Annotated in this window: 89 protein-coding genes, 1 tRNA gene, 1 pseudogene and 1 riboswitch; of the genes and pseudogenes, 47 read left to right on the top strand and 44 right to left on the bottom strand. The window is 71.5% G+C overall.

Annotated features, from left to right (window positions below; translation table 11 throughout):
• The first annotated feature begins 37 nt into the window (after positions 1-37).
• The 4 genes from GGG17_RS05410 to GGG17_RS05395 all read left to right on the top strand — a co-directional run bounded on the left by GGG17_RS05410 (position 38) and on the right by GGG17_RS05395 (position 28,315).
• Entirely contained in the window at positions 38-703 is a 666-nt protein-coding gene (locus tag GGG17_RS05410) for an ECF transporter S component (protein WP_230082706.1), read from the top strand.
• Positions 684-2,924, top strand: coding sequence for an ATP-binding cassette domain-containing protein (locus GGG17_RS05405; RefSeq protein ID WP_154592744.1), 2,241 nt, complete (start codon positions 684-686; stop codon positions 2,922-2,924). Before GGG17_RS05410 ends, GGG17_RS05405 begins: the two co-directional genes overlap by 20 nt.
• A gap of 343 nt (positions 2,925-3,267) precedes the next feature.
• Positions 3,268-27,729 (top strand): beta strand repeat-containing protein, encoded by a 24,462-nt coding sequence (locus tag GGG17_RS16860; protein WP_154592743.1) that lies wholly within the window; start codon positions 3,268-3,270, stop codon positions 27,727-27,729.
• A gap of 118 nt (positions 27,730-27,847) precedes the next feature.
• Positions 27,848-28,315, top strand: coding sequence for a hypothetical protein (locus GGG17_RS05395; protein WP_154592742.1), 468 nt, complete (start codon positions 27,848-27,850; stop codon positions 28,313-28,315).
• Positions 28,316-28,423: 108 nt separating this feature from the next.
• On the opposite strand, the gene GGG17_RS05390 is transcribed toward GGG17_RS05395, so the two are convergent.
• The 5 genes from GGG17_RS05390 to GGG17_RS05370 all read right to left on the bottom strand — a co-directional run bounded on the left by GGG17_RS05390 (position 28,424) and on the right by GGG17_RS05370 (position 32,440).
• Positions 28,424-29,404 carry an LPXTG cell wall anchor domain-containing protein gene (locus GGG17_RS05390; protein ID WP_154592741.1) on the bottom strand — a complete coding sequence of 327 codons (981 nt, stop codon included), beginning with the start codon at positions 29,402-29,404 and terminating at the stop codon, positions 28,424-28,426.
• On the bottom strand, positions 29,401-30,093 hold the full coding sequence (locus tag GGG17_RS05385) for a signal peptidase I (protein ID WP_154592740.1): 693 nt from the start codon (positions 30,091-30,093) through the stop codon (positions 29,401-29,403). Before GGG17_RS05385 ends, GGG17_RS05390 begins: the two co-directional genes overlap by 4 nt.
• Positions 30,093-31,133 (bottom strand): hypothetical protein, encoded by a 1,041-nt coding sequence (locus GGG17_RS05380; protein WP_154592739.1) that lies wholly within the window; start codon positions 31,131-31,133, stop codon positions 30,093-30,095. The genes GGG17_RS05385 and GGG17_RS05380 overlap by 1 nt, the downstream gene beginning before the upstream one ends.
• Positions 31,134-31,157: 24 nt before the next feature.
• Complete coding sequence (locus GGG17_RS05375; protein ID WP_154592738.1) at positions 31,158-31,814, bottom strand: SipW-dependent-type signal peptide-containing protein; 657 nt, start codon at positions 31,812-31,814, stop codon at positions 31,158-31,160.
• 80 nt (positions 31,815-31,894) lie between these two features.
• Positions 31,895-32,440, bottom strand: a complete 546-nt coding sequence (locus GGG17_RS05370) for an alternate-type signal peptide domain-containing protein (RefSeq protein WP_154592737.1) — start codon at positions 32,438-32,440, stop codon at positions 31,895-31,897.
• Between the two features lie 391 nt (positions 32,441-32,831).
• Between GGG17_RS05370 and GGG17_RS05365 the strand changes: the two genes are divergently transcribed.
• Entirely contained in the window at positions 32,832-33,632 is an 801-nt protein-coding gene (locus tag GGG17_RS05365) for a helix-turn-helix transcriptional regulator (protein WP_154592736.1), read from the top strand.
• A gap of 4 nt (positions 33,633-33,636) precedes the next feature.
• Here GGG17_RS05365 and GGG17_RS05360 read toward each other — a convergent pair whose 3' ends face one another.
• Positions 33,637-35,034 (bottom strand): MFS transporter, encoded by a 1,398-nt coding sequence (locus GGG17_RS05360; protein WP_154592735.1) that lies wholly within the window; start codon positions 35,032-35,034, stop codon positions 33,637-33,639.
• Positions 35,035-35,131: 97 nt separating this feature from the next.
• Positions 35,132-36,496 carry an MFS transporter gene (locus tag GGG17_RS05355; RefSeq protein ID WP_311966443.1) on the bottom strand — a complete coding sequence of 455 codons (1,365 nt, stop codon included), beginning with the start codon at positions 36,494-36,496 and terminating at the stop codon, positions 35,132-35,134.
• 273 nt (positions 36,497-36,769) lie between these two features.
• Here GGG17_RS05355 and GGG17_RS05350 point away from each other — a divergent pair, with 273 nt between their 5' ends.
• The 5 genes from GGG17_RS05350 (at position 36,770) to narI (ending at position 44,675) form a co-directional block, all read left to right on the top strand.
• On the top strand, positions 36,770-37,600 hold the full coding sequence (locus tag GGG17_RS05350; protein WP_154592734.1) for a helix-turn-helix transcriptional regulator: 831 nt from the start codon (positions 36,770-36,772) through the stop codon (positions 37,598-37,600).
• Complete coding sequence (locus GGG17_RS05345) at positions 37,597-41,334, top strand: nitrate reductase subunit alpha (RefSeq protein ID WP_154592733.1); 3,738 nt, start codon at positions 37,597-37,599, stop codon at positions 41,332-41,334. The genes GGG17_RS05350 and GGG17_RS05345 overlap by 4 nt, the downstream gene beginning before the upstream one ends.
• Before the next feature lie 94 nt (positions 41,335-41,428).
• Positions 41,429-43,186, top strand: coding sequence for a nitrate reductase subunit beta (narH, locus tag GGG17_RS05340; protein ID WP_154592732.1), 1,758 nt, complete (start codon positions 41,429-41,431; stop codon positions 43,184-43,186).
• Positions 43,183-43,926 (top strand): nitrate reductase molybdenum cofactor assembly chaperone, encoded by a 744-nt coding sequence (gene narJ, locus GGG17_RS05335; RefSeq protein WP_288797741.1) that lies wholly within the window; start codon positions 43,183-43,185, stop codon positions 43,924-43,926. The genes narH and narJ overlap by 4 nt, the downstream gene beginning before the upstream one ends.
• Positions 43,923-44,675: a respiratory nitrate reductase subunit gamma gene (narI, locus tag GGG17_RS05330; RefSeq protein WP_154592731.1), complete on the top strand. Its 753-nt coding sequence runs from the start codon at positions 43,923-43,925 to the stop codon at positions 44,673-44,675. The genes narJ and narI overlap by 4 nt, the downstream gene beginning before the upstream one ends.
• A gap of 116 nt (positions 44,676-44,791) precedes the next feature.
• On the opposite strand, the gene GGG17_RS05325 is transcribed toward narI, so the two are convergent.
• Positions 44,792-45,403 carry a hypothetical protein gene (locus GGG17_RS05325; protein WP_154592730.1) on the bottom strand — a complete coding sequence of 204 codons (612 nt, stop codon included), beginning with the start codon at positions 45,401-45,403 and terminating at the stop codon, positions 44,792-44,794.
• Positions 45,404-45,474: 71 nt separating this feature from the next.
• Between GGG17_RS05325 and GGG17_RS05320 the strand changes: the two genes are divergently transcribed.
• Positions 45,475-46,812: a DUF5005 domain-containing protein gene (locus tag GGG17_RS05320; protein ID WP_154592729.1), complete on the top strand. Its 1,338-nt coding sequence runs from the start codon at positions 45,475-45,477 to the stop codon at positions 46,810-46,812.
• Between the two features lie 59 nt (positions 46,813-46,871).
• On the opposite strand, the gene GGG17_RS05315 is transcribed toward GGG17_RS05320, so the two are convergent.
• From GGG17_RS05315 to rpmG, 4 genes are all read right to left on the bottom strand, one after another.
• Positions 46,872-49,082, bottom strand: coding sequence for an alpha-galactosidase (locus GGG17_RS05315; protein WP_154592728.1), 2,211 nt, complete (start codon positions 49,080-49,082; stop codon positions 46,872-46,874).
• Between the two features lie 426 nt (positions 49,083-49,508).
• Complete coding sequence (locus GGG17_RS05310) at positions 49,509-49,754, bottom strand: type B 50S ribosomal protein L31 (RefSeq protein ID WP_311966442.1); 246 nt, start codon at positions 49,752-49,754, stop codon at positions 49,509-49,511.
• Complete coding sequence (locus tag GGG17_RS16855) at positions 49,751-49,885, bottom strand: hypothetical protein (protein WP_283809755.1); 135 nt, start codon at positions 49,883-49,885, stop codon at positions 49,751-49,753. The genes GGG17_RS05310 and GGG17_RS16855 overlap by 4 nt, the downstream gene beginning before the upstream one ends.
• Complete coding sequence (gene rpmG, locus GGG17_RS05305) at positions 49,885-50,052, bottom strand: 50S ribosomal protein L33 (RefSeq protein WP_154592727.1); 168 nt, start codon at positions 50,050-50,052, stop codon at positions 49,885-49,887. The genes GGG17_RS16855 and rpmG overlap by 1 nt, the downstream gene beginning before the upstream one ends.
• 257 nt (positions 50,053-50,309) lie before the next feature.
• Positions 50,310-50,375: riboswitch (guanidine-III (ykkC-III) riboswitch) on the top strand.
• Positions 50,376-50,385: 10 nt separating this feature from the next.
• Here rpmG and GGG17_RS05300 point away from each other — a divergent pair.
• Entirely contained in the window at positions 50,386-50,700 is a 315-nt protein-coding gene (locus tag GGG17_RS05300) for a DMT family transporter (RefSeq protein WP_154592726.1), read from the top strand.
• 16 nt (positions 50,701-50,716) lie between these two features.
• Here GGG17_RS05300 and GGG17_RS05295 read toward each other — a convergent pair whose 3' ends face one another.
• The 11 genes from GGG17_RS05295 to GGG17_RS05245 form a co-directional block, all read right to left on the bottom strand.
• Complete coding sequence (locus tag GGG17_RS05295) at positions 50,717-51,106, bottom strand: Fur family transcriptional regulator (RefSeq protein ID WP_154592725.1); 390 nt, start codon at positions 51,104-51,106, stop codon at positions 50,717-50,719.
• 6 nt (positions 51,107-51,112) lie between these two features.
• Positions 51,113-52,168, bottom strand: coding sequence for a metal ABC transporter permease (locus GGG17_RS05290; protein ID WP_154592724.1), 1,056 nt, complete (start codon positions 52,166-52,168; stop codon positions 51,113-51,115).
• Positions 52,161-53,075: a metal ABC transporter ATP-binding protein gene (locus GGG17_RS05285; RefSeq protein ID WP_311966441.1), complete on the bottom strand. Its 915-nt coding sequence runs from the start codon at positions 53,073-53,075 to the stop codon at positions 52,161-52,163. Before GGG17_RS05285 ends, GGG17_RS05290 begins: the two co-directional genes overlap by 8 nt.
• Complete coding sequence (locus GGG17_RS05280; protein WP_154592723.1) at positions 53,072-54,055, bottom strand: metal ABC transporter substrate-binding protein; 984 nt, start codon at positions 54,053-54,055, stop codon at positions 53,072-53,074. The genes GGG17_RS05285 and GGG17_RS05280 overlap by 4 nt, the downstream gene beginning before the upstream one ends.
• A gap of 140 nt (positions 54,056-54,195) precedes the next feature.
• Positions 54,196-55,467 (bottom strand): MFS transporter, encoded by a 1,272-nt coding sequence (locus GGG17_RS05275; protein WP_311966440.1) that lies wholly within the window; start codon positions 55,465-55,467, stop codon positions 54,196-54,198.
• A gap of 132 nt (positions 55,468-55,599) precedes the next feature.
• Positions 55,600-57,261, bottom strand: coding sequence for a monocarboxylic acid transporter (locus tag GGG17_RS05270; RefSeq protein ID WP_154592722.1), 1,662 nt, complete (start codon positions 57,259-57,261; stop codon positions 55,600-55,602).
• Positions 57,261-57,605 carry a DUF485 domain-containing protein gene (locus tag GGG17_RS16300; RefSeq protein WP_311966439.1) on the bottom strand — a complete coding sequence of 115 codons (345 nt, stop codon included), beginning with the start codon at positions 57,603-57,605 and terminating at the stop codon, positions 57,261-57,263. Before GGG17_RS16300 ends, GGG17_RS05270 begins: the two co-directional genes overlap by 1 nt.
• A gap of 177 nt (positions 57,606-57,782) precedes the next feature.
• Complete coding sequence (locus tag GGG17_RS05260) at positions 57,783-59,102, bottom strand: sodium:solute symporter family transporter (protein WP_311966438.1); 1,320 nt, start codon at positions 59,100-59,102, stop codon at positions 57,783-57,785.
• A 241-nt stretch (positions 59,103-59,343) separates the two neighbouring features.
• The gene (locus GGG17_RS05255; protein ID WP_195849121.1) at positions 59,344-59,799 is read right to left on the bottom strand and encodes a hypothetical protein; all 456 of its coding nucleotides are present in this window, start codon (positions 59,797-59,799) and stop codon (positions 59,344-59,346) included.
• Positions 59,796-60,590 (bottom strand): LytR/AlgR family response regulator transcription factor, encoded by a 795-nt coding sequence (locus tag GGG17_RS05250; RefSeq protein WP_154592720.1) that lies wholly within the window; start codon positions 60,588-60,590, stop codon positions 59,796-59,798. Before GGG17_RS05250 ends, GGG17_RS05255 begins: the two co-directional genes overlap by 4 nt.
• Positions 60,591-60,598: 8 nt before the next feature.
• Positions 60,599-61,795 (bottom strand): sensor histidine kinase, encoded by a 1,197-nt coding sequence (locus GGG17_RS05245; RefSeq protein ID WP_154592719.1) that lies wholly within the window; start codon positions 61,793-61,795, stop codon positions 60,599-60,601.
• Between the two features lie 37 nt (positions 61,796-61,832).
• Between GGG17_RS05245 and GGG17_RS05240 the strand changes: the two genes are divergently transcribed.
• From GGG17_RS05240 to GGG17_RS05220, 5 genes are all read left to right on the top strand, one after another.
• On the top strand, positions 61,833-62,681 hold the full coding sequence (locus GGG17_RS05240) for a Fic family protein (protein ID WP_311966437.1): 849 nt from the start codon (positions 61,833-61,835) through the stop codon (positions 62,679-62,681).
• A gap of 489 nt (positions 62,682-63,170) precedes the next feature.
• The gene (locus GGG17_RS05235; RefSeq protein WP_154592718.1) at positions 63,171-63,881 is read left to right on the top strand and encodes a CpaE-like family protein; all 711 of its coding nucleotides are present in this window, start codon (positions 63,171-63,173) and stop codon (positions 63,879-63,881) included.
• On the top strand, positions 63,878-65,020 hold the full coding sequence (locus GGG17_RS05230) for a TadA family conjugal transfer-associated ATPase (RefSeq protein WP_154592717.1): 1,143 nt from the start codon (positions 63,878-63,880) through the stop codon (positions 65,018-65,020). The genes GGG17_RS05235 and GGG17_RS05230 overlap by 4 nt, the downstream gene beginning before the upstream one ends.
• Entirely contained in the window at positions 65,017-65,739 is a 723-nt protein-coding gene (locus tag GGG17_RS05225; protein ID WP_154592716.1) for a hypothetical protein, read from the top strand. The genes GGG17_RS05230 and GGG17_RS05225 overlap by 4 nt, the downstream gene beginning before the upstream one ends.
• On the top strand, positions 65,736-66,308 hold the full coding sequence (locus tag GGG17_RS05220) for a type II secretion system F family protein (protein WP_154592715.1): 573 nt from the start codon (positions 65,736-65,738) through the stop codon (positions 66,306-66,308). The genes GGG17_RS05225 and GGG17_RS05220 overlap by 4 nt, the downstream gene beginning before the upstream one ends.
• A 164-nt stretch (positions 66,309-66,472) precedes the next feature.
• On the opposite strand, the gene GGG17_RS05215 is transcribed toward GGG17_RS05220, so the two are convergent.
• Together GGG17_RS05215 and GGG17_RS05210 are read right to left on the bottom strand one after the other, a co-directional pair.
• Positions 66,473-67,882 (bottom strand): GGDEF domain-containing protein, encoded by a 1,410-nt coding sequence (locus GGG17_RS05215; protein ID WP_154592714.1) that lies wholly within the window; start codon positions 67,880-67,882, stop codon positions 66,473-66,475.
• Positions 67,861-68,487 carry a hypothetical protein gene (locus GGG17_RS05210; RefSeq protein ID WP_154592713.1) on the bottom strand — a complete coding sequence of 209 codons (627 nt, stop codon included), beginning with the start codon at positions 68,485-68,487 and terminating at the stop codon, positions 67,861-67,863. Before GGG17_RS05210 ends, GGG17_RS05215 begins: the two co-directional genes overlap by 22 nt.
• Positions 68,488-68,786: 299 nt before the next feature.
• Here GGG17_RS05210 and GGG17_RS05205 point away from each other — a divergent pair, with 299 nt between their 5' ends.
• The 4 genes from GGG17_RS05205 to GGG17_RS05190 all read left to right on the top strand — a co-directional run bounded on the left by GGG17_RS05205 (position 68,787) and on the right by GGG17_RS05190 (position 72,335).
• Positions 68,787-69,029 (top strand): hypothetical protein, encoded by a 243-nt coding sequence (locus tag GGG17_RS05205; protein ID WP_154592712.1) that lies wholly within the window; start codon positions 68,787-68,789, stop codon positions 69,027-69,029.
• Positions 69,030-70,443: 1,414 nt separating this feature from the next.
• Positions 70,444-70,719, top strand: a complete 276-nt coding sequence (locus tag GGG17_RS05200) for a hypothetical protein (RefSeq protein ID WP_311966436.1) — start codon at positions 70,444-70,446, stop codon at positions 70,717-70,719.
• 49 nt (positions 70,720-70,768) lie between these two features.
• Positions 70,769-71,551 carry an SHOCT domain-containing protein gene (locus GGG17_RS16850; protein WP_154592711.1) on the top strand — a complete coding sequence of 261 codons (783 nt, stop codon included), beginning with the start codon at positions 70,769-70,771 and terminating at the stop codon, positions 71,549-71,551.
• Positions 71,544-72,335 (top strand): HNH endonuclease, encoded by a 792-nt coding sequence (locus tag GGG17_RS05190; protein WP_195849120.1) that lies wholly within the window; start codon positions 71,544-71,546, stop codon positions 72,333-72,335. Before GGG17_RS16850 ends, GGG17_RS05190 begins: the two co-directional genes overlap by 8 nt.
• Here GGG17_RS05190 and GGG17_RS05185 read toward each other — a convergent pair.
• Positions 72,264-73,721, bottom strand: coding sequence for a DNA cytosine methyltransferase (locus GGG17_RS05185; RefSeq protein ID WP_311966435.1), 1,458 nt, complete (start codon positions 73,719-73,721; stop codon positions 72,264-72,266). The two genes, GGG17_RS05190 and GGG17_RS05185, sit on opposite strands and share 72 nt — an antisense overlap.
• Positions 73,722-73,858: 137 nt before the next feature.
• Between GGG17_RS05185 and GGG17_RS05180 the strand changes: the two genes are divergently transcribed.
• Entirely contained in the window at positions 73,859-74,584 is a 726-nt protein-coding gene (locus GGG17_RS05180; protein ID WP_154592708.1) for a ScoMcrA-related endonuclease, read from the top strand.
• Here GGG17_RS05180 and GGG17_RS17325 read toward each other — a convergent pair.
• Positions 74,471-75,067 carry a recombinase family protein gene (locus GGG17_RS17325; protein ID WP_446471667.1) on the bottom strand — a complete coding sequence of 199 codons (597 nt, stop codon included), beginning with the start codon at positions 75,065-75,067 and terminating at the stop codon, positions 74,471-74,473. The two genes, GGG17_RS05180 and GGG17_RS17325, sit on opposite strands and share 114 nt — an antisense overlap.
• A gap of 175 nt (positions 75,068-75,242) precedes the next feature.
• Here GGG17_RS17325 and GGG17_RS05170 point away from each other — a divergent pair, with 175 nt between their 5' ends.
• Positions 75,243-75,956, top strand: a complete 714-nt coding sequence (locus GGG17_RS05170; RefSeq protein WP_154592707.1) for a hypothetical protein — start codon at positions 75,243-75,245, stop codon at positions 75,954-75,956.
• A gap of 40 nt (positions 75,957-75,996) precedes the next feature.
• Here GGG17_RS05170 and GGG17_RS05165 read toward each other — a convergent pair whose 3' ends face one another.
• From GGG17_RS05165 to GGG17_RS05145, 5 genes are all read right to left on the bottom strand, one after another.
• Positions 75,997-76,530 (bottom strand): hypothetical protein, encoded by a 534-nt coding sequence (locus tag GGG17_RS05165; RefSeq protein ID WP_154592706.1) that lies wholly within the window; start codon positions 76,528-76,530, stop codon positions 75,997-75,999.
• Between the two features lie 312 nt (positions 76,531-76,842).
• Entirely contained in the window at positions 76,843-78,165 is a 1,323-nt protein-coding gene (locus GGG17_RS05160) for an ISL3 family transposase (RefSeq protein WP_038567594.1), read from the bottom strand.
• A gap of 174 nt (positions 78,166-78,339) precedes the next feature.
• A complete protein-coding gene (locus GGG17_RS05155) occupies positions 78,340-78,660 on the bottom strand; it encodes a DMT family transporter (RefSeq protein ID WP_154592705.1) in 321 nt (106 codons plus the stop codon).
• Positions 78,660-79,007, bottom strand: a complete 348-nt coding sequence (locus GGG17_RS05150) for a DMT family transporter (RefSeq protein ID WP_006947560.1) — start codon at positions 79,005-79,007, stop codon at positions 78,660-78,662. Before GGG17_RS05150 ends, GGG17_RS05155 begins: the two co-directional genes overlap by 1 nt.
• Entirely contained in the window at positions 79,004-79,426 is a 423-nt protein-coding gene (locus GGG17_RS05145) for a TetR/AcrR family transcriptional regulator (RefSeq protein ID WP_160126279.1), read from the bottom strand. Before GGG17_RS05145 ends, GGG17_RS05150 begins: the two co-directional genes overlap by 4 nt.
• A 529-nt stretch (positions 79,427-79,955) precedes the next feature.
• Between GGG17_RS05145 and GGG17_RS05140 the strand changes: the two genes are divergently transcribed.
• On the top strand, positions 79,956-80,630 hold the full coding sequence (locus GGG17_RS05140; protein WP_154592704.1) for a hypothetical protein: 675 nt from the start codon (positions 79,956-79,958) through the stop codon (positions 80,628-80,630).
• Here GGG17_RS05140 and GGG17_RS05135 read toward each other — a convergent pair.
• The 3 genes from GGG17_RS05135 to GGG17_RS05125 form a co-directional block, all read right to left on the bottom strand.
• The gene (locus GGG17_RS05135) at positions 80,596-81,381 is read right to left on the bottom strand and encodes a hypothetical protein (protein ID WP_154592703.1); all 786 of its coding nucleotides are present in this window, start codon (positions 81,379-81,381) and stop codon (positions 80,596-80,598) included. The genes GGG17_RS05140 and GGG17_RS05135 overlap by 35 nt on opposite strands.
• Before the next feature lie 3 nt (positions 81,382-81,384).
• Complete coding sequence (locus GGG17_RS05130; protein ID WP_154592702.1) at positions 81,385-81,831, bottom strand: hypothetical protein; 447 nt, start codon at positions 81,829-81,831, stop codon at positions 81,385-81,387.
• 221 nt (positions 81,832-82,052) lie between these two features.
• Complete coding sequence (locus GGG17_RS05125; RefSeq protein WP_154592701.1) at positions 82,053-82,511, bottom strand: hypothetical protein; 459 nt, start codon at positions 82,509-82,511, stop codon at positions 82,053-82,055.
• A gap of 73 nt (positions 82,512-82,584) precedes the next feature.
• Here GGG17_RS05125 and GGG17_RS05120 point away from each other — a divergent pair, with 73 nt between their 5' ends.
• Together GGG17_RS05120 and GGG17_RS16845 are read left to right on the top strand one after the other, a co-directional pair.
• Positions 82,585-82,797 (top strand): hypothetical protein, encoded by a 213-nt coding sequence (locus GGG17_RS05120; RefSeq protein ID WP_154592700.1) that lies wholly within the window; start codon positions 82,585-82,587, stop codon positions 82,795-82,797.
• Between the two features lie 261 nt (positions 82,798-83,058).
• Positions 83,059-83,193, top strand: coding sequence for a hypothetical protein (locus GGG17_RS16845; RefSeq protein ID WP_283809754.1), 135 nt, complete (start codon positions 83,059-83,061; stop codon positions 83,191-83,193).
• 42 nt (positions 83,194-83,235) lie between these two features.
• On the opposite strand, the gene GGG17_RS05115 is transcribed toward GGG17_RS16845, so the two are convergent.
• A complete protein-coding gene (locus tag GGG17_RS05115) occupies positions 83,236-83,400 on the bottom strand; it encodes a hypothetical protein (RefSeq protein WP_154592699.1) in 165 nt (54 codons plus the stop codon).
• Positions 83,401-83,437: 37 nt separating this feature from the next.
• On the opposite strand from GGG17_RS05115, the gene GGG17_RS05110 reads away from it, so the two are divergent.
• A complete protein-coding gene (locus GGG17_RS05110; RefSeq protein ID WP_154592698.1) occupies positions 83,438-83,752 on the top strand; it encodes an Rv3654c family TadE-like protein in 315 nt (104 codons plus the stop codon).
• A 94-nt stretch (positions 83,753-83,846) separates the two neighbouring features.
• Here the strand turns inward: GGG17_RS05110 and GGG17_RS05105 are convergent, their stop codons facing one another.
• Together GGG17_RS05105 and GGG17_RS05100 are read right to left on the bottom strand one after the other, a co-directional pair.
• Positions 83,847-84,317 (bottom strand): hypothetical protein, encoded by a 471-nt coding sequence (locus GGG17_RS05105; RefSeq protein ID WP_154592697.1) that lies wholly within the window; start codon positions 84,315-84,317, stop codon positions 83,847-83,849.
• Between the two features lie 156 nt (positions 84,318-84,473).
• On the bottom strand, positions 84,474-86,915 hold the full coding sequence (locus GGG17_RS05100) for a DNA 3'-5' helicase SftH (RefSeq protein WP_154592696.1): 2,442 nt from the start codon (positions 86,913-86,915) through the stop codon (positions 84,474-84,476).
• A 206-nt stretch (positions 86,916-87,121) separates the two neighbouring features.
• On the opposite strand from GGG17_RS05100, the gene GGG17_RS05095 reads away from it, so the two are divergent.
• From GGG17_RS05095 to GGG17_RS15950, 5 genes are all read left to right on the top strand, one after another.
• Positions 87,122-87,532: an STAS domain-containing protein gene (locus tag GGG17_RS05095; RefSeq protein ID WP_195849119.1), complete on the top strand. Its 411-nt coding sequence runs from the start codon at positions 87,122-87,124 to the stop codon at positions 87,530-87,532.
• Positions 87,533-87,583: 51 nt separating this feature from the next.
• Positions 87,584-89,086 (top strand): N5-glutamine methyltransferase family protein, encoded by a 1,503-nt coding sequence (locus GGG17_RS05090; RefSeq protein WP_154592694.1) that lies wholly within the window; start codon positions 87,584-87,586, stop codon positions 89,084-89,086.
• A gap of 119 nt (positions 89,087-89,205) precedes the next feature.
• Positions 89,206-91,998, top strand: coding sequence for a type I DNA topoisomerase (gene topA, locus GGG17_RS15955; protein ID WP_311966434.1), 2,793 nt, complete (start codon positions 89,206-89,208; stop codon positions 91,996-91,998).
• A 124-nt stretch (positions 91,999-92,122) separates the two neighbouring features.
• Positions 92,123-92,320 (top strand): hypothetical protein, encoded by a 198-nt coding sequence (locus tag GGG17_RS05080; protein ID WP_154592693.1) that lies wholly within the window; start codon positions 92,123-92,125, stop codon positions 92,318-92,320.
• A 67-nt stretch (positions 92,321-92,387) separates the two neighbouring features.
• Positions 92,388-92,627 (top strand): hypothetical protein, encoded by a 240-nt coding sequence (locus GGG17_RS15950; protein ID WP_195849126.1) that lies wholly within the window; start codon positions 92,388-92,390, stop codon positions 92,625-92,627.
• Between the two features lie 17 nt (positions 92,628-92,644).
• Here the strand turns inward: GGG17_RS15950 and GGG17_RS05075 are convergent, their stop codons facing one another.
• The 3 genes from GGG17_RS05075 to GGG17_RS05065 all read right to left on the bottom strand — a co-directional run bounded on the left by GGG17_RS05075 (position 92,645) and on the right by GGG17_RS05065 (position 96,240).
• Positions 92,645-93,934, bottom strand: coding sequence for a trans-sulfuration enzyme family protein (locus tag GGG17_RS05075; protein ID WP_311966433.1), 1,290 nt, complete (start codon positions 93,932-93,934; stop codon positions 92,645-92,647).
• Positions 93,935-94,079: 145 nt separating this feature from the next.
• Positions 94,080-95,585, bottom strand: coding sequence for a DUF6297 family protein (locus GGG17_RS05070; RefSeq protein WP_154592692.1), 1,506 nt, complete (start codon positions 95,583-95,585; stop codon positions 94,080-94,082).
• Complete coding sequence (locus GGG17_RS05065; protein ID WP_311966432.1) at positions 95,575-96,240, bottom strand: ABC transporter ATP-binding protein; 666 nt, start codon at positions 96,238-96,240, stop codon at positions 95,575-95,577. Before GGG17_RS05065 ends, GGG17_RS05070 begins: the two co-directional genes overlap by 11 nt.
• A gap of 53 nt (positions 96,241-96,293) precedes the next feature.
• Here GGG17_RS05065 and GGG17_RS05060 point away from each other — a divergent pair, with 53 nt between their 5' ends.
• Positions 96,294-97,097, top strand: coding sequence for a MerR family transcriptional regulator (locus GGG17_RS05060; protein WP_230082704.1), 804 nt, complete (start codon positions 96,294-96,296; stop codon positions 97,095-97,097).
• A 376-nt stretch (positions 97,098-97,473) separates the two neighbouring features.
• Here GGG17_RS05060 and GGG17_RS05055 read toward each other — a convergent pair whose 3' ends face one another.
• Entirely contained in the window at positions 97,474-97,917 is a 444-nt protein-coding gene (locus GGG17_RS05055; RefSeq protein ID WP_154592691.1) for a hypothetical protein, read from the bottom strand.
• Positions 97,918-97,927: 10 nt separating this feature from the next.
• Here GGG17_RS05055 and GGG17_RS05050 point away from each other — a divergent pair, with 10 nt between their 5' ends.
• Together GGG17_RS05050 and GGG17_RS05045 are read left to right on the top strand one after the other, a co-directional pair.
• Positions 97,928-98,302, top strand: coding sequence for a hypothetical protein (locus tag GGG17_RS05050; RefSeq protein ID WP_154592690.1), 375 nt, complete (start codon positions 97,928-97,930; stop codon positions 98,300-98,302).
• A 235-nt stretch (positions 98,303-98,537) separates the two neighbouring features.
• On the top strand, positions 98,538-99,047 hold the full coding sequence (locus GGG17_RS05045) for a hypothetical protein (protein ID WP_154592689.1): 510 nt from the start codon (positions 98,538-98,540) through the stop codon (positions 99,045-99,047).
• Between the two features lie 150 nt (positions 99,048-99,197).
• Here GGG17_RS05045 and GGG17_RS05040 read toward each other — a convergent pair whose 3' ends face one another.
• Together GGG17_RS05040 and GGG17_RS05035 are read right to left on the bottom strand one after the other, a co-directional pair.
• Entirely contained in the window at positions 99,198-100,289 is a 1,092-nt protein-coding gene (locus tag GGG17_RS05040) for a YihY/virulence factor BrkB family protein (RefSeq protein WP_154592688.1), read from the bottom strand.
• Between the two features lie 123 nt (positions 100,290-100,412).
• Complete coding sequence (locus GGG17_RS05035; RefSeq protein WP_311966431.1) at positions 100,413-102,248, bottom strand: EAL domain-containing protein; 1,836 nt, start codon at positions 102,246-102,248, stop codon at positions 100,413-100,415.
• 162 nt (positions 102,249-102,410) lie between these two features.
• Here GGG17_RS05035 and tmk point away from each other — a divergent pair, with 162 nt between their 5' ends.
• The 12 genes and pseudogenes from tmk to GGG17_RS04980 all read left to right on the top strand — a co-directional run.
• Positions 102,411-103,037 (top strand): dTMP kinase, encoded by a 627-nt coding sequence (gene tmk, locus GGG17_RS15945; RefSeq protein WP_288798498.1) that lies wholly within the window; start codon positions 102,411-102,413, stop codon positions 103,035-103,037.
• Complete coding sequence (locus GGG17_RS05030) at positions 103,034-104,182, top strand: DNA polymerase III subunit delta' (protein ID WP_311966430.1); 1,149 nt, start codon at positions 103,034-103,036, stop codon at positions 104,180-104,182. The genes tmk and GGG17_RS05030 overlap by 4 nt, the downstream gene beginning before the upstream one ends.
• A gap of 107 nt (positions 104,183-104,289) precedes the next feature.
• Positions 104,290-105,882 (top strand): alpha/beta hydrolase, encoded by a 1,593-nt coding sequence (locus GGG17_RS05025; protein ID WP_154592686.1) that lies wholly within the window; start codon positions 104,290-104,292, stop codon positions 105,880-105,882.
• Positions 105,883-105,958: 76 nt separating this feature from the next.
• A tRNA-Thr gene (locus GGG17_RS05020) sits at positions 105,959-106,032 on the top strand.
• 129 nt (positions 106,033-106,161) lie between these two features.
• Positions 106,162-107,640, top strand: coding sequence for a GGDEF domain-containing protein (locus GGG17_RS05015; protein WP_195849117.1), 1,479 nt, complete (start codon positions 106,162-106,164; stop codon positions 107,638-107,640).
• On the top strand, positions 107,637-109,115 hold the full coding sequence (locus tag GGG17_RS17080; RefSeq protein WP_154592684.1) for a GGDEF domain-containing protein: 1,479 nt from the start codon (positions 107,637-107,639) through the stop codon (positions 109,113-109,115). The genes GGG17_RS05015 and GGG17_RS17080 overlap by 4 nt, the downstream gene beginning before the upstream one ends.
• An 80-nt stretch (positions 109,116-109,195) precedes the next feature.
• Positions 109,196-109,990, top strand: coding sequence for an alpha/beta fold hydrolase (locus tag GGG17_RS05005; protein WP_311966429.1), 795 nt, complete (start codon positions 109,196-109,198; stop codon positions 109,988-109,990).
• A gap of 28 nt (positions 109,991-110,018) precedes the next feature.
• Complete coding sequence (locus tag GGG17_RS05000; protein WP_154592683.1) at positions 110,019-111,260, top strand: thiolase family protein; 1,242 nt, start codon at positions 110,019-110,021, stop codon at positions 111,258-111,260.
• Complete coding sequence (locus GGG17_RS04995) at positions 111,257-111,952, top strand: 3-oxoacid CoA-transferase subunit A (RefSeq protein ID WP_154592682.1); 696 nt, start codon at positions 111,257-111,259, stop codon at positions 111,950-111,952. The genes GGG17_RS05000 and GGG17_RS04995 overlap by 4 nt, the downstream gene beginning before the upstream one ends.
• Positions 111,949-112,644: a 3-oxoacid CoA-transferase subunit B gene (locus GGG17_RS04990; RefSeq protein ID WP_154592681.1), complete on the top strand. Its 696-nt coding sequence runs from the start codon at positions 111,949-111,951 to the stop codon at positions 112,642-112,644. The genes GGG17_RS04995 and GGG17_RS04990 overlap by 4 nt, the downstream gene beginning before the upstream one ends.
• A gap of 103 nt (positions 112,645-112,747) precedes the next feature.
• Entirely contained in the window at positions 112,748-113,740 is a 993-nt protein-coding gene (locus GGG17_RS04985; RefSeq protein ID WP_154592680.1) for a phosphotransferase family protein, read from the top strand.
• Between the two features lie 487 nt (positions 113,741-114,227).
• A pseudogene (locus GGG17_RS04980) lies at positions 114,228-115,343 on the top strand (hypothetical protein); the annotation flags it as partial.

The raw sequence follows: 115,343 nt of genomic DNA, 5'->3' as shown, positions 1-115,343 counted from the left end.
TCACCTTCCCTCTTGGTGACCGACCAGGAGATCTCGTATGCCGAACACCACCGGCTCCGCCGCCACCGCGCGGCCGGGCCAGCACGCACGACCGTCCGCGCTCGCCACGGGGGCCCTCATGTCATGGCGAGGCATCGACCTCGTCCTCGGCGCCGTCCTCGCCGTCGCGCTGGGCGTCGCCTTCTGGGGGTGGGACAGCACCCTCTACCACGTCGTCGAGGCGGCCGCCGTCGGCTATGCCCCGATCGGCTCGCTCGCGCTCGGCGTGTGGGTGCTCCCCGCCGTGGCCGGCGCGCTGCTGATCCGGCGTCCCGGCGCGGCCCTCTACGTCGAGCTGATCGCCGCGAGCGTGGAGACGCTGCTCGGCAGCAAGTGGGGCTGGCTCGTGATGCTGTCCGGGGTGCTGCAGGCGCTCGGGGTGGAGCTGGCGATGTGGGTGTGGCGCTGGCGTCGCTTCGACCTGGCCGCCGCGATGCTGGGCGGCGTGCTCGGCGCCGTGCTGGAGATCTGCGTCTACGAGTGGTGGCAGTACGTCCCGCAGCTCGCCTGGGTCCACAAGCTCGTCTACCTCGCCTTCGGCATGGTCTCGTGCGCGCTGATCGCCGGGCTCGGGGGCGCCGCGCTGGTGCGCGCGCTGGCCCGGGCCGGCGTGGTCGACGCCTTCCCGGCGGGCCGCGAGGCGCGTGAGTCCCACGTCCGCTGACGTCGACCTCGACGCCGGTCCCGGCTTCGACGAGGGCCCGAGGGGGGCTCTCGTCGAGGCCGAGGACCTCACCTGGCTGCCGTACGGCGCCGCCCGCCCGGTCCTGGACGGGGTGTCGCTGCGCGTGGCGCCGGGGGAGCGGGTGCTGCTCGCGGGGGCGAGCGGGTCCGGCAAGTCGACCCTGCTGCGGGCGCTGGCCGGCGTGCTCGCCGAGACCGGCGGGGGTGACCAGACCGGGCAGGTGCACGTGTCGGGGCAGGTGGGCCTGCTGCTGCAGGACCCCGAGGACGCCGTGGTCGCCCGGACCGTCGGGCGCGACGTGGCCTTCGGTCCCGAGAACTCCGGCGTGCCGCGCGGGCCGCTCTGGGAGCGGGTGCGCGCGGCGCTCGCGTCGGTGCGCTTCCCCCACGACACCACCCGCGAGACGCGGGCCCTGTCCGGCGGCGAGACCCAACGCCTCGCGCTCGCCGGGGTGCTCGCCCTCGACCCCGGCCTCGTCCTGCTCGACGAGCCGTGCTCGATGCTCGACCCCGCGGCTGCGCAGGCAGTCCGGTCGGCGGTGGCCGCGGCCGTCGCCGAGGTGGGGGCCACCCTCGTGGCCGTCGAGCACGAGCTCGCGCACTGGGTGGACGTCTGCGACCGGCTGGTGGTGCTCGGCGACGGGGGCCGCGTGGTGGCGGACGGACCCCTGGCCCCGACGCTGGCGGCCGAGGGGGAGCGGCTCGCCGGGCTGGGCCTGTGGGTGCCCGGCGCGCCGACCCCGTCTCCGGTCGAGATGCCGTCCGGGCTGGTCGCCCCGGTCCGACGCGGTGGCGTGACGGCCGCGGTGGACGAGGTCGTGCGCCAGGTGCAGCCCGGGCTCGCGTCCTGGCAGGCGGTGCACCCGCCGCAGCTCGTGCTGCAGGACGTCTCGCTGGAGGCCTCGCCGGGGGAGGCGGTGGCCGTGACGGGTCGCTCGGGGGCCGGCAAGTCCACGCTCGTGGCGTGCGCCGCCGGGCTGCTCGAGCCGACGTCCGGGACGGTGCGGCTGGGGGCCGACGACCGCGAGGCGCCGCACCGCTGGCACGCGGTGGAGCTGGCCGAGGCGGTCGGCTGGGTGCCGCAACGACCCGAGCTGCCCATCACGGCGCGCACGGTGCTCGACGAGGTGCTGCTGACGGGGCGGGCCCTCGGTCAGGACGAGGAGTCCCTTGGTGAGCGGGCCGCCGCCCTGCTCGAGGCGTTGGGCCTCGGCGATCGCCACGACGCCGACCCCCACACGCTCTCGGGGGGCGAGCAGCGCCGCCTGTCGCTCGCCTCCGCCCTCGCGCACGGACCCTCCGTGCTGCTGCTCGACGAACCCACCGTCGGCCAGGACCGCCGCACGTGGGCCGCCGTCACCGGGGTCATCGAGGCGGCCCGCGCCGCGGGGACGACCGTGGTGGTGTCCACGCACGACCGGCGCCTGGCGTCCCGCTGCACCCGCGAGCTGGTGCTCGACCGGCCCCCGGCCGCCGCCGTGCCGGTGCGCCGCCGTGCGTCGGGGCTGGCGGCATACGCCTCGGCCCTGCCCCTGATGCTGGTGAGCCTGGTCGCCATGGTGGTCGGGCTGGTCGTGCCCACGGTGGCGGCGGGCCTCGGTCTGCTCGGGGTGGAGCTGGCGCTGCTGCTCGTGCTCTGCGGGGTGCGCTGGCCGCAGCCGGTGCTGCGGCTCACCCCGCTCGCGATCGGCGCAGCCTCGCTCTGGTGGTCCAACTGGTGGTGGGCCGAGGCGCGGGACCCGGTCGCGGCGGTGCTGCCCGCACTGCGCATGACCACGGCGGCGCTGCCCGGAGTGGTGCTGGCCGGCTACCTGGAGCCGTTCTCGCTGGGGGACCAGCTCGGCCAGCGGCTGCGGCTGCCCGCCCGTCCCGTGGTGGCGGCGGTCGTGGCGCTGCAGAGGTTCGACCAGCTGCGCTCGACGTATGCCGACCTGCGCGCCGTCCGCCGTGCGCGAGGGCTGCTGAGGCGGGGCATCACGGACGCGGTGGTGCTGACCTTCGCCCTCCTGGTGCAAGCGCTGCGGCAGGCCGGACGGCTCGCGGTGGCGATGGAGGCGCGGGGCTACTCGTCACCGGTGGTGCGGGCCGGGTGCCGCACCTGGGCGCAGCCCGCTCGCTGGGGTCACGCCGACCCCTGGGTAGTGCTGTGCGCCCTGACCCTTGCCGTGGCGGGAGTCACCGGTCATCTGGTCGGCCGCTGAACGCTCTGGGCGACCTCTGGACGACCTCTGAACGACTGCTGACGGCCTGGGCCGGACTGGTCACTCTCCGTCGCGTCCGGGTCCAGGGGCAAAAGGCGCGAATATACCCATGCGTAACGGGGCGGTATGTCTGGTTCCTGACGATGTGGGGTCCTTGCACCCTTCGAAAGGGCTAATCACGATGGGTGATCTTTGCGATCCGTGAGTGACATCAACCACGGCTATGCGTATATTTCTCGCTGCCGGCATGTGCTCACAGTCACAAGTCGTCACTCCGTGTGCAGGCCAGCGCATCGGGAGGTACGAGGCACGACATCCCCCGGTGTCGCGCGCAGGAGGGGCCATGCCCAGCTGGACCAGCTCGCCAGGGTTCCTGACGGTGCGTCACTATCCGTCACGTTCCTGGCATGCGCGCGCCGCGGTGGCGGTCCTCGCCGTCTTCGCGCTGCTGAGCGCCCTGGTGGTCTCCTTCGCCCCCCGCGCCGACGCCACGATCGTCACGCCCGCCGGCGGCCGCATGGACGAGACCTTCAACCGCGTCGTGAACGGCGACTTCCTCACCGTGGGGAACGGGATCCTGCAATGCTCTGGCACCGCCTCGGCCGACTCGCCGATGTCGGGGAGCAGCTGCGCCGTCCTCTACGGGGGGAGCGCGCCCACCTCTGGCTCCAACAACTACGTCAACGACTTCTGGCAGTTCATCAACTACGACGTCGACGCCACGATGACCGGGGTGAACTCCTCCTCGGGCCAGTTCGTCGTGCCCGAGGGCGCCACCATCGTCAAGGCGATGCTCTACTGGTCCGCCAACACCGGGAAGGCAGCCGGTGCCACGGGCAACTCCTGCGCCTCCTACGGAGGGCAGGCAACCCTGCCAGCAGGGAGCTACACCACGCAGCAACCGGTCTTCCGCGTCAACGGCGGCGCTGTGCAGACCGTCAACGCCGGCTTCGCCAACATCACGGAGGGCTCCGGCTCGCTCAGCACGGGCAACCCTTACTACTACTCTGCCCAGCAGGACATCACCAGCCAGCTCGCCGCGCAGGTGGGGACCGGGACGGGCGCGGCGACGACGTTGACGGTGGGCAACATCTGGGCGCCGACGGGCTACGGCTGCTACGGCGGGTGGACCATGTCGCTCGTCTACGACTATGGGCAGGCCGTGCAGGGGCAGGCGGCGAGCCAGGCCCGCCAGGTCGTGCTCTACGACGGTCACGTCCGCACCTTTTCGTCCGCCGGCGTGCAGGACGGTCTGACGACCACGCTGGGGGGCTTCGTCGCCGTCGCCCCAGGGGCCCGGGCCTCCGTCGGGATCTACGAGGGGGACAAGGGCATCGCGGGCGACACCACGTCCTCCACGGTCGGCACGAATACCATCGCCCTGGCGGATACCTCGCTCGGGGCGAACACGAGCAACACTGGGGTGGGCTCCGCCGACGGGGCGGTGACGTACAACGGTACCCCCACCAACTACAGCGTCGACGTGCACAACTACCAGCTGACCAACGTGGTGGCGGGGTCCCAAAGCGTCGGGCTCTACACGGGGACAACGGGCGACTCGTACATGTGGCAGAGCGCCGCCATCTCGGTGCCGGTGTCCAAGCTGAAGGTGACCAAGACGGCCGCCGACGGATCGGACACCCAGACGATCAACCAGGGGGAGACCCCGCGCTACCGGATCCGCGTCAAGAACGACGGTGCCTCCCTGCTCACGGGCCTGGCGGTCAACGACCCCAACGCGCCCGGCTGCAACGTGAACATCGCGAGCCTGCAGGTCGGTGGCTACCAGGACATCGACTGCTACGGCCCACCGGCCACGCAGTCGCTCACCAACACCGTCAACGTCTCCGCCAAGGACGCCGCCAACCAGAACGTCCCGGGCAGCGACACGACCCAGGTGATCGTCAACATCCCCAACGTCGACGTGTCCAAGACCGCGTCCGGGGTGAGCGGTCCGGTCAACGTCTATGGCGACTCCATCTACACCGCGGCCTACACCGTCACGGTGACCAACTCGGGCGCCGGAGCCACGAAGTACGGTCCGCTGACCGAGACCCCGGGATTCGATCCCAAGCTGACGGTCACCGGCATCGACTGGGCCAGCACCAACGGCGGCAGCTCGGGCTCCACCACGGCCACGTCCGTGGACCTGGAGAAGGGCGGCTTCGTCAACCTCGCTGCGGGTCAGACGGTCACGTACACGGTCAACGTGAAGTTCAAGTTCACCAACCCTCAGGACACCTCCGTCCCCAGCAGCTGCTCCTCGCCCATCGCCGCCGGGTCCGGCCTGTTCAACTCCGTGGCCCTGGGCAACGCCGGCACCCCGGGGTACGCCGTCGAGTCGAACACCACCAACAACTCCGCCTGCATGAACCCGCCCACGCGGTCGGCGGTCATCGACGTGGCCAAGTCGGCCGGCTCCTACGCCGGGCCCAACGCGGACGGGTCCTACACGGTCACCTACGACGTCACCGTCGCCAACTCCGGTGCCGCGGTCGGCACCTACGGTGCGATCACCGACACCCCGAGCTTCTCCAGCAACCTGCAGATCCTCGGCTACAAGATCGACAGCAGCGGCACCGGCGCCCCGGCGGGCAAGCCCTACACCACCCTGAGCGGCGCCACGATCCCGGTGACCACGGGCAGCACGCCGATCAACGCCCTGACGACGCACACCTTCCGGCTCACCGTGACCTTCAAGTTCAAGGACGCCAACACCGCGTCGGCCTGCAACGGCTCGCCGGGAGGCGGTCTCTACAACGCGGTCGCCATGGCGACGACGACCGACAACGTCACGACCAACAACACCGCCTGCGTGCCGCCGCCCGCGCCGCCGACGGCCTCCCTGGCGCTGGACAAGCAGTCCGGCCGGCTCAACGACGTCAACGCCAACAACCAGACCGATGCCGGGGACACCATCCCCTACACCTTCGTCATCAAGAACACCGGGCCGGTCAACCTGTCCGCCCCCACGGTGACGGACACCAAGCTCGGCATCAACGGTGCCTACTGCATCGACGCCAACACCGTGATCGCGCCCGGGGACTCCATCACCTGCTCGTTGACCAGGACGTACACCATCACGTCGAGCGACATGGCGAACCTCAAGGTCGTCAACACCGCCACCGCGACGGCGACGCCGCCGACCGGAAACCCGGCCACCGCGAGCGACACCAACACCTTCAACGTCCAGGCGGGCGCCTACATCTCGCTGAGCAAGTCCGTCGGCACGGTGATCGACAACGACAACAACGGGCCGGACGCCGGGGACACCGTGAGCTACACCTTCCGGGTGCAGAACACCGGCAACGTGCCGCTGTCGCCGGTGACCATCACCGACAGCAAGCTGAACCTGACGAACGCCGCGTGCGTGGGGACCCTCGCCGTGGGGGCGACCGCGGACTGCCCGTCCAGCACCTACACCCTGACCCAGGCCGACGTCGACGCCGGCAAGGTCGTCAACACCGCCACGGCCAGGGGCGTGAACGGCGCCAGCACGGCGACGGGTGACGGCAGCGCGACCCTCACCATCGCGACGGACCCGCAGCTGACGCTCGACAAGTCGGCCGGTTCGGTCGTCGACACCAACGGCAACAAGGTCACCGACGTGGGGGACACGATCCCCTTCACCTTCACCGTGACCAACCGCGGGACCGTGACGCTCGGCACCGTGCTCGTCAATGACTCCAGCCTGGGCGTCGTCAACGCGACCTGTGGATCCACGACCTCGCTCGCTCCGGGCGCCTCGACGACCTGCACGTTCTCGCACCGCGTCACCCAGGCCGACCTGGACTCCGGGTCCTACGACAACACCGGTGACGCCTCGGGCAAGACGCCGAGCGGCTCCACCATCCACGGCATCGACAACACGTCGACCGCGGTCTACGGGTCGCCGTCGATCACGCTCGACAAGCAGCTGGCCTCCACGTCCGACAGCAACAGCAGCGGCAAGCTCGACGCGGGCGACACCCTGACCTTCTCGTTCCTGGTCCGCAACACCGGGTCGGTGACCCTGCGCCCCATCGTGATCTCGGACGCGACCCTCGGCCTCGACCGGCGAGCCTGCGACCTGGGCAACGCGGCCGCAGCGCTCGCTCCGGGCGCCACGATGTACTGCTCCACCGCCAGCCACGTCGTCACGCAGGCCGAGGTCGACGCCGGGTCCTACGTGAACACCGCCGTCACGTATGCCATGCCCCCGATCGGCAACGAGGTCTCCGCCCAGGACACGGTCGCCTCGACGCTCGTGCCCTCCCCCGCGCTGACGCTCAAGAAGACCGCTAGCGCGATCTCCCAGGCCGACGCCAACAAGGTGCAGCCCGGCGACACGATCCAGTACTCCTTCGTGGTGACCAACACCGGCACCGTCACCCTGCAAGGGATCCAGCTGACGGACCCCACGCTGTCCACCCTGCCGATCACCTGCGCCAGCAGCACCCTGGCGCCCAAGGCCAGCACCACGTGCACGACCACCACCTACGCGCTGACGCAGAGCGACATCGACTCCGGATCGGTCAACAACACGGCGGGCGTCGCGGCGTACCCCCCGTCCGGGGCGGCCATCACGGCGAGCTCGAGCACGTCGACCCCCATCCCCGAGAGGCCGGCGCTGGCCTTCGACAAGGGCGCGGGGATCGTCAACGACGACAACGGGGACGGCAGGCAGTCCGCGGGTGACTCCGTGTCGTACACCTTCACCGTCACCAACACCGGCAACGTGACGCTGAACCCCGTCACGGTCACGGACCCGACCCTCGGCCTCAACTACTCGCAGTGCGGCGGCGGCGCGCTGGCCCCGGGCGCGACCACGACGTGCACGCAGGCATATCGCATCACCCAGGCGGACATCGACGCCGGCACGGTCAACAACACGGCGACGGCCCGCGGCACCTCGCCCGCCAAGGCCGAGGCCTCCGGCACCGACCAGACCTCCGTCACCCTGACCCCGCAGACCAAGGTCACGCTCGCCAAGGGCGCCCAGGCGGTCGTGGATGTCAACGGCAACGGCGTGACCGACGCGGGCGACACGATCACCTACACCTTCCGGGTGGTCAACACCGGGACGACCTCGTTGACCACCGTCACGCTCACCGACCCCAAGGTCAAGCTCACCGACGCGGTGTGCGACGCCGCGGCGACGACGCCGCTCGCCCCCGGCGCTTCACGGGACTGCACCCCGCGGACCTACACGCTGACCGTCGACGACCTCAACGCCATGAACGTGTCCAACACGGCGACGGTCACCGGCACCGACGCCAAGGGCGTCAAGGCCACCGCGGAGTCGTCGACCTCGACCGCCATCACGCCCACGCCCCGACTGGTCCTCGACAAGACGTCGTCCACGATCAAGGACACGAAGGCCGACGCCCGTCAGGGCGCCGGCGACACGATCGACTACACCTTCACCATCACCAACACGGGCACCGTCTCCCTGACCAACCTCACCATCACCGACGGCAAGCTCAACGTGGGCACCGCGGTGTGCGACGCGGCGAGCACCGCGCCCCTCGCCCCCGGCCAGAGCCGCACCTGCTCGGTGCGGACCTACACCATCACCGCGACGGACGCGGACGCGGGCGCGGTGAACAACACGGCCACCGCGTCGGGCACCGGCCCGGACGGCAAGGCGACCACGGCCTCGGACTCCGACTCCCGCGCCATCACCTCGACGCCGGGAATCACGCTCGACAAGAAGCAGAGCGCCCTGGCGGACCTCGACGGCAACGGGCCGGACGCCGGCGACGCCATCACCTACACCTTCTCCGTGACCAACACCGGCACCGTCACCCTCTCCCCGGTCACCGTCACCGACGCCAGGCTCGGCCTCAACGCCGTCGACTGCGGCGCCGGTCCGGTCCCTGCGGGGGCGACGGTGGACTGCACGATCTCCAGAACCTACACGGTCGCGCAGGCGGACATCAACGCCGGCGTCCTGACCAACACGGCCACCGCGGTCGGCACCCCGCCGTCCGGCAACCCGGTGTCCGCGCAGGACACCGAGAAGGTCGACTTCGCCACCGTCGGCGGCGGGGTCAGGCCGCCCGCCATCACCCTCGACAAGATCGCTCCGGCGAGGCCGACCGACGCCAACGCCAACGGCAAGACCGACGCCGGCGACACCATCACCTTCACCTACGAGATCACCAACAGCGGGACGGTCACGGTCTCCAACCCGACGGTGACCGACACCAAGCTGGGCTTCGCCGACGTCGCGTGCGTCCCGGCCACCCCGCTCGACCCGGGTGTCACGCGCGAGTGCTACCAGCGGGTCCACACCTTGACCCAGGCCGACATCGACGCCGGCAGCTATGACAACTCGGCGACCGTGTCGGCCGTCGGCCCGGCGCCCGCCAGCACGGTCGCGACGTCGACGCCCGACACCACCTCGACCCCCATCACACAGCTGCGTGGTCTCGCCCTCGACAAGACGGCCGGCGCGGTCGTGGACACCACCGGCGACGGTCGCAACAGCGCCGGCGACACCGTGACCTACCGCTTCCTCGCCACCAACAGCGGCACCGTGACGTTGAGCAACGTCACCATCACCGACGCCAGGCTCGGCCTCGACGCCGTGCGGTGCGGGACGGGGACGCTGGCCCCGGGCGCGTCGCAGTACTGCTTCGCCTCCACCGCCGGGCACGCCTACACCGTCTCCCAGGCGGACATGAACGCCGGCCAGATCGTCAACACCGCCACCCTGAGCGGCACGCCCCCGACGGGTGCGGCCCTGACCGCCTCCGACGGGGTCACGATCCCGGTGACCACCAAGGCGTCCTTCGCCTTCACCAAGAGCGCCGGCACGGTGACCGACGCCAACGGCAACGTGAAGCAGGACGCCGGGGACCAGGTCACCTACACCTTCACGATCGTCAACACCGGCACGGTGTCGCTGACGGGGGCCGCGGTCACCGACAACAAGATCGGCATGGCCGGCGTGCTGTGCGGGACCGGGTCGGTCGAGCCCGGCGGGACGCTGACCTGCGCCTCGCCGGCCTACACCCTGACCCAGGCCGACATCGACGCGCGCGTGGTCAACAACACGGCCTCGGCGACCGCCACGGCACCCGACAAGACGACGGTCCCCGGCACCGCCTCGGCGTCGGTGCCGCTCAGCCCGACCCAGTCGCTGCAGCTGGTCAAGACGGCCGGCACCGTCGTCGACGCCAACAACAACGCGGTCCAGGACGCCGGGGACACGATCCAGTACACCTTCCGCGTCACCAACACCGGCTCGGTCACGCTGAGCACGATCAAGCTGACCGACACCAAGCTGGGCATCTCCAACGTCGACTGCGGCTCCGGCCCGCTCGCCGGTGGCGATTCCCGCGTCTGTACGCCGATCACCTACACCATCACCGCGGCCGACGCGAACGCCGGCAAGGTGGACAACACCGCGACGATCTCCGGCATGACGCCCACGGGCGCCCAGGTCACCGCGCCCGGCACCGCGACGCGGGCCCTGACCGAGTCGCCCAGGATCGAGCTCGACAAGATCGCCAGCTCGATCGCCGACACCAACGGCTCGACCAAGGACGACGCGGGCGACACGATCACCTACCAGTTCGTGGTCAAGAACACCGGCACCGTCTCGCTCGACCAGCTGACCCTCACGGACAGCAAGCTCGGCCTGAACCTCGCCTGCGGCTCGGGCGCCCTGGCGGCCGGCACCTCGCGGACCTGCAGCCCGGCCACCCACGTGCTCACCCAGGCGGACGTCGACGCCGGGACCTATGCCAACGAGGCCACCATCAGCGGCACCTCACCGGGTCGCACGACGGTCACCGCCAAGGACTCGACCAACACGTCCATCACCCAGGCGACGGGCATCCGGCTCACCAAGACCGCCGGTGCGCTGGCCGACACCAACGGCGACGGACTGGTCGGGGCCGGGGACACCATCAGCTATACCTTCTCGGTCACCAACAACGGCACCGTCCGGCTGGACCCGGTCACCGTCACCGACAACAAGCTGGGGCTGTCCGCGGTCGCCTGCGGCACGGGCCCGCTGGACCCGGGCGCCTCCCGCGCCTGTGGCTTCACCGCCCCCTACACCCTGACGGTGGCGGACGCGGACGCCGGCAGCGTCGTCAACAACGCCGCCGCGAGCGGCACGACGCCCACCGGGACCACCGTGACCGGCTCGGCCAGCACGACGACGACGGTGCAGGCGACCCCCGCCTACACCTTCGACAAGCAGGCCGGCGTGGTCACCGACACCAACGGGACGACCAAGACGGACCCGGGCGACACGATCACCTTCACCTTCGTGGTCAAGAACACCGGGAACGTCACGCTCAGCCCGGTCACCGTCGCAGACTCCAGGCTCGGGCTGAGCAGCGCGTCCTGCGGCGCCACCGCGGTGGCGCCCGGCGCCACCATCACGTGCCTGACCCGGTCCTACACGCTGACCCAGGCGGACATCGACGCCGGCGTCGTGGACAACTCGGCCACGTCCAATGCCAGGACGCCCTCCGGGCAGGTGATCGCACAGACCGACACCACGTCGACCACCATCACGCGGGCCTCGGCCCTCAGCATCGTCAAGACCTCCGGCGGCGTCGTCGACACCAGCCGCGACGGTCGCGACAGCGCCGGCGACACCATCGTCTACGCCTTCACGGTCCGCAATGGCGGCACCACGTCCTTCAGCGGCGTCACCATCACGGACCCCAGGCTCGGCCTGGTCAACGAGCCGTGCGTCGGAGCCCTCGCCCCGGGCGCCAGCCAGAGCTGCAGCCTCCCGGTGGCCCGGGCCACCTACACCCTCACCCAGGCCGACCTCGACGCCGGCCAGGTCGCCAACGCAGTCACCGCCAACGGCACCCTGACCGCGGGCGGCACGGTCTCCGCGACCAGCTCCGTGACGGATGCCCTCACGCAGACCCCGGGCCTGAGCATGGACAAGACCGTCGGCGACCTGATGGACCTGGACGGCAACGGCCCCGACGTGGGCGACACGCTCACCTACTACTTCTCCGTGACCAACACGGGCACCGTCTCGATCAGCTCCGTCACCTACGACGACCCCACGGTGCGCATCGTCAACGCGACCTGCGGCACGACCAGCCTGGCGGCGGGCGCCACCCGGGTCTGCTCGGCGAGGTCGTACACCCTGACCCAGGCCGACGTCGACTCCGGCTCCGTCACCAACACGGCCACGGCCGCGGGCACCGACCCCAAGGGCCAGAGGGTCACCTCGCCCGCCGACTCGACGACGACGGCCACCTCCGGCACCTCCAAGGTCGCTCTCGACAAGACCGACCTGGGGGTCACCGACCTGGACAACAACGGCGTGGACGCGGGCGACACCGTCACCTACCGGTTCAGCATCACCAACACCGGCACCACCGCGCTGCACCACGTGGACCTCTACGACACGAAGCTGGACCCGGCCACCACGACGAGCGGCTCGACCTGGTGCAGGTACCTCGACGACACCCATCCCGGCGGCCTCCTGCCCGGGCAGACCGAGTGGTGCTACGGCGCGGCCGAGACCTATGTCCTGACGCAGGCGGACATCGACGCCGGCGCGATCAGCAACACGGCCTACGTGACGGCCCTGGACACCCAGAACCAGTCGACCCGCTCGGTGGCCGACTCGACCAGCCGCAACCTCGCCCCCATCTCGGCGCTGATCGTGGACAAGACCCACAGCGCGATCGTCGAGGCCAAGGACCCCGTCGGACCGAGCGCCGGGGACACCGTGACCTACGCCTTCACCGTCACCAACAGCGGGTCGACGACCCTCAGCAACGTCACCGTCTCGGACGCCAAGCTCGGTATGGCGAACGTCCTGTGCGCCGCCACGATGGCGCCCGGTGCCACGGCGACCTGCCCCTCGCGGAGCTACACCCTCACCCAGGCCGATCTCAACGCCAGCAAGGTGGACAACACCGCGACGGCGGCGGGCGCCGACCCCAAGGGCGCCACGGTCACCAGCCAGGACAAGGACACCGTCCCCCTAGCCCAGGCGCCGGCCCTGACCCTCGACAAGACCCACTCGGCGGTGAGCGACAACGGCGACGGGGTCACGCCCAACAACGGTGACGTGGTGACCTACACGTTCAAGGTCACCAACACGGGCAACGTCACGCTCAACCTGCTCAACCTGACCGACGCCAAGCTGGGGCTCTCGAGCCGGGTGTGCGACGACCCCGTCGTGGATCCGCTCGAGTCGACCACCTGCTACACCGCGAACTACACGATCACCCAGGCCGACATGAACGCCGGGACGATCCACAACGACGCCTCCGTCCAGGGCACCCCGCCGGTCGGCTCGCCCATCACGGCCCAGGACTTCGACGACGTGACCCTCACGCCGCGGGTGAGCCATGTCTTCGACAAGACCGCGTCGTCGGTCACCGACGTCGACGGCAACGGCGTGGACGCCGGCGACACGATCGTCTACTCCTTCTCGGTCCGCAACACCGGCACGGTCACCCTCAGCTCCGTCACCCTGGACGACCCCAAGGCCGGCATCGTCAAGGCCGCCTGCGGGACCGGCACGGTCGAGCCGGGCCAGACCCTGGTCTGCTCGGCCAAGACCTACACGATCACCCAGGCGGACATCGACTCCGGGTCCGTGGTCAACAACGCCACGGCGACCGTCAGCGACCCGACCGGCAAGACGTACACGTCGACGGACGGCACCACGTCGGCCACCTCGGGCACGCCGCTGATCGCGCTGACCAAGACCCTGGTGGCCAAGGTCGACGCCAACGCCAACGGCCGGGCCGACGTCGGCGACGGGCTCGTCTACGCCTTCTCCGTCAAGAACATCGGGGCCGAGACCCTGAGCAGCATCTCGATCGCGGACCCCAAGCTCGGGGCGACCGCCCTGTCCGGCTGCACCCCGCTGCCGCTGGCTCCCGGAGCCACGGCGACCTGCGCACAGGCGGCATACACCCTCACCCAGGCCGACATCGACGCCGGCCAGGTGCAGAACACCGCGACCGCGACCGCGGTGTCGCAGACCGGGAAGGCGGCCACCGCCCCGGCTTCCGTCACGACCAGCCTGACCCAGTCGCCCGGCATCGCGCTGGACAAGGAGACCCTGGGCTTCACCGACGTCAACACCAACGGTCGCACCGACGCGGGCGACACCATGACCTTCACGTTCACGGTGACCAACACCGGTAACGTCACCCTCTCGCCCGTGATCTACTCCGACGCCAAGCTCAAGATCAACGCGCCGTCCTGCGTCGGCTCGCTCGCCCCGGGCCAGACCGTGACCTGCCCCCAGGCGACCTACACGGTCCAGCAGTCCGACGTCGACGCGGGCACCCTCGACAACGTCGCCACCGTCCGCGGCACCAGCCCCACGGGCACCATCGCCTCGTCGACGGACGGGACCAGCGACCCGATCACGCCGGCTCCGTCGATCCAGATCGTCAAGACCAGCGGCGGGGTGGTCGACGCGAACGCGAACGGACGCCAGGACGCCGGCGACACGATCCGCTACACCTTCACCGTCAAGAACACCGGCAGCGTGACCCTCACCAACCTCGCGCTGACCGACCCGAAGGTGGGGCTGACCAATGTCGCCTGCGGCAGCGGGTCCCTGGCACCGGGGGCCTCCCGTGAGTGCACCGCGGTCAGCTATGTGATGACCGCCGCCGACCTGGACGCCGGCAAGGTGGACAACACCGCCAGCATCTCGGCCCTGTCGCCGACCACCCAGAGGGTCTCCGCGACGTCGAACAAGGTCACCGACACCCTCACCCAGGCGCCCGCCATCAGGTTCGACAAGACCAACGCCCCCCTGGTCGACGCCAACGGCGACGGTCGGCCGAGCGCCGGCGACACGGTGACGTACTCCTTCTTGGTGACCAACATCGGCAACGTCACCCTGAACTCGGTCACGGTGACCGAGCCGGTGCTCCAGATGACCGCGCCCTGCGGCAGCGGCCCCCTGGCTCCGGGGGCCACCCGGTTCTGCATGGACTACACCTACACGACGAACCAGACCGACTTCGACTCCGGTGCGCTGAACAACCAGGCGTATGCCGAGGGCGTGGCACCGGACGGCAACACCAAGGTCACGGACGACGACGCCACCTCCCTCGCGCTCGGGGCGGTCTCGAGCCTGGCGCTGACCAAGACGGCCGGGGCCCTGGTCGACAGCGATGGGAACGGTCCCGACACCGGGGACACCATCACCTACACCTTCTCGGTCAGGAACACCGGGACGACCACGCTGAAGGACGTCCGCGTCTCCGACCTGAAGATCGGCCTCGTCAACGTCGCCTGCGGCACGGGGGACCTCGCGCCGAAGGCCACCCGCGACTGCCAGATCTCCCAGCAGTACACCGTCGAGGTGGGCGACGCCGACGCCGGTGCCGTCCGCAACAACGCGTCGGCCGTAGCCACGCCGCCCACGGGAGCCAAGGTCAGCACCACGGCGACCACGACGACCGGCATCGCCCCCAACCCCTCGGTGGGCCTCACCAAGGCGGCGTCCGCGATCGACAAGGGCGCCGACGGCATCGTCAACGCGGGCGACACGATTACCTACACGTTCTCGGTCACCAACACCGGCAACGTGACCCTCAGCCCGGTGACCCTCAGCGACGCCAAGGCCGGGCTCTACAACGCCAGCTGCCAGACCTCGTCGCTCGCCCCCGGCGCAACGGGCCCGTGCGCGCTCGTCGTCTACCGCCTGACCCAGACGGACATCGACTCCGGCAGCGTCAACAACTCGGCGTCCGCGGCGGGCGTGAGCCCCACCGGCGTCGCGGTCAACGGTCCGGCCAGCACCTCGACGCCTGTCGACGCGAGCTCCAGCGTCGCGCTCACCAAGACGGCGTCGGCCATCGCCAACACCAACGGCAACACGATGCAGGATGCCGGCGACACCATCCAGTACTCGTTCAGCGTCAAGAACACGGGCTCGACCACCCTCAACCCCGTGACCATCAGCGACGACAAGCTGGGCCTGGTCAAAGAGGCGTGCGGCACGGGTCCGCTGGCCCCCGGCGACACGCGGACCTGCACGCTCAGCGCCGCGAAGGCGACCTACTCCATCACGCAGGCCGACGTGGACCGCAAGCAGGTGCTCAACCAAGCGGCGGCCTACGGCAAGCCGCCGTCGGGCGCCGAGGTCACCGGCACGGCCGGCACCACCACGACGATCACGCACGCGCCGGCCCTGGTCTTCGACAAGACGGCCAGCTCCGTCACGGACCTCGACGGCAACGGCCCGGACGCGGGCGACACCGTCACGTTCACCTTCAAGGTCACCAACACCGGCAACGTCACGGCCAACAGCGTGACCCTGACGGACAGCCTGCTGGCCCCCACCCCGATCGCCTGCGGTTCCGGCGGGCTCGCCCCGGGCGTCACCCGCAGCTGCTCGGCGATCACCTACACGCTCACGCAGGCCGACGCGGACCGCGGCACGCTCGACAACTCGGCGTCCGTGACCGGCCTGGACCTGGAGAACAAGCCGATCACCTCGCCGGTGGACACGACGTCCACGACGCTGGCCACCGCCTCGACGCTGCGGCTCACCAAGCAGGCCGGCTCGATCGTGGACGCCAACGGCGACGCCCGCGTCGACGCCGGCGACACCATCACCTACCGCTTCCGCGTCGCCAACACGGGCACCACCACCTTGACCGGGGTCTCCGTCACCGACACCCGGCTCGGGCTCGCCGGGGTGGCGTGCACCCTGACCACCACGCTCGCCCCGGGCCAGTCCGGCTACTGCTTCCCCGACGGCGTGACCTACACGCTGAAGCAGGCCGACGTCGACCAGGGGACGATCGTCAACAACGCCTCCGCGGCGGCGAAGGACCCGGCCGGCACCGTCGTCCAGGGCACCAGCGGCACCACCACCACGGCCCCGCAGAGCAGCTCCCTGGCCCTCGACAAGGTGGGCGGCACCCACACCGACGCCAACGCCAACGGCCTCAAGGATGCAGGGGACACGATCGAGTTCACCTTCGCGGTCAGCAACACCGGCACGACCACCCTGTCCACGGTGACCTACTCGGACGCCAAGCTCCAGATCCTCAACCTGGCGTGCGGGACCGCGCCGCTGCTGCCCGGCGCCACCCGGTCCTGCCCGGCCAGGACCTACACGATCACGCAGGCCGACGTGAACTCCGGCTCTCTGCTCAACGAGGCTTCCGCCGCGGCCAGGACGCCGGACGGCACCACCGTGCCCGCCACGGACAGCGTCTCGACGCCCCTCGCGGGCACCACCGGCATCATGCTGACCAAGACCGGGTCCACGCCGGCCGACACGGACGGGTCGGGCACCCAGAACGCCGGCGACCGGATCACCTATTCGTTCGCGGTCCAGAACACCGGCACCGTCACGCTCACCCAGGTCACGCTGACGGACGCCAAGCTCGGCCTGTCCAACGTCTCCTGCGGCAACGGCGGCGGCAGCGGCACCGGCAGCCTGGAGCCTGGCCGGACGATGGCCTGCACCGCGGTGTCCTACACCACGACCCAGGCGGACTTCAACGCCGGCAAGGTGGTCAACACGGCCACCGCGACGGGCACGCCGGCCATCGGCGCGGCCGTGACCTCGGCCTCGACGGCCACGACCCCGCTCGTCCAGTCGGCCGCCGCGACCTTCTCCAAGAGGGCCGGCTCGGTCTCCGACATCGACGGCAACGGCGTCGACGTGGGCGACCTGATCGTCTACTCCTTCTCGGTCCGCAACACCGGCACGGTGGACCTCAACCCGGTCACCTACACGGACAGCAAGCTGGGGCTCCGCAACGCGGCCTGCGGCGGCACCCCGCTCACCCCGGGGGAGACCCGTGACTGCCCGGCCCGTACCTACACCCTGACCCAGGCCGACGTGGACGCCGGCACGGTGGACAACACGGCGACGGGCACCTTCACCCGGCCCGACGGCACGACCTTCAGCCAGGCGCAGAGCACCTCGACCCCGCTCGGCCGGGCGAGCACCCTGCTGCTCAGCAAGACGGCCGGGCCCGTGGTCGACGCCAACAGCAACGGCCGGGTCGATGCCGGTGACCACATCGAGTACACCTTCTCGATCACCAACAACGGCAACACCACCCTCACCAACGTCACGTATGCCGACCCCAAGGCCGGCGTGGCCGCGGGCTCCGTCTGCGCGGCGACGCTGGCGCCGGCCTCGACGGTGACCTGCCCGTCCGTGACATATGTGCTCATCCAGGCTGACATCGACTCCGGCAAGGTCGTCAACGCCGCGACCGCGGCCGGGACCGCACCGGACGGCAGCCAGGTCACCGGCTCGGCCTCGCAGACGTCCACGCTGACCCGGGTCGAGGCGATCTCGCTGGACAAGGTGGCGAGCGCGCTCAAGGACACCGGGAGGGTCAAGGACGAGTCCGACCCCGGCGACTCCGTCACCTACACCTTCGCCGTGACCAACACCGGGACCACGACCCTGAGCTCGGTGCGGATCACCGACACCCGGCTGAGCGCCACGCCGGTCGCCTGCGGCACCGACCCGCTCCTGCCGGGGCAGGTCCGGGCGTGCCAGGTGACGGCCGACAACACCTACGTCCTCACCCAGGCCGACGTGGACGCCGGCTCGGTCAACAACACCGCCACGGCCACCGCGACGGGCCCCTCGGGCGCCCAACGGTCGTCCAGCGACTCGACGTCGACCCCGGTCCGCCAGACCTTCGGCCTGGTGCTGGACAAGGTCGGCACCTACGTCGACGTCAACGTCAACGGCAGGGTGGATGTCGGGGACCGCATCGACTACACGCTCACGGGCACCAACACCGGCAATGTGACGCTGACCGACGTGCGCAAGAACGACCCGGCCATCGGGATCAACAACGCGGCCTGCGAGGACGGCGTGCTGGACCCGGGCGAGACCCAGGTGTGCAACCCCGCGGACTACGCCACCACCGGGCGGCTGCGCTACCACACGCTCACGCAGGCCGACGTCGACGCCGGCCACTTCGACAACACCGCCACCCTGACCGGCACCCGTCCCGACGGCACCAAGGTGGTCGCCGCGGACACCGTGGTCCAGCCCCTCACCCGCACCGCGTCCTACACCTTCAAGAAGACCGCCGGGTCGATCATCGACACCGACGCCAACGGGCCCGACGCCGGCGACACGATCACCTACTCCTTCTCGGTGACCAACACCGGCAACGTGACCCTCGCGCCGGTGACCTACTCCGACACCATCCTCGGCATCGACGGCGCCGCCTGCCAGCCCACCGTCGGCCCTGGTCAGACCGTCGCCTGCCCGGCCAAGACGTACACCCTCACCCAGGCCGACATCGACCGCGGCTCGGTGGACAACACGGCCTCCGTCGTGGCCACCCCGCCCACGGGGGTCACGGTCACGGACCAGACCAGCCGGACGAGCACCTCGACATCCGGCACGTCCACGCTGTCCCTGGTCAAGACCGCCGGCGCCATCACCGACGTGGCGGCACCGGCCGGCCCGAGCGCCGGCGACACGGTGTCCTACACCTTCACCGTCAAGAACATCGGCACGACGACGCTGACCAACGTCCTCTACCAGGACACCCGGATCGGCGTCGCCAACCAGGCCTGCGGCAACGGCCCGCTCGCTCCGCAGGAGCAGCGGACCTGCCCGCCCAAGACCTACACGATGACCCAGGCGGACGTGGATGCCGGCCGCCTCGTCAACGCGGCCAGCGCCACGGCGGTGGACCCCAGGGGCACCACCGTCACCGCTCCGGCGTCGGTCACCACCACGATCCCGGCCAACCCGGTGATCCGTCTCGACAAGGTCGACACGGCCATCGCCGACACCGTCCGGGACGACATCGTCGGGCCCGGCGACACGATCACCTACACCTTCCGCGTCACCAACGCCGGCAACGTCGACCTGGCCCCGATCACCATCACGGACCAGAAGCTCGGACTCAACCAGGCCACCTGCGAGCCCACCATCGCCCAGCTCCGGCCGGGGCAGACGGTGGACTGCATCGTCAAGGCCTACCCGCTGACCCAGGCCGACGTCGACAAGGGCTCGGTCGACAACACGGCGACGGCTGCCGGGACCAGCCCCGCGGGCGCCACCGTCACCTCGACCGACACCAACAGCCGCGCGGTCCCGCAGAACCAGATCCTGACGCTGGACAAGCAGGGCGTCTACGTCGACGTGGACGGCAACGGCGCCTGGAGCGTCGGGGACCGGATCGACTACACGATCATCGCCACCAACGGCGGCAACACCACCTTGACCGACGTCCGCAAGAACGACCCCCCGATCGGGATCTACAACACCTTGTGCGGTGACGGCGTGCTGCGACCCGGCGAGACCCGCACCTGCCACCCGGCTGGCTACCCGACGACACCGCTGCGCAACCACGTGCTGACCCAGGCCGACGTCGACGCCGGGACCTACAGCAACACCGCGACGCTGACCGCCACCAAGCCGGACGGCAGCAAGCTGACCGCCACGGACTCGGTGACCCTGTCGGGCACCCGCTCGGCGTCGTACACCTTCGACAAGACGGCGGGGTCGCTGATCGACGCCGACGGCAACGGGCCGGACGCGGGTGACACGATCGCCTACACCTTCTCGGTCACGAACACCGGCAACGTGACCCTGTCCCCGGTGACCTACACCGACGCCCGGCTCGGCATCACTGGCGTGCAGTGCGTGGCCTCCCTGGCCCCCGGCCAGACCGCCGCCTGCCCGGCCAGGACCTACGTGCTCACCCAGGCGGACGTGGACGCCGGCTCGGTCGCCAACACCGCGAGCGCGGTGGCGGCGCCGCCGGCCGGCGTGACCGTCGTCAACCAGCAGGACTCCACGAGCACCCCGGCGTCGGGCGCCTCGCTGCTGGCCCTGGTCAAGACCGCCAGCGCGATCAGCGACCTGGACGCCAACGGGCAGGACGCGGGTGACCAGGTCACCTACGGCTTCAAGGTCACCAACACCGGCACGACCACCGTGACCTCGGTCGTGGTCAACGACGCCAAGCTCGGTATGACGAACGTCGGGTGCGGCACCGGCAGCCTCGCCCCGGGCGCCTCGGTGACCTGTGCGTCGCGGACCTACACGCTCACCCAGGCCGACGTCGACGCGGGGCTGGTGCACAACGCCGCGACCGCCACGGCCAAGGACCCCGGGGGCGCCACGGTGACCGGGTCGGCCGCCGTGGACGTCACCGTGCCCGCCTCCCCGCGCCTCGTGCTGGACAAGACCGACAGCGCCATCGCGGACACCAACAGCAACGGGCGCCAGGACGCAGGTGACACCATCACCTACCGGTTCCGGGTGACCAACTCCGGCAACGTCACCCTCGACCCGGTCACCGTCACCGACGGCAAGGTCGGGCTGGCCAACGCGCGTTGCGGGACGGCAGCCCTCGCGCCGGGCGAGTTCGTCGACTGCCTCACGACGCCATACGTGCTCACGCAGGCGGACGTCAACGCGGGCACCGTGGACAACACCGCGACCGCCCACGGCACGACCCCAGCCAACGGGGACGTGTCGGCTACGGACCGCAGCTCGCGCGCGGTCGACGCGCTGCCGTCGATCTCTCTCGCCAAGGTGGCCGGCACCCCCGTGGACCTCAACGGCAACGGCCGCATCGACGCCGGCGACACGGTCAGCTACACCTTCTCGGTCACCAACACCGGCAACGTCTCCCTGACCTCCGTCGTGATCAACGACGCCAAGCTGGGCCTCGTCACCGCGGCCTGCGGCAACGGCGCCACCGCGCTGCAGCCAGGGGAGACCCGCAGCGGGTGCGTGACCAAGAGCTACACCTTCACCCAGGCCGACGTCGATGCCGGCAAGGTCGTCAACAACGCGACCGCGGCGGCCACCCCGCCCAGCGGCTTGGACGTGACCGCGCCCGCCACGGCGACCACCCCGGTCGCGCCGTCGGCCTCCATCGTCATGGACAAGACGGCGGGCGGCATCGTCGACGCCAACAAGGACGGCCGGGTCAACGCCGGGGACACCATCGTGTTCACCTTCGTCGCCACCAACACCGGCAACGTCACCCTGAGCGCGATCACCTACAGCGACCCCAAGCTGGGTGTGGGTCCTGCCTGCGGCTCCGGGAGCCTGGCGCCCGGCGCCCAGGTGACCTGCCCGCCCAAGACGTACACCCTGACCCAGGCCGACGTCGACGCCGGCAGCGTCGCCAACACCGCCACGGCCGGGGGCTCCCCGCCCACGGGCGTCAAGGTGAGCGGCACCGACACCACCGACACCCCGGTCGTGCCCGACGCGGGACTGACGCTGGACAAGACGGCCGGGCCGATCGTCGACGTCAACCGGACCGGGCGCGTGGACGCCGGCGACAGCATCACCTACGGCTTCACCGTCACCAACACCGGCACGGTCACGCTCAGCCCGGTGACCTACACCGACTCGCTGCTGGGCATCACGGATGCCGTGTGCGGCACCGGCGGCCTGGCCCCCGGCGCGACGCGCAGCTGTGACGCCCGGACCTACACGCTCACCCAGGACGACGTGAACGCCAACACGGTCCGCAACACCGCGACCGCGGTCGGCACCGCCCCCGGTGGGGCCAAGGTGCCCGCGTCCGACAGCGTGGACGTGGCCGTCCCCGAGGTGGTCCAGCTGACGCTGGACAAGGCCGTGGCCCGGGTCAACGACCCCAACGGCAACGGGATCCGCGACCTCGGCGAGACGATCGACTACACCTTCACGGTCAAGAACACCGGGACGGTCACCCTCACGGGCGTCAATGTCGACGACGCGAAGGTCGGGCTGACCGACGTGACCTGCGGGACCGGCACGCTGGCGCCGGGCCAGTCGGTGCAGTGCGCCGCGTCGACACGCACGATCACCCAGGCCGACCTCAACCTCGGCTCCGTGGACAACATCGCGTATGCCGCCGGCACCGACCTCCACGGTGACGCCACCCCGGCGTCCTCCGACACGACCTCGACGGGCATCCCGTCCACCCCGGACGCGAAGGTCGCCAAGCTCGCCTCGGCCGTCGCGGACACCAACGGCAGCGGCCGCCAGGACGCGGGCGACACCGTCACCTTCACCGTCTCGGTGACCAACGTCGGCAACGTCGACCTGACCGGGGTCACCGTGTCCGACAGGCTGCTCGGGGTCACCGGCGCGGCGTGCGGCACCGGCACCCTGCCCCCGGGCGGCACGCGCGAGTGCTTCACCAAGCCGTACGTCCTCACCCAGGCGGACGTCGACGCGGCCACGGTCACCAACACCGCGTCCGCGGCCTTCACCCCGCCGAGCGGCATCGCGTTCACCCGGACCGCGAGCGCGACCGTCGTGCCGACCGTCGTCGAGTCCATGTCCTTCGACAAGGTCGGGACCCAGGTCAACGACACCGACGGCAACGGCCCGGACGTCGGCGACACGATCACCTACACCTTCACGGTGGTCAACGACGGCATCGTCACCCTCAGCCCGATCACGCTGACCGACGCCAAGCTGGGCTACAACGCCCAGGTGTGCGGCGCCGACCCGCTGCTCCCCGGGCAGACGCGGCTCTGCGCTACCCGGACCTACCTGCTGACGCAGGCCGACGTCGACGCGAGCAAGGTCGTCAACACCGCGACGACGAAGGCCACGACGCCGGACGGCACCGTGCTCACCAACGTCGACACCGTCACCACCCCCGCGGTGGGCCGGGCGACGATCGTGCTCGACAAGACGTCGAGCACCATCAGCGACACCAACGCCAACACCCGGGTGGACGCGGGCGACACCATCACCTACAGATTCCAGGCGACCAACACCGGGACCGAGACGCTGAGCCTGCTGACGCTGAGCGACCCGACGCTCGGGCTCAACGACGTCCAGTGCGGCACGGCGACCCTGCTGCCGGGGCAGACGCGGGCCTGCACTGCCAACGCCCACAAGCTGACCCAGGCGGAGATCGACTCCGGCGTGCTGGAGAACGGCGCCACGATCAGCGCCCAGGACCCGCGCGGCGGCACCGTGACGTCGCCCGTCGACCAGGTGAGCAACCCGATCGCGGAGAACCCCTCGATCTCGCTGAAGAAGACCGCGGGCTCCGTCACGGACGCCAACAAGAACGCCAAGCAGGACGCCGGTGACACGATCACCTACACCTTCGTCCTGACCAACACCGGCACGGTGACGCTGGCGACGGTGACGCTGACCGATCCCAACATCGGCTACGACCGCCGCGTCTGCGGCGCCGCGACGCTGGCGCCCGGCGCCGCGACCACCTGCACGGCCGTCTACACCCTGACCCTGGCCGACGCCAACGCCGGCGGCGTCACCAACACCGCCGTGGCGGCGGCGCTCTCGCCGGCGGGCACGACGGTCAGCGGGAGCTCCACGGCGACCGTGTCGGTCGCGGCGACGCGGACCATCGCGCTCGACAAGCAGGCCTCGACGGTCGACGACACCACCAAGGACGGCCTGGTGGGCGCGGGAGACACGATCACCTACCGGTTCCTCGTGACCAACACGGGCAGCCTGACCCTGCACGACGTGCGCTACACGGACGCGCGGGTCGGCATCGCCGACCAGGTGTGCTCCTCGGTGCCGCTGGACCCGGGCCAGACGGTGGAGTGCCCGCCGTTCGCCTACGTCCTGACCCAGGCCGACCTCGACACCCTCGTGACGCGGGCCGACGGCACCAAGGGCGCGGCGATCAAGAACTCCGCGACGGTCCGGGCGCTCACGCCCCGGGACATCGTCGTGACGGCCGGCGACGCCACCGAGACCAAGCTGGTCGAGACGCCCAAGCTGTCCCTGGACAAGACCCAGGACGGGGTCGTGGACGCCAACAACAGCTCCCGGGTGGACGCCGGTGACACGGTGACCTACACCTTCACCATCGCCAACCTCGGCAACGTGACCATGAGCGGCATCGTGGTCAACGACGCCAAGGTCGGTATGACGAACGTCGCCTGCGACCCGGCCAAGCTGGCGCCCGGCGAGGTGTCGACCTGCCGCAGGACCTACACGCTGACCCAGGCCGACCTCGACGCGGGCGCGGTCGACAACACGGCCTCGGCTGCCGGGACGTCACCGCTCGGCACCCGCGTCACCTCGTCCGACTCCACGTCGGTCGCCCTCAACCAGGCGCCGGCCATCGTCCTGGACAAGGTGGTGGGTTCCTACCGGGACGTCAACGGCAGCCAGACGGTGGACGCCGGTGACTCCATCACCTACGCCTTCACCGTGAGCAACCCGGGCACGGTGTCGCTGTCGCCCGTCACCGTCACCGACCCGATGATCGGCAAGACCGTGACCTGCGGCTCCACCCCGCTGCGCCCCGGCGAGTCGAGGGCCTGCCCGTCGATGACCTACGTCGGCACGGCCACGGACTACGAGCGAGGCGTGATCAGCAACCTCGCCACCGCCACCGGCGTCACCGCCACGGGCATCACCGTGTCGGACGACGACACCGAGGAGGTGCAGATCAACCCGGCCGTGACCCTGGACAAGACGGGGTCGTCCCTCAACGACCTCGACGGCAACGGCGCGGACGTGGGCGACACGATCACCTACGCGTTCACCATCCGCAACACCGGCAACATGCCGCTCACCAGGCTCGACCTGTCCGACCCCAAGCTCGGCGTGACCGGCGGCACCTGCACCTTCCCGCCGTCCGGCCTGCCGCCCGAGGCCGGGGCCCCGGACACGTGGTTCATGCCCGAGGCGCTGCTCCAGTCGATGGCTCTGCAGCCGCAGGTGGCGACCTGCCTGAGCCGGACCTACACGCTGACGCAGGCCGACGTGGACGCCGGCATGGTGACCAACACGGCCAGCGCCTACGGGAGCTTCGCCGACCTGCCGGGCAACCCGCGCTCGGCGCCGTCGACCGACACGGTGGAGACGCCGCTGGCCAGCGTCAGCAGGATCATCCTGGCCAAGACGGCGGAGAAGGCCGTGGACGACGACGCCAACGGTGGGATCGACCTCGGTGACTACATCCCGTACCACTTCAGGATCACCAACGAGGGCACCACCACGGTCAGCGCGCCGACCATCACCGACCCCCGGCTCGGGCTGACCGCCGTGCCCTGCACCAGCCCGACGAACCCGGCCCTGCTGCCGGGCGAGGCTCACGAGTGCACCGTCTACCGATATCTGCTGACCAAGGACGACCTGCAGACGGGCATCATCTACAACACCGCCCTCGCCCAGGCCAGGGACCCCCAGGGCAACCTCCTGGAGAGCCGGTCCTCGGTCACGTCGGAGTTCCGGATCTCGGGCTCGCTGGACTACACCTTCGACAAGGCCGCGGCCTGGAACGACGTCAACAAGGACGGCGCCACCAACGTGGGGGACACGGTGACCTACACCTTCACCGTGACCAACACCGGCACCACCGACGCGGCGAACGTCGTGCTCAACGACTCGAACCTGGGGCTCACGAACCAGGACTGCCTGACCAACGGCAAGGTCTACGCGAACGCCGACGCCCTCGCCGCGGGCACCCCGACCCACGGCGCGACGGTCGTGCCCAAGGGCGGTGGAATCCTGGTCTGCACCGCGGTCCACGACATCAGCGAGTGGGAGCAGCAGTCCGGCTCGATCGAGAATGCCGCCACGGTCAACGTCAGGGGCCTCAACGGCGACACCCAGACCAAGGGCGACAAGGCGTCCACCCCGACCACCCCCACCACGCCGGCCAGCGCCGAGGTCAAGCTCGACAAGACTGTGCTCACCGACCCGGCGACCGGGCTGGACTTCGTCGACCTCAACGGTGATGGGATCAAGAACGCCGGGGACGTCGTCCGCTACGCCTACGTAGGCACCAACACCGGCACGGTGGGGCTCCGGGACGTCAAGATCACCGACCCGATGCTGAGCCTGGCCAACGTCACGGTCCTGTCCAAGGACACCTTCGTCGACGGCGCGTTCGTCTGCCCGCTCACGCTGGCCCGGACCGGCGCGGTGACCTACGACTGGACAGCGCCATACACCGCCTCCTCGACCGCCTTCGCGGGCGCCGGGGCCCGGGCGGGCTCGCGAGGTCCGCAGGCGCTGGGTGACGCGGTGCTCGACCCGGCCGAGTGGTCCGGCTGCGGCGTGATCGAGTACACGATCACCAGCGCCGACATGGCCGGGGGCGTCGTCCGGACGCGAGCCAACCTGGCCGGCATTCGGGTGGACACCGGCGATGTGGTGACCGCAGCCGACGACCCGCCGGTGCCGCTGGACGAGAAGCTCGCCTACGAGCTCAAGAAGAACGCGAAGCTGAACGACGCGAACGGCAACGGCAAGGCGGACGCCGGCGAGACGGTGACCTACAGCTTCACCGTCACCAACACCGGCGAGACGCCGCTGAAGTCCGTCAAGATCAGCGATGCGATGCTCGGGTACGACGGGGTCGAGTGCCTCGGCGGGCCGCTGGCGCCGACCGCGCCCGGCAACGTCGTGACCTGCCTCGACAAGGGCTACCTGGTGGCCCAGGCAGACCTCGGCTACGGGACGCTCGACAACAACGCGAGCGCCTCGGCGACCTCGCCGAGCGGCTCGCCCGCCGGCAGCCGCAAGGCAGCCACGTCCACCCCCGTCTCCGACTCCGTGAGGGGCACCCAGCCCGTCGTCCTCGGCAACGGCACGGGCACCGGCAACGGCGTCAACCACGGGGGCGGGAGCTACCCGGGCGGGGTGTACTACGGCCTGCCTGGCGGTGGCTGGGTCAACCAGAGCGGCAACGGGTCCGTGCCCCCGGGCTACTACATCGACCCGCGGACCGGCCGCCTGGCCAAGACCGGTGCCGACGTCGGGCTGCTGGCCGGCGTGGGGCTCGCCATGATCCTCGGCGGCGCCTGGCTGCTCCTGCTGGCCAAGCGGCGACGCGACGAGGAGGACGGCCAGGGATCAACCGGCACAATCAGTGGCCAATGAGACATTCGATGGCCTAGCATGATTACACAACGTGTCCGTCTGATCGCATATAGGCACAGTCTGTAGGCAAGGCGGGCCAGACCCGAGAACTCCCGGCTGGGGAAAGGTGACAGTGACCATGGTCGCTCCCAACAAGATCGGCACGACGGCAGCGGTCGTCGGCGCCACCGCCGCGCTCGTGCTCACCGGGTGCTCCGGCGCCACGAGGACGACGGCGACGACCACGACCTTCCCGAACGGCGGTGCCGCCTCCAAGATCAATGACGCCGGCATCTCGCCCAAGGACCTGGCGACGCCCGTCGTGCTCAAGAACCTCGAGGGGGCCCGCAAGGACTTCACGATGGACGGCAACTGCGACACCAAGCTCGGCGACCAGAAGGTCACCGGCACGATCAAGTCCTCCGCCAAGGAGGCCAGGGACTACGTGGTGACCATCAACTGGGTGCACGGCAGCGACGTCATGGGCCGGGCCACCAAGCTGGTCGAGGCCGTCGAGCCCGGCAAGGAGACCAAGGTCGAGCTGACCACCAAGCTGACCAAGGCCGCGGACGGTTGCACCATCAACGTCACGCGCGGCACCAAGTGACCGCTGCTGCCGGCTGAGCGGCGTCACCGACGAGGCGGGTCGGGTTCCCGAGGGGGGAGCCCGACCCGCTTCTGCACCCCCTCCCGCCTCCCGCCTCACGCCGAGTGGTCAGCTCTCGTCGGGGTCCTCGCGCCGTCGCCGGGCCAGGGCGAGCAGGAGTATGCCGATCCCCACCGCAGCCCCACCGGCAGCGAGGAGCACGACCACGTCGGCGCCCGTGTGCGCCAGGGCCTCGGAGAAGGGGCTGGAGGCCACGCCGAACGCGTCCTCGGCAGGAACCGCCCCACCAGCCGCCGAGCCGTTGCCCTTGGCGGACCCGACCGCCTGGCCGGTGCCACCACCGCGGCTGTCACCAGCGCCCCCGGCGCTGTTGCTCGGCGACGCGGACGGAGCGGCCGACGGCGACGCGGACGGAGCGGCCGACGGTGACGCGGACGGCGTCGGGGTCGCGGCGGGGCTGCGTGCCGCGGGCGAGGTCGAGGGCTCGACGGGGACCGGCTCCTGGTCGCTGCGCGCCGTGGCCGCCATCGACAGCGAGACGCTGATGGGGGTGTCCCACCGGTAGTCCTCGGCGACGTCACCCGTCGCGCTCTGCGGCAGCAGGGCGGCCAGCTCGACGCGCACGACGCCTCCCGCGGGGACGGTGGCCGACGTGAGCTGTCCCGGCGTGGTGGCCAGGGTGGACGCGGTAGGCGCCTGCGGGGTGGGATCGGCCGTGCCGTCCACGGCTGCGGTCACGTGCAGGTCGTCGGCGAACTCGTCGGCCGCGGCCAGGGGGTCCGGCTCCGAGGAGATGCTCAGCAGGGCCTTGTCGGGAGAGGCGTTCTTGACGTAGAAGCTGCCGGTCAGCGGCTCGCCGGGCACGATCCGGCTGCCAGCAGGGAAGATGCCGGTGTCGAGCGTGCGGGTCCAGGGCCCGGTGGGGCTCGTCGACACCTGCAGGTACCCGAGCCCCGTCCCGGCGGCCACGAGGGCGGCTGGCTGCGGCATACGAGACGCTGCCTGGACGACACCGGGAGAGGCGAGGGGAGAACCGAGAGCGACCGCGAGCGCAGCCACGGTGGCGGGGCGCGCGAGGAGTCGGCTCATGGCTCGTCCTCGGTGGGTGCGGGATCGGTGGGGTGGTCGGTGGTGCGGGTGGTATCGCCGGCGGGATCGGTCGGGGCGTCCGTGACCGCTCGAGCGCGCAGGCGGCGGGCGCGGAGCAGGCCGACGAGCTGCCACAGGGCGTAGGCGAAGAGCGCGCCGGCGACGACGATGACGCCGCGGGACTTCTGGTCGCGGTTGAGCGCATTGGCGACGTAGCCGACCTTGGGCAGGTGGTAGACCATGACCCCGCGGATCTGCTTGACCGTCTTGACCTCGAGGTCCTCGCTCGGGTTGTGGTCACCCTTGGTCCTGACCTTGTGGACACCGTCGCTGTCGACCGAGATCGACGTGATCCGGTGGGTGACCAGGCTGTTGTCGCCGGGGCGGGGCAGGAAGGTGATGACATCCCCCTGCTCGAGCCGAGCGACGTCCTGCTCGGACTCGACCCGCTTGACGATGACCTGCGAGCCGATCGGGATGGTCGGCTCCATCGAGCCGGACAGGACCGTGAGCGGCACCCAGTGCATGACCATCGGTATGACGACCATGAACGCCAGCAGGCCGATGGCGAGTATGGCGAGGCCGCCCACGACGACCGAGAGCGCGAGCCGCACCGGTGCCGGCAGCGCGGGACGCGTCACGCGACGCGCGCCGCCACGAGTGGGGGTGGAGGTGGGGAGGGCGCTCATCAGTAGCCGTACATCCCGGCAGTCGGGTTGGTGTCCGAGGCGCGGCAGGCGAAGTAGCCAGAGGAGCCCGGGTAGTAGGCGTTCCACCGGACGGTGCTCTCGGAGTACTTCGTGGTGCTGCCGGCGAAGGGGTAGGCGCGGACGATGAACTCGTACTCCCCGGCTGCGGTGTAGCCGGCGTTCACGAGGTCGCCGGTCCCGACGATCTCCTCACGGTTCGTGCCGACGATGCCGCCGTCCACGACCTTGTAGGCGGCCGTGGAGCCCTTGGGCCGCGCCAGGATGTCCCAGTGGTTGATCGCGGAGTAGCCCGTGGCCGACGTCATGGTGCTGTCCGGCCAGGCCCAGTAGAAGTGGATGTTGTTGACGATCCAGGTGCCGCCGCAGCTCGTGCCGCTGGGGTCCGGGAAGGCGGACGGGATGGGGATGACGTAGCGCGTCGTCCAGGTGGGGCTGGTGGTGGCGGTGCCGGCGACGGAGACGGCACGGAGCGTGGTCGTCAGCTGGTACTCACGACCCGCGAAGTTGACGTATCGCTGGCGATCGCTCGCGTCCGGCCTGACGATGATGCACATCGGCGCGGTGGCGCCCTTGACCAGCGGGTCCCGGACCGCCCCGGTGGCCGGAATGGTGTAGGTCGTGGTGGCGGTGCCGCCGTCCGTCTGAGGAATCTGCCAGCGATTGACGCCCGCGCAGTTCGTGTAGTCGTAGGCGATGCCATAGCCGTGCGCGAGGAGCCCGGTGACGTCGGAGTCCGTCGTGAGGGTGCCGGGCATCTTGGTGATCGTCAGCTGGGTCGGGCGGTACTCGAGACCGTAGCCCGCGTTGTTCTTGAGGGTCGCCTGCAGCGCGGTCGAGAACGGCTTGACCACGGGGACGTCCGTCGGCGTGAGCGTGGGGGTGCCCATCGTCATCCTGGGCACGACGCTGGTGCGGGTCTCGGTCCACCGGGCCTGGGTGTCACCGGTGGGCGCCGCGATGACGGCCGTCGCCGCGACGGCGGTGACGCCGAGCGTGGCAAGGATGCGCCGACGGGACATGGGGTGCCTCCAGGGATCGGTGGATCAGTTCTGGGTGAGGGTGAAGGGCAGGTTGCGGGTGGACACCGACGTGCCGTTGAGCGTCGTGTTCCACCATCCGCTGCCGCCGGCCGGCTCGGTGCGGGCCGCGCCGGTGCTCGTCTCGCGCACCGTGTACTTCATGGTGGCGAGGTAGACCGCGCCGTTGTGGGCCGACGTGATCGCCCACTGGTTGGTGCCGGTGCTCGTGAGAGCGGGCGCGCCCCCGACGGGTGTCAGCGTCACGACGGAGCCGTTGTTGGCATTGACCTCGGAGACCAGGGTCGCCGTGCCGGTCAGGGCTGCCGGGGTGGTCGAGAGGGTGGCCTTGAGGTTGGTGCCCACGGCCTGGACCGTGATGGGCAGCGTGATCGTCACCTGGTCGCCGGGGGCGAACGGGTAGGTGTCCATCTGCCCCGTGATGTCGCTGGTGGTGCGGGTGACCTGCGAGATGTCGGTGGCCCCGGCGACGAAGTCGGTGTGGGCGACCTTGACGTTCAGGGCGCCGGGCGTGAGGCCCAGGTTGCCGGCGGAGATGGAGGCCTTGGTGAGGCCGTCGGTCTCGCTCCACGCGGCGAAGGTGCCGCCCCCACCCGCCAGCAGACCCACGGCGAGCAGGGCCGCGCCGGCGCCGGTGAGCGCGCGGGTGACGGGGGAGATCACGTGGGTCCTCCTCTCGAGAGTCTGCTGGGGTTGGGGGCGGCGGTCAGAGCCAGGTCTCGTAGGCGCTGGGGCCTACGCGATCACTGGACCTGGGTCAGCGAGAGCTTGATCGCGCTCAGGTCGAGCGAGGTGTTCTCGGCGTCGGTGCCGTTGGCGGCGGCGTACGGCAGCGTGATCGTCACGACGACGTCGTAGGTGCCGTTGGTGGCCGGGGTGAGCGGGTTGGCGATGGCGGTGCCGCCCTTGGAGATGGCGGTCGTCGTCGTGACGAAGTCCTTCATCGTGCCGGTCAGCGTGGAGTTGTCCAGCGCCAGGTTGGCCTTGAGGTTGGTGCCGACCAGGTCCGTGGTGACGGTGGTCTTGTAGGTGACGGTGTCGCCCGGGACCATCTTGAAGGTGGCCGGGTCGATCGTCTTGCCGGTCTGGTCGGTCCAGGCAGCGGTGCCGACGGTCCAGTTGAGGTGACCCGCGCTCACGGCGCCGGAGCCGATGGTGGTGTTCTCGTACCAGCTGGCGAAGGTGCCGCCGCCGCCGGCCAGGAGGGCGACGCCGAGGGCGCCGGCCACGAGGGCCTTCTTGGTGCGGTTGCTGCGGGCGGGGGCGGTGGTGATGGCGGTGCTGGTCATGGTCCTGGCTCGTCCTTCGTGGTGATGGGGTCCTGCTGGAGGGGTCCTGCCTGGGGCCTCGGTGGTCCTTGCCCCTACGTGAGGTGAAACCGCCGGAGGCTGCGATTGGTTACCCCTGATCGACGGATCGTCTCCAGATTCATCCTTGTGGATTAGTGATCATTGATGTTGTGTATGCGTCCGATTGATCGGCGCATGGGAGGTCACGGCAACCAAGTGGGCACAATCGGGCATCACGGCGTCACCGAGGTGCCGCAGGCTCGACGGATCGTGTGGGTCGGGCCTGCGTCGGGCTCCCGACGGCGCGGTCGAGTCCCGTGACAGCGGCTGGCACTACGCTGGTCGCTCACGGGCCGCCGGCCAGGCGGCCGCAGCAGGCTGGAGGCAGGTCATGCCCAAGGATCGCGACGCTCTCCTCTCGTCGGCGGTCCGTCGGTCCATCACCGACAAGGTGGCTGCCGAGCCCGACCACTGGACCGCGAGCCGGCTGGCGGAGGAGCTCGACCTGCACGTCACCACCGTGCGGTTCCACCTCGACCAGCTCGAGCAGGCGGGCGTCCTCGAGTCCGGCATCGAGCGGCGCGACCGCCCCGGTCGCCCCAGCAAGGTCTATCGCCGCCGCGCCGAGGCCGTGCCCGTCAACACGGCGGCCTACGTCGTCCTCGCAGACGTGCTCGCCGAGACCCTCGGCGGGGACGAGGGCGCCCGGGTCGAGGCCGCGACCCTCGCCGGCGAGGCCTGGTCCCGGCACCACCTCGACCACGTGACGCCGGAGGGCTCGCAGGGCGAGGTGCCCGTGCGTGAGCTCCTGGACGTCCTGGCGGGGTGGGGCTACCCGCGCGAGACGGTGACCGTCGAGGGCGACCCTGCCGGGCGGTGCCAGGCGACCTTGACCCACTGCCCGATGAAGGCGGCCGCGATCCGGCACCCCGACGTCGTCTGCGCCATACACCTCGGTCTGGTGCGGGGCTCCCTCGAGGGCCTCGGCGTGCAGGCCCCGGCCGTGCGGGTGACGCCCATGGTCGCCCCTGACGTGTGCACGGTCGAGATGAGCAGCGCGCTCCACGCCGGCGAGCAGGTCGTCGAGGGCCTGGACCTCACCCACGTGCGCCGGCCCCGACCGGACGCGACGGCTCCGGGCACGCCGGAGGGCCGGTCGACGAGCGACCGGCCCTCCGGGGCTGCGGGCTGAGCGATCAGCCGGGCTTGGGAGCCCCCTTGCGGGCGTAGCGCACCCACGTGATGGCCACGCACATGACGGCCCAGGCGACGCCGACCCAGTAGAAGAGGGTCGCGCCCATGACGCCGATGCCGAGGGCGAAGAAGAACGGCCCGAAGGCCGCGATCGCGGCGGTCCAGCCGATCACGCCGCCGGCCTGCCGCTTCTCGAAGATCATCGGCATCTGCTTGAAGGTCGAGGCGTTGCCGATCCCGGCGAAGAGGAAGATGAGGAACATCCCGACCAGGAACTGCCGGAAGTCACCCTGCAGCGCCGCCGCGGACGACGTGTCGGGCGTCAGCGCAGGGATCGTGTAGACGATGGAGGCGATGAGGCCGAGCCCGGAGACGAGGGTCCAGATCGCGCCGCCCATGCGGTCGGTCAGGGGGGAGAAGAGCACGCGCGCGCCCGCGCCGATCAACGGCCCCCAGAAGACCCAGCTCACGGGGTCGGGGACGGCGTAGCCGGGGACGAGGATCTTGGCGGCGGCGCCCGAGCCGGACACGATGGCGGCGTTGCCGGAGCCGTAGAGGTTGCCCATGAGGAGGCCGAACTGCGCGGACAGGCCCGAGAAGGTGCCGAAGGTCATGATGTAGATGAGCGTCATCCACCAGGTGTCCTGGTTGCCGAAGATGTCGAACTGCTGGCGGACGTTGGCCTTGACCGGCACGGACTTGAGCGCGGTCCACGCCCACGCCGCCCCGATGAGGATCAGCGGCAGCCACACGAACGCGGCGTTCTGGAACCACACCTCCTTGCTCGGCTTGCCCGGGACCTTCATGGCCTGCGAGCCGCCGAGGAAGCCGATCATCGAGAAGCCGATCAGCCACGGGGTGAGCAGCTGGACGAGCGAGACGCCGAAGTTGCCGATGCCGGCCTGCAGGCCCAGCGCCGTGCCCTGCATGCGCCGGGGGAAGAAGTAGGACGTGGACGGCATGAACCCGGAGAAGGCGCCACCGCCGATGCCGGCGAGGAAGGCGAGCACCATGAGCTCCCAGTAGGGGGCGGACGGGTTCTGCACGCGCACGCCCCACCCGAGGATGGGGAAGAAGAGGAGCAGCGTGGTCAGGGCGACCATCTTGCGGGTGCCCATGATGGGCGGCAGGACCATCCACGCGATGCGCAGCAGGCCGGCGGCGAGGCCGGGCATCGCCGACATCCAGTACAGCTCCTGCTTGGAGAAGCTGTAGCCGAGCGCGTTGAGCTTGGGGATGATGGCGCTCGGGAGGAACCACGCGACGAAGCACATGGTGAGCGTGAACGTGGTGATCCACAGGGTGCGCCAGGCGAGGGCCTTGTCCCAGGTCTGGTCGTTCTCCGGATCCCAGGACTGGAGCCACTCGCCCCCTTGGCGGGAGCTGGTCGCGGTGCTCATGGGTTGTCTACTCCAGGGTGCTGAGGGGGTGGGACGTCTCGACCGTATGGCGGGACGCGGGGTGCTGGGTGGTGTGGCGCGTGACGCGGGGTTCGGGTCAGGCGCGGGTGACGGCGGGCTCGGGGTGCGCCCGGTCGAACCGGTCCGCGAGGTGGGGGGACTCGCGGTGGAGCATCCGCACGATCGTGAGGTGCATCCAGATCAGGCAGACGGCGGTGAGCAGGAAGAGCACGAAGAAGGTGCTGGACGGGAAGCCCGACCAGGCCTTGCTGTAGGAGAACAGCGGCGGCAGGAAGAAGCCGCCGAGGCCGCCGAGCATGCCGACGAGGCCGCCCACGGAGCCGACGTTGTCGGGGAAGTACTCCGGGATGTGCTTGTAGACGGCGGCCTTGCCGACGCCCATGGCGCAGCCGAGGAGGAACACGACGATCGTGAACGGCACGATCGAGATGGCATAGGCCAGGTGCTCGGTCTGCTGCCCGTCCGGGTGGGACACGACGAGGTGGCCGTTGGGCATCATCAGCAGGCCGGTGGTCGCGAGCATGACCCAGAAGGTGCCGTACATCGCCTTGCGGGCGCCGAACCGGTCGGAGAACCAGCCGCCGACGGGCCGCAGCAGGGACGCGGGAAAGATGAACAGGGCGGTGAGCAGGCCCGCGGTGCCGAGGGAGACGCCGAAGGTGTCCATGTAGTAGTTGGGCAGCGTGCTCGAGAGGGCGACGTAGGCGCCGAACACCGAGACGTAGTAGAGGCTGAAGCGCCATACGCGCACCTGGCGCAGGGGGGCCAGCATCTCGCCGAGGGGCTTGCTGGCGCCGGGCATGCGGTCGCGGGAGGGCGTTCCGAACCACGTGACGGCGGCGAGGACCACGAGGAGCACGGCGTAGATGACCGGCACGAGGCGCCAGCCGCCCTGGACGACACCGAGGTAGGTCGCGCCGGCGGTGGTGGCGACCAGCGGGGGGCCGATGAACTTGGTGACGGAGGCGCCGACGTTGCCGGCGCCGAAGACGCCGAGCGCGAAGCCCTGGCGCCCGCGGGTGAACCACGCGGAGTTCCAGGCGATGCCGACGGAGAAGGAGTTGCCCGCGAAGCCGACGAGGAAGGCGAGCAGCAGGAGCAGGCCGTAGCTGTGCGCCTGCGAGACGAGGTAGGCCGGGACCGCGCTGGCCAGCAGCAGGACGGTCATGACCTTGCGACCGCCGATGCGGTCGGTGATCATCCCGGCGGGCAGGCGCCACAGCGAGCCGTTGAGGATCGCGGCGGCGAGGATCCAGGAGTACTGCTCCTCCGACAGGTGCAGCTCCGCCCGGATGGGCTTCTGCAGGATGCCGAACATCATCCACACCGCGAACATCACGGTGAAGGCGGTGGTCGACCAGGTCAGGACCCGGCCCGCACCCCGGGGTGAGACGGCCTCGGATGCCGTCGCCGCGGACGTGTCGGTGGCGGATGTGCTCACGACATGCTCCTTGAATTGAAAGGATCAGTTTGTATGGCGGGGAGGCTGCGTGCCGCGGCCGCCGCGAGTCGTCCGGCTCAGGCTCCTGCGAGGCATTGCGCGGACGACTTCACCAGCAATTTTGGCACAGGGGTTGGATATACAGGAGGGCACCCCCCCTCTGTCGGGGACGGGCTGCTCGGGCTATGCTGCAGTCGTCCTCCTCCTCCCGGCATCGTCCGGGCCGATTTTGGAGGATGCACGGTCCATGGGCAGCCGACCGCAGGAGGGGCGATGACGAGCGTGGCGCAGGAGCTCCGGTGGGGCCCGGAGGCCGACGGCCGCCCCAGCCTGTTGGCCCCGTCCATGCGGCGGCGGGTCATCGACGTGCTCGCGGCCGCGCCCCTGACCGTCCACGGTCGCCCCGGCCTTGCGGCGCAGGACGTCGCGACCCGCCTGGACATCCACGTGACGACGGCGCGCTTCCACCTGGACGTGCTGCTCGCCTCGCACGTGGTGGAGGCGCGGTCCGAGCGGCTCGGGGTCGTGGGGCGGCCGCGCAAGATCTATCACCTGGTCCCCGCGGGGGTGCGGCTGCACCCGACGCACCGTGAGCTGTCCGCGCTGGTCACCTCCTGCTGGGGGCTGCCGGAGCCGACCGGGTCCGCCACCATGTTCCCCGCCGCGCGCGCGTGGGCCCGCGAGCACGCGGATCTCGAGCCCCTCGCGTGGGCGCCCGCCGCGACGCCGGGGGAGTGGCTGGTCACGGTGGAGCGCCTCGTGCAGACCATGGCGGAGTGGGGCTTCCGGCATGGCATCTCGCTGGTCGAGGGCGGTCGCACCGTGGACCTCCAGCTGCGCGCCGCGCCCTTCCTCGCGATCGCGGCGCGGCACGCGCCCGTCCTCCACGCCTTTCGCCGCGGCCTGATCACCGGGGTCCTCGACCGGCTCGGCGAGCCCGAGGTCGACGTGGTGCTGACACCGCACGAGGACATCGCGGTCACCACGGCGCACCTCACGTCGCGCTCCCCCTTCCGCCATACGGTGGGGACTGGCCTCCCGGGGCCGGTCCTGCCCACCAGCACCACGACCCGACGACGCGCCAACCGCAGGAGAGACGCATGAGCACATCGACCACCCGCGGAGGTCGAGGCCCCTCCGGCATCGACACCCCCCTCGCCGAGGCCCTGGTGGGCACGCGGCGGTTCTTCACCAGGGGGGAGGTCAGCCCCGACCGGCGCACCCTGCACGAGATCGGTGGTCGACGGGCCGACGCGTTCTACCGCGACCGGTGGAGCCACGACAAGGTCGTCCGCTCCACCCACGGCGTCAACTGCACGGGATCGTGCTCGTGGAAGGTCTACGTCAAGGACGGGATCATCACCTGGGAGGCGCAGCAGACGGACTACCCGTCGACCGGCGGCGACCGCCCGGAGTACGAGCCCCGCGGCTGCCCCCGCGGCGCCGCCTTCTCCTGGTACACCTACAGCCCCACCCGGGTGCGCTACCCCTACGTCCGCGGCGTGCTGCTCGACCTGTACCGCCGGGCCAAGCAGGAGTACGGCGACCCCGTGCTCGCCTGGGCGTCGATCGTCCAGGACGAGGACAAGCGGCGCCGCTACCAGTCCGCCCGCGGCAAGGGTGGCCTCGTGCGCGCCAGCTGGGGCGAGGCGGCCGAGATGGTCGCCGCCGCCAACGTCTTCACCATCAAGCGGTGGGGTCCGGACCGCATCGCCGGCTTCTCGCCGATCCCCGCGATGTCGATGGTGTCCTATGCCTCCGGGGCCCGGTTCACCGAGCTCATCGGCGGCACCATGCTCTCCTTCTACGACTGGTATGCCGACCTGCCGGTCGCCTCTCCCCAGATGTTCGGCGACCAGACCGACGTCCCGGAGTCCGGTGACTGGTGGGACGCCGGCTACCTCATGATGTGGGGCTCCAACGTCCCGCTGACCCGCACCCCCGACGCGCACTGGATGACCGAGGCGCGTTACCGCGGCCAGAAGGTCGTGGTCGTGTCCCCGGACTACGCCGAGAACGTCAAGTTCGCCGACGAGTGGCTGGCGGCCCAGCCGGGCAGCGACGCGGCGCTCGCGATGGCGATGGGCCACGTGATCCTCAAGGAGTTCTTCGTCGACCAGCAGGTCGAGTTCTTCCAGGAGTACACCAAGACCTACACCGACCTGCCCTTCCTCGTCTGGCTCGACGTCCAGGAGGGGGCCGACGGCGAGCCGGTGGTCACGCCCGGCAAGTTCGCGGTGGCCGGTGACGTGCCCGGCGGCCCGGAGTCCGAGTCCGAGAACGCCATGTGGAAGCCCATGCTCGTCGACGAGCGCACCGACGAGGTCGTCGTGCCGCGCGGCTCGCTCGGCCACCGCTTCGGTGACGAGGGCCTGGGGCAGTGGAACCTCGACCTCGGCGACGTCACCCCCCGCCTGACCCTGCTGACCGACGGCGCCGAGACCGTCGAGGTCTCGCTGCCCCGGTTCGACGCGCTCGACGGGCAGGCGACGCTGCAGCGGCGCGGCGTCCCGGTGCGCCGCCTCGGCGACCGCTACGTCACGACCGTCTTCGACCTGATGCTCGCGCAGTACGGCGTCGCCCGCCCGGGCCTGATCGGCGAGTGGCCGACCGGCTACGAGGACGTCACCGGCGCCTACACCCCGGCGTGGCAGGAGGACATCACCGCCGTCCCCGCCGACAAGGTCGCCCGCATCGCGCGCGAGTTCGCGCAGAACGCCGTCGACACGCACGGCCGGTCGATGATCCTCATGGGCGCCGGCACCAACCACTGGTACCACTCGGACCTGATCTACCGCGCGATGCTGGTGCTCACCACGATCACCGGCTGCCAGGGCCGCAACGGCGGTGGCTGGGCGCACTACGTCGGCCAGGAGAAGGTCCGCCCGCTGACCGGCTTCCAGCACACGGCCTTCGCCCTGGACTGGCAGCGCCCGCCGCGGCACATGATCCAGACGGCCTACTGGTACCTCCACACCAGCCAGTACCGCTACGACACCTACACCGCCAACGACATCGGCGCCGGTCGCGGCGCCTTCCCCGGCAAGACGGTGGCCGACCTGGTCGCGCAGTCCGCGCGGCTCGGGTGGATGCCGAGCTACCCGACCTTCAACCGCTCCTCGATCGCGCTGCCGGACGAGGCGGCGGCGGCCGGGATGGAGGTCCCGGCCTACGTCGTCGACCAGCTCACCAAGGGTGAGCTCAGCTTTGCGGCCGAGGACCCCGAGGCCGAGGAGAACTGGCCGCGCGTGCTGATGATGTGGCGCGCCAACCTGTTCGGCAGCTCCGCCAAGGGTGACGAGTACTTCCTCAAGCACCTGCTCGGCACCGACCACGGCGTCAACGCCGAGGAGGCGCCGGTGGACAAGCGCCCGGCGGACGTCGCCTGGCCGGAGCGTGCCCCCGAGGGCAAGCTCGACATGCTGATGACCATCGACTTCCGCATGACGAGCTCGACCCTGCTGTCCGACGTCGTCCTGCCCGCGGCCACGTGGTACGAGAAGAACGACATCAACACCACGGACATGCACCCCTTCATCCACTCGTTCAACCCGGCGATCGCCCCGCCGTGGCAGAGCCGGTCGGACTGGGACGCCTTCGTCACCATCGCCAAGACCTTCAGCGAGCTCGCCGAGACCCACCTCGGCACCCGCAGGGACCTCGTCGCCAAGCCGTTGTGGCACGACACCCCGGAGTCGATGGCGACGGTGCACGGCCGGGTCCTGGACTGGAGGGCCGGCGAGTGCGAGCCCGTCCCGGGCAAGACCCTGCCGGTGCTGGCCGTGGTCGAGCGCGACTACACCAAGATCCACGACAAGATGACCTCGATCGGCCCGCTGCTGGACACGCTCGGCACGACCACCAAGGGCATCACCTACGACGTCAAGCGGGAGGTCGACTACCTGCGCCGCAAGAACGGCGTTGCGAGCCGCGGTGCGGGACAGGGCAACCCGCGCCTCACCACGGCCGTGGACGTCGCCGAGACGATCATGGCGCTGTCCGGCACGACCAACGGACACCTCGCCACCCAGGGCTTCAAGACCCTGGAGAAGCGCACCGGGCACCAGATGCACGACCTCGCGGCCGAGCACGAGGGCAAGCAGATCACGTATGCCGACACCGTGGCCGCCCCGGTCCCGGTCATCACCTCCCCGGAGTGGTCGGGCTCGGAGACCGGCGGCCGCCGCTACAGCCCGTTCACGATCAACGTGGAGCGGCTCAAGCCGTTCCACACGCTGACCGGGCGCCAGCAGTTCTACATCGACCACGACTGGCTGCAGCGGATGGGCGAGTCCCTGCCGACCTACCGCCCGCCGCTCAACATGACCCAGCTGTTCGGCGAGCGCCCGCTCGGCGAGGTGTCGGAGTCCGACGCGGGAGTCGCGGTGTCGGTCCGCTACCTGACCCCGCACAACAAGTGGTCCATCCACTCGGAGTACCAGGACAACCTGTTCATGCTGTCCCTGGGCCGCGGCGGCCAGTCGATCTGGATGTCCGACAAGGACGCCGCCAAGATCGGCGTCAGGGACAACGAGTGGGTCGAGGCGGTCAACCGCAACGGCGTCGTGGCGTCCCGCGTGATCGTGACGCACCGCATGCCCGAGGGCACGATCTACATGCCGCACGCCCAGGACCGCCTGATCGACGTGCCGCTCACCGAGCACAACGGCAGGCGGGGCGGCATCCACAACTCCATGACCCGGATCATGCTCAAGCCCAGCCACATCATCGGCGGCTATGCCCAGCTGTCCTACTTCTTCAACTACATCGGGCCCACCGGCAACAACCGCGACGAGGTCACGATCATCCGCAAGCGCTCGCAGAAGGTGGAGTACTGATGATCCCCACGAAGTTCTCCGCTCCTTCGTCGCTCCGATACTTCGCGGGGGCCCCGGCGGTCCTCACCTCCATCTCGAAGGAAGAGGTTCTCTGATGCGCGTGATGGCACAGATGGCCATGGTCATGAACCTCGACAAGTGCATCGGGTGCCACACCTGCTCGGTCACCTGCAAGCAGGCGTGGACCAACCGCGCGGGCACGGAGTACGTCTGGTTCAACAACGTCGAGACCCGGCCGGGGCTCGGCTACCCGCGGCGCTACGAGGACCAGGACGAGTGGCAGGGCGGCTGGGTGCTCGGACGCAACGGGCGACTCAAGCTGCGCGCCGGCGGGCGGTTCACCAAGCTGCTCAACATCTTCGTCAACCCCAAGATGCCGTCGATCCAGGACTACTACGAGCCCTGGACCTACGACTACGAGACGCTGCTCGACGCGCCCGCGCAGAAGCACTTCCCGGTCGCGCGGCCGCACTCGTTGATCAGCGGCAAGCCGATGAACATCTCCTGGTCGGCCAACTGGGACGACGACCTCGGCGGCTCGATGGAGACCATGAAGCAGGACGTGATGCTCAAGGGCATCGAGGACAAGGTCACGACCGACTTCGAGCAGACCTTCATGTTCTACCTCCCGCGCATCTGCGAGCACTGCCTCAACCCCTCCTGCGCCGCGTCCTGCCCCTCCGGCGCGATCTACAAGCGCGAGGAGGACGGCATCGTCCTCGTCGACCAGGAGCAGTGCCGCGGCTGGCGCATGTGCATCTCCGGATGCCCCTACAAGAAGGTCTACTTCAACCACAAGACCGGCAAGGCCGAGAAGTGCACCTTCTGCTTCCCTCGCATCGAGGTGGGCATCCCGACCGTGTGCTCGGAGACCTGCGTCGGGCGGCTGCGCTACATCGGGCTCGTGCTGTATGACGCGGACCGCGTCCTCGAGGCGGCGTCGGTCGAGGACGACCAGGACCTCTACGAGGCGCAGCGCTCGGTCTTCCTCGACCCCCGCGACCCTGCGGTGATCGCCGAGGCGGAGCGCGCCGGCATACCGGGGGACTGGATCACGGCCGCGCAGCGGTCCCCGGTCTATCGGCTGATCAACGACTACCAGGTCGCGCTGCCGCTGCACCCGGAGTACCGCACCATGCCGATGGTGTGGTACATCCCGCCGCTGTCGCCGGTCGTCGACGCGCTCGCCGGGTCGGGTCACGACGGCGAGGACAAGGACAACCTGTTCAACGCCATCGAGACGCTGCGCATCCCGATGGAGTACCTCGCCAACCTCTTCACCGCCGGTGACGTGGCGCCGGTGGACCGGGTGCTGCGCAAGCTCGCGGCCATGCGGTCCTACATGCGCGACATCAACCTCGGTCGCGACCCCGACGGGTCCATCCCCGCGGCCGTCGGCATGGAGGAGGAGGACATGTACGACATGTTCCGCCTGCTCGCCCTGGCGAAGTACGACGAGCGCTATGTCATCCCGACCGCGCACGCCGAGGAGGCCCACGCGCTCGAGGAGCTCGCCACCGAGTGCTCGGTGAGCGAGTACCAGACGGGCAACCAGGGCGCCTTCGGCGAGGGCTCGGGGGCGCTGACCCCCATCGCCGTCGAGAACTTCCAGATGTTGCAGGCGCGCCAGACCGCCGACACGCTCGTCGGCGGCGGCTCCAAGGCCGGGCGGGTCAACCTGCTCAACTGGGACGGCAAGGGCATGCCCGAGGGGCTGTTCCCCGGCGAGGGGCGGTCGCTCGGCGCCGGGGCCACCGAGGAGGCGCTGCGCGAGGGGGAGGGCATGCCGATGGGCGCCGACCCGAGCGCCTCGCGGGACCTCGGCGCGATCCCGCCCGAGGACATCCGGTGAGGCTCGCCCTGCGGCGCCGCAAGCAGGCGGCGCTGCCGGTCGGCACCGACGAGATGCGGGCCGCGTGGCAGTGCGCGTCGCTGCTGCTCGGCTACCCCGACGAGCAGCTGCTGGCCCACCTGCCGGTGCTGCGCGACACGAGTGCGCAGCTGCCGGAGGTGGTCGGCGAGCCGCTCGGCCGGCTCGTCGCGACCATCTCGGCGGCGGCCGACGCGGGTGAGCTGGACGTGCTGCAGAAGCGCTACGTCGACACCTTCGACTACACGCGACGCTGCGCGCCCTACCTGACCTACTTCGCGCACGGCGACACCCGCAAGCGCGGGATGGCGCTCGTGCAGTTCAAGCAGACCTACCGGCGGGCCGGGGTCGAGATCGGCGACGAGGAGCTGCCCGACCACCTGGCGGTGGTGCTGGAGTTCGGCGCGACCGTCGACCTCGAGGCCGCGCTCACGCTGGTGCTCGACCACCGCGCCGGGCTCGAGGTCCTGCGCCTCGCGCTGCTCGACCGCGACGTGCCGTGGGCCGACGTGCTCGTCGCCGTGTGCGCCACCCTGCCACCCCTGGACGGCGACGAGCAGACGGCCGTCGCGCGGCTGGTCGCGCAAGGGCCTCCGTCGGAGGACGTCGGGCTGGCGCCATACGAGATCGACCCCCGCCTCAACCCCCACCCGGCCACCGACCCATCACCCGAGGAGCTCGAGGCCGAGCTCCTGCAGCACTCGCAAGGAGGGCGCTCATGAACACCCTGCTCTGGGTGGTGTTCCCCTACATCTGCCTGACGATCTTCGTCGTCGGCCACTACTGGCGCTACAAGTACGACAAGTTCGGCTGGACGACGCGCTCCAGCCAGCTCTACGAGGACCGGCTGCTGCGCTGGGGCTCGCCGATGTTCCACTTCGGCATCCTCTTCGTCGTGATGGGTCACATCATGGGCCTGCTCGTGCCGAAGTCCTGGACCGAGGCCGTCGGGATCACGCAGTCGATCTACCACTTCCTCGCGGTGTCGGTCGGCCTGCTCGCGGGCTTCCTGACGCTGGCGGGCATCGCGATCCTGATCTACCGCCGCCGCACCACCGGGCCGGTGTTCTCCGCGACGACCCCGATGGACAAGGTCATGTACATCTTCCTCGTTGTCGTGATCCTGCTGGGCCTGGCCAACACCCTCGGCTGGCACGCCCCCGGCATCAACAACCTGGGCGGGCCCGCGGAGCACTACAACTACCGCGACGGCGTCTCGATCTGGTACCGCCAGTTCCTGACCTTCCACCCGGACGCGGACCTGATGGCGGCGGCGCCGCTCGGCTTCCAGCTGCACACGCTCGTCGCGTGCATCCTGTTCGCCCTGTGGCCGTTCACGCGGCTGGTGCACGTGTTCTCCGCGCCGCTCGGCTACCTGACCCGCCCCTACATCGTCTATCGCTCGCGCGACGTGCGGAGCGGTCGCGGGGTGGGCAACCGGGCCCCGGCCCGTGGGTGGGAGCGCGTCTGACCGCCTCGTCCCTGCCCCACGGATCGTGAGGGTGTGGTCCACCATGCGTGGACCACACCCTCACGGTGTCGGTGTCGGTGTCGATGTCGGTGTCGGTGTCGGTGGTGCTGGAGGCGTCAGGGGGTGAGGTCGACGCTCTTGAGCGCGCGGCGCAGACCCGAGCGGGGGTATGCCGAGACCGGCGCCTGGGCGATCACCGTCACCGTCCCGGCCGGCGTCTCGGCCGAGAGCGCCTCGACGTGCAGCCCCGTCGAGGTATTGACGTAGACGAGGTAGGCCGGGCGGCCGTCCCACGTGGTCGTCGTCACGATCCCGCTGGCCCGGCCCGCGTCGCGGCTGCCACCGGTCCGGGCGATGGTGCCGGCCGACTGCTCCGCCGAGCTCTCGGCGGTGGGGGCCAGGACCAGGCCGAGCGAGGTCTGGGGGTCACCCTCGGGGTCGGCGAGCCGCTTGTAGGTCCAGCCCTTGCGGGGGGCTGCCGGACCGGAGTCGGCCTCCTTCATCGCGGCGGGTGCGACGACCGTCACCGGCCCGAGGCGCCGCGGCGACTCGCCCACGCTGGGCGGCTGCGGAGCCAGCAGCTCGCGCACCTTGGCCGACTGGTCCTGCGCCGAGCGGGCGGCGGCGCCGGTCAACGCCGGGCTCGTCGCCGGGTCCCCCGCGCACCCCGCGAGCAGCAGCCCCGCGGCCATGAGGATGACCGTGGAGGCGGCGGCGCGTTGCGGCATACGGGGCATATGTGGACCCTAAGTGATCAAACCGATGCCGAGTGTCCTCGTGGGCGCCTAGCGTGCCAGGTATGACGTTCGCGCCCAGCACGCGACGGACGCGCCGGGGCGGCGTCCCCTCCCTCGTGGTCGCGCCGCTCGCGGTCGCCCTCCTCGTGGTCGCCTCCCTGGTCGTCGGGGACGGCGGCTCGGCCATGGCGGTCGACGGTCCCGGCAGGCCCGGTGGACGGGTCAAGCCCGTCCAGACAGACGTCGCTGCCGCGCGAGCCGGCGCGCCCCGACCGGTGGGTCCGGTGACCAGGACCGGTCAGACCGGGTGCGCCGCCACGGGGACGCTCGACTCGGTCGACGCGATCAACCGCGCCATCGACCAGCTGCACGTGTCGCCGGAGCTTCTCGGGGCCGACGTCGGGGCGAGCGCGCGCCTGCAGGACGGGCGTCGGCTCATGGTGTTCGGGGACACCCTGCGGTCGTCCGGCGCCGCCGGTCACGGCTTCGTCCGCAACTCCATGCTCGTCGTCAGCCCCGGCTGCCTGAGCGCCGTCCTGCCCGCCGGGCGCGGTGCCATCGTGCCGGACCGGCCCCGGCCGGCGGGGAGCACGGGAGCCGTCGTCGGCTACTGGCCCATGTCGGTCACGGTCACGCCGCGCCCGGGGCAGGACCTCGTGACGGTGATGGTGCAACGGGTCCGCACGACCGGTGGCGGGACCTTCGACTTCGAGAACCTCGGTCCCTCCGCCGCCCTCTTCACGGTGCGGCCGGGCGGGACGCCGCAGCTCTTGCGTCTCGTCGACCTCGGCCCCGACTCGCCCGACGTGCGGCGGCCGGTGTGGGGTGCCGCCTCCGCCCTGGCCGACGGCTGGCTCTACCTCTACGGCACCGCGGGGTCGACGGCGCCGATGACCTTCGGGCGGTCGCTGCGGGTCGCCCGCGTGCGGCCCGACCGGGTGCTGACCCAGTCCGAGTGGACCTACTGGGACGGCAAGGGGTGGTCGCGATCGGCCGCCGCCGCGGCCGAGCTGGTCCCGGCGGTGAGGGGAACCTCCCAGACCCTGTCCGTCTTTGCGCAGGACGGGCGGTGGTATGCCCTCAGCAAGCGCGACGACGTGCTGGGGCACGAGCTGACGGTGTGGACCGCGCCGACCCCCTGGGGCCCGTTCGACTCCGGTCGCCCCATCGGGCACCTGCCCTCCGACCTGGACGCGGGGGTGCTGCGCTACATGCCGCTGGCACACCCAGACCTCCTGCCCGAGCCCGGCACGGTGGTCGTGTCCTACAGCCGCAACAGCACGGACCTCGCCACGGTCATCGCGGACCCGTTCTCCTACCGGCCGCGCTTCCTGCGCGCCCGGCTGCCGGTGGGCGAGGTGCGGAGCGGGTCGTATGCCGCGAGGCCGGTCCGTCGTTGAATCGATCACCTTCGCGTCAGGGTGCGGTGGCGCCGGGCTGAGGCGGTGCCCTCCGTCCGCTAGTCCGACGTCAGGTGCAGGATCACGAGCTCGTCGGGGGACAGGGCGGGTGTCTCCACCCCGACCGCCTGCAGCGAGCGTCCGCGCAGCAGCACGCCCTCGGCGTCGGGCCACCAGGCGGGCGGCTGCGGCATACCGTGGGGCGGTCGGCTGGGCGTGACGTCGCGGACCCGGTAGCGACGAGCCGGGTCGAGCCCGCCGAGGCGCATGCGGCCGACCGGGTCGACGATCGCACGGCCGGTGCACACGACGGCAAAGAGCGCCTCGTCCCGGTCGGGGGAGACCACCCCGTGGACGTGCAGCTCGGGCAGGACGTCGTCCAGCCGCACCACGGCGCCGGTGTGCAGCAGGTCGCGGTGGCGACGATAGAACGCGACCCAGTCGCCGAGCTCTGCCAGCTCGGCCTCGGACGCGCGGGCGAGGTCCCACTCGATGCCGAGGTGTCCCCAGACGGCGGTGCCGGCGCGGAAGTGCAGGCTGTGGCTGCGCCCCGTGGTGTGCGAGGCGCCCGATGCGACGTGGGAGCCCATGAGCTCCGGCGGGATCAGCTGCTGGGTCCAGCGGTGCATGCTCTGCCGCTCGAGGGGGTCGATGCAGTCCGAGGTCCACACGCGGTCGGTGTGCTCGAGGACGGCGAGGTCGACGCGCGCGCCGCCCGAGCTGCACGACTCGATCTCGAGCCCAGGGAATCGTTCCTTGAGCTCGGCCATCAGGCGATAGGTGGCGAGCGTCTGCTCGTGCACGCCCGCGCGGCCGGTGGGCGCGGTGCCGGCGTCGACGAGGTCGCGGTTGTGGTCCCACTTGAGGTAGCCGATGTCGTAGGCCTCGAGGACCGCCACCATCTGGTCCCGCACGTGGGCGTAGGCCCCGGGGATGCCGAGGTTGAGCACCTGCTGGTGGCGGCTCTCGACGGGAATCCGGTTGCCCGTTGCCATGATCCACTCGGGGTGGGCGCGGGCGACGTCGCTGTCGAGGTTGACCATCTCCGGCTCGAACCACAGCCCGAACTCCATGCCCAGAGCCGTGACGTGGTCGACGAGGGGACCCAGGCCGTCCGGCCACATGTCGGGGGAGACGACCCAGTCGCCGAGTCCGGCGTGGTCGTCGCGACGCGCGCCGAACCACCCGTCGTCCAGGACGAATCGCTCGACGCCGAGGGCGGCGGCGCGGTCAGCGAGGTCGACGAGGCGCGCCAGGTCGTGGTCGAAGTAGACCGCCTCCCAGACGTTGAGCGTGACCTTGCGGGGGGTCTGCGGGTGCGTCGGTCGTGACCGCAACCAGCCGTGGAAGCGCGCGGCCTGGGCGTCGAGGCCGTCGCCATACGCCCCGAAGACCCAGGGGGAGCAGGAGGACTCGCCCGGGGAGAGCCTCCCCTCGCCGGGGAGGAGCAGCTCGGAACCACCGATCACGGTGCGGCCGTTGAAGAGTCGCTCGGCCCAGTGGCGGTGGTTGCCGGACCAGGCGGTGTGGACGCCCCACACCTCGCCCTGCCGGAAGCCGAATCCCCTTGCGCCCGTGGAGAGCACGTAGGCGGCATCGGCGCCGGTGCGACCCTTGCGACCCTCGCGCAGGTGCTGCCCCACGGTGAACTCCTTGCGCTGGGGGGCGCGTTCGGTGCCCCAGTGACCGGCGAGGTCATGGATCTCGTTGGCATGGTTGGGGACCGGCAGGACGAGGGCGAGCTCGTCGAGGGCGTAGTCGGTGTCGCCGTCGTTGGTCACGGTGGCGCGGGTCCGCACGAGCCCCGTCGGGAGCAGCTCGATCTCGAGCGTCAGGCCGAGGCGCGCCTCGTCGTCGGCGGCGGTGACGTGGAGCGTGCCGGCTCCCAGAGTGCAGAGCGTGCCGTATGCCGCCGCGTCGGCCGCCGCGTCGGTGCGGGTCTCGGCCGCGGTCACCGTGAAGCGGGGTGACCAGCCGGACCCGTCGTCGCGGCAGCCGGAGATGCCGGGGCGCCCGGTCCAGCCGGCGTGGTGCTCGGGCAGGACCGCCACCCTCACCGGGACGTCGACGTCGTTGCCGCCGCGGCCGTAGGTCGTCGCCCGGACCAGCGTCGCGGCCTCGGACTCGTCCAGGTCAGGCAGCGCGGCGCCCCAGTGGGCGATCGAGGGGAGGCGGGCGTCGGACAGGTCGACGAGCACGGACACGCCGCCGCTCGTGAGATGGACCTGGCAGGTCTGGTCGGGCCCGACGGACAGGGCGGTGGAAGGCATGCGCCCCAGCCTGTCACCTCAAGGCGACGCCGCCACCCCAGTCCACCCCTCGCTCCCTCCGCCGACTGGTCACCTCCCGACGTCAGCCAGGTGCTCGTGGTCGGTGGCGTCGGTGTGGTGGGTCATGTCCTCTCCTGCGGTCGAGGTGGACGCGAGCGGAGATGCTCCGTCACCAGCCAGGCCAGACCTGGGCTCTTGGAGTACGCACCGTCCCGAAAACCCTCTGTTGAGAGTGCTCTTGGCTCCGCAGCGGATCTCGCGCCAGTGCGGGGTCGGGGTGCCGGGTGGCTGCTGTGGGCTGCCTGACGGGCGGTTGCAAGATCACCCGAATGGCAGATCGCGACCCACCGTCCCCGGCCGAGGGGGAGGTGGGCCGCGACCTGTGAACCGCGCGGAGAGACGGTGCGCGGGGCTGGTGGGGGAGCGTCAGCTGCGTCCGTACCGGCGGTTGAAGCGTTCGACGCGTCCGGCGGTGTCCATGATCTTCTGCTTGCCCGTGTAGAACGGGTGCGAGGCGCTGGAGACGTCGACGTTGATCACCGGATAGGTGGCGCCGTCCTCCCACTCGATCGTGTCCTGGCTCGTGGCCGTCGAACGCGTGAGGAAGGCGACGTCGGCCGTCGGGTCCCGGAAGACCACGGGGTGGTAGTCCGGGTGGATGCCGGGCCTCACTTCTCGCCCTTGCTCATGGCGTCGGCGGTGGGGTCGGCGATGACGCGCTCGAGGGCGCGCCGCTCCTCCGCGTGGCGAGCGACGACCTCTCGACGCTGCTGGTCGTGGGCGATCTTGGACCCCGTGGCCATCAGCGCTCCTCCTTGAACTCGATGTGCTGGCGCACGACCGGGTCGTACTTGCGGATCACGAGGCGGTCGGGGTCGTTCCGGCGGTTCTTGCGGGTGATGTACGTGTAGCCCGTGCCCGCCGTGGAGCGGAGCTTGATCTTGGGTCGCACGTCGGTGGACCTGGCCATGCGGTGGCCTCCTGATTCCGTCTAGTAAGAACGATTACCATAACGGATAGTGCCTGCGCTCTGTTCCCGCGCCGAGGGGGCGCAGATGTCGCTTGCTGCGGCCAGCTGTCCATCGGCCCGGTCGGCGGCTGGGGCGACGGGGCGGCTTCGAGCCGTGGCTCGGCGAGGAGGGATCCTCCGACGTGGCCTCCGCGCCGGCCGTATGACGCCGGCCCGCCGGGAGGGTTTGCCGCGGCATACGGCCCGTGCGAGCCTGGACGAAGGCCCCACGAGCGGGCCCCGGACGAGGGAGCCGTACCCGGTCACGCGACAAGACGGCCACGAGGAGTGACCATGTCCTGGGTCGTGCTGGTGCTGTCAGGGGTGCTGGAGGCGGTGTGGGCGACGGCCCTCAGCCGCAGCGAGGGGTTCAGCCGGCTCGGGCCGAGCGCGGTGTTCGTGGTGGCGTGCGCCCTGAGCATGGCGGGCCTGGCCTACGCCCTGCGCGAGCTGCCGGTCGGCACCGCCTACGCCGTGTGGGTGGGGATCGGGGCGGTGGCCACCGTCGCGTGGGCGATGGGGACCGGCGCCGAGTCGATCTCGCTGGTCAAGGTGCTCCTGCTGATGGGCATCGTCGGCTGCGTCGCCGGCCTCAAGCTGCTGCACTGAGCCGCCTCGAGCTCGGTCAGTGCCTGACGCAGGTCCCAAAGACCTCTAGCGTGTGCGACACGTCGCGGAAGCCGTTCTCCGCCGCGACGCTGTCCGCCCACGACTCCACGGCCGGTCCCTCGATCTCCACGGTGCGGCCGCACTCGCGGCACACCAGGTGGTGGTGGTGCTCGTCGCTCGCGCACAGCCGGTAGCGCGCCTCGCCGTCGTCGACCCGCAGCATGTCGACCCGCCCGTCCTCGGCCATGGCGTTGAGCGTGCGGTAGACGGTGGCCAGCCCGACCGTGTCGCCCTGCGCCCGCAGCCTGGAGTGCAGGGCCTGAGCCGAGATGAAGTCGTCGGTCTCGCGCAGGACCTGCTCGACGGCGCGGCGCTGCTTGGTCGCTCGGCGCTCGGTCTCCGGCATCGTGGATCAGCTCCTGCTGGTCGGTCGCCCGACGGCGGCGTCGTCCTGACCCGTTGGGTCCGCGGGATCGACATGCTCGTGGTGCGCGTAGTGCTCGTGGTGCTCGTGGTGTTCGTCGTAGTGGTCCCCGTGGGGGGCGTGCAGGTGCCCATCATGAAGGTAGTCGACGTGATCTCCGTGCTCGACCTGCTGGTGGCCGCACGCGGGCTCGTGCTCGTGGACGTGCATCTCGGCGTAGCGGTGGTGCCGTGCCCCGACCGCGTGCGCGACCGCCGCCACGAGGCTCAGGGCGACGAACACCGCGAGCACGAGGAGCACGATGGTGCCCCCCGAGGGGGTGTCGAGCTCGTAGGACAGGGCGACGCCGCCGCTGGCGCACAGGATCCCGATGACCACGGCGACGAGCCGCATCGACCGGAAGGACCGCGACACCTGCTGGGCGGCGGCGTTGGGCAGGATCATGAGCGCGCTGATGAGCAGCAGCCCGACGACGCGCATGGAGACCACGACGGTGACGGCGGTCATGACGGCGAGCACGATGTTGAGCCCGAGGACCGGCAGCCCCGCCGCGCGAGACCATTCCTCGTCGTTGGCGACGGCGAACAGCCGCGGTCTCAGCACCCACGTGGTGACCATGACCACCACCGCGAGCACGGCAAAGACGACCAGGTCCTCACGGCTGGTCGTCGTGATCGCCCCGAACAGGTAGGACGTGAGGTTGGCGCCCGTCCCCGTCGCGCGCGACATCAGGACGACGCCCAGCGCGATCCCGCCGTAGAACATGACGGCGAGCGCCACGTCCCCGCTGGCCTTGCCGAACCTCTGGATCAGCTCGATCGCGACCGCGCAGACCACGGCGGCGACGAGGGCCGTCAGCACCGGCTGGTTGCCGGTGAGCAGGCCGATCGAGACGCCGGCAAGGGCCACGTGCCCCATGCCGTCGCCGATCAGCGACAGCCGCCGCTGGACGAGGAAGGTCCCGACCATCGGCGCGGCGGCGCCCACGAGCAGCGCTGCGAGCAGGGCCCGCTGCATGAACTCATAGCTCCACAGCTCAGCCATCCTGACCCCTCCTGGTGGCTCGGGCCGGTCCGCCCGCCCCGATGGCCGGGGCGGCCTCACGCCGTATGCCGGACGCGCCGACGCCGGCCCGGTGGACCCAGGGCGCGGGGGGCCGGCCATCACCGGGAGCGTGGTCCTCGTCCTCGTGATGGTGGTGGTGCGGATCACCCAGGGCGAGGACGTCGGCCCTGCGGGCCTGCTCGAACTCCGCGACGGACCCGTCGAAGGTGATGCGGCCGGCCGACATGTGCACGATGCGGTCCAGGACCGGGGTCAGCGCCTCGACCTCGTGGGTGACGATCAGCAGGCCGACGCCGCGGTCGCGCAGGCGCTGCAGCACCGTGGTGAGCAGCCGCTGGTTGGCGACGTCGACACCCGCGGTGGGCTCGTCCATCACCAGGGCGTCGGGCTCACCGGCCAGGGCGCGGGCGATGAGCACGCGCCGTTGCTGGCCGCCTGACAGCGTCGAGACGTCCTGGCGGGTCTGGTCCGTCAGACCGACGACGTCGAGGGCCTGATCCATGATCTGGCGGTCGCGCGCACCCAACCGGGCCAGCAGCCCCTGGTGCGGCAGGCGCCCGGTGGCGACGATCTCGCGCACCGTCGCGGACACCGAGCTGGACAGGGTGTGGCGCTGGGGGACATAGCCGATGCGGGATCGCCGGTGGAAGCGGGCGAGCGGGGTGCCGAACAGCTCGACCTCGCCGCCCAGGTGGTCGTTGAGCCCGAGCAGGCCCTTGACCAGCGTGGACTTGCCGCAGCCGTTAGGTCCGAGCAGGGCCAGCGCCTCGCCGGGCCGCACGGTGAGGTCGGCGCCCGAGACGACGGCGCGGTCGGCGTACCCGAAGGACGCCGACCGGAGCCTGATGACGGGGGCGCCGGTGTCGTCGGCGCGAGGGGTGGTCACGGACAGCTCTGCCCCTTCTTGAGAGCGGCGAGGTTGGCCTGCATGACGCCAACGTAGTCCTTGGCCGCGGACGCGTCCGTGATGCCCTCGATCGGGTCCAGGACGGCGGTCTGCGCGCCGGTCTCCTTGGCGACGGTCTGCGCGACGGCGGGGCTGACCAGCGTCTCGGCATAGATCGTGGTGACCCGGTGGGCCTTGGCGTAGGTCGCGATCTGGGCGAGCTTGGCGGGCTCGGGCTCCTCCTCGGGAGACAGGCCCGAGATGGCGACCTGCCGCAGCCGGTAGCGGTCGGCGAGGTAGCCGAACGCGGCATGGCTGGTCACGATCGTCCTGTTGGTGCAGCCCTTGAGGCCCGCGGCGAGCTCCTGGTCGAGCGCCGTCAGCCGGCCGGTGAAGGCCTTGAGGTTGGCGTCGTAGTCGGCTGCGTGAGCCGGGTCGACCTGCCCCAGGCGGTCGGCGATGGCCTGCGAGACCTTGGCGTAGCGCAGCGGGTCCAGCCAGAAGTGCGGGTCCTTGGCGCCCTCCCCGTGGCTGTGCCCGGCGTGCTCCTCGGCGGACTCGCCGGCGTGGTCGTGCCCGTCCGCGCCGATCGTCTCGCCGTGCATCAGCGAGAGGTCGGCGGCCGTGGCCACGTCGAGGGCCTTGTCGGGGGCGGTGTCGGCGACGGCGGTGTCGACGGCCGACTGCAGACCCTTCTCGTAGATGGCGAGGTCGGCCCGGGAGAGCGTGGCCACGTCCTTGGGCGTGAGCTCCAGGTCGTGCGGCTCGGCGCCCGGCTTGGTCAGGTTGCTGACCTGGACGTGTCGGCCCCCGATCTGCTCGGCGGCGTGCTGCAGGGGATAGAAGCTGGCGACGACGGTGATCGTGCCGTCCTTGGCCGCGGCGCTGCCGTGGCTGCTCGCGCTGCCGTCGCCCGGTCCGCAGGCGGAGAGGGCGACCAGGCCGAGAGCCGCGGGGGCGGCGAGGAGGCGTCGATCCATGGTCACCAGCCTGAGGTCTAATGGAAATCATTGTCAAATTTCGGCGGCCGTGGGGCGACGGGCAGGACTCGGCGGCGCGTGGCGAGCTGGGGCCCAGCTCGGGTCGTCTGCCGGCACCGGCCGTATGCCGGGGACCGGCGTCACGCGGCGCGCACCCCCTGGTCCTCGACGGGGGGCTCAGCCAGGCTGGGGATGCGGCGCAACCACAGGGCGAGGCCGAGCGCCATGAACAGCAGGGCACTCGTGAATCCCACCACCAGCGGCCAGCCGCCGCGGCTCCACGCCGTGCCGACGACCGTGCCGCAGACGGACGACCCGAGGTAGTACGCGAACATGTAGAGCGAGGTGGCCTGCGCGGTGCCGCGGCCGACATACGTGGCGCGGGCGGCGACCCAGCCCGAGGCCACCCCGTGGGCGGCGAAGAAGCCGGCTGTCAGCACCGCGAGCCCGCCGACGACGACCCACAGCGGCCGGCCGAGCGTGATCAGCAACCCGGCGAGGACGATCGCGAGCGCCACGGGGACGACCGCCCGGACCCCGTGCCGGTCCGCGAGGCGCCCGGCCCGCTCGGAGCTGACCGACCCCAGCGCATAGACGACGAAGACCAGCCCGGCCACGGCGAGGCTCAGGTGGTAGGGGGCGGCGGCGAGCCGGAACCCCATGGCGTTGAACACCGACACGAAGGCCCCCATCGCGCAGAACGCGATGCCGTAGAGCGCGAGCAGCGCGGGGTCGGTGAGCATGCGGCGGTTCATGGCGACGAGCTCACGCGGCGACAGCCGCGCGGGGGCGAACCGCCGCGACCCCGGCAGCACCGCCCTCACCGCCAGCGCGCAGAGCAGCCCGAGGGCCCCGATCGAGCCGATCGCCCAGTGCCAGCCGAGCAGGTCGGCGACACCTCCGGTGACCAGCCGGCCCAGCATGCCGCCGAGGGCCGTCCCGCCGATGTAGAGCCCGGTGGCGCGCGCCGTCGCCGAGGGATGCACCTCCTCGCGCAGGTAGGCCACGGCCACCGCCGGCAGCCCCGCCACGGCCAGGCCGAGCAGGCTCCGCAGGACCAGCAGGAGCGTCCACGAGGGGGAGAGCGCCGTGAGGAGGGTGACCACGGAGGACGCGGACAGCGACAGGTGCATGACCCTCGTGCGTCCGAGCACCTCCGAGGACGGGCCGACCACGAGCAGCGCCATGCCCAGCGCCAACGTCGTCGTCGAGACCGACAGCGCGGACTCGGCCGGCGTGAGCGCGAAGGCGCGCGCCAGCTCGGGCAGCAGGGGCTGGGTGGTGTAGATCATCGCGAAGGTCGCGAGCCCGGCGAGGAACAGCGCCCACGAGATGCGGCGGTACTCCGGGGTCCCCGGCCGGTGGCCCTCGGGCGGTGGGGACGGCGGCGGGGCGGCATACGGCTGGGGCACACGACCACCGTATGCCGGACCGGCCCCTCGGACGCGTCCACCCCGACGACCTCGGCGCAGGCACCCCCCAAGACGCCGAGTGGTCACCTCCCGACGTCGGGAGGTGACCACTCGGCGATGGTGGGGGGCGGGTCAGTGCTGGATCGCGCCCGCGGTGCCGTGGCCGGACAGGGACCGGACCTCCATCTCGGCGTACTTCTCGGCGTTGGGCTTCTCCTTGTCGGTGATCGAGCCCAGCCACCCGAGCAGGAAGCCCAGCGGGATGGAGACGATGCCGGGGTTGTCCAGGGGGAACCAGTGGAAGTCGATCGCGGGGTTGGTGATCATCGACAGGCTCTTGCCGGTCGCGTCGACCTTGCCGGACACCACGGGGCTGAACAGGATGAGCAGCATCGCCGACCCGAGCCCGCCGTAGATCGACCAGAGCGCTCCTCGGGTCGTGAACTTCGACCAGAACAACGAGTAGAGGATCGTCGGGAGGTTGGCGCTCGCGGCGACCGCGAACGCCAGGGCGACGAGGAAGGCGATGTTCTGCCCGTTCGCGAGGATGCCGCCGATGATCGCGACGACACCACCGGCGATGGCGGCGCGGCGGGCGACCTTGACCTCCTGCTCCTGGGTGGCCTTGCCCTCCTTGATCACCATGTTGTAGATGTCGTGCGCGAACGTCGCCGAGGTGGTGATGGTGAGGCCGGCCACCACGGCGAGGATGGTGGCGAAGGCGATCGCGGAGATGATCCCGAGGAAGACCGAGCCGCCGAGGTGGAAGGCCAGCAGCGGCGCCGCGGAGTTCTCCTTGCCGGGAGCGGCCAGGATGGCGCCGGGGCCGACCAGGCCGGCCGCGCCGAAGCCGATGACCAGGGTGAACAGGTAGAAGAGGCCGATCAGCCAGATCGCCCATTCGACCGACTTGCGGGCCTCCTTGGACGTGGGGACCGTGTAGAAGCGCATGAGCACGTGCGGCAGGCCGGCGGTGCCGAGCACCAGGGCCATCGACAGCGAGATGAAGTCGATCTTGGTCATGGTGGTCTTGCCGTACTTCAGGCCGGGGTTGAGGAGCTTCTCGCCGACCTTGGGCGACCTGTCGACGGCGCTCTGCATCACCTGCGACAGGTTGAAGCCGAACTTGCCGAGCACCCAGACGGTGATGAGCCCGGCGCCGGCGATGAGCAGGCAGGCCTTGATGATCTGCACCCAGGTGGTGCCCTTCATCCCGCCGATGAGGACGTAGGTGATCATCAGGATGCCGACGATCGCGATGACGATCGCCTGCCCGGCCCAGGACTTGACGCCGAGCAGCAGCGACACGAGGCCACCGGCGCCGGCCATCTGGGCGAGGAGGTAGAAGAAGGACACGGCGAGGGTCGACGTGGCGGCGGCCATGCGCACCGGACGCTGGCGCAGCCGGAAGGACAGCACGTCCGCCATCGTGAACCGGCCCGTGTTGCGCAGCAGCTCCGCGACCAGGAGCAACGCCACCAGCCAGGCGACGAGGAAGCCGATGGAGTACAGGAAGCCGTCGTAGCCGGCGACGGCGATGGCGCCGGCGATGCCGAGGAAGCTCGCGGCGGACAGGTAGTCGCCCGCGATGGCGATGCCGTTCTGCCGCCCGGAGAAGGCTGCGCCGCCGGTGTAGTACTCGCCGGCGGTCTTCTTCCTGCCCACCGAGACCCGGATGACGACGGCCAGGGTGACGATGACGAAGATCGCGAAGATGGCGATGTTGAGCAGCGGAGAGCCGACCTGGCTGCTGGCGGCGGCGGGGACCATGCCCGCGGGGATCGTGGTGGTCATCAGTCGTCCAGGCCCTTCTCCTCGACCATCTGGTGGACCCGCTCGGCCCGGGGGTCGAACACCCGGTCGGCCCAGCGGACGTAGACGATGGTGATCGCGAAGGTGGTGATGAACTGCAGGAAGCCGAAGATCAGGCCGATGTTGATGTTGCCCATCACCTTCGTGCTCATGAATGCCGGGAAGAACGCGGCGCAGATGACGTAGAGGAAGTACCAGGCGAGGAACGCGCCGGTCATGGGGAAGACGAAGGACCGCAGCCGCGAGCGCAGCTCCTGGAACTCGGGCGACCTCTGCACGTCGCTATAGGCGGCGCTGTAGTCGCGGGTGGGCTTGGTGGCGCTCACGCGGTGCCTCCTGCGGGAGTGGGGGATCGGCACGTCGTCGTGCCGACCGTCATTGTGTGTCTGGCCACCGGCCGTGGACGAGAGGCACGCGATCACGACGGGCCGAGCGGTCGGTGAGGCTCGGCAAGCGGTCCGGACCAGGTCGTCCGCCGAGACGCCCGACCCGACGGCGGCCCGTCACCGGGCGGCGGACCGGCGCGCGGACCGGTCGAGGCGCACGTCCTCGGGGGTGTGCAGCCGCACCATGGTGCGGGAGGTGCCGCGCGGGACGCTGCCCGGCGTCAGCAGGGACACGACCACGGCGACCAGGAAGGCCGCGGGGGCGGTCCACGCGGCGGGGGCCGCGGTCAGGGCGCCTGCCCAGCCGTCGCCGCCTGGCCCGGTGAGGCTGATCAGCGAGGCGCTGACGGTGAGGGCGGCGCCGACGCCGATGGAGGCGAGGGTGCCGGCGCGTGACAGACGCGGCCACCACACGCCGAGCACCAGCAACGGCGCGAAGGTCGACGCCGTCACGGCGAAGACCATGCCGACGAGCGTGTTGACGCCCACGTGCGGGATGAGGTGGGCCACTGCGAGGGGGACGAGCACGGCGACCGCGACGGACACGCGGAAGCTGTGCAGCCGGTCGACATCACCGCCGGTCACCCGCAGCAGGGCCGGTCCGACGATGTCCTGGTCGACCACGCCGGCCACGGCGACGACGAGGCCGCTCGCGGTCGACAGGAACGCGACGAACGCTCCGGCCGCGATCAGGGTCGTCAGGGTGTCGCCCGTCCCCCCGGGCAGGGCGCTCGACGGCAGTCGCAGCATGACGGTGTCGGTGGAGGCGCCCGCGGGCAGCGAGGGGACGTAGACGCGGCCGAGGATGCCGTAGAGCGGCAGCGCGAGGTAGAACGCGGCGATCAGGCCGATCACCGTGACGGTCGTGCGCCTGGCCGCACGCCCGTCACGGATCGTGTAGTAGCGCACGACGACGTGGGGCAGGGCCATCGTCCCGAGCGCCTGGCCCAGCAGGGTCGACCAGACGGTGTAGAGGGGGTGGGCTCCTCCGGCATACCCGCGAAGCGGCTCGGACCAGGTCTCGAGCCGCTCCGGGGGCAGGTCCGGCCCGGGGGCGCCCGAGCGGACCCACACGACGAGCAGCACGAGGGCCGGCAGCCACAGCGCCGCCAGCTTGAGCCAGTAGTGCCAGGACTGGACGAGCGTGATGGTGCGCATGCCGCCCGCGCTCACGACGGTGAGCACCACGGTGCCGACGAGTACCCCACCGAGCCAGGGGGGTGCGCCGGTGAGGAAGCGCAGCGTGAGGTCCGCCGCCTGCAGCTGCACGAGGAGATAGACCCAGCCGATGACTACCACGAGCAGGGACACGACCCGGCGCACGCGTCGACTCTCGAGGCGGTCCTCGGCGAAGTCCGGCAGCGTGTAGGCCCCCGACCGGCGCAGCGGGGCCGCGATGAGGACGAGCAGCATGAGGTAGCCGACCGTGTAGCCCACCGGCAGCCACAGGCGGTCCGCGCCGTCGGCCCACAGGAGCCGGCCACGCCGAGGAAGCTGGCGGCCGAGAGGTACTCGCCGGTGATGGCGGCGGCGTTGCGCCGCGGCGAGATCGCCCGCGAGGCGACGTAGAAGTCGCTCGTGGTGCGGCTCGAGCGGGCGCCGAGCAGCCCGAGGCCGAGCGTCAGCAGGCAGACCGTCGCCACGGCGACGATGCCGTATGCCGGCTGCAGGGTCGCCGTCACGACGCGTCGCCGGTGGACCCGCCGCCGGTGGACCCGCCGCCGGTGGACTCGCTGACGGGCGGTGCGGCGTCGTCGCGGGCGACGGCGCGGGCGAAGTCGCGCTCCACGCGCTCGACCGCCCGGGAGTACGCCCGGCCGAGGACCCACAGGGCGGGGTAGATGACGACACCGACCAGGAGCCAGGCCACCGTGACGCCGGACCGCAGCCGCAGGTCGGCGGCCCCGGGCACGGCCGCGAAGGTCAGGGGAAGCCCCACGAGCAGCGTGACGACGGAGGCCAGGGCGGCCGCGACCAGTCGACGCAGCTCGCGCAGATAGGTGCGCATGTAGACCTGCCCGAGGCCGGTGTCCTCGTCGATCTCCCGCGTGCTGGGTCGGGCATCAGCTGTGCGTCGGGCGGCGTTGCGCCGGGGCGAGGTGATCCGGACGCGCGGCGGTGTCGGGCTGGTCACGCCGTCGGGCTCTCCCGGCGCCGGGCCTCGCCCGGCCGGCCGAGCCGGTCCCGCAGGGCGCGGGTGTGACGCCGCGAGACCTGCAGCTCCACGGGGCCGAGCAGGACCGAGCAGTGGCCCTTGTCGGTGCGCACCTGGGTGACGTGGCCCAGGGACACCAGCGTGCTGCGGTGGATGCGGGCGAACCCGGCCGAGGCCCAGCGCTCCTCGAGGGTGGACAGCGGGATGCGCACGAGGTGGTTGCTGTCGCGGGTGTGCAGGCGCGTGTAGTCGCCCTGCGCCTGGGCGTAGATGACGGAGGACCGCTTGACGAAGGTCGTGACGCCGGCGAGCTCGACCGGGATGACCTCGTCGTCGTCCTGAGGCTGCGTCGGGGCGGGTGGCGGCGCGGGCGCGGGCCGCGCAGCCACGACCCGGCGGACGGCCTCGGCCAGGCGCTCCTCGCGGACGGGCTTGAGGACGTAGTCGATCGCGTCGACCTCGAAGGCGTCGACGGCGTGCTGGTCGTGGGCGGTCACGAAGACGAAGGACGGCGGCTCGGGCTGGGCGGCGGCCGCCCGCGCCACCTCGAGACCGTCCTGCCCCGGCATGCTGATGTCGCAGAACACGACGTCCACGGCGTGCTGGGCCAGGATCGTGAGGGCCTCGGCGCCGCTGCCCGCGAGGTGGATCCGCCCGAGCCGGGGGTCCTCCCCCAGCAGGTAGGCGAGCTCGTCCCGCGCCGGTGGCTCGTCGTCGACGACGAGCGCGGCGAGGCGAGGTCGGGTCACGTCTGCGTGCTGCTCGGCCATGGTGCCCCCTATTGTCCCGCGTGCACGCCGGGAGCCCACTTGGGCACGGTGAAGGTCACCCGGGTGCCCGCCCCTGGCGCGGTTTCGACCACGACGCCGTGGGCGTCGCCATAGACCTGGCGCAGGCGGGCGTCCACGTTGCCGAGGCCCACGTTGTCGCCGTCGTGCTCCCCGGAGAGGACCGATCTGACGCGCTCCGGGTCGGACCCCGCGCCGTCGTCCTCCACGATGACCTGGGTGACGGTGCCGAGGTCGCGCGCGGTGATCCGGATGGTTCCGTCGCCCACCTTGCGCTCGAGGCCGTGGCGGACGGCGTTCTCGACGAGCGGCTGGACCGACAGGTAGGGGACGGCACTGCCCAGCACCTCCGGCGCGATGTCGAGGTCGACCTTGAGCCGCGGCCCGAAGCGGGCCTGCTCGAGGGTGAGGTAGCGCTGGATGTTGACCAGCTCCTCCTCGAGCGTGGTGAAGGCGCCGCCGCTGCGGAAGGAGTAGCGCGTGAAGTCGGCGAACTCCAGCAGCAGCTCGCGGGCCCGGACGGGGTCGGTGCGGACGAAGCTCGCGATCGCGGCGAGCGAGTTGTAGACGAAGTGCGGGGAGATCTGGGCCCGCAGCGCCAGCAGCTCGGCCTCCATGGTGCGCGTGCGCTGGCGGCTCAGCTCGGCGAGCTCGACGTTGGTGGAGACCCAGCTCGCGACCTCGCGGGTGGCGCGCGCCAGGCCGTAGCTCACGTCCGGGGCATAGGCCACGAGGGCCCCGATGACGGTGTCGTCGCTGACGATCGGGGCCGCCACGGCCGACCGGATGAGGCAGTCCTCGTCGACGCAGGCCAGCCCTCGCAGCACCTCGAGGTCCCCCGTGGCGAGGACCTGAGCGACGAGGTCGACGGCACCGGGGGCGTGCCGCTCGCCCGTGCCGTCCCATCCGAGCAGCGTCTGGGTGTCCAGGATCGCGAGGGCGGGGACCCCGAGCAGGGCTCGCAGGTGTCGCGCGGCTCTCGCGCTGCCCTCGGGCGTGAGACCGTCCTTGAGGTGCGGTGCAGCGAGCCCCGCGGTGTGGAGGGCGTCATACGTGGCCTCCTCGGCGGGCGAGGAGAAGGTGCGCCGCACGCGCACGACCCGCAGCGCCAACCACGCGGCGACGACCAGGAGGGCCGCGAGGACAGCGACCAGCACGGCGGAGCTGCGCGCGGGCCCTTCGAGCATGGACCGATGGTAGGGCGTGAGTCCCTAGGCTGACCCCGTGAGCTCCCCCGTCGCCATCTCCGTCGAGCCCCTGCTGCGCCTGCCGGGGGTGAGTGACGCGGTCGAGGAGGCCCGCGAGGCCTGCACCCGGCTCCGCTGGCACCAGGCGTTGCGTCGCCGCATCCCCGAGGCCGCCGCCGAGTCGCGGGTGCGGGGGGCTCGGGAGAACGCCTTCCTGGACGGGATCCAGCTCCCCCTCGAGACCGTCCGCGACCTCAGCCGGGGCGCACTGACGTGGCGCGCGGACCCGCTGCCCGACGAGCAGGTGGTGCGCGGGGCGGTGCAGGTGACCGCCGAGGCCGAGCACCTGCGCGGCGTCCTCTCGGCCGCGCCGAGGCAGGTGGTGGCGAGGCTGCACACGGCGGCCGCGACGCCGCTGGGGGTCGCGGCGTCGGGGCTCGGGCGTCCTCGCGACCCGGGGGTGGGCTGTGCCGAGCTCGTCGAGCTGGGCGAGCCGGTCGACGCCCGCCTCGTCGCGGGGAGGTTGGACGGGATCGTCGGGCTGCTGCGTGCGGTGGGGCCGGTGCCCGCGGGCGTGGTCGGCGCGCTCGTGCACGCCGAGGTGGCCGTGGTGCGGCCGTTCGAGCGCGGCAACGGTCTGGTGGCGCGGGCGCTGGAGCGGGTGGTCGTGCAGGCGGGGGGCCTCGACCCCACCGGGGTCGCCGTGCCCGAGGCCGGTCACCGGTCCCTCGGTCAGACGGCGTACGTCGGGGCGCTCGCCGCCTATGCCACGGGGACGCAGGACGGGGTGCGGCTGTGGCTGCTGCACTGCTGCGAGGCGATGGTCGCGGCGGCGGCGGAGGGCACCCGGGTGGCGGACGCCGTCCTCACGGGTCGGCTCGGGTGACGGCTGGGCCGCCGTGGACCGACGCCGTTACCCGGTCGGCGTCGTCCCTGGTGGCCGTCGGCCCCCGACGTCGGACTAGTCATGACAAGCCACGGAGTCACCTTCATCGATGTAGGGCCTCGCTGAGTGCATCCACGTAGGCCATACGGGTGACTTTCAGGCCGTCATGGAGGTGCTAACTAGTCATTTGTCCGGGTCCGACGCATCATGGATGTACGCGCTCCCTTCGGGTCGAGCGCAGTGCATGGGCTCTTCCCCCCCAGAGCCTATGCACGGCGACCCCCGTCACCCCCCCCCGACGGGGGTCGCCCCATGTCCGCACCCCTCCGCCGACTGGTCACTTCCGGGCGGGGCTGGTGCGCCCCTTCGTCCGCGACTGGTCACTTCCCGACGCAGTTGTCCCCAGGTCGTCGCGTTCCCGTGGCCCGTTGTCCACAGGGGCGGCCCCTCCGCTCGCTCGATGCCGAAGGCAGCCGCCACCCTGACCGCATGACGATCTCGATCGGGGTGCAAGGCGCGAGTGGCGGCCTGGGCGCCAGCTCGCTGGTGGCGGCGCTCGGCCTGCGGGCCGCCCAGTCGGGGCGCAGCGTGGTCTGCGTCGACCATCGCAGCGCCGGCGGGGGGCTGGACGTGGTGCTGGGGGCCGAGCAGGTCGCGGGACTGCGGTGGCCCGACCTGCACCGGGCCCGGGGCGCCCTCGACGGGACCGAGCTCCTGCCCGCACTGCCGGTGGTGCGCGGCGTCGGCGTCGTGGCGTGCGACCGGCGGCAGCCCCACGAGGTACCCCCGGACGCGATGGAGGCACTGCGCCGCGGACTGGACGGGTGCGTCGACGTGGTGGTCCACGACCTCCCGCCGACCGTGTCCTCAGGCTGGCCCGCCGCCGTGCTCGGGCACGACCTGCTCGCGGTGGTGGCCGGTGGGGCAGCGAGCCAGGTGGCCGCTGCAGCCGCGGTTTCCGTGCTGCTGCGCCAGGTCACGGCGGTGGGAGCGGGTGTCGTGGCCCGCACGGAGGGGATGGACGCGGCGGCCTGCATCGCCGACCTGCTCCACCTGCCGATGCTCGGAGTGCTGCGCAGCGACCGCGGGGTGCAGGCCTGCCTGGACCGCGGTGTGGTGCCCGGCAGCGTCCGAGGGCCCCTGCGGGACCTCGCCGACGAGGTGCTCCTCGCCGCCGTCCTCGAGGAGCGTGCGGCATGAGTCTGCCGCCGGGGGCCTGGACCGACATCGAGCAGGGCGTGGGGCCTGACGTCGGTCGCGTGCGCGAGGCTGTCGCTGGTGATCGGGTGGTGCTCGGCTCGCAGGGGGTGCGTGACGAGCTGGGCCGGGTGTTGCGCGACACGTTGGGCGCCGGTCCGCTGGAGGTCCTGCTCCGGGAGCCCGGTGTCACGGACGTCCTGGTCAACGGCCCGCGCGAGGTGTGGGTCGACCGAGGAGCGGGTCTGGAGCGGGTGCCGCTGGACCTCGGTGAGGACCGAGCGGTGCGGGCCCTGGCCGCCCGGCTGGCGGGCCTGGTCGGTCGACGGCTCGACGACGCCAGCCCCTGGGTGGATGCCGTCCTCCCGTCGGGGGTGCGCCTGCACGCGGTGGTGGGGGCCATCAGCCCCGGCGGCACCCATGTGTCCCTGCGCGTGCCCCGCTCCGAGTCATGGACCCTGGACGACCTGGAGGCCCGTGGCGCGGTCGACCCCTGGATCGCCCGCGCCCTGCGGGGCGTCGTGGCACGCCGGGTCGCCCACCTCGTCACCGGTGGCACGGGCAGCGGCAAGACCACCCTGCTCGCCGCGATGCTGTCGCTGGTCCCCGCGCAGGAGCGCATCGTCCTCGTCGAGGACGCCTGCGAGCTCGCACCGCGCCACCCCCACGTGGTCCGGCTGCAGGCCCGCCACCCCAACGTCGAGGGGGCCGGGGGAGTCGACCTCACCGCCCTCGTGCGGCAGGCGCTCAGGATGCGGCCGGACCGCCTGGTCGTGGGTGAGGTCCGCGGTGGCGAGGTGCGTGAGCTGCTCACGGCCCTCAACACGGGCCACGAGGGCGGCTGCGGCACCGTGCACGCGAACTCCGCGACGGACGTGGTCTCCCGGCTCGAGGCCCTCGGTGCCCTGGCGGCGATGCCACCGTCCGCGGTGTGGGCGCAGGCGCGGAGCGGTCTGCGCCTGGTGATCCACCTCACCAGATCCCTCGGCGTGAGGCGGGTCGGTCAGGTGGCCGTCCTGTCCCCGGAGGGTGACGGACGCCCCGTCGTCCTGCCCGCCCTCACGCACGACGGCGACGCCGGGGTGCGCCCCGGCCCCGGCCTGCCGCTCCTCGTCGAGGTCGTCCCGGAGGCGAGGCCATGACCCCCGACGGCCCGATCGCGGTGGGCGTGGGGATCCTGAGCGCCCTGGCCCTGCTGCTGTGGACCTGGCCGAGGCGTTCGTCCTGGGCGCGGGACGACGGCTCGGGCCGGGGCGGGCCCGACGCTGGACGTGGGCGCGGCCTCACCAGGGTCCGGGGGCTGGCTCGGGGGCCGTCGCCCCACGGGTCCCTCGAGCACGAGACCGAGCGGCTGGCCGTCGCGGAGGCGCTGGCGTCGGCGCTCGGGGCGGGGCTCGACGTCCGGTCAGCCCACGAGGTCGTGACGCGCGCCGCCGACCACCCGGCCCGGGTGGAGCTCCGTCTCGGTGCCGGAGAGGAGGCCCACGAGGCGTGGTTGCGCTGCGCGGAGGGCGGCCGGGTGGCTCGTTCGGTCGCGCACGCCCTGCAGGTCTCGAGCGAGGTCGGGGCCCCGGTGCGTGGGGCCGTCGGAGCGGCCCTCGACTCGAGCCGCCAGCAGCTGGCGCAGGACGGCGCGGTGGGCGGGGCGGTGGCGGGTGCTCGAGCGACCGGGCGGCTGCTGAGCGCCCTGCCCCTCGCGGGGCCGCTCGCGGTTCTCGGCCTCGGGCTGGACGTCGGCGCGGTCTACGGCTCGGCGACGGCCTTGTCCTGCAGCGCGGTCGGGGTGGTCCTGACCGTGGTGGGACATCGCTGGGTGTCGCGTCAGGTTGCGGTGGCGCAGAGAGAGACGGTCGTCTCATGAGCCCTTCGGAGCTCGCGCTGGCCGTGGGTGCGCTCGTCGTCGCCGCCGTGCTCCTCGCTCCTCCCCCCACCGGCGACGGGTCCGACCGGGTCCCGGTGGCCCAGGCACGGCCTGCTCGGCTGGGGCGGGATCGCCCCCTGCTCGTCGGTCAGGTCGCCGAGAGCGCGGACCTGCTCGCGGTGGCCCTCTCCGGCGGTTGCGGCCTGCTCGATGCCCTGGACGTGGTGGCGGCGGTGGTGGGTGGGCGGGCAGGCCACGAGCTGCGGGTGGTGGCGGCGGCCGTCCGCTGGGGGGTGTCGCCGTCCGAGGCGTGGCGCCTCGTGTCAGCCGGATGGCACGAGGTGGCGGCGGCGTTCGTGGTGGCCGAGCGGGCGGGCGTGCCCCCTTCCGGGCTGCTGCGGGAGGCGGCCACGGCCATGCGCCACGCTGAGGCCCAGGCGGCGGGCGAGCGGGCCGGCGTGCTCTCGGCGCGGCTCGCGCTGCCCCTGGGCCTGACCTTCCTGCCCGGTTTCGTGCTGACCACGATCGTGCCCGTCGTGCTGGGGATGGCCTCGTCCCTCGCCCGCTGAGCTCACCGGTCCGAGGGGAGCCGGTGGACCCTGCGGGCCGCCTTGTCCACGGCGGCCGAGTGGTCGGCGCGACGCACGGCGTCCTCGACATGAGGCGGCCCCTGACGTCCCAATGGAGACATTTTGCGGCGAATGGCGCACGCCCTGGCGCCATTCAGCGGCAATCAGCGGACGAAGACCCGGATGCCGCTGGGAGAACCCTGGCCGCGCGCCCCCGGCGCCCCCGGCGGGAAGTCGAGTCCGCCGGCCCCTCGCTGGGCGCGGCGGCCCTCCTTGTCCAGCCGGGACGCCTCGTCGGCCTCGATCAGCGTCTGCCCGATGCAGCCCCCCGGCCCGCAGCTGGCCTGGCCCAGGGAGGCGGAGAGCCGGACGGGCAGGTCGGAGCTGTGCGCCTGCACCGCCTCCTGGACCAGCCCGATGAGGTCGACGGGGCCACGGCGGCTGGGGGTGACGGTCAGGACCGCGAACTCGTCGCCGCCGAGCCGGGCCACCGTGGCGTCGGACGGGACGCAGTCGCGCAGCACCTGCGCGAAGTCGCGGATGAGAGCGTCGCCCAGCTCGTGGCCGTAGACGTCGTTGGCGACCTTGAGCCGGTCGAGGTCGGCGCACAGCACCGTGGCGACGACGGGTCGTGCCGTGTCGGCCACGCGGTCCTGGGCCTCGGCGACGGCCTGCGTCCAGCCGCGGCGGTTGGCGACCCCGGTCAGGATGTCTCGGCGTGCTGCGGCGCTGGCTGCGGCATACGCGTCGTGCATGGCTATCGACTGCGCCAGATAGGTCTCCCGGTCGCTCGCGAAGAAGCGCACCAGCAGGATCGGGACGGCCAGGACCGCCAGCGCGAGGGGGTGGTGCGGGCGTACGGCGACGACCAGGGCCCAGCCGAGGACGGCGAGCAGGACGTCGAGCTTCCACGTCCACAGCAGCGGTCGCACCATCTCGCGCAGGGGCGTCCCGAGCCAACGGTCCGCAAAAGAGGCCGACAGCCCGTCGAGGAGCAGCTGCGCCGCGACGGCGGCGACGAGCGCGGCAGGGCCGGCCTGGACCATGCCGCCCGGGTCGCGGGTGCTCCACAGGACCGCGACCGGCGCCACGACGTGCAGGGCGTTGCCGGCCTCGAGGAGCAACGCTCGTGGTCCGCGCCGCCCGTCCAGCCAGCCACCGAGGAGCACGGCCACCAGGACGGTCAGGCCGACGCCGGGCAGCGGGGTGGCGAGAAGAAGCCCCATGAGCACAGGTTGGGTGGGCACCGAGCCCCCCACCGAGGACTCGAACGGTGACCGGAAGGCCACGAGGTAGAGGAGGCCGAGGCCGACTCCGACCAGGACGCACCGCATGCTCGGCGGGGTGTACGCCAGGGTCGCCATCAGCACCGCCGCGACGATGGCGAGCGCGCCGGGCAGGAGCGACAGGATGCGCGCGCCGACGGACGCATCGCGCCACTGCTCGTCGTAGTCCCGTGGCTCGGGGTTGCGGAAGGGAGGTGCGGACGCGTGCGAGGGGTATGGCGACGCCCCCGCCACCTCCTGGTGCCAGGGCTCGATCGGCCTGCTCGTCAGCCGTTCCGAGATCGCCATGGGTCGATCAGGACGTCGTCGACGAGGATGGTCCGGACGGAGTCGAAGGGGGTCGTGTTGACGAAGGCGATGGAGAGCTGCTGCACCGTGTCGGTGGCGTGGTTGGGCACGGGCACCACGGGGGACAGCTGCCACCCGGCGCGGGACGCGTCGAGGGTCGTGCCGTAGGTATAGGTCCCGGTCTCCGAGCGAACGGTCGTGCGGACGAGCAGCCGGCTGCCGACCTGTCCCGTGCCCTTGTAGAAGAAGCGGAAGGAGTCCTCTCCCTCCCCGACGCACAGCTCTGCCGTGCGTGTGGAGTCGCCCGGCCACAGCCGCAGCGAGCCTGTGAGCGCGGCCCGGTTGACGTACCACGGCTCGTTCTCCAGGGCGAGGCTGTAGATGCCGTTCCGGCCTGCTCCCCAGAGGGCGAACCCGCCGTTGGGAACCGGGAAGTACTCGTTGGAGTCGCCGAGGCGGGAGAGCATCGGTGAAGTGGTGCGCACGGGGCACCCCGACACGGCATGGGTGCTGTCGGTCCCGGCGGCCTGGGCGGTCGAGGCGCCCGCGAGCCCGGCCGTGACGGCGGCGACCGAGGCGATGAGCATCGCTGTGAACCTGCGCACGTGCACTCCTGGAGGGGCGGTCCGCAGCGGCGTCGGCACGCTGCGTGATGGCGTGCCCCTATCTCAGCAGGGGAGACCCGTCCCACGCCCTGGTTGACGGCGGAGGCAACCCCAATGGAGAGCGGAAATACCCCGGAGGGGCCAAGTAGCCCGCCAGCACGTGTGCGGACAGTGACCACCCGCGACGAAAGGTGAGCGGAGCCGTCACGGTGCGCGATGGGCTCGCGAGCCGCCGGTCCTCGCGGGCCCGTAGGGGAGGATGTGGTGGTCGTCCTTTTGCCGCACCGGAGGAGTCCACCGTGAGCACTCAGCCCCCGCACGTCCTGGTCCTGCCCACCGAGGGCGTCGCCGACCACGTGGCGACCCAGCTCCGCGAGGAGGGCTTCGACCCGGTGGAGGTGGGTGGGGGCCCCGGTGGCTGGACCGTGCGAATCACCGACTCGCGGCTCCCGGACGCCGACGGGGGCGGGGCGGTCGAGGGCCTGAGGACGCGCTTCCGGGCGCTCGCCGAGCAGCACCAGGGCACCTACGTCGAGTCCTGAGCCCGGCGGGCATCGAGCCGGAACCCGTGCCGAACGGGTCCTTGTCCACAGCTCGTCGCGTCCCGGCACGCCTCGTCCACAGGCGCGCGGCTCGCCCTGTCCTCCTGGCCCACCCTTCCTGACGATGGACTCGTCCAGCCAGGTGAGCAGGAGGAGAGGCAGTCATGGTCCAGTCGTTGGTGAGGTGCACGGGTCGCGTCCGGTGGTGGCTTCGCGGGCGGTGGGGGGAGGCTCGGGTGGTGGGTCTGCGCGTGGCGGGGATGACCACGGCGGAGTACTCCGTTAGCGCGTCATAGGACTCTCGGTTGGCTGAGCGGCCCGACATGTGCGAGCCGGTCGCCAGATGGGGTTGGCGCATGAAAACCTCATCTGCCCTCGGCATGGTCAGCGCCGCCCTGCTCGTCACCTTGTCAGTTGGTTGTTCCGCGTCCCCAGAACAGTCGCAAGCATCTCAGGCAGGGACTGCTACCACGCCCGATCAGGCTTCCAGCAGCAGTATCGCGGGCAGCGCCCCCGATTCAGTGAAGGCTTGGTTTGCCAGTAACTGCCCCACTGTGGTGGAGATTGACCCCACGTCGAACGCCCCATTCCTCGTGCAGGGCGCAGTGCGATTCCCGGACAAATCGGGCGATATCGACCTCAACAGATTGGACAAGTCTGACATGTCCGTATCCGTCTATCGAAGGGTACAGCCGCAAGAATGGTTTTGCATTCAGTGCTCGGCTCCTACCGTCACTGGAAAAAACAAGAAATAAACTCCACCCAGCACTGATCAATACATGAAGTTGACCGGTCCCGACTTAGGGACCGAGTCCTATGTGACCGGAAATTGCCCTGCGCCTCGGGTCAAACTCACGCAAGATGCCAGCGCGGAAGTTTCGGAGGATTCGAGTCGATGGGTGCTAGACCCAGCATCATTCCCCATGCAGGACGCGCTTAAGACTGCCAAGACGGCACCCGAGTGCCAACTGGAATCTTGCGGCGGTTGATCAGCCCTCCACTGAAATTTCGAACGTGTTTAAAAAAGGGTTTGGGGACTTTGTAGAGAACAGGGATACGTAGGGCTTATCCTGGTAGTGGCTTAAAGGAAAAGAGATAGCCACTATGGACATCGATTCCTTCATTTTTGATACTTCCGGAGGGTCCCTACTTCAACACAAGCCTTCCCTCTAATGGTGAAGGTCACTGGTACAGGTTCGGGTGAACCGAAACTCAAGGATGGCAATCAGCAAATGTCCGCTGATGGTCGCCCCATCTTTACTCTAGAGGGTGAAGTCATCCACCGCAATTACGCTGGTGGCATCGAAGGCGCAAAGAACATCTACGTGAATTCACTTGAGCCCCATAACGCTAAGCTCGACGTCTGCGGCGGGAGTTGCACCGGCGGGGTAGGCGGTTCCGGGTCATCTACCTGGTGCCAGGAAACCGGCGCTGTTCGGTGGACATCGCGTTCACGCGGCAGCGCCTCGCCGTCTTCGTCGACGGGTGCTACTGGCACGACTGCCCGGAGCACGGCACGGAGCCACGCAGAAACTTGGAGTGGTGGCGCGCCAAGTTCGCGGCGAACAAGGCGCGTGACGCCGACGGACCGCTCGCTCGACGAGGCTGGGTGGCAAGTGATCCCCATCTGGGAGCACGTCGCGCCGACGGAGGCGGCAATCAGGTGGACGAGGCGTTGAGGCGGTCGTGATGCCGCGCGCCAGGTGGCCACCTGGCGCCGATCTTCGTACTGTGACCTTGTGGAACGCCAACTCACGCTCGGGGTGGGCGAATCCGGCACGTCCGGGTCGCCGGCCTTCGATGAGTTGCGGGCGAGCATGGGGCGTGACCATGCCGTCCGGTCTGAGGTCGAGAACAGCCTGCAACTGCTTATCGACCGGTGCGACCCCTCCGACCGGGGCAACCGCTTCGTGGTCGGCGCGAGCGTCGAGTGGATCGTCGCTGCGGCAGCCTGGTCGACCGGCATCCTCAGCGCGCCCGGCGGGCACAACGTCGACGGCTTCGACCTTCAGGACTTGCAGGATCAGGCACGCGGATTGTGGAGCGTCAAGGCGTCCTTCCAGCCCAAACCCACGGCGTTCCGCATCACCAACGGTCTTGGTGGCGCAGGACGTGGGCTCACGGACCCCACCATCTTCATCCACCCGCGACTGCCCGGCATCGTCCTCGTTCATCCTGCCGTCCATGACGACGTCGCCGCCGAGGTGAAGGCGCAGCCAGACGGCACCACCTTGGCGTTCCGTCCCATCGCTGACCACGCTCGCGCGCGGCCGTCGTGCGTGATCCCCCTTCGTGTGCCGGAGAACGAGCATCGAGGCAAGGAGGACGCCGCGCTGCTCTTCGCCAAGGGCCTGGTCAGTCCAGAGCGCTTCCCTCGGCTCAGCGGCATCTTCACGGCGGCGGAGCCAAAGCGGGGAGGCTCCGTGGTAGACGAGATTCGTGCGTTGGCGGCGATGCGCGACTCGGGCGTGCTCACCGATGAGGACTTCAGCGCGGCGAAGCGGCAGGTGCTCGGTGGCTAGGGAGTACGGGCGCGACTACCCGGAGCGCCGGGAGATGGCCACGCTGTCGGACCTGCTCGGCATCCCGCACTTCACCGCCTCGAACGGCGGCACGGTGCGGAAGGACTTCCTGCTCGCCGTCGCGGAACGCCTTGGCGTTCCGGGCGCGGAGTTCATGTCGAAGCGCGACCTCATCAGGGCGACCTGGGAAGCCGCGCAGCGTAGCCCTATGCCGGACAGCAAGTTCTCGCCGGGCGACACGGTCACGAACGAGGTGCTCCGCGACATCCACGACGGGGTGGCGAGGCACGGCGTGCCGGGAGAGGCGCCGCCCGCACCGCCCGCACCGTCCTCGCTGCTGCCTGAGGACGACGACCTGCCCGAGTTCGACCCCACCGTGCTCGGTGATGAGCGCACGCGGCGCCTCATCGAGACGGCGCAACGCGAGGCTCAGGACCAGTTCCGGAGTGCTATCCTCGATGCCTACGGAGGACGTTGCGCCATAACAGGTTTCGACGAGGTCGCAACTCTTCAGGCGGCGCACATCGCGCCTTACCGGGGGCGTTCCTACAACCACCTGCAGAACGGCATCTGTCTGCGAGCCGACGTCCACGTGCTCTTCGACCGTGGCGCCATCGCCGTGCACGAGTCGAGCCTGGAGGTTCTGGTGAAGCCGCACCTCTGGGCATCGTCCTACGCTGACGTGCTGCGCGACCGCACCCTCATGGGACCCCTACGCCAGCGAGACCGACCGAGCGTCCCCGCCCTTCGCGGCCACCGGCTCTGGGCCGGATTCGTGGACTGACTGTTCCGCCTCGACAGCCTGCGGCGACAGGGAGTCCGGGCTGGGGTTGACCTTGTCGGGATCCAGGATGGCTGCGGTGATGTGCTCCGGGATGCTGCCGTCGTCCTGAAGGACGTGCTGACGCAGCGCGTACCAGGCTGCGCCGACGCAGACGCCGTTACCCACCTGCTTGTACGAGGCGGCGTTTCGCTGGTTGCCGAAGGTGAAGTCGCGCGGCATCCCCTGAAGGCGCGCTGCCTCGTGCGGGGTGATCCGCCGCTCACGCTTGCCGATGATGCTGGTCTGGGTGATGGCGACCAGGGCAGGCAGGTAGGTGGGGCGCTTGCACCGAATGCCGGAGGGGCGGAAGTGCATGACCGTCTCCCACAGAGAGCCGGTGTCCTGCGCCTGCCATTCGAGTTTGCGTCGGGACGGTGGGAACGTGTCGAACTCCGGGTGCTCGGCTCGCCACGAGTCGATGACTGCACGGTGCTGCTCGTAGAAGCGTGCGTTCTTGACGAGGAAGTCCGCCTTCCACGTCGGCAAGGTATCGAGGTCGTGAGCGGTGAATAGTTCTGCGACAGTGCGCCACTCGTCAGCCCACAGCGGGAAGCCGGGCAGGCGCTCACCGTCGCGGACCTCCAGGAGCCGCTGCACCAGGTCGTCCCACACGTCGACCCACTCACGCTCGGACGCCGTCAGTTCGTACCGATGGAGGTCGCCGATCTCGTCCTCGTCGTCGAGTGCCCAGTCGATCCGCCAGCGGTTGGGGTCCCACCCGTCCACCGGCCCGCGAACGAGCGTCGGGGACACATCCCGGTCTGCCCAAGCTTGCTCCTTGCCGACGTACGTGCCGAGGATGAAGACGCGGTCGCGCACCTGAGGGGTCCCGCCAAGGGATGGCGGCAAGAAGTGCGGCGAGAACACGGAGGGGGTGCCAGAGACGCGGTAACCGAGGTCACGCAACTGCGTGACGATGACGTGCCACTCGTGTGTGTGCCGGGGACCTACGAGGTTGCGAACGTTCTCCAGCAAGATGACCGGCGGACGGCGCTCTTCGAGGATGCGACAGATGTTGAAAAACAGTGTCCCCCTCGTCTCCTCCATCCCCTGCTGCTTGCCTGACTTGGAGAAGGGCTGGCAGGGGAAGCCGGCCGTGAGGACGTCGATGCGCTGCGGCACGCCCACGAGCGGACCGTCCGCTGGGGTGGCCTGGTTGATGTCCTCGTTGATGACGGGTTTCTCGTCCTCGGGAAGTTGGTTGACCCAGCGCGCGAGGTAGGTCTCGCGCGCCTCGCGGTCAATCTCCGAGACGAAGACGGCGTGCCCACCGGCGTGCTTCAGCGCAGCGTGGAACCCGCCGATGCCCGCGAAGAGGTCGGCGAAGGTGAAGGCGTGGGCGGTCACGAGGCTCCTTAGCACACATGTACGACAGGGCAAGTCTCGCTTAACGACCCCCAAAAGTCTTCATCGACGCGCACGAAGCCTCATGACCTGCGGAAACTCGCCCGCGATGATGTGCCTAGGTCGCTACTCTGTGTCACATGGTGCAACTGCCCAGGCTCACCGGTGACGCCGTGCTCAAGTCCATCAGGGAGTGCGATGCCCTGACCGAGGCCGAGTTCCTCGCGAGATACAAGTTCGGGAAGCAGAACATCCGGAACCGCATCGAGCACCAGGGGAGGACGTACCCGGCCAAGGCGGTCATGGGGCGAGCCTTCTTCCACGTCGACGAGACGGTGGTGACAGCAGCCGACCTTCACGGCGTGAGGGCGCTGCCGCGCCTGGCGCTGGTGGGCTTTCACCCGCCTCAGGGGGATGCCGTGGAGGGGACGCACGCGTCCACGTCTGGCGGACCGGCCGTCGAAGTCGTCCCGTGCGAGCAGAACGTCGCCGACGGCTTCGACACGCCTGCCCGTCCAGCAGGCACGGCGGCCCGGTTGGAGGCTGGCTTGATGGCCGGGCTTCAAGCCCACCTGCGCGGCCTCGGCCACCAAGTTGGGCGCGTTCACATTGCGGGGATGTACACCGACACCTATGACGTCACTGCCAATGTCCTGTACGAGGTCAAGGCCGGGATCGAGCGCAAAGACGTGCGCATGGCGATTGGTCAACTCTTCGACTACGTAAGGTATTTCGATAAATTGCCCCCGCGTCTAGCCGTGGTCTTGCCCGGGGACCCCGGTCCCGACCTTCGTGCCCTGGTCGCGTCCGTCGGGATGCTCCTGGTGACCCCCGAGGGGGACGGCTTCAGCGGGATTCCCGCCTGACCCAGCCGCTGACCGCCGTGTGCCAGCCAGCATGACAGTCGCAACGCCGATTCGTTCCGGTGTCATGACGGTCGGTCGCCCACCGGTCCGGCCGCGCGCCCGAGCAGCCGCCAGCCCGGCATAGGTCCTCTCGACCGGCACCTCGCGCTCCGCATTGGCGACCGCGAGCAGGACCAGGGTGACGAGCCGACCGCTGGCCGTCGTGGTGTCCAGCCCTTCGGTGAGGCTTCGGAAGCCAACGCCGCGATCCGCCAGCGAATCGATCCGTACGCCCACGTCGAGAGCGCGACCCAAACGGTCGAGACGCCAAACGGCGAGCATGTCGCCGGGTCGGGCATGCTCGACGAGGGAATCAAGACCAGCGACCGGTGGGCGCTTTGCCGCTGGCAACGTGCGTCCAGACCCGCTCGCATCCGGCGGCGCCGAGCGCGTCGGTTTGTAAGGACAAATCCTGACCGGCAGTCGATATTCTGGCGTACCCAAGCAGCATTTTGGTGTTCCCTCCGGTCAGTGGCAGCAAACTCATCACCGTCAGGGCTTGGCTGCCATGAGGTTTGCTGACGGGATTCCTGCCACCGCGTCCTGCGTGGGCGCCCGCGAACCGGGCGACGCGACCACCTGGCAGGGGAAACGGTCGTTTGCCTGCCACACTTCATCCATGCGCCAAAAGTCATGGCTCGGGCCGGTCATCGCGTTGCTTCTGGCCGGGGTCGCCATGATTGCCGACGTAACGGGCGCGCTGCCCGCCCTGAGCCCCGCCCGCCGGTTCGCTCGCGAGCACGGGGAGGCTGGATGGCTGTGCGCCCTCGTCCTCGCGGCTTGCAGCATCGTCCTGTTCCGTCAACGCCGTGAAGATGACCGGTTGAAGGCCGCGGTTGACGAGACTCGGCTCAGGCAGGTGCGAGCCGACATCGCATTGCTGGACGATGCTATTGGCGGGCTGTCCGAGAGGTCCGGCCCGCGCCGAGCGTTACATGCGCTTGATGGTGACGAGGAGCGGTTCAGCAGCACCCTGTTCGGCGACCGCCTGCGCGCCCTGCAGGATAGGCTCCCCCAAGTCTGGATGCGCGTCTACGATGACGAATTGCGCGAAGCGGTAACGGAACTCATCAGTGCACTTGACGGCTATTGGGTAACGTTGGAACCCGAGTTGGAGCGAGTGGGTCACCCCGTGGATGCCCTCTACGACATGCGGGTCGTTCCTTCGGGCACGGTGCCTGGTGAGCACTCGAAGGAGTCGGATTCGATACGCAGGCGTCGGTTCAAGCAACTGCGCGAGCAGCGTTGGTACTTCCTCGGCGCGCTCGCCGAGGTGGAGCGCCGGTTATACGACCTCCGGACCGAAGCCGGTCTCATCGACTCGAAGCTGTGACGGAGCCCTGGACCGACGGTCCGGGGCTCCGCTACCCGGATCAGGCGCGCTTCCTCCGGATCCAGAGGAAGGCAGCGCCTGCTGCCAGCGCTGCCAGCACGGTCACCGTGACGGTGCCGTCACGCCCGGCGTCCCACATCGTCTCCGCCAGCACGCCATCCGAGACGCCCAATGCGGCGGCGACCTGCGAACCGATGCGGTGCTTACGGGCTGCCGCCTCCAGGTGATCGCGCAGACCCAGGGCAAGCCAGACCAGGGCGGCGCCCGTGATGGCGGAGTCAAGACCGGCGACGAGGTACGCGATGACCGCGCCGATCCCGGCGGCAATCAGCGTTCGGCGCTCGGTCGAACGCGCGACCCGGCGGACGTCGAGGCGGGCACCCCGGTGGGCGAGGGACCGCTCCATCAGGACCAGGGCAGCCACCACACCGATGGCGCCGGTCATGACGTTGTCGGCGACGCTGCCCGCGCCGGTCCACGCCGCACAGACGGCAAGGATGACCAGCAGGTAGTGAGCCAGGGCGCCGACGGTCGCGCTGAGCACCCGGAACGCCACCACCAGCGAGTGGGGCATGCTCGGCTGTGGCTACAGCGACGTCCTGGCTGTCCCGCAGGGCGATCTCGATGAAGGCGGGGTCGGTCAGGGTCTTGGCGGCTTCGACTCGATCCGCGACGGACCCACCGTCACGCGGCGACGCGGTCCAGGCGTCCGGCATCCCCCGAAGGACCGCGGTGTTGGTGCCGAGGCGTTAAGCGCGGTTCTCGGTACGACGGCTGTCTGACTTGGTGTTCGGGCATCGGCGCCCACCTGTGCGACACATCGGGACCTCCTGGGTAGATTTCGGTGTCCCCCCCACTGGGTGCGGGATGGGCGCCTGTTACGGGCTCATCCCAGTCGAGGGTGTAGACGGGGTCTGAACCCGCCGGTCTCGAGCAGGCTCCTGGCGATGTAGTTGGTGAGGTTGCGGAACCCAAGAGCACTGCCGCGGAGGTGTTCGAGGCGGCCGTTGATCGCCTCGGTCGGACCGTTGGACGTGCCGGGGCGGTCGAAGTAGGCGAGCACGTCGTCGGCGCGCTTCCTCAGCGTCCGGCCGAGTGTGGTGAGTTCGACCAGCGCCCTCGGGACACCGCTGCTGATCGAGGCAATCAGGTTGGCCATGAGCTCGCGGCCGTGGTGGCGGTCTTCGTGGCGGTAGGCGGCGATCATCCGCTGGTAGATCCCCCAGGTCGCCTCGACCTCGACATGCTCCTCGGCCCCGAACAACGTGCGGAGTCGAGCGGCCTGCTTGTCGGTCAGCAGCTCGGCGCCGGTGTGCAGGGTCCGCCGCGCGGCATACAGCGGGTCGCCCTTCATCCCGCGGTGGCCGTGGATGGCCTGCTGCACCCGGCGCCGGCACCGGTCGAGCGCGTCCCCGGCGAGGCGGACGACGTGGAACGGATCCATGACCGCCACCGCGTCGGGGAGCTCCTCGGCGGCGGCGGTCTTGAAGCCGGTGAACCCGTCCATCGCGACGACCTCGATCCCGTCGCGCCAGGTGTCGGGTCGGGCGGCGAGCCAGGTCTTGAAGGCCTCCTTCGAGCGACCCTCGACCATGTCCAGCAGCCTGGCGGGGCCGGTCTTGTCGCGGATCGGGGTCAGGTCGATGATCACGGTGACGTACCTGTCGCCGCGCCTGGTGTGCCTCCAGACGTGCTCATCGACGCCGATGACCCTCACGCCGTCGAAGCGGGCCGGGTCGTCGATGAGAACACGTCGGCCTTCAGCAAGCACGGCGTCGTTGGCGGTGTCCCAGGCGACGTCGAGTCCCTCGGCGATCCGGGTGACGGTGAGGTGCTGCACGACCAGCGCTTCGAGCGCCCACCGCAGCCCACGGCGCGAGAGCTTCGACCGCGGCTCGGCCGCACGGGTGGTGTCTTGGCGCCACACGTGCCCGCAGCCGGTGCAGCGGTAGCGACGCACCGCGACCTCCAACACCGTCGGTCGCCACCCCAGCGGCTCGTGCGCGAGCCGACGGATCACGGTGTCCCGAGCAGCGCCTTCGGCGCCGCAGCGTCGACACCACTCGTCCGGGGTCAGGACTCTGCAGGCGAGCACCGCGCGGTCGGGCTCGAGGCGCTGGCCGGTCACGACGAGGTCGAGTTCGTCGAGTCGGCAGAACGTTGTCAGGTCCGGGCGAGCGAAGCGGGCCCGAGCGGTAGCGACAGGCAACGACGTCAGACCTCCGGATGTCAGGCGTGGAACGTCATCTTCCGAAGACCTCGACCACGATCTAGCCACCGTCGCGCCGGAGTCGCTTCGATCAACGAGTACACCTCATCAGAAGCCCGTTGCCAAGGCCTTGCTCCGTTGTGAGCGACGACGTCGTGGGGATGGGGATCTCAGTCAGTGCAGGGCGCCGAGCTCGACGAGAAGAACGCCGGCGATGATGAGTGCGATGCCGCCCATCATGAGCGCGGTGAGCGGCTCCTTGAAGAGGGCTTTGGACGCGACGGCCGTTAGGGCAACTCCGGACGCTGCCCAGATGCCGTAAGCGACACCGAGGCCCAGGCCCTCATTAAGGGCGAGGGTGAGAAACGCGAAGGCCAGGAGGTAGCCGCCGGCGACGGCGGCGTAGTAGGCGCGGACGCCAGTAACTGCCATGCGCAGCGAGAGGGTAGCGCTGACCTCGGCAATGATGGCTCCGAGGAGGAACAGGTAAGCCATCAGGTGGCTTCTTCGAGGTTCTTGACCGCGTGCTGGGAGCCGAGTTCGACGGTGAGGACGCCGGCAATGATGAGGACGATGCCGACGCCCATGAGTGCGGTGAGGGTTTCATCGAAGATCAGCGACGACATCACGGCGGTGGTGGCGACACCGAGGGCGCCCCAAATGCCGTAGGCGACGCCCAGCGCCATGCCCTGACGCAGAACGAGGGCGAGGAGAATGAACGAGGCGATGTAGCCAGCCGCGACGAGCACGTACAGTCCGGGTCGATCGAGTGCTCCCTTCAGCGACAGCGAACCGGTGACCTCGCTGAGGATGGCCCCCGCGAGCAGTAGCCACTTGGTCATGAGTTCTCCTGGATGAGGTGGTGTGCGAGTGCTCGAATGGCGTCGGTGTCCTCGTCGGATAGGGCGATGCCGTTGCCGGCGGTGTTGAGCCAGATGCCGTCGGCCAAGAGTCGGACGCCGTGGAGGCGGGCCCGCTGGTCGGCCGGAAGGGTCTCGGGGACGTCGACCCAGGCCCCCATGCGGCTGTTCCATCGCTCGGTGAGCGGCTCGCGCAGGCGGGGGTCGGTGAACATGACCAGGTCGCCGTAGTCGAACGGCCCGTCGCAAGCCCAGTCAACGTAGGCGGCGAGGCGTTCGCTGATCGTGGGTACGTTTGGGTTGGTGGTAGCCAGGCGGGCGGCCAGATCCCGCTCGTAGCCGTCGAGGAGGTGGTCGATGACGGCGGTCATCAGTGCTTCCTTGGTTGGGAAGTGGTACATCAGGCCAGCCTTAGTGATTCCTGCAGCGCGAGCTGCGGACACCAGGGAGACAGAGGCGCCAGTGCGGGCCCACGCAAGAGTGCTGGCGAGAACGCCGCCTCGCGCCGACGGTCGGTGGGCAGGTGCACTAGTACTCATATCGACAACTCTACCTACCGGTAGGGTAAGTAACAAACTCATGGTGAGCTGGGCCTCCCGAGCTGAGCGTCAGCATGCTAAGAGCGTGACCGCCCGGCACCTACGACGCCCCGGCCAAGGCGATCAACGGATGACTCGAACACCTCTGTGACTTCCGCGCGTGGGTTCCGAAACCTCATCAACTATCGCTAGGCCACTACTCAAAGCCGGCGACTTCCAGACCGCGACTACACCCTCGATTGGGATGAGCCCTGTTACGACCTTGCTTGACGCCGATGGCGTTGTCTCAGGTTCAGCCTCATTCGTCATGCGGCACGCACCACCGTCCCCCCTGGCCCTGGGTGTCCCGTCGTGCCACACTCACACCGGTCGGCGCACTGAGGGGGACATGATGCCGTTCTGGTTCCACTTCTTGATGTTTGCGTCCGTAGTGCTCGTGGGGATCCTGGTCAACCGTTTCACGGGCGCGTCGAGTGTCCGGGTCGTTGGCTACACCCTGGTCGGACTTTTACTCCTGGTGCTCGTGCAGGCCGGTCTGGCCATGCTCCAGCAACGCGATACCCCGGCAACCCAGTCGGCGCCGTCCCCCGCTGTCACCGACGCATCGCCGGCCACCACGACTACGTCGCCATCGGACATCCCCACTCCGCCGACCAGCGTGCCCCAACCGGTTGTTGCCGACCCGGCAGACCCGACGTCCAGCCCGACGGTCCTCCTGGATTCGCTGCGCGTGGAGGTCGGTCTGAGCAAGGTGAGTGTCGGCAGACGGGTGGGGGATGAGGAGTACCAACTCAGTGAGTGGGGTCCCGGGCGGGAAGTGCACCTCTCCTACGGGTGGGAGGGTCGCGCTGGCGTCGCCAAGGTCGAGGGCGAGTTCTGTGCCATCGTCCCGAGGATGACCGGCCCGGGCTATGACGAACTCGGTGACCGCTCCGCTGCCTGCTCGGCGCGGCTGGGCAGCCCCGACACGGTCTTCTCGCTGACCAAGCCGGGCGCCTACACCCTCACTGTGACCGACGGCAAGAGCAAGGTCATAGGGCGCAAGACCGTGACGGTGGTGCCGTAACCACCTTCGCGGCGAGTCCGGTCGCCGTCTCCGGCTTCACCCCCGCCTTGACGAGGCGCGCCTCGACCGCGGTCGCCGCGGTCTCCGGGCTCAGCCCGTCCGGTACCGCGCGCCGGGTCATGTCGAGCCACGCCTGCCCCTGACCGTTCACGAGAAGGCTGGTGGGGATGCCAGACAGTCGCTTCGTGAAGGCGGCACGAGCGTCTCGTTCCGCCGCTCGTGCCGCCTTGCGGGCTGCGACCGCAGCCGCCTTGGCAGCGCGAGCCTGTACCAGCGTGATCAGCCGCGCGGCTCGGATGGCAGCGCGGCGCTCATCGGCAGCCGCCCGGGCGCTGATAACCGCCGGATCATCAGCCAGGCGCTGAAGGGTGCTTGCCAGCAAGGCCGCGTCCGTGCCCGCAGCGGTCAGCCCGGCATCGTCAAGGGCAGCCAGAACGCGCTTTCGCTTCGCTCTGCTGACGGTGCCGAGGGCGGTGACGTCGCCGTGAGCGACGAGGGCGAGGAATGCCTCGGCGCCGCTGATGGCGCCCCAATCACAGTGAGACCAGATCGGCGACCAGACGGAGCGCAGAACCAGGGCGAGGCTGTCGTCGTCTCGTCCTTCGACAAGGGCATCAACGGTCGCACGGCTCCGGCCGTCGAAACGTGCGCTGACCGGTCCGGGCAGACGGCGGAGCCCGTAAATCCCAGCGTCCCGGGGCGTTGAGTCTTCACGACGAGACCGCCGATAGCGGTCGCGCGGCGTAGCCATGACCTAGCCGTGTCCGGCTTCGTCCATGGCGATCAGCGCCATGGTCGTCTGATCGAGGGCGGCGGTATCCCAGCCGCGTCGGGCGCAGAGTTCGCCCACGAGGGCGACGCTGAATCGGGCTTGGACCTCCTGCAGGGTCGTGCCGGTTGGCGGTCGGAGCGCGACACAGGCGACCCAGCGTCGTGCCGTGGCGAGGCTGAGCGATTCGTCGGCGTTCTGCTTGGCGAATCGTCGTGCGGCTTTGACCAGATGCCGCCAGGTGGACGATGCAGCGAGGTCGGCGACCGGCGTCACGACGGCGCGGGAACGCAGCCAGAGCCGGACGTGCGCGGCGGGGATGCCGTGGTCGGTGCTCGCCACGAGGACGGCGAGGATGGCGGATCGGGGCGGGGCGGACAAGCGTGCGGTCAGGGTCAGTCCGAGGACTCGGTCGTACTGGGAGAGATGCATTTTCCGGGTTCCTTGCTGGCACCTCCTACGGAGTATGGAGGTGCCAAGTAGTAGGCACAGGCGGTTCCTGCATCCACCCCGTGTGCGGCGCGATCCCTCGTCAGCGGTGCTGCACGGCACCGTCACGGAACGGTTCGTCCCCGGTCCGGCATTCGTGAAAGAGCAGCCGACCTGGCGGCTGCTCTTTCACTCTTCTTCTGCCACCCTCCGGGACCGCCGACCTACGAGCCCCTGCTTCTCCCGTTACCCGGGTCGGTGTCCATGTGCAGGTCGTTCCGGGCGCTCGTCATGAATCGGTCGAACTTCATGTTGAGGGGCGCCCAGTCCGGGTCTCCGCCGGCCTGATTTACCATCTCCAACGCGGCTGCCTTCGCAGCGTCGGCGGTCTCAGGCGTGGCGAAGACCTGCACGTTGATGGACGCGTCGATGCACGCCTCACCGGCTCGCTCGTACACGGGTTCTCCGTGCCGTGCGCTCGCGTCGTTGACGTTGTTCGAGACCGACGTCCAGGTTTCGATGAACTGGGTGTAGACCTCAGCGCGGCGCTCTGACAACCAGCGGACGTGTGCAGCCCGGTTGTTCTCCTTGGCGACTAGCCAGGAAACCCACCCGCTCGCCAGTCCGCCGAGCAGGGCGCCGCCAAGTGCGAAGGCGCCGGTGGTAATCGCGGCGTCAGCCATGGCGGTCCCCTCCGGTTGGTTGTCGCCGCGAGTCTATGCCCGCCTCGGATCGCCGTTACTGGATGATGAGGGCGTGGCACGGGAGCGGAGCGAAGCGGAATGGCAAGCCCTTGCGGTTGACCGTGCATCGGCGCTCGGCGTGGATGCGTGGACGGTCGCCGAGGCGGTCCACGCCGGGAACAAGATGCCGCGCGCCGAGGTGGACGCGGAAGGCTATTGGTTGCCCGTTCTGGCGCGGATCGACGCGCTCGCAGCCGCCGTGAACGAGGCGGACGAGCCGGGATGAAGCGCAGGCCTCCCGCACCCATTCGGGGTGCACGCGCACGGCGTGCGAACCGGAATGGAGAACACGATGCAGAAGAACCGAAGCCGAAGCCGCGTCCAGGCGGGATGCCCCGGCGGTGGGCGATTCGCCCGCGAGGTCGCCCCCGAGCAGGACCACATCTGTTTGGACGGACCGTCCACATTCGTGGGTGGTCCGCCTCGGAAGCGCAGCCTGACGCCCCCAACCGCCGACCGGATTGTCGAGGCGCTACCACCGACGCCCGTGACGACTGGGTTGAAGATGGCGCGCAAGCTGCAGGCGACGGCGGAGCATGCGGCGGCATGGACGAAGGCGGCGGTCAACGGTCCGGGCGACATGCTGGACCAGATGTGGAGCGCCGCCAGCAAGGGACGCTGACACGAGAGGGAGCCCCGGTGAATCACCGGGGCTCTTGCTTGTCTAGAAGCCGGACCAATCGGTGTCCGGATCATCGCCGAAGCGGACTTCATCGGTCCGGTCGACCACGTCAACGGGTCCGTCGCCAGGGCGGTGGATGACGGCAAGCCCGGACCACACGAGCGCATCCCACAACGTGCTGTTGCTCGTGTCGCGGACGCGCAGCACGTCACCAGTCGGCATCGTGGCGCAGTGGTCTCGATAGATGCCGGGCACAATCGCGAGCCGGGCGGTTACCGGCGTGGTGCTGGCCGGGCACCGGGCCCGGTCGGCCGCGGACCTTGCCGCGCTCGCGGGTGCGGCGAGGGTGCGGGACGGGGCGCCGGGCGAGGCGTGCGCCCAGGCGGGCCGGGTGGCCTCGGCCAACGGCGCGACGGTCGACGCCTGCCGGGTGGCGGGAGACGTGGTCGAGCTGAGGGCCAGGGTGGAGGTGGCGGGTCGGCTCGGTCCGGCGAGGGCCGAGGCCCGGGCCGGCCCGGCACGCGACGAGGCCCCGCCCTGGGTGGGCGGGGCCTCGTGATCCGGTGACGGCGCCCTGGGTCCCTCGGGACGGGTGGAGCGCCGGCGCCGGGCGTCTCCGTCGCGGGACCGGTCGAGCGCTCGCGCGGACCGGCTCAGCGGCGGGTGTCGTCCCAGCTGGTCGCGCCGTCGGCCCGGTCGTCGCGGCCGGTGCCGCCGGCGCGCAAGGTGCGGGTGTCGTGGGCGGTGCCGTCGTCACGGGTGTCGCGGACGTGGTCCTGCCGGACGGCGTCGGTGCGCGGGTCGACGCCGGTGCGGCGGGGCTCGTCGCGGCGTCCCCGCTCGGCCTGGCCGATCCGCTCGTTCTCGCGCTGCTCGCGGCGCAGATCCTTGAGCTCTCGACGCTTGCGGGCGCTGCGCCTGGCACCGAGGGACATCAGCCACAGGCCGAGCGCCAGCGCGATGGCGGACAGGACACCGATGAAGAAGATCAGCGTCGGCGACAGGCTGACCGAGTTGCCGAGCAGGTCCCAGCTGATCGTGGCGCCCGAGGTGGGCAGGCCGTAGATCGCGAGGACGCCCGCGACGAGTGCCGCGAGGACGAGGAGGAGACCGAGGACGACCATGGTGATGCTCCTGACGATGGGGGCCGGGGCGGGGGGAGCGGGCTGGGAGGTCTGGACCGTTCGTGGGTCGCGCGTGGTAGAGCGCAGGTGGTGGTGCGCGGTGACGATTCGTGCAGCAGGGTACGCGACCGGAGGTGCAGCGTGGGGCCGTTCGGGTCAGTCGATCGACGCGCGGTGCTCGCGCAGCGTCGTGACGACCCCCGACAGCAGCCGCCTGGCCCCATCCTTGTCGAGCGGCTCGTTGCCGTTGCCGCACTTGGGCGACTGCACGCAGGACGGGCAGCCCGCCGTGCAGGCGCAGGCCGAGATCGCGTCGAGTGTCGCCGCGAGCCAGGCCTCGGCCCGGTCGTAGCCTCGCTCGGCGAAGCCCGCGCCGCCCGGGTGACCGTCATAGACGAGGATCGTGGGCAGACCGGTGTCGGGGTGCAGGGCGGTCGAGACGCCACCCACGTCCCATCGGTCCGCCGTCGCCACGAGGGGGAGCATCCCGATCGCCGCGTGCTCGGCGGCGTGCGTGGCACCGGGGATCGTCTCGGGGTCGACGCCCCGGGCGGCGAGCCACTCCTCCGTCATCGTCCACCACACCCCCCGGGTGCGGAGCACCGCCTCGGGCAGGTCTAGGGGGTGCTCGCCGAGGACCTCGCCGGACGGGAGGCGCCGCAGGAAGGACGTGACGCGCGAGCGGACCGCCACGCTCCCGAAGCACAGCCGCAGCTCCCCCCCCAGGTCCACGTGCCGATCCTCCGACAGCAGGTCGAAGGCCGAGTCGGACCGCGCCGTGGTGGTCCACCCGGGGTCGCCCTGGACGACGAGGGCGCAGGACTGGTCCAGGTCGAGGTCGGTCACGACGTGCGGGCGACCCTGGTGCAGGTAGACCGCACCCGTGTGCACCTGACGGTGGGCGGCGGTGTGGTCCACGGTGCCGAGGACCGCGCCGGAGCGCCGCTCGACGATCGAGACCACGGGCTCCCCCGAGCCGCGCAGGGAGACGTGGTCGTGGGCGCGGTCCGGTCGCGCCCAGTACCACCGACCGTTGGGTCGGCGGCGCAGGACGCCCCGCCGGGTGAGCGTGTCCAGCAGCGTCGGCATCGTGGGGCCGAAGGTCTCGGTGTCGTCCAGCGTCAGGGGGAGCTCGGCGGCCGCCGCGGCCAGGTGCGGGGCGAGGACGTAGGGGTTGTCCGGGTCGACGACGGTGGCCTCGAGGGGCCGCTCGAAGATCGCCTCGGGATGGGTCACCAGGTAGGTGTCGAGCGGGTCGTCGTCGGCGACGTAGACCGCCAGGGCCTCCCGGCCGGAGCGCCCTGCACGCCCTGCCTGCTGCCACAGGGACGCGAAGGTCCCCGGCCACCCGCACAGCAGCACGGCGTCCAGGCCGGTGACGTCGATGCCCAGCTCGAGGGCGTTGGTGGCGGCCAGACCCATGATGCGGCGGTCCCTCAGGGCACGCTCGAGCTCGCGGCGCTCCTCGGGCAGGTAGCCGCCGCGGTAGGCCGCGACCCGGCCCTCGCGCCCACGACGCATCGACCGCGTCGCCTCCGCGAGGACCTCCACACCCTTGCGCGAACGCGCGAAGGCGACGGTCTGGGTGCCGTCGTCCACCAGCCGGGCCAGCAGGTCCGCGCTCTCGGACAGGGCGGACCGGCGCGCGACGGTGGCGCCGCGGCCGACGCCCTCCGGGTCGACCGTCCCCGCCCCTGCGCCCGCCTGGACATCGAGGGGGACCGCCCTCGCCTGGCCACCGGGAACTGCGTCGCCGTGCTCGTCGAGCAGCGGGGGCTCCCACAGCGCGAAGGACATCGGGGCGCGGGGCGAGCCGTCCTCGGTGACGGCGACGCAGGGGAGGCCGGTGAGACGTGCGGCATGCTCGGCGGGGTCGGCGACCGTGGCGGACGCCAGGACGAACGTCGGGCTGGCGCCATACCGGCTCGCGACCCGGCGCAGCCGGCGCAGGACCGCGGACAGGTGGGCCCCGAACACCCCGCGGTAGATGTGGCACTCGTCCACGACGACGTAGCGCAGGGCGCGCAGGAACGGCGCCCAGCGCTCGTGCCTGGGCAGCAGGGAGTGGTGCAGCAGGTCGGGATTCGTGAGGACGTAGGCCGCGTGCTCGCGGATCCACCGCCGCTCGTCGGCCGGGGTGTCCCCGTCGTAGGTCGCGGCGCGCAGGCCCGGGAGGCCGAGCGCCGTCAGGCGCGCGAGCTGGTCGGCCGCCAGCGCCTTGGTGGGGGAGAGGTACAACGTGGTCGCGCCACGTCCCGACGGCGCCTGCGTCCCGTCCAGGACGGCGGTGAGCGCCGGCAGCAGGTAGCCCAGCGACTTGCCGGACGCCGTCCCCGTCGCGAGGACCGTGTGCTCCCCGACCCGCGCGTGCTCGGCCGCCGCGACCTGGTGGCTCCACAGGCGATCCACCCCGGCGCCCTGGTAGGCGCCGGCGACGGCCGGGTGGACCCAAGCGGGCCAGTCCGCGGTCCGCGCCCGCCGCTCCGGGATCACCTCGACGTGGCGCAGCCGATCGCTCCGGCCGCCACGGGTCAGGTGGTCGAGGCTGGTGCGGGGGTCGAAACCGCGCGGTGGAGCGCTGGCGGTGGAGGAGGGCATCGACACCACGGTACGCGGGGTCGGCGGGGGACCCGCGCCCGAGGGATGAACATCGTCACGCGCCGCGTATCAACGGTCGCGCGGCGGGTATGCCCCGAGCACGAGGTCGTGCGGCCGAGACCGCACCGTCAGCGGTCGAAGCAGCGGCCGTCCGGCCCCCCTGCGGGGCGACGTACTCGGGCCCTGGGCCCGGTCAAGGAGGACCGATGACCGTTCACCTCACCCCCACCGTGCTCCGCGACCGCGTCACGATCCGCGTGACGGGCGAGCTCGACCTCGTGCAGGCCCCCCGGCTGCGCGACGCGATCGACACGGTGGTGACCGCCGGTGCGCGCCAGGTCGTGCTCGACCTGCAGGACCTCGACTTCATCGACTCGGACGCCATCGACACCATCGTCACCTGCCTGCGCCTCATGCGCCCCCTCGGCTGCGACCTCGGGGTCGTGGCGAGCCGTGAAGCCATCGTGCGGCCGTTCACGTCCACCGGCACCGACAGCGTCGTGCGGCTCGTCCGCGACGCGGGCGAACTCGGCGAGGTGTGCGGCCTTGCCGCCGCGCGGGACCGCCGTCGCGGTGGGGCGATGGCCGCCGTCGCCCCACGCAGCAAGGCCTCCTGAGCCGGCTGTCGAGGGCCCGCCATGCCGACGGCCCGCCATAGGGTGGCGGCCATGACGGATCCCCGGCCCGTTCCGCACCTGGTCGCTGCCCTGCGGGCCGACCTTCAGGACCTCGACTACTGCGTCGACAACGTCAGCGCGGTGCTCGGCCCGGTCGCCTCGGCGGCGCTGCACCGCGAGCAGCCGCTGCCGGCCCTGCGCGCCACCGCAGCCACCGAGGACCCCGTCGCGCTGCTCGTCCGCGCCTTCACCCTCGCCCGGCCCGTGCCCGCCTCACGCCTCGACGAGGCGCTGCCCCGCACCACGGCCGCAGGTCTCGTCGAGCTCGGCCTGGCCCGGCGCGAGGGGGACCAGGTGCGGGCCACCGTCGACCTGCGGCCCTACGCGGACGAGAGCCACACGTGGTGGGTGGTCTCGGACCTCGGCGAGCTGGCCCTAGGGCGAGCTCTGCCCACCGACCACGTCCTTGGCATCGGCGGCGCCTCGACCACGCTCGCCTCCTGGACCCCGCGCCGCCGCGTCGCGCGCGCCCTCGACCTCGGCACCGGGTGCGGCATCCAGGCGCTGCACCTCACCGGCCACTGCGACCGGGTCGTGGCCACCGACCTCGCCGATCGCGCGCTGCTCGTCGCCCGCTTCAACGCCGCCCTCAACAACCAGGACTGGGACGTGCGTGGGGGGGACCTGCTCGAGCCGGTGGCCGGCGAGACCTACGACCTCGTCGTCTCCAACCCGCCGTTCGTCATCACCCCGCGGGTGGCCGGCGTCCCGGCATACGAGTATCGCGACGCGGGAGCCGAGGGCGACCAGGTCGTCGAACGCCTCGTCCGTGCGCTGCCCACTCACCTGGCCCCCGGCGGGCTCGCCGTCTTCCTCGGCAACTGGGAGATCCCCGCAGGTGCGACCTGGCGCGACCGCTGGCACGACTGGCTCGACGGCACAGGGCTCGACGCCTGGGTGCTGCAGCGGGAGGTCCAGGACCCTGCCGAGTACGCCGAGCTGTGGGTGCGCGACGGCGGCACCAGCGGCGGCCCCGAGTTCGAGCGCCTCTACGCCGCCTGGCTGGACGACTTCGCGTCGCGAGACGTCGCCCGGATCGGCTTCGGCGTCGTCGTGCTGCAGCGGCCCGCGTCCTACCGGCCGACCTTTCGCGACCTGGTCGAGGTGCCCGGGCCGGTCGCCTCTCCCATGGGGCCGACGATCGACGCCGGTATGTCGGCGCGCACCTGGCTCGCCGAGCACGGTGACGCCGCGCTGCTCGACACGGCGTGGCGGCTGGCCGACGACGTGACGGAGGAGAGGTTCGGGCGGCCCGGGGACGCGGACCCGGCGATCATCCGGGTGCGGCAGGGCGGCGGGCTCGGGGTCGTGCGCACGGCCGGGACGGCGCTCGCGGCCTACCTCTCCGTCGCCGACGGCACTCTCACGGCGCGACAGGCCCTCGTCGCGATCGCCGCGCTGCTGGAGCGCGACACCGACGAGGTCGTGGCCGAGACGCTGCCGGTCGTCCGAGATCTCGTCGCGGACGGTCTGCTCGTGCAGACCCGCCGGTGACGGGCCCGGTATGCCGTCCGCCCGCCGCCTCCGCTACGGTGACCCCGACGGCGCCCCGACCTGCCAGCGACGACGAATCCGCCGCACGGGGCCGGTCAGACAAGGTAGGGAACAGACACGTGGCAACCAGCACCGGGCGCAAGCTCGTCATCGTCGAGTCCCCCGGAAAGGTCAAGTCCATCCAGGGCTACCTCGGGGACGACTACGTCGTGGAGGCCTCCATCGGCCACATCCGCGACCTGCCCAACCCGCGTGAGCTCCCGGCCGACCTCAAGAAGGGGCCCTTCGGCAAGTTCGCCGTGGACGTGGACAACGGCTTCGAGGCCTACTACGTCGTCGACGCGGACAAGAAGAAGAAGGTCACCGAGCTGCGGCGGCTGCTCAAGGACGCGTCCGAGCTCTACCTCGCCACCGACGAGGACCGCGAGGGCGAGGCCATCGCGTGGCACCTGCACGAGGTGCTCAAGCCCAAGGTGCCGGTCAAGCGGATGGTCTTCAACGAGATCACCAAGGAGGCCATCCAGCGGGCGGTCTCCACGACGCGCGACATCGACCAGGACCTCGTCGACGCGCAGGAGACGCGGCGCATCCTCGACCGGCTCTACGGCTACGAGGTGTCCCCGGTGCTGTGGCGCAAGGTCCGCCAGGGCCTGTCGGCCGGACGCGTGCAGTCCGTCGCGACGCGGATGGTCGTCGAGCGGGAGCGGCTGCGGATGGCCTTCCGCAAGGCGAGCTTCTGGGACGTCGAGGGTGACTTCTCGCCCGAGGGCGGTGGCCAGGCCTTCACCGCGCGCCTGACCGAGGTGGCCGGCCGCCGGGTGGCGCAGGGCCGCGACTTCGCCGACGACGGCCGCCTCACCGCCAAGAACGTCGTGCACCTCGACGAGGAGGCCGCCCGCGAGATCGCGACCTCGGTCCTGGCGATCGACGTCATGGTCACCGACGTCGCCGAGAAGCCCTACACCCGGCGCCCGTCCGCCCCCTTCATCACCTCCACCCTCCAGCAGGAGGCGAGCCGCAAGCTGCGCATGAGCAGCAAGAACGCCATGCGCGTCGCCCAGCGCCTCTACGAGGGCGGCTACATCACCTACATGCGCACCGACTCGACGACGCTGTCCGAGCAGGCGCTCACCGCGGCGCGTCAGCAGGCGCGGGACCTCTACGGCGCGGAGTACGTCCCCGACAGCCCCCGCCGCTACGAGAAGAAGTCCAAGAACGCCCAGGAGGCGCACGAGGCGATCCGCCCCGCCGGTGATCGCTTCCGCACCCCGGCGCAGGTCGCCGGGCAGCTGCGCGGCGAGGAGTTCGCGCTCTACGAGCTGATCTGGAAGCGCACCGTGGCCTCCCAGATGGCCGACGCGCGGGGCTCGACCGCCACCGTCCAGCTGGGCGGCGAGCTCGCCGACGGACGGCGCGTGACCTTCGCCGCCAGCGGCACGGTGATCACGTTCCGGGGCTTCCTGGCGGCATACGAGGAAGGCCGGGACGAGGAGGAGACCGCCGCCCGGGCGGCCGCCGACGAGGAGCGGCGCCTGCCCAAGCTGTCGGTCGGCGTGCCGCTGGACACGCTGCGCGCCGAGGCCGAGGGGCACGAGACCAAGCCGCCGGCCCGCTACACCGAGGCCACGCTGGTCAAGGCGCTGGAGGAGAAGGGCATCGGTCGCCCCTCCACCTACGCCGCGACCGTCGGCACGATCCAGGACCGCGGCTATGTGCGCACCCGCGGCTCCGCGCTCATCCCCACCTGGCTGGCGTTCGCCGTGACGCGGCTGCTCGAGGAGCACTTCACCGAGCTCGTCGACTACGACTTCACGGCCGACATGGAGGAGAGCCTCGACCAGATCTCGCGCGGCGACCTCGGTCGGGTGCAGTGGCTGCAGCGGTTCTACTTCGGCGACGAGACGCGCGACATCGAGGGCCTGTCCGAGCTGGTCGAGGACCTCGGCGAGATCGACGCGCGCGAGATCTCGACCATCCCCCTCGGCGACGGGATGGTCGTCCGCGTGGGTCGATACGGGCCGTATGTCGAGGAGGTCGTCCCCTCCGGCGTCGACCCGGTCACCGGCGAGGTGGCCGAGGGCGCGGAGGTCGCGGCCACGCCGCGACGCGCCACGATCACCGACGACCTGGCCCCCGACGAGATGACCCCCGACAAGGCGCGCGAGCTGCTCGAGCTGGCCTCCGACGACGGGCGCGAGCTGGGCCGCGACCCGGAGTCCGGGCGGGCGATCGTGGCTCGGTCGGGGCGCTACGGCCCGTACGTCACCGAGGTGCTCTCGGACGAGGAGGCCGAGCTCAAGGGCAAGGCCAAGATCAAGCCGCGCACGGCGTCGTTGTTCAAGGACATGGACCTGGCGACCGTCGACCTGGAGTCGGCGCTGCGGCTGCTGTCCCTGCCACGCGTCGTCGGCACGGACGCCGAGGGCGTCGAGATCACGGCGCAGAACGGCCGCTACGGCCCCTACCTCAAGAAGGGCACCGACTCGCGCTCCCTCGAGACCGAGCAGCAGCTGTTCTCGATCACGGCGGAGGAGGCGCTGGCGATCTATGCCCAGCCCAAGCAGCGCGGTCGCGGCGCGGCCAAGCCGCCGCTGAAGGAGCTGGGGGAGGACCCGGTGTCGGGCAAGCCGGTCGTCGTCAAGGACGGACGCTTCGGTGCCTATGTCACCGACGGCGAGACCAACGCCACCCTGCGCAAGGACGACGACGTCGAGACCCTCACGCCTGAGCGGGGATTCGAGCTGCTGGCGGAGAAGCGCGCCAAGGGCCCGGCCACCCGCAAGCGAGCCGTCAAGAAGGCCCCGGCCAAGAAGGCCCCGGCCAAGAAGGCCCCGGCCAAGAAGGCCGCGGCCAAGAAGGCCGCGTCAGGCACGAGGAGCGCGACGAAGAAGGCTGCTCCCCGCGCCGAGTGACGGGACGGTCTGACGAACGCCCGCCTGTGGGCAGACCGGGTGGCCTAGGCTTGGGCCCGATGAACCCCCGAGCCCACCTCTGCGCCCTCGGCGTCGCTCTCGCTGCGGTCGCCGTGACCGGCGCGTGCAGTGGCCCGTCGGCAAGCACGACGAGCACGACGGCGTCGACCTCGTCGGTCACCTCCAGCGCGGCCCCGGCCTCCACGTCGGCCACGTCCTCGGCTACCTCCTCGCCGTCGGCCACCGCGCCGTCGACCCTGCCGTCAAGCACGAGCGGTGGCGGCATCTCACCGGCCGCCACCGCGACGGTCGGGACCGATGAGCTCTGCTCCTCGCTGCGGAGCGCGGACTTCCGGCCGACCGACCTCACGACGCTCCCGGCGGGCTCGGTGCAGGACACCGTCGGGGAGGTGGTGGAGCGCCAGGAGCGCCTGGCGTCCGTGCTCACGCCACCCGGGCTGACCGAGGCCTGGCAGACGACCCTCGGGGCCTTCGACGCGATCGCGCAACGGGTCAGCGACGCCGGCAAGGACTCCGCGGTGCCGGGGATCGTCAGGGCCGAGCTGGCGAAGGTGGCCCCGGCCCGCGACCGGGTGCTCCAGGCCACGGCCGCCTGTCGCCGCCCCTGACCGGTGCAGGTCCGGTGTCAGCTCTGACGGGCAACCTGCACCGATCCCGATCCCGATCCCGTTCCCGATCCCGTTCCCGCTCCCGGGCTCGATGACGATGACGCAGCGAGCGCCGCGTCCAGGTCGTTCACCAGGTCGGCCACGTCCTCCAGCCCCACCGACAGCCGCACCACGTCCGCGTGCGGACGGGCCTCGGCGGCGACGGGCCGGTGGGTGAGCGATGCCGGGTGCTGGATCAGGCTGTCGACCCCGCCGAGCGAGACGGCGTGGGTGATCAGGCGGGTCCTCGAGACGGTGGCCGCCGCGGCGGCATACCCCTCCCGCAGCGCAAAGGCGACCATCGCTCCTGGCCCGGCCAGCTGCCGACCGAGCAGGCCGAGCGGGTCCTGGCCCGGCAGGCCGGGGTAGTGGACGCGTGCCACCGCCGGGTGCTGCGCCAGGTGCTCGGCGACCACCTGCGCGGACGCCTGCTGGGCGCGCACCCGCACCGGCAGGGTCTGCAGCCCGCGATGCAGGAGGTATGCCGACAGCGGGTGCACCAGGCCCCCGGTGAGGGCCCGCACCGATCGCAGGCGGCGGGCCCATTCCGGCGTGGTCGCGACGACGCCGGCGATGACGTCGCCGTGGCCGCCGAGGTACTTGGTCGCGGAGTGCAGCACCAGCGTCGCCCCGTGGCGTCGGGGTTGCTGCAGGACGGGCGTCGCAAAGGTGTTGTCGACGAGCACCGGCACGTCACCGGCCTGGCGGACCATGTCCTCGAGGTCGAGCAGCTCGAGCGTGGGGTTGGCCGGTGTCTCGACGACGACCAGCCCCGTCAGCGGGGTGATGGCGTCGCCGACCGAACCGGCGTCGGCCCAGGTCACCGCGGTGCCGAGCAGCCCGTGGTCGAGCAGGTGGTCGGTGCCGCCATACAGGGGGCGGACCGCCACGACGTGCGGCGTCCCGGCGCTGACGGCGGCGAGCAGGCAGGCGGACAGCGCCGCCATGCCGCTCCCGAACGCCACCGCCTCCTCGCAGCCCTCGAGGGCGGCGACGGCGGCCTCTGCTCGGGCGACGGTGGGGTTCCACAGGCGCTGGTAGACGAGGGTGTCGCGCGCCCCGGGGCGTCCACCGGTGGCGAGGTTCTCGTAGCTCTGGCCGCCGGCGTCGACGTCGGGGACGGGATTGGTCGTCGAGAGGTCGATCGGGGGCACGTGCACCCCGAGCCCGGTCAGGTCCTCCCGTCCGGCGTGCACCGCGAGCGTGTCGGGCCGGTCGGTGCCGGACCCGGGGCGGGTCTCGTCGCGTGGGGTGTGCGGGGTGGGCACGGTGGTCCTCCTGGGACTGCGTCGTCGCAGCGGGCCCGTTCGTGTCAGGCCCTGCCTCCAGGGTAGGCGAGACCGCAGTCTCGACGGCACAGGGATGCCGGCACCGGCGATCCTGCGGCGTCTGGCGCGTCGCGCAGGAGATCGATCACCGTCGACGATCGGCCGAGCACCGGCACCACTGCCAGGCGAGGGCCAGGAGAGGGATCGCGGGTGCCGCCGGCCCGGGCATCAGCGCCGGGCCCAGCATCGCCAGCGTCGCGGTCTCGTACCCCCGGGCGACGCCGAGCGCGCCGGCCGGCGCGAGGCCGAACGGCGTGGGGATCATGACCGCCATCATCTCCAGGCCCATCGGGCGCGACGACGCGAGCAGGGAGGCGGTGGCCGACAGCACCAGGGCCGGAGCGACCCACCACGAGAGGCCGATGAGCGGCACGACGAGGCCGCTCCAGGCGGCGGCCACGACGACGGGACCGACCAGGTGGGCGAGGCGGACGGCGTCATCGGGCAGTGGCAGGTCGCGGCGCAGGCCGCTGGACAGGGCCCACGCACCCAGCCCCTCGCCGACGGATCGGGCGAGCACGGCCGCGCCCAGACCGAGGGCGGACAGGGTGACGACGGGTGGGGCCATCGCGGCCAGCAGCGCGCCCGCCACCAGCAGCGGTATGCCGAGGAGCAGCCGGTCGCCCTGCCGCCGCACGCGCTCCAGGTCCCGCAGCAGGAGGGCGGCCAGGCCGGTGCCCCGGCCACGCCGTGAGCGGAACGATCCGCGGGCGCCCAGGCGTGACTGCGCGGCGCGGTGCATGGCAGCGCCGGCGTCCATCATCAGCGCGGACTCGTAGGCGGCCTCGGAGCTCTCGCCGGCGCGACGCAGCTCGATGCCGTCGACCTCGTCGATGCGGCGGTCTGCCCTGACGAGCAGGGCGAGGGCGGCGGCCAGGCCGAGCGCGAGGAGACCGGCGGAGAGCGGACCGGCCTGAGCCGCAAGCGATCCGAGGGCTCCGACGGCGGTGCCGGCTCCTCCGGCACCGGCTGTCACATCGCCGCTGCCGGTCCCGAGCGCCGTTGCCAGCCGGGCGAACCCGGCGCAGGCCACGCCGACCAGGCCGAGTGCCAACGGTGCTCGGGCGGCGCGCCGGCGGGCGCGCGGATCGGACTGGGCCGCAGCGACGCCCGCCGTGACGAGCAGCGCGGCGACAGCACCTGCGGGGATCCCCCAGGCGAGGGAGTGCGGCAGGACCGGCAGGCCTCCTGTGGCGAGCGCCGCGGGCCCGCACAGGGATCCGAGGACGGACAGGCCGATCGCCATGGCCCACAGGCGTCCTCGCAGGACGGGTCGACGCGGTGCCGGGCCGGACAGGAGCCAGGTCAGCTGGGGCACGCCGGCCCCGACCGGCCCGAACGCCACGGCGAGGCGGGCGATCCCGGCGAGGACGAGCAGACCCAGGGCGATTGCGGCCGTCGCCCCGCCCCCGTGGACGCAGCCGGCGCCCGTGCAGGTGCCACGCGCCAGGACGTCGCCCCACCCGCTGGTCGTCATGACGGCGAGCAGCACGAGCGCGAGCGCCCACGTGTAGATCTCGGTGAACGCCCCACCCGGCTCGCCGTGCGCGCGTCGGGCCCGCGCCAGGTAGTCGGCGGCCTCAGACGTCACCGTGTAGCTCCACGACGCGGGCGCCGGACCGGGCGACGAGCGTGGCGTCGTGCGAGGCCATGAGCACGCTGCGACCCGAGCCCGCCTGTGCGGCAAGGTAGTCCGCCAGCCACGACCGCCCGGCCGCGTCCAGCCGTTGCTCCGGCTCGTCGAGGACGAGGAGCGACCACGGGCGCACCAGCGCGACCGCCAGCGAGAGCCGGCGTCGCTGCCCGCTCGACAGGGTCCACGGCACCTGGTCGGCGACGTGCTCGATCCGCAGCGCGGCGAGCGCCGCGTCGACCAGGTCGTCCGGGTCGGCCACCCCGTGCACGCGCGCCAGCGCGTCCAGGTGCTCCAGCGCCGTCACGTCGGGATAGAAGCCCGCGTCGTCCAGGACCGCGCACACCGCACGCCGCATCTCGGGGTCCTGGTCGCGCAGCGGCGTGCCGTCGAGCCTGACCGTGCCGGCGTCCGGGCGTTCGGTGTCGAGCAGGCAGGTCAGCAGCGTCGTCTTGCCGACGCCGTTGGGACCGACCAGCGCCACGACCTCGCCGGCGCCCACCTCGAGCGACACGTCCGTGACGACGGGGCGTCCGGCATACGACTTGCTCAGTCCTCGGACCTCCAGCCGGGGCCGAGGCGGTCCACCACCGGTGTCTCCATCGTCGCGCACCCCTCGACCATAGGCCTTGACCCTCACGCGGCGTGAGGCACCACGGTGGTGCCATGACCGCGACGACAATGGGGCTCATGGAGCCCCTCACCGTGGGCCAGGTGGCCGAGACCTGTGGCGTGACGGTGCGCACCCTGCACCACTACGACCAGATCGGCCTGCTGCGCCCGAGCGAGCGCAGCCACGCGGGGTACCGCCTCTACACGGCGGCGGACCTCGAGCGGCTGCAGCACGTCGTCGTCTACCGGCGGCTCGGCTTCCCCCTGGAGGAGGTCGCCGAGCTGCTGGCGGACGTCGAGGCTCGCGGCAGCGAGGGGGCTGCGGAGCACCTGCGTCGTCAACGCGCAGCGGTCATGACCCGGCTCGACGAGATGCGCGATCTCGTGCGTGCCATCGACAACGCACTGGAGCGAACCATGACCAAGAAGCCAGCCACCACCGTGGACCTCAAGGAGATCTTCGGCACCGCGTGGGACGAGCACGAGGGCTATCAGGCCGAGGCCGAGCAGCGCTGGGGGGACACCCCGCAGTGGCGGCAGGGCCAGGAGCGGAACGCCTCTCTGACCAGGGAGGACTGGGCGCGGATCAAGGCCGACACCGACGCCCTGGAGCGCGACCTCGTCGCCGCCGTGGCGGCGGGGGAGCCTGCGGACGGTGATCTCGCGGCCGAGCTCGCCGAGCGGCACCGCGCGGGCGTCGAGGTGCACTACGACTGCCCGCACGCCTTCCAGGTGAGGCTCGCGGAGATGTACCTCGCCGACCCGCGCTTCACGCGGCACTACGAGGACCTGCATCCCGGTCTCGCGCAGTGGCTGCACGACGCCATCGTGGCCAACGCCGCGCGGCACGGCGCCTGACGTCCGGGGCGCCGTGCAGGTGGGCGGGTCGCTCCCCTCGGGGAGCGGCCCGCCTGCTCGTGCGCCCGGCCCCGGACTGCGGCCGTATGCCGTGACGCGCCGGCCGCCATGCGGGTCCCGCCTCGCGCGGTGAGCCCCACGGATCTGCGGCGTTTGGTGTGATATCGCCCGAATCCTCCGTATCGTTGATGCCGTCCGCCCGACACCTCCCCCCATCGTGCCGGGCTCACACGGAAGGGCAACACGTGCACCACGACCAGATCCTCCGCGCTCGCCGCCGCGCCCTCACGCTGGGCCTCGCGGTCGGGCTCACCTCCCTCGGCGGGGTCGCGCCCGTCGCGGCGGGGGCGGCTCCCGTCCCCTCGACGGCTGCCGCTCAGGTCGTGCCCGCCAAGCCCGAGCCGACGAGGACGCCGAAGCCTCCCAAGACCAAAGAGCCGAAGCCGCCGAAGCCTCCCAAGACCAAAGAGCCGAAGCCGCCGAAGCCTCCCAAGACGAAGGCGCCCAGGCCGCCGAAGCCGACGCCTCCCGCGCCCGAGCCCACCTCGCCGGCACCCCAGCCCACCTCGCCGGCACCCCAGCCCACGCCACCGGCACCGCCCGCACCGACCCAGCCCCCGACGTCTCGGCCCACCCCGCGACCGACGACCACCTCGCCGCCGGTGCCCCGCCCCACCACGCCTGCGCCGCGGCCCACGAGCACGACCACCCGCCCGCCCGCCCCTGCCGGGACCACCCCGGCGCAGCCGCCCACGACCCCCAGCACCGCACCCGCCCCGCAGCGTCCCGGCGCACCCGTCCCCGCACCGGGGACGACCACGCCCGGTGCCGTGACGCCTGCTGCCCCGGCGATGCCCGGTTCGCCGGGTGCGCCTGCTGCACCCGTGTCGGTCGACGGCGAGACGAGCCCGGAGCAGGCGGGAGCCGCGAGCTCGGCCGGGTCCCCGCCAGCCGCGCAGGGCTCGGGCACCCCGAGTCAGCAGAGCCCGACCTCGGAGTCGACGACGGCGGGTGCCGCCCCGGCAGGCTCCGGCAGTGACTCCGGCGGCTCCGGCGGCGGCCAGGGCCTCGCCTCCGCCGCGCTCCAGGACCCTGGCGACAACGCGGGCCGGGTCGGGGCCTTCTGGGCCGCGATGGTCGCCGTGGTCTCCGGCGGCGTGATCTACCTGCGCCGTCGCAACGAGCGGCTGCAGCACGTGGCCTGACACCGACCTGACATGATCTGACCAGGCCCTCGCCTGTCCACCCCCGCCCATCTCCTCAGCGTCTGGACGCCGGTCGACCCCCAAGGACCTCCCCTACATGTCTCTGATCCGCCCTGGCCTGGCGCGCCGCGCGTCGGCTCGCTCCTCCTCCCGGAACAGCCCCGGTGCCGGACGACGGTCCACGACCAGGTCCGGGGCACCCCCTGCGGCTGGGCGGCCCGTCGGCACGGTCCCGGTGCTGCTCCTCGGGGCGGCCGGGCTCCTCGCCGTGGGCGCGCTGGCCGGAGCCGGCACCACACCAGCCCCCTCGGCGCCCGGGGGCACGCCAGACGTCGTCAGCGCCGACCTGGCCGCGCATGCCCCAGAGCCCCCGGCGGCCGCTGCGCGCGCCACCCCCACCCTCGCGCTGGACCTCGAACCCGACGCCCTGGCCGTGCCCACCGGTGCGGCGGCTGGGGTAGCCCCGCCGTCGGCCGGGCGGGCAGCGGCACGGACGACCCCCGCCGCTCCGGCCGTGCGCGGCGCCGCGCCCACCGCCGGCGCCGCGCCCACCGCCTCCGGCCCGTCCCGGGACGCCGTCACCACCCCCGGCGTCAGGGCCCTCGCGCCCGTGGACCCGGTCGAGGCCTGGCGCGACCCGGGCGAGAGCATGGAGCGGACCTCGGTCATCTTCCTCGCGATGGCCGCGGGACTGGGCGTGTTCGTCCTGTGGCTGCGGCGACGGCACCACGCCGACACGAACTGAGCTGGGGGCTCAGTTCGTGTCGTCTGGCGGGGCTCTGGACGGCCCGAGTTGAGCTGGGCTCAGTTCGTGTCGTCTGGCGGCGCGAGCAGGCCTCGCGATCTGGCGAGGGCGAGGGCCGGGCGGCACCAGGAGCGCGGCCGGGAGCGCGGGTCAGTCGCCGCGCCGGGCCTCGCGGCGCAGGTCGGACGCCTCGACCTTGAGCTCGTCGACGGTCTTCTCCTGCTTCTTGATGCCCTTGTCGTCGCGGGGCGGCAGCAGCACCTGGTCCTCGGCGGGCAGGCCAGCGGCCAGCTGGCGCGAGCGCTCGACCTCGGAGTCGAACTCGGCGCCGAACAGCAGCGCGAGGTTGGTGATCCACAGCCACAGGAGGAAGACGATGACACCGGCGATGGAGCCATAGGTCTTGTTGTAGGACCCGAAGTTGGAGACGTAGAACCCGAACGCGAGGGACGCCAGGATCCAGGTGACGAAGGCGAGCGCCGCCCCGGGACTGAGCCACGTGAACTTGGGCTGCTTGACGTTGGGGGTCGCGTAGTAGAGCAGTGCGATGACGAGGATGACGATCAGGCCGATGACGGGCCACTTGGCGATGTTCCACACGGTGAGCGCGGTGTCGCCGAGGCCGATGAGTGCGCCGACCCACTCGGCGATGCCGCCGCTGACGACGAGCATGATCCCGGCGAGGGCGACCAGGGTGAGCGTGATCAGCGTGATGAGCAGCTGCAGGGGTCGCAGCTTGAGGAAGGGGCGGCCCTCCTGCACGTCGTAGATGCGGTTCATGGCGCGCCCGAACGCGCCGATGTAGCCGGACGCGCTCCACAGCGCGGTCAGCAGACCGACGACCAGGGCGACGCCCGAGGCCTGAGAGCCCGAGATCTCCTTGATGATCGGACCGACGGTGTCGACGGCCTGCGGCGAGAGCTGACGGACGCTGTCCAGCATCCTGTCGACCGTGCCGGGGTCCTGACCGAACAGGCCGAGCAGGGAGATGAGGGCGAGGATGGCGGGGAACAACGACAGCACGGCGTAGTAGGTCAGGGCTGCCGCCAGGTCGGTGCACTGGTCCCGGGTGAACTCCTTGGTCGTGCGCTTGAACGCGTACTTCCAGTTGGCGCCGGGCAGGTCGTCCATGTCGTCGGGCTTGCCCTGCCCGTCGGGGTCGTCGTGGGTGCGGGCACCCACCGGGCGGTCCTCGTCGGTCGTGCGGGACTCGTCCGAGCCGGGGGAATGACGCGTGGCCATGGGGAGGCTCCTGGGAAACGGTGCGGAGATGGGGGTTTTGCCCACTAGAAAACCACATCCGCGGCCGGGAGCGGGGCCAATCGCCGGGCTACCTGGCCGGCTCGCCCGTCGGGCGGCGCGCCGTCAGCCCTCGGGCCAGGGGATGGGCTGGCCGAAGTAGTAGCCCTGGACGGCGCGGGCTCCCAGCTCGACGACGGCGGCCAGCTGCTCCGCGGTCTCGACCCCCTCGGCGACGGACCGTATGCCGAGGGCGTCGGCCACCTCCACGGCGGAGCGCAGCATCGCGTGGTCGACGCTGCTGCTGACGCAGCCGCGCACGAGGACGCCGTCGATCTTGAGGACGTCGATGGGCAGGACGCGCAAGTTGCCGTAGCTCGTCGTGCCGGCACCGAAGTCGTCGAGGGCGAAGCGGACACCCGCGTCACCGAGGTGGGCCATGCCCGAGCGCACCTCGTCGACCGTCCCGATCGGGAGTCGCTCGGTCAGCTCGAGGACCAGTCGGTGCCCCTGGCCGTTGGCTCGGATCAGGTTGTCGGCCCAGTCGACGAAGGTCGGGTCGAGCATGCTGTGGGGGCTGACGTTGCACGAGACGCGGCGCTCCGCAGCGCCGTCGGCGAGGGTGCCGACGACGCGGGAGAGGACGGCGCGGTCGAGGGCGTTGACGACGTCATACTGCTCCGCGAGGGCCACGAAGTCGTCGGGCAGCAGGGTGCGCCCGGCCTCGTCGGACAGCCGGACCAGGACCTCCGCGTCCATCGGGGCCTCGACGCCCGGCACGACGCTGCGGATGGGCTGGGCCACCATCGACAGGCGACCGGCGAGCACCGCGGCACGCACCTCGTCCATCTGCAGCCGCTCGCTGTGCGTGTCCGCCCGACCGGGGGCGCCGGGCACGTGCACCAGGACCCGGCCGCGGCCGCTGCGCTTGGCCTCGTGGGCGGCCGACTCGGCCCGGGACACGATCTCCTCGATGCCCTGGTCGTGACCGGCGATGGCGTAGACCCCGGCGGAGAAGGCGACGGGGACCTCGCGCCCGCCGACGCGGAGCGGGTCGCGGGCGAGGTCCGCCGACAGCTCCTCCAGGGCGACGCGCAGCTCCTGGACCGAGCCGCGGCTCAGCGCCCCGAACTCGTCCCCGCCGACGCGGAAGACGGCGACCGGCGTCGGCCCGCTCAGCCGGAGCAGACGGTCGGCCACCCCGCGGAGCACCTCGTCGCCGGACCCGTGGCCGAGCCGGTCGTTGGTCATCTTGAGATGGTCGACGTCGATGTAGGCGAAGGCACCGTCCGCCGGCTCGCCCGCGCGGGCCCGGCCGATCGCCTCGAAGGCGGCCGCGCGGTTGGGCAGCCGGGTCAGGGCGTCGGTGCGCTGGAGGGTCTGGTTGGTCGATCGCAGGTCGGCCAGCTGCGCCTCGAGCGTGAGCAGGGAGTCCGGGGCCGGCAGGCCCGAGAGCTGGGTGCCCCGGGCGGAGAGGACGGCCGCCACCAGTGTGGCTGCCTGGATCGTCTCGGGTCGTATGGCGGAAGCGCTGGTCACCGCCAGCACGCCGATCGTGGCCGTGCCGGCGTGCACGGCGAGGACCAGACGCTGGCGCAGCCTCGCCTCGACGAGTGGCTGCAGCTCGGGGTCGTCCGCCTCCCGCAGGTCGGGGATCAGCTGGGTCCGCGACCGCAGGACGCGGACGAAGCAGCCGGTGGTCACGGGGTGCTGGTGGACGGTGGGCTCGCCCGGCAGGGTGCCGGCGAAGACGTGGCACTCGACGTGGCCGTCGGACCCGGTGACAAGCCCCAGCTCGATCCGCTCAGCGCCGATGACGCGGGGCAGGTGATGTCGGAGCGCCTGCACGAGCTGCTCGCGCCGGGCGTCGACGGGCAGGGCCTCGGCGAGGCGGGCGACCGCAGCCAGCGTGTCGGCCTCTGCGCGCCCGCCCCTCGTCTGCCCCTGGTCCCCCTGCGTCACGGGTCCAGGGTATGGCCGGGAGACGACCGTTGTTGCCCCGTGACCGGGAAGCGACGCCGGAGGGGGCGGACCGTGTCCGCGAGGTGCCGCTCGGGCACGCAGCGTCACCGAGCCGGGCGCCGGGCAGACCCTCTGTCGGCGCCCTGCTCTAGGCTCGAGCACGTGACGACGGGACAGGGTGGGCGCGGGGTGTTCGTGGCCCTCGAGGGCGGGGACGGCGCCGGCAAGTCGACGCAGGCCCGGCTGCTGCGGGAGTGGCTGCAGGCCCAGGGGCGGACGGTCCTGCTGACCCGGGAGCCGGGCGGCTCCGAGCTGGGTGCCGAGATCCGCCGGCTGCTGCTGCACGGCGACCACGTGTCGCCGCGGGCCGAGGCGCTGCTCTTCGCCGCCGACCGGGCCCATCACGTGCACTCGGTGGTCCGGCCGGCCCTGGCGCGCGGCGAGGTGGTCGTGACCGACCGCTACCTCGACTCGTCGGTGGCCTACCAGGGCGCCGGGCGCGACCTGGCGGGGGAGGAGGTCCGGCAGCTCTCGCTGTGGGCCGTGGAGGGCCTGCTCCCCGACCTCACGGTGCTGCTCGACGTGGCGCCGGGCACGGGACGTGAGCGCCGGGGCGAGGTGCACGACCGGCTCGAGGCCGAGCCCGACGACTTCCACGACCGGGTGCGGTCCGGCTTCTTGGCGCTCGCGGGTGCCGAGCCGCACCGTTACCTCGTGGTGGACGCCGGGCTGCCGCCCGCCGAGGTCCACGCCCTGGTCCGGGGCCGTCTGGCCGGGGTGATCGCGTGACGGCGGCCGGCGTCTGGGGCCAGACCGTGGGCCAGCCCGAGGCCGTGCGGGTGCTCCGCCAGGCCGTGGCCGACCCCGACGCCATGACCCACGCCTGGCTGCTGACGGGACCGCCGGGGTCGGGTCGCTCGGTGGCGGCCCGCAGCTTCGCCGCCGCGCTGCAGTGCCCCGAGGGCGGCTGCGGGACCTGCCTGGAGTGCCGCACGTCGATGGACGGCACCCACGCGGACGTCTCGCTCGTTGCGACCTCGGGGCTGTCCATCGGCGTCGACCACGCCCGTGAGCTGGTGCGGCTGGGCTCGACCCGACCGTCCGTCGGTCGCTACCGCGTCATCGTGATCGAGGACGCCGACCGCCTCACCGAGCAGGCCGCCAACGCCCTGCTCAAGGTCATCGAGGAGCCGGTGTCGCGCACCGTGTGGCTGCTGTGCGCGCCCTCGCTCGACGACGTGATCATCACGGTCCGCTCCCGCTCGCGCCACGTGCGCCTGCGGACCCCGCCGGTCGAGGCCGTGGCTGACCTGCTCGTGCGGCGCGACGGGATCGACCCGGCGATGGCCGCGTATGCCGCGCGCGCCGCCCAGAGCCACGTCGGGATCGCCAAGCGGCTCGCCACCGACGAGGGCGCCCGCGAGCGGCGGCACACCACGGTGTCCATCGCCGGACGCATCCGCCGGGTGGGTGACGCGATCGACGCGGCCGCCGACCTCGCGTCGATCGCGGACGAGGAGTCGGGAGCCTCGAGCGCCGACCGCGACGCCGCGGAGCGCCGCCAGCTGCTGGAGCGGCTCGGTGCCGACGCTGCCTCCCGCACCCAGCCCCCCCACGTGCGCTCGGCCGTCGCCGCCCTCGAGCGGGAGCAGAAGCAGCGGGCCACCCGCTTCGCCCGCGACGTGGTCGACCGGTCGCTCGTGGACCTCATGAGCGTCTACCGCGACGCGCTGGTGCTGCGGCTGGGCACGCCCGTGCCCCTCGTCAACACCGAGCTGGGCCCTCTGGTCTCGCAGGTGGCGCAGGCCTTCACCCCGGAGGGGCTCCTGCACGCGATCGACGCGATCGGCACGGCCCGGGAGCGGATCGACCGCAACGTCGCGCCGCTGCTCGCCCTCGAGGCGATGTGTCTGTCCTTGAGACTGCCCCGGTGACGAGTGCTGTGGCTCCCAGGCCTGACGGTTACCGTGGGGGACAGAGTGGGGGCCTCGATGACGGCGGCCCCCTTCCGGCATACGTCCTCGTCACCGAAAGGCCCCGCATGACCACGCTGCGCCGGGCGCGCACCGCCCGCTCCGCCACGTCCCTGGCGGCGGCCGCCCTGCTGCTCGGGGCCTGCTCCCTCCCGGGGACCGCTGGCACGACGACCAGCACCAGCACGAGCGCCACCGCCGGCTCGAGCTCGGGCGCGTCCGGCACCGGCGCGAGCACCTCGCCCTCCGCCACCGCGACGCACGCCCCCGACCTCGCCAAGTACTACGGCCAGCAGCTCTCCTGGGAGCGCTGCGGTCGGTTCGAGTGCAGCTGGCTGACCGTGCCCGTCGACTATGACAAGCCCGACGGCGCCACGATCAGGCTCGCCCTCAAGCGGCAGAAGTCGTCCTCGAGGTCGCGCGCCGGCTCCCTCGTCCTCAACCCCGGCGGGCCGGGCGCCTCCGGGGTCGAGATGGTCGACTGGTTCGCCCCCACGCTGGCCGGCAACGTGCAGCGTCACTTCGACGTGGTGGGCTTCGACCCGCGCGGCGTCGCGAAGTCCCAGCCGGTCACCTGCCTGGACCCCCGGCAGATGGACGACCTGCTCGGCGGCGACCCGACCCCGGACACCCCCGCCGAGCAGCAGCAGCTCATGGCCGCCAACAAGGCCTTCGGCGAGGCCTGCAAGCAGCGCACGGGCGATCTGCTCGCCCACGTGTCCACCGTCGAGGCGGCCAAGGACATGGACGTGCTGCGGGCCACCCTCGGCGACCAGCGGCTCAACTACTTCGGGGCGTCCTACGGGACCTTCCTCGGCGCCACGTATGCCGGGCTCTTCCCCCAGCGCGTGGGCCAGATGGTGCTCGACGGCGTCATCGACCCCGCCCAGGACGGCAAGCAGTCCGCCCTGGGGCAGGCCACCGGGTTCGAGCGCGCCACCCGGGCCTACGCGCAGCACTGCGTCGACACCGGCAGCTGTCCGGTCGGCGGCTCGGTGGACGAGGTGATGAAGGGTCTTGCCGACCTGCTCAAGCAGATCGACGCCAAGCCGCTGCCCGCGCCCGGCGTCGGCACCGGCACCCTGACCGAGGGGTGGGCCTCGATGGGTCTGGCGCTGCCGATGTACTCCGACCAGCTGTGGCCGGAGCTCGACGGTGCGCTGCGCGCGGCCAAGGGCGGTGACGGCTCCGGGCTCATGCGCCTCGCGACGCAGTACGCCGACCGTCAGGCGGACGGCAGCTACAACGGCAACATGCTGCAGGCCATCAACGCCGTCAACTGCCTGGACCGTCCCGTGCCGGGGGACGCGGCACGGTACGCCGCGGACGAGAAGGATTTCGTTGCCGTCGCGCCGACCTGGGGCCGCTTCATGGCGTGGGGCGATGCGGTGTGCGGCGTCTGGCCGGTGCCGGCCACCGGCAAGGCCGCCCCCATCAGCGCCAAGGGATCCGGTCCCATCCTCGTCCTCGGGACGACGCGCGACCCCGCCACGCCGTACGAGAACTCCGTGGCGCTCGCCAAGGAGCTCGACAAGGGCGTGCTGGTGACGCGGGACGGCGACGGCCACACGGCATACCAGCAGGGCAACAACTGCCTCGACCGTCTCGTCGACGACTACCTCGTCAAGGGCAAGGTGCCGGCCGACGGCGCGAAGTGCTGAGCTGGCTCGACGGATTCGGTCGGCGCCTGCCCGGCCTGTATAGTGGGGCGCCGAGCGTCGGCCCGCTGACGTTCCTGCCGCTTTAGCTCAGTCGGCCAGAGCGATTCACTCGTAATGAATAGGTCGTCGGTTCGATTCCGACAAGCGGCTCAGAACAGGCCCCCGACTCCGGTCGGGGGCCTCTCTGTTGTGCCGCACCTCACCGCAGTGACCGCTTCTTTGCTGTGAATCATCTCAGCGTGCCTGCGCGATCACGGTGGGCTACCTAGGATGAGCGGCATGCGCGAGCCCATGGCCGGCAACCCGCCAGGGCCCCCCACTGACGGCGACCCCTGGTCCCGGTCGTTCCGACAGGACGACCGGGTCCTCGTCGTCCTCGGATCTCTGTTCGTGCTGCTGCAGCTCGTCTACTGGACCTCCGACGAAAGGGTCGCGAGCGTGGCCTTCATCGTCATGCGGGTCGCCGCGGTGGTGACCTTCGCCTGGGGCGTCGCCCGTGCCCGTCCGGGATTCCGGCGGGACTGGGGGCTGATGCTGGCCGGCATGGTCGTCTGGGCCCTGGCCGAGGTGGCCGTGGCCGTGCGCATCGCCGTCCTCGGTGAGTATGGCGACTGGACGCCCGCCGGGGTCTTCGACATGGCTGGTTTCGTGCTCGTGTGCGCCGGCGTGGTGCGCCTCGCTTGCAAGGACGGCTTCGTGCGGGGGTCGGCGCTGTGGCTGGACTCGATGGCGTGCGTGGTGAGCCTGGCGATCTGCTGGTGGCTGCTCGTCGGCCAAGAGCTCTTCTCGCACCCCGACCAGGCCCGCTCGACGACCCTGCTCGCCGCCACCTATCCGCTCGGGGACAGCCTGATCGTGGCGGCGGCCGCGGTGCTGCTCAGCTCCCGCTCGGCCCATGCCATCTCCTATCGGCTGCTCGTGCTGGGGATGCTGGTGGGGGCCGTCTCGGACGTCGGCTTCGGCCTCCACGTCAGCGGCGAGATGCCCAGCAACCGCTGGGTGTACGCGCTGTGGATGGTGCAGAGCACCCTGCTCGCGACGGCGTCGGTCCTCGGTCGGCGACCAGGCCGGGAGCTGGCCTCACGGGTCTCGGTCGCTGGGGTGCTGCTCGTCGTGTCGGCCCTCGTCGGCCCCGCCACCGTGCTGGCCGTCCTGTCCGCGCTCGGGCGGCACACGCATGCCTCGGCCGTGCTCGCGACCCTCGCGGGGACCCTGCTGCTGCTGCTCATCGCCGCCACCCGGGTGCTGGTGCTCGTGCGCAGGATCGAGAAACAGTCCGACCAGCTGGCACGGACCGCCCGCACCGACGAGCTGACGGGCCTGGCCAACCGGCGGGCCGGACTGCGCCTGATGGACGAGGCGATCGCCGCCGCCATGACCGGGGTGGGCACCCGCCTCACCGTGGGGATGCTCGACCTGGACAACTTCAAGAGCTTCAACGACGCCCATGGCCACCTGCAGGGTGACCGCATCCTGCGGGCGTCCGCCCACGCCTGGATCCAGGCGCTGGACGACGACGGGTCGATCTATCGCTACGGCGGCGAGGAGTTCGTGGTGATCCTGCCCAACCGGTCCGTCGCCGACGCCGAAAAGATCCTCGCGCGGATGCGCGCGGCGACCCCGGACGACCAGACCTTCTCCGCGGGGCTGGCCGCCTGGTCCGACGGCGACTCGTCCGAGACGCTCCTCGCGCGCGCCGACGTCTCGCTCTACGCCGCCAAGGAGGCGGGCCGCGCCCGCACGATGGTGATCGCGTGAGGGCCCGCGTCGAGGTCGGCCCCAGCTCCTACGAGCGCGCCGGGAGCCCGCGCCGGCGACGGCAGGACGCGCTCGTCCTGGGCCTGCTGGCCCTCGTGCTCGTCGTCGCGCAGGGGATCTACTGGGTCGTCGGGACCCCGGAGGCCCAGGGGGCCGCCTACGTCGGTTCGCGGGTGCTGTCCACGGCCGTGTTCGCCTACGGGGTCGCGCGCACCCGACCGGCACTCCGGGGCGAGCGGCGACTGCTGCTCGCGGCGATGCTGCTGTGGCTGGTGGGCGACGTCGTGGTCGCCGTCCAGGCCGTCCGGTCCGTCAGCCTGGACAGCTGGTCCTCCACCTCGCTCGTCGGGATCCTGTCCTACCTGTGCCTGTTCGCCGCCCTCGTGGGCATGGCGCGCCGGGAGGGAATCGTCGCCGGAGCGGCGGTCGTCCTCGACGTGGTGCTGTGCGCCGTGAGCCTCTCGGTCGTGTGGTGGCTGCTCATCGGCCAGCAGATCCTGCTCGCCCCGGGGGGCAGCGACCTGCGATCCCTGCTGGTGAGCTCCTACCCGCTGTGCGACGTGCTCGCGATCGCCGGCGCCGTGGCGGTGCTGAGCGCCCGGTCCGCGCACGAGTGGTGCACGCGCGCGCTGGCGCTGTCGGCCATGGTCGACGTCGTCGCCGACATCTGGTTCGGCTACTTCGTGGTGGGCCTCACGGACACGTGGTACTGGCCCCCGGCGCTGTGGATGGTGCAGTCCGTGCTCCTCGCCGCCGCCGCCGTCCTGTCCGGCCGCCCGGTGCGCGAGCCCAGCTCGCGGGTGTCGCGCTCCGGGGTGCTGATGATGGTGGGGGCCGTGGTGGCGCCGATGATGACCATCGCGGTGCAGACCATGGTCGGCCGCGCCCCGGCGACGCCCTCGTCGGTCGTGCTGTCGCTCGTGGGCACCGCGGTGATGGTCGTCCTCGTCTGCGTACGCGTCCTGATCCTCGTGCGCCGCCTCGAGAAGCAGGCCAACGAGCTCGAGCAGACCGCGCGCACCGACGAGCTCACCCAGCTCCCCAACCGGCGGGCGGGGATGCGGCTGCTGCACGACAGCATCGGGCAGGTGGAGCAGGGGCGTCTGGCCGGCCTGACCGTGGCCCTGCTCGACCTGGACCACTTCAAGAGCTTCAACGACACCCACGGGCACCTCCAGGGCGACCGCCTGCTCCGGGCCGCCGGCCTGTCCTGGGCGTCGGTGATCGGCCCGGGGGACATGCTCTTCCGCTACGGCGGTGAGGAGTTCGTCGTCATCATGCCCGAGGGCACCGTGGCCGAGACCCGCGCGGTCCTGCAGCGGATGCGCCGCGCGACGCCGCGCGGCCAGACCTTCTCGGCGGGGATCACGAGCCTGCGGGCCGGGGACACCGCCGAGGACGTCATCGGGCGCGCCGACGCCTCCCTGTATGCCGCCAAGGCCGCCGGACGCGATAGGAGCTGCATCAGCGCCTGACCCGGTTCGCATAGCGAACGCATGTGCATTCTGCGAACACGGCGTAGGCTGGTGCCACCCCGACCACCAGGAGCCCCGCCGTGAGCGTGCCCGTCGCCGTCGTCCCGCTGTCCTCGTCCGGTGCCGCCGGGCAGCCCAAGCCCCTGCTCGTCCTCGGCTCCTCCCTCGGCGTGGCCGTCGAGCGGCTGTGGGCCCCCGTCCTCCCCTTGCTGGGTGACCGCTACCACGTCCTCGGGTGGGACCTGCCCGGTCACGGCCGGACGCACCACGACGGCTCTGCCGGGTCGTTCAGGGTCGCCGACCTCGCGAGCGCCGTGGTCGAGCTGGCCGCCCGTCGCGGCACCCCCGGCCTCCCGGCGTACTACGCGGGCGTGAGCCTCGGCGGGGCGACCGGCCTGCAGGCCGCCGCCGACCACCCGGGCGCGTTCGCCGCCGTCGCCCTGGTGTGCTCCGCCGCGGTGCTCGGCACCCCCGAGGCGTGGACGCAGCGAGCCGTCACGGTCCGCGCCCAGGGGACACCGGCGCTCGTCGAGGGCTCGGCGGCGCGGTGGTTCGCGCCCGGCTTCGCCGATCGTGAGCCGCAGGTCGCGGGGGGCCTGCTGCACGACCTCGCGCACGAGGTCGACGACGAGGGCTATGCGGCGTGCTGCGAGGCGCTCGCGGCATACGACCTGAGCGACCGGCTGGGCGAGGTGACCGACCCGGTGCTGGTGCTCAACGGGGCCGCCGACCAGGTCGTTCCGCCCGCGGCCGCGGAGCAGGTCGCTTCCGGGGTGGCCGACGGCCGCGCCGTGATCCTGCCCGGGGTCGGGCACCAGGCCCCGGTGGAGGACCCGACCGGCACCGCCGAGGCCCTTCTCGCCTTCTGCCGCTGACACCGACGACGTTCGAAGGAGAACGATCATGACCACCGACACCTATCTCTACGACGCCGTCCGGACGCCCTTCGGGCGGTTCGGCGGGGCCCTGGCCGGCACCCGGCCCGACGACCTCGCGGCCCACGTCGTGCGCGCCCTGGTCGACCGCTCGCCCGGGCTCGACCCCGAGCGCATCGACGCCGTGACCTTCGGCAACGCCAACGGCGCCGGCGAGGAGAACCGCAACGTCGCCCGCATGGCCACGCTGCTCGCCGGCCTGCCCGTCTCGATCCCCGGCAGCACGGTCAACCGGCTCTGCGGGTCGTCGCTCGACGCCGCCATGGTCGCCTCGCGGCAGGTGATGGCGGGCGACGCCGACCTGGTCCTCGTCGGCGGCGTGGAGTCGATGAGCCGCGCCCCATGGGTGCTGCCCAAGACCAGCAAGCCCTACCCCGCCCACAACCTCACCGCCGAGAGCACCGCTCTCGGGTGGCGCCTGGTCAACCCCCGCATGCCTGGCCGGTGGACCGTCAGCCTCGGGGAGGCGACCGAGCAGCTCGCCGAGCTCCACGGGGTCTCGCGCGAGCGGCAGGACGCCTTCGCCGCCGAGTCGCACCGGCTGGCCGCTGCGGCCTGGGACGAGGGCCGGTATGCCGACCACGTGGTCACCGTGCCCGGGACGGACCTCGAGCGGGACGAGGGCATCCGCCCGGGCTCGACCCCCGAGACCCTGGCCGGGCTCAAGACCGTCTTTCGCACGGAGGGCGGCACGGTCACCGCGGGCAACGCCTCGCCCCTCAACGACGGGGCGTCCGCTGCGTTCGTGGGCTCTGAACGGGCGGCCGAGCTGCTGGGGCGCGATCCCCTGGCGCAGATCGTCTCCCGCGGCGAGGCCGCGAACGAGCCGCAGTACTTCGGCTACGCGCCCGTCGCGGCGGCCGAGCAGGCGCTGCGTCGCGCGGGCCTGACCTGGAGCGACATCGACGCGGTCGAGCTCAACGAGGCCTTCGCCGCCCAGTCCCTGGCCTGCCTGGACGCATGGGAGCGCGACGGCCTCGACGTGGGCGTCGTCAACCGCTGGGGCGGGGCGATCGCCATCGGCCACCCCCTCGGCGCATCGGGGTTGCGCGTGCTCGGCACGGTGGCTCGCCGCCTGGCCGCGACCGGTGGGCGCTACGGCCTGGCCGGGATCTGCATCGGCGTCGGCCAGGGGCTCGCCGTCGTCGTCGAGAACGTCGCCAGCGCCGGCACCACCGCCACCACCGGCACGAGGGAGGGAGCACGATGAGCGGGCTGCACGTGGCCGCGGACGTCGACGAGGCGGTCAGCATCGTCGAGGACGGGGACACCGTCCTGATCGGAGGCTTCGGCATCGCAGGGCAACCGGTGGAGCTGATCGAGGCGCTGATCCGCAGCGGCGTCTCGGGGCTCACGGTCGTCAACAACAACGCCGGCAACGGCGACGAGGGGCTGGCCGCCCTCATCAAGAACGGCCAGGTCGCCAAGATGATCTGCTCCTTCCCCCGGCAGAGCGACTCGTGGCACTTCGACGAGGCCTACCGGGCGGGCCGGGTCGAGCTCGAGGTCGTGCCGCAGGGCACGCTCGCGGAGCGGATCCGCGCGGGCGGTGCCGGCATCGGTGGCTTCTTCACGCCCACGGCATACGGCACCTTGCTGGCCGAGGGCAAGGAGACGCGGGTGATCGACGGCCGCGGCTACGTGCTGGAGGCGCCGATCACCGGTGACGTCGCCCTGGTCAAGGCGCTGCGCAGCGACGCGATGGGCAACCTCGTCTACCGCAAGACGGCACGCAACTTCGGCCCGGCCATGTGCACCGCGGTGGCCCGCAGCGTGGTGCAGGTCGAGGAGGTCGTGCCCGCCGGTCAGATCGACCCGGAGGTCGTCGTGACCCCCGGCATCTTCGTCGACACGGTCGTCGAGGTGCGCACCACCAGCAGCGACAAGGAGGGCCTGCGATGACCGAGCCGACGAGCAGCAGCACGAGCACCCGCACGAGCCCCAGCACGGGCGGCGAGCTGAGCAAGCAGGAGCTGGCGGCGCTGGTGGCGCACGACATCGAGCCGGGTTCCTTCGTCAACCTCGGGATCGGGCAACCGACGCTGATCAGCGACTACCTGCGCGACGAGCAGCAGATCACCCTGCACACCGAGAACGGCATGCTCGGCATGGGACCCCAGGCGCACGGCGAGGACATCGACGTCGACCTGATCAACGCGGGCAAGATCCCCGTCACCGAGCTGCCGGGAGCGTCCTACTTCCACCACGCGGACAGCTTCGCGATGATGCGTGGCGGTCACCTGGACGTGTGCGTCATGGGTGCCTTCCAGGTCTCGGCCGGGGGAGACCTGGCCAACTGGCACACCGGCGCCGCGGACGCCATCCCCGCCGTCGGCGGCGCGATGGACCTGGCGATCGGGGCCAAGCAGACCTGGGTGATGATGTCGTTGTTCGCCAAGGACGGCTCGGCCAAGGTCGTCCCCGAGCTGACCTATCCCGTGACGGGGCTCGGGTGCGTGCGCCGGGTCTACACCAGCCAGGTCGTCTTCCTGCTCGAGGAGCGCGGTGTCGTCGTGCGCGAGACCCACGGCATCACCCTCGACGAGCTGCGCGACCGGCTCGACGTCCCGCTGATCGACGGCCGCGCGGCCTGATCCTGCACCGAGGGGTCGCAGACGTCGACGACACGCCGTCGGGCGCGACACCTGCGCCCCCTCGGCGCAGCCTGTTCGCGCTGCCGCCCCCTAGCCTGGGTCGATGATCGACGACGACACCCTGCGCGCCGCCCTCGACCGCGAGTGGGCCTGGTGCGGCCTGCCGCACCCGCCCGAGTGGGTGAGCCTGCTCGGGCGGGGCGAGTCGTATGCCGCCTGGCACGTCGCCACCCGCGGCACGGACGTCGTGGTGCGGGTCGTGCGCCGACCCACCGACGAGCTGCCGCGCGCCATGCGTGAGGAGTTCACGGTGCTGCAGCTCCTCCCCGAGGGCGTCGGCCCCCAGCCGGTGGCGCTGGACGAGAGCGGCGACCGGCTCGGCATGCCGGCCATGGTCGTCGGCCTGGTGCCCGGCGAGGTCCTCACCGACCCCGGCGACTGGGACGAGGAGCTGCTCACCCGGCTCGCCCGGGTCATCGCCCGCCTCCACGACCGGGCCTACACCCGCTGCGGGCCGGTGGGGGACCCGCAGCGCAGCGCCGTCAGCATCGTCGGCGCCTTCGAGGCCGGGCTGGGGTGGTGGATCGAGCACCAGCCCGAGGTGGTGTCCGACCCCGAGGTGCTGGCGCTGCTGCCTGGCGTGCGCGCCTACCTCGTCGAGCGCGAGCCGTGGTTCGAGCCCGTCCGCCGGTTCGCGCTGGTCCACGGCGACCTCGTGGCGGCCAACGTGCTCGTCGAGGACGGCGAGCCGCGGCTGGTCGACTGGGAGTGGGCCGAGATCGACGACCCGGCGCGCGACCTCGGCTACCTGGGGGGCCGGCTCGCGAGCGAGGGTGTGCAGGTGCGGCTGGACCGCCCGGCCGTGGAGCACCTGGTCCGGGCCTACCTCAAGGCGGCGCCGCCCGACCTCGCCGCCACCGAGACCGTCGAGTCGCTCCTCGCCCGCCGCGACGCGTGGGAGGTGTGCGAGAGCCTGCTCAGCTCGCTGCACGACCGGCGACTGCTCGCTGAGGGACGGCACGAGCCGGGTCTCACCGAGCGACGGATCGCGGCGGCGACCGCGGGGCTCCGCGACGTGGCCCCGTCGGCGGGCTGAGGCGGCTGAGGCGGTCTGATCGGGCGCGGGCCCGACAGCGCCGGCCGCGGGTCGTCAAGAGCTGATCCGGACCGACGGCCGGACGCGCTGATGCGTGGTCACTGTGCGTGTCCGACCCCCCGGAACAATCGGACGAGGTGGGGCGCGGTGCTACCCGTTCGGAGCAGTCCGTTACCATTTCGTTATGCTGCGGCAGGTCGTCCCGTTACACGGCTGTGACCTGCGGAAACACGGCTCTGTGACGCGGCGCGGACTCCAGGTGTTCATCGGGACGTCCCTTGTCACACAGCGTGAGGCCACCTGGATGTCGGGGACCCGGTGCCACCGGGCCGCTGGCTCCGTACCCTGGACCCAGAAGGGGGCGACGCCTCAGGCGGTGCCGACCCTTGCCATCGCGTCCCCAAGGGGCGTCGCCCGGTCGATCACAGCTCCAGAGGGGACCTCAGTGCAGTCCACGCCACGTGTCCGTCGCGGCCCAAGGGTCGGCGTGCGCGCCGCGTCCGTCAGCGTGACGGTCGCCCTGCTGACCCTCGGTCTCGTCGCCCCGGCGTCCGCCGAGCCGGACCCGTCACCGACGAGCAGCGCGCAGACGCTGCCCTCCGCGCAGGACGTCGACGCGGCCAACCGGGCCGTCGCCGACCAGGAGGCCCAGGTCGCGACCGCGCAGGCGCAGTATGCCGCCGCGGCCGACCGTCTCGAGCAGGCCCGGCGCGAGGCCGCGCTCGCCGCAGAACAGTACAACGGTGCCAAGGTGCGCCTGGACGCCTCCACCAAGGCCTACGCCGACGCCGACTCCCGGGCGCGCGCCGCCGAGCGGGCCCTGGCCGCCGCCAAGGTCAACCTGGGGCGGGTCGCGGCCGAGACCTACGAGTCCCGCAGCGACCTGCACGGGCTGGAGGCTCTCGTCACCCCGGGCGGTCCGCAGGCCGTCCTGGACCGCGCCTCGGGGCTCGCCACGCTCGGGGAGCTGCAGACCGGCGTCGTGCGTCAGGCCACCGGCGACCTCACCCGCGCGACCGAGCTGCGCCGCGCCGCCCAGCGCGCCCAGGAGCAGCGCAAGGCCGACGAGACCGCGGCGCTCGCCGCCCGCACCCGAGCGGGCGCCGCCGAGCAGGCCGCCGTCGCCGCGGCGCAGGCGACCCAGGCCGCCCAGGACGAGGCGCTCGCGACCCTGGCACGGCTCAACCAGACCTCGATCGACCTGGAGCGCCGCCGCCAGGAGGGCCTGCGGGTCGAGGCTGAGCAGCGCGCCGCCGCCGCCCGCGAGGCTGCCGCCCTGGCCGAGGCGGCGCAGCGCGACTCCGAGAGCCTGTCTGCCGACGTGCGGGCCGCCGAGGCCGCTGCGGCGGCCGCGGCCAAGGAGCGGGCCGACGCCCTGCAGGCCGATGCCGCCCGCAGCACCGCCGAGCAGACCCGCGACACGACGCAGGCCGCCGCCGACCGGGCGGCCCGGGAGGCTGCCGCCCAGGAGGCCGCCGCAGATCGCGCCGCCGCCGGCAGCGGGAGCGGCGCCACCGACCATGCCGCCACGGTCGCTGCGAGCCGCCGCAAGGCGCGGGCGGCCCGCGCCCGCGCTCAGCAGCTGGCCGCCGAGGCGAGCCGG

It is taken from the genome of Arsenicicoccus cauae (genome assembly GCF_009707125.1).
Taxonomy (GTDB): Bacteria; Actinomycetota; Actinomycetes; order Actinomycetales; family Dermatophilaceae; genus Arsenicicoccus; species Arsenicicoccus cauae.
The sequence above is the reverse complement of the archived record's forward strand: the minus strand, read 5'-3'. Positions and strand labels throughout refer to the sequence as shown.

Excerpts from the sequence above, each read along its gene's own strand:
- GGG17_RS05395 (WP_154592742.1), top strand. The coding sequence starts at position 27,848 with ATGGTCGCTCCCAACAAGATCGGCACGACGGCAGCGGTCGTCGGCGCC.
- GGG17_RS05090 (WP_154592694.1), top strand. The coding sequence starts at position 87,584 with ATGACGGATCCCCGGCCCGTTCCGCACCTGGTCGCTGCCCTGCGGGCC.
- GGG17_RS05345 (WP_154592733.1), top strand. The coding sequence starts at position 37,597 with ATGAGCACATCGACCACCCGCGGAGGTCGAGGCCCCTCCGGCATCGAC.
- GGG17_RS05270 (WP_154592722.1), bottom strand. The coding sequence starts at position 57,261 with ATGACCACCACGATCCCCGCGGGCATGGTCCCCGCCGCCGCCAGCAGC.
- GGG17_RS05365 (WP_154592736.1), top strand. The coding sequence starts at position 32,832 with ATGCCCAAGGATCGCGACGCTCTCCTCTCGTCGGCGGTCCGTCGGTCC.
- narI (WP_154592731.1), top strand. The coding sequence starts at position 43,923 with ATGAACACCCTGCTCTGGGTGGTGTTCCCCTACATCTGCCTGACGATC.
- GGG17_RS05350 (WP_154592734.1), top strand. The coding sequence starts at position 36,770 with ATGACGAGCGTGGCGCAGGAGCTCCGGTGGGGCCCGGAGGCCGACGGC.
- GGG17_RS05025 (WP_154592686.1), top strand. The coding sequence starts at position 104,290 with ATGACCACGCTGCGCCGGGCGCGCACCGCCCGCTCCGCCACGTCCCTG.
- GGG17_RS05150 (WP_006947560.1), bottom strand. The coding sequence starts at position 79,007 with ATGACCAAGTGGCTACTGCTCGCGGGGGCCATCCTCAGCGAGGTCACC.
- GGG17_RS05245 (WP_154592719.1), bottom strand. The coding sequence starts at position 61,795 with ATGCTCGAAGGGCCCGCGCGCAGCTCCGCCGTGCTGGTCGCTGTCCTC.
- GGG17_RS05370 (WP_154592737.1), bottom strand. The coding sequence starts at position 32,440 with ATGACCAGCACCGCCATCACCACCGCCCCCGCCCGCAGCAACCGCACC.
- GGG17_RS05250 (WP_154592720.1), bottom strand. The coding sequence starts at position 60,590 with ATGGCCGAGCAGCACGCAGACGTGACCCGACCTCGCCTCGCCGCGCTC.
- GGG17_RS05325 (WP_154592730.1), bottom strand. The coding sequence starts at position 45,403 with ATGCCGCAACGCGCCGCCGCCTCCACGGTCATCCTCATGGCCGCGGGG.
- GGG17_RS05155 (WP_154592705.1), bottom strand. The coding sequence starts at position 78,660 with ATGGCTTACCTGTTCCTCCTCGGAGCCATCATTGCCGAGGTCAGCGCT.
- GGG17_RS05015 (WP_195849117.1), top strand. The coding sequence starts at position 106,162 with ATGCGCGAGCCCATGGCCGGCAACCCGCCAGGGCCCCCCACTGACGGC.
- GGG17_RS05125 (WP_154592701.1), bottom strand. The coding sequence starts at position 82,511 with ATGGCTGACGCCGCGATTACCACCGGCGCCTTCGCACTTGGCGGCGCC.
- GGG17_RS05280 (WP_154592723.1), bottom strand. The coding sequence starts at position 54,055 with ATGGATCGACGCCTCCTCGCCGCCCCCGCGGCTCTCGGCCTGGTCGCC.
- GGG17_RS05180 (WP_154592708.1), top strand. The coding sequence starts at position 73,859 with ATGGTGCAACTGCCCAGGCTCACCGGTGACGCCGTGCTCAAGTCCATC.
- GGG17_RS04985 (WP_154592680.1), top strand. The coding sequence starts at position 112,748 with ATGATCGACGACGACACCCTGCGCGCCGCCCTCGACCGCGAGTGGGCC.
- GGG17_RS05295 (WP_154592725.1), bottom strand. The coding sequence starts at position 51,106 with ATGCCGGAGACCGAGCGCCGAGCGACCAAGCAGCGCCGCGCCGTCGAG.
- GGG17_RS05320 (WP_154592729.1), top strand. The coding sequence starts at position 45,475 with ATGACGTTCGCGCCCAGCACGCGACGGACGCGCCGGGGCGGCGTCCCC.
- GGG17_RS05380 (WP_154592739.1), bottom strand. The coding sequence starts at position 31,133 with ATGTCCCGTCGGCGCATCCTTGCCACGCTCGGCGTCACCGCCGTCGCG.
- GGG17_RS05145 (WP_160126279.1), bottom strand. The coding sequence starts at position 79,426 with ATGTACCACTTCCCAACCAAGGAAGCACTGATGACCGCCGTCATCGAC.
- GGG17_RS05290 (WP_154592724.1), bottom strand. The coding sequence starts at position 52,168 with ATGGCTGAGCTGTGGAGCTATGAGTTCATGCAGCGGGCCCTGCTCGCA.
- GGG17_RS05410 (WP_230082706.1), top strand. The coding sequence starts at position 38 with ATGCCGAACACCACCGGCTCCGCCGCCACCGCGCGGCCGGGCCAGCAC.
- GGG17_RS05040 (WP_154592688.1), bottom strand. The coding sequence starts at position 100,289 with ATGGCCACGCGTCATTCCCCCGGCTCGGACGAGTCCCGCACGACCGAC.
- GGG17_RS05220 (WP_154592715.1), top strand. The coding sequence starts at position 65,736 with ATGAGCCCTTCGGAGCTCGCGCTGGCCGTGGGTGCGCTCGTCGTCGCC.
- GGG17_RS05225 (WP_154592716.1), top strand. The coding sequence starts at position 65,017 with ATGACCCCCGACGGCCCGATCGCGGTGGGCGTGGGGATCCTGAGCGCC.
- GGG17_RS05140 (WP_154592704.1), top strand. The coding sequence starts at position 79,956 with ATGCCGTTCTGGTTCCACTTCTTGATGTTTGCGTCCGTAGTGCTCGTG.
- GGG17_RS05000 (WP_154592683.1), top strand. The coding sequence starts at position 110,019 with ATGACCACCGACACCTATCTCTACGACGCCGTCCGGACGCCCTTCGGG.
- GGG17_RS05110 (WP_154592698.1), top strand. The coding sequence starts at position 83,438 with ATGCCGGGCACAATCGCGAGCCGGGCGGTTACCGGCGTGGTGCTGGCC.
- GGG17_RS04995 (WP_154592682.1), top strand. The coding sequence starts at position 111,257 with ATGAGCGGGCTGCACGTGGCCGCGGACGTCGACGAGGCGGTCAGCATC.
- GGG17_RS05095 (WP_195849119.1), top strand. The coding sequence starts at position 87,122 with ATGACCGTTCACCTCACCCCCACCGTGCTCCGCGACCGCGTCACGATC.
- GGG17_RS05360 (WP_154592735.1), bottom strand. The coding sequence starts at position 35,034 with ATGAGCACCGCGACCAGCTCCCGCCAAGGGGGCGAGTGGCTCCAGTCC.
- GGG17_RS05060 (WP_230082704.1), top strand. The coding sequence starts at position 96,294 with ATGACCGCGACGACAATGGGGCTCATGGAGCCCCTCACCGTGGGCCAG.
- GGG17_RS05170 (WP_154592707.1), top strand. The coding sequence starts at position 75,243 with ATGCGCCAAAAGTCATGGCTCGGGCCGGTCATCGCGTTGCTTCTGGCC.
- GGG17_RS04990 (WP_154592681.1), top strand. The coding sequence starts at position 111,949 with ATGACCGAGCCGACGAGCAGCAGCACGAGCACCCGCACGAGCCCCAGC.
- GGG17_RS05315 (WP_154592728.1), bottom strand. The coding sequence starts at position 49,082 with ATGCCTTCCACCGCCCTGTCCGTCGGGCCCGACCAGACCTGCCAGGTC.
- GGG17_RS16860 (WP_154592743.1), top strand. The coding sequence starts at position 3,268 with ATGCCCAGCTGGACCAGCTCGCCAGGGTTCCTGACGGTGCGTCACTAT.
- GGG17_RS16855 (WP_283809755.1), bottom strand. The coding sequence starts at position 49,885 with ATGGCCACGGGGTCCAAGATCGCCCACGACCAGCAGCGTCGAGAGGTC.
- narH (WP_154592732.1), top strand. The coding sequence starts at position 41,429 with ATGCGCGTGATGGCACAGATGGCCATGGTCATGAACCTCGACAAGTGC.
- GGG17_RS05230 (WP_154592717.1), top strand. The coding sequence starts at position 63,878 with ATGAGTCTGCCGCCGGGGGCCTGGACCGACATCGAGCAGGGCGTGGGG.
- GGG17_RS05105 (WP_154592697.1), bottom strand. The coding sequence starts at position 84,317 with ATGGTCGTCCTCGGTCTCCTCCTCGTCCTCGCGGCACTCGTCGCGGGC.
- GGG17_RS05165 (WP_154592706.1), bottom strand. The coding sequence starts at position 76,530 with ATGCCCCACTCGCTGGTGGTGGCGTTCCGGGTGCTCAGCGCGACCGTC.
- GGG17_RS05130 (WP_154592702.1), bottom strand. The coding sequence starts at position 81,831 with ATGCATCTCTCCCAGTACGACCGAGTCCTCGGACTGACCCTGACCGCA.
- GGG17_RS05300 (WP_154592726.1), top strand. The coding sequence starts at position 50,386 with ATGTCCTGGGTCGTGCTGGTGCTGTCAGGGGTGCTGGAGGCGGTGTGG.
- GGG17_RS05215 (WP_154592714.1), bottom strand. The coding sequence starts at position 67,882 with ATGGCGATCTCGGAACGGCTGACGAGCAGGCCGATCGAGCCCTGGCAC.
- GGG17_RS05100 (WP_154592696.1), bottom strand. The coding sequence starts at position 86,915 with ATGCCCTCCTCCACCGCCAGCGCTCCACCGCGCGGTTTCGACCCCCGC.
- rpmG (WP_154592727.1), bottom strand. The coding sequence starts at position 50,052 with ATGGCCAGGTCCACCGACGTGCGACCCAAGATCAAGCTCCGCTCCACG.
- GGG17_RS05135 (WP_154592703.1), bottom strand. The coding sequence starts at position 81,381 with ATGGCTACGCCGCGCGACCGCTATCGGCGGTCTCGTCGTGAAGACTCA.
- GGG17_RS05385 (WP_154592740.1), bottom strand. The coding sequence starts at position 30,093 with ATGAGCGCCCTCCCCACCTCCACCCCCACTCGTGGCGGCGCGCGTCGC.
- GGG17_RS05235 (WP_154592718.1), top strand. The coding sequence starts at position 63,171 with ATGACGATCTCGATCGGGGTGCAAGGCGCGAGTGGCGGCCTGGGCGCC.
- GGG17_RS05390 (WP_154592741.1), bottom strand. The coding sequence starts at position 29,404 with ATGAGCCGACTCCTCGCGCGCCCCGCCACCGTGGCTGCGCTCGCGGTC.